A 112,584-nucleotide genomic window follows, 5' to 3' on the forward strand; every position below is an offset into this window, starting at 1 on the left:
CGCGGGCCCTCGAGGTCGACCTCCATGATCTCCAACGGCTTTCCAGCGGCGACAGCGACTGCGGCGCGCGTTTTCATTCTTTTTTCTCTCCCAAAACTCTATTTTGCCGGGCCATGGCGGCGCGGCTCTTTTGTGATCGGACTATGCGGCGATCTTGCCGGGGCCGGCGGGGAATACGCCCGACATCACCGTAAAGCCCTTGATGCGTTTAACGCGATCGCACCAGCGTCGGATCGCCGGATAGTCCTGGCGGGGAATGCCGCCCTCCTCCGACAGCATGACGTAGGGGAAACAGGCAATATCGGCGATGGTCGGATGCGCGGCGGAGCAAATCCACTGGCGTCCCTGCTGCTCGCCGAACCATAGATGCTCGTCTAGGATTCGGAACAGGCGGTGCGCGCCAGCGCGCGCGGCTTCGATGTCGAAATCGTAGAACAAGGCATCGTGCAGGCGGGCGGCCGATGCCGTGGCGGTGATGCCATCGGCGAAGGCCAGCCACTGGCTGATCTCGCCGAGCAGAGCCGGATTGTCCCTGGGGTACCATGTGCCGGACGGATCGTACTTCGATGCGAGGTAGACCAGGATCGCCTGGGCATCGCGCAGGATCAGACCGTCATCCTCGATGACCGGCAACTGGCCAAGCGGATTGAGCCTCAGGAACCATTCCGACTTGTGTTCGCGGCCGGGATAGAAGTCGACCGGTATTGTCTTGTACTCGATGCCGAGAAAGCTCATCAGCTGCCGCAGCTTGTAGCAATTGCCCGACAGTTCGTAGTCGTAAAGGGTGATCATCGGCAGCTCCTAGATGTCGAGCACAAGACGCGCCGATTTGGCGCGCGAGACGCAGGTCATGATCTTGGTTCCTGCCTTTCTCTCGGCTTCATTGAGGTAGACGTCCTGATGATCGGGCTCGCCCTCGATCACCGTCGCCACGCAGGTACCGCAGGCGCCCTGCTCGCAGGATGACGGAACGTCTATGCCGCTTTCGCGCATGACCTGCATGATGGTCTTGCCGGCCGGCACCTGAAGGGTGACGCAGGAGCGCGCCAGCGCGATCTCGAAACTCGAACTGTCGTCGATCTTGTTGACGTTCTTGAAATACTCGAAATGGACGGCTGTATCCGGCCAGCCCTGGTCGGCGGCGATCTTGCGCGCGGCTTCCAGCATCGGGCCGGGGCCGCAGATGTAGAGATGCATGCCATTCCGATAACCGGCGACGACTTGACGAAGCTCGGCGCCGGTCTGATCGGGCGAGAGCCCGAGATGCGGCTTCAGCGCGTCGCCGAGATGCTTCAGCCGTTCGGCGAAAGCGAGATGTTCTTCACCTTGCGCGAAATAGTGAAGCTCGTGCGTCAGGTCCTGATTCTTCAGCGCCTGCGCCATGGCGAGCAGTGGCGTGATGCCGATGCCGCCGGCAACGAAGATCGTCTTGATCGCATCGCGGCGCAGCGGGAAGTTGTTGCGCGGCTCGGAGATTGCCAGCACATCGCCCTCGCGCACGGTCTCGTGCATGCATTTCGATCCGCCCTTCGAATCCCGCTCCAGCTTGACGCCGATGGTGAAGCTGTCGGTTTCGCCGGGGCCGTTGGTGATCGAATACTGCCTGACCTCGCCATTGGGCATATGGACGTCGATATGCGCGCCGGGCTGGAACGTCGGCAGGATGCCCTTGATCGGGCGAAGCTCGAAGCCGGCGATGCCGTCCGCGGTCTGCCATTTCCTGGCCACGCTGACGCGCAGCGCCGCCTTGCGGCCATGCGTGGTCACTTCTGGCATCTCGGCAAGCTCGGCCGACACTCTTTCGTAGACAGGCTCAATAGGCAGAAGCGAAGGTGCGCTCGCCGCTTCGCGCTCGACCTCATCGCGCAGCCTGGAAAGCCGTTCATTGTGATGACGCAGGATGGCGAAGCGTGCAGGCCCCTCTGCCTCCTGATCGAGTACGCCACGGATGACCGAGCGGTTGGAATCGACCGGCTGAACGAAGAAGACGCCGTGCGTCTCGACACCGTCGTCGCGCGAGCGAAGCGCCACGGCAAAATCCTGCGCGGCCTCGATGATGGTTTCCGCGCCCTCGCCATCAATCGCCGCATTGGGCTGGAAGCGATAGGCTTTCAGCTTTTCGACGACCTTCTCGGCCGCCGCGTTGACTGGAATTCCACGCAAGGCAAGCAGCTTGCCTTCGGCCAGCGCGGCAACATCGGGCACTTCGCCGCGCGGCTCTTCCGAGGACCAGACCAGGCCGTAGCGCTCGACCGCCGGGAAGGTGCGGTTGGTGATGGTGCGGGCCGGCGCGTCGGCCGGATGCGCAGGGATATAGGTGCAGCCGGCGGTGCGGTTCGAATAGCGCCAGCCATGATATTGGCATTTCAGTTCGCGCCCGTCATTGATGCCGATCGACAGCCTGACGCCGCGATGCAGGCAGCGGTTCTCCCAGATGTTGACGTAGCCGTCATCGGCCCGCCAGACGGCGAATTCCCGGCCAAGCAACTGGCCATGGAAAACGTGGCGGTGAGGCAGATCGTGGGCAGCGGCGATCGGATGCCACTGGCTTCTGGCTTCTTCCAACATTCGTCGTCTCCCAAAAAATGTCTTGTCAGGCTGCGGCCGGGATGACCCCGTAGGTCACGCCCTTCTGGCTGAGCCAGCGCCGGTAGGCGATGGCCGACTTGTCGGCTCGGATCGGGGTTTCGGCGCGAGGGTCCAGCGGCAGGCGTTTCGGCACCTGGTTTTCCAGGATCGGCTTGTCCTGCCCGAAGATCGTCTGCTGGAAACGCTTGATCACCTTGTCTTCATTGTCTTCGTCAAGCACGCAAAGCAGCATGTGGGCGCGCACATGTTCCTGGTCGACCGGCTGCAGGAAGATGGCGATCACATCGCGCCTGGCCTCGTCGACCGGGCTCGATTTGTAGAGCACCGAGCAAAAGGGATGCGGCACACGATAGACGTAGTCGACGTCGGCGCCACCGTCGGAAGCTGTCGAGGCCATCGGCTGAAAGAAGCGGCAGCGCGTGGCCAGGATCTCGTCACGGTCGACCGAGATTTCGACATCGTATTCCTTGACTTCGGTGTGCGGCTCGACGCCGAGAATATCGGTGTGCACGTAAGGGAAATGGCCCATGTCGAGAAAGTTCTCAATGGCGCGCGGCGCCGAGACGTTGACCCCGAAAGTCGCGGCATTGAGCCGGCGGCGATCCGGCTCGTCATATTCGGGGATCGGGAACAGACCGGCCGGCGGTGACCCGAGCGAGGTCCAGACATAGCCGTAGGCACTTAGCGCCGGCAGCCTGTCCGCGGTTGAAACCTGCCCAGGCCCTTGCGCACCTAAACGCGAGCGCCAGACGACGGGCTCGCCATCCGCATTGATCGCAAAGCAGAGGCGCTCCTCGAGCAGGACGGTTTCCTGGACTCCGCTAGGCACGGCCTCGGCGATCGCTCCCACCGGATGCCAGAGATTGAGGATCACCGGATCCGTGCATTTTGTCATCGTTTTACCCCTTGAATGCCCATGAACGTCATCAAGCCTGGGCCGGTATCGCACCATAGGTGACGGCCCGATCACGCAACCAGCGCCGGTAGGAAACCGAGACGGCGTCGGCGCGGATCGGCGTCTCGGCGCGCGGATCGAGCGGCAGGCGTTTGGGCACCTGGTTCTCCAGGATCGGCTTGTCCTGCGCAAAGATCAATTGCATGAAGCTGCGCACCGTTGCCGCGTCCATGCCTTCCTTGAGATAGCAAAGATAGGGATGCGCGACGCAGTTCTCTTCGTCGACCGGCTGCACGAACAGCGTGATGACATCCAGCCGATGCTTCTGGATCGGATTGCTCTTGTAGAGCGCCACCGTATAGGGCCGGATCACCTTGTAGATGTAGTCGACGACAAAACCTTCCTTGGCCGTCGGCGATGCGACCGGCTGATAGAATTTGCATTCGGTCGCCAGCACTTCGTCCTGAGGTGTGATTTCCACCTTGTAGGGGGCCACCTCGGTATGCGGTTCCTCGCCAAGCCAGCCGGTATGGATGAACGGGAAATGGCCCATATCGAGAAAATTCTCGACGGCACGAAGGCCCGACACCTTGACCGCGATCGAGCCGCCATTGACCAGATGCCGGTCCGCCTCATTGGCCTCGGGGATGTAGATGATGTCGCGCCAGGGTTTGTCCAGGCATGTCCAGATGAAGCCGTAGCGCTCGGCGCTTTTCAACGTGGCGCCCGTATCGGCGCGAGCGACTTCGATCTTGTTTGAGCGTTTGTGAACGGCGAGATCGACCCCAAGCAAGCGTGTCGGAAACAGCGTAGCCTGGGAGAGCGATTCCTGATCGGCAACGATGTGCCAGTCGTTCAGAAGCTCGCGGTCAACGCAACGGGTTGCCATCGGCTTCCCTCCAACTCGGTTAGCCCTTCACCATGAACCTAACCCGACGTCTCGACATAACGAAACCACAAGATTGGATACCAATCAACATTTTTTTGTCATCCAAAATCCTTTTTTGTGTTGACAGATTATGATGATTGAATTCCGATATGGAAAAGCTGAACCTGGGATATGTCGTGCCCCCACAAAGCATGCCTCCCACACGAAAGCCTGCTGATCATGTCGTCGAAATGGCGGAGAGCCGCGCCTTGAGCAGCCGTTCCCAGACAATCGCGGACACGCTGACCCGCGCCATCATCGACCATCGACTCGTGCCCGGCTGCAAGCTCGGTGAACGCGAACTCTCTGAAATATTCAACGTCAGCCGCATCGTTGTGCGCCAGGCATTGATCCGGCTCGCCGATGACGGGCTGGCACAGATAGAGCGCAATCGCGGGGCCTTTGTCGCCAAGCCCAGCATGCAGGAGGCGATGGAAATCTATGACGCGCTGACGCTCGTCGAGCAAGGGGTGGCAGCGCAGCTCAGCGATCGGCTCGGTCCGGCCGGCTGGGCCGAACTGCGCCATCATGTCGAGCGCCAGCGCCAGGCTGTCGCCGGCGGCAACGATGCGCTGGCCGATGTGCTCGGCCAGGAATTCCACACCGTGTTCGTGCGCCTCAGCCGCAACAAGGTGATGCAGGAAATCCACGCGCAACTGGTGCGCCGCACGACGCTGTTGCGCTCGCTCATCACCGCCGATTTCGACTATTGCAATCTGCTGGACGACCACTCGCGGGTCGTCGACCTGCTGGAAAAGGGTCGCCTGAAACAGGCCATGGACCTGATCGACACCCACCATCGCGCAGTGGTGCGCGGCTATATCATGGATCGCGAAGTGTTTCCGGAGATGACGCCTGCCGAGGCGCTGGCGCCTTATCTCGACGGCGCGGCTGTGCCGGTTGCGCCAAGGAAGCCAGCCAAGACGTCAGGGAATGGCGATAGCGCCACGCATGTGCACGTCCATCTCCCCAAAATAGACCGGGCACCGACAAGCCGGGCATCAACGAAAAAAACCAACAGAGGGTTACCATCATGAACGACCTGACAAGACGCAATTTCCTCAAATACAGCGGCGCGCTGGGTGCTGCGCTCGGCACCGGAGGACTAAGCACCGTCGCCAGAGCCGATGACGTGCTCAAGATCGGCGTGGTCTATGTCTCGCCGATCGCCGAGATCGGCTGGACCAAGCAGCACAGCCTCGGCGTCGAGGCGATCAAGTCCGAATTCGGCGACAAGGCGAAGCTCACCGTCATCGACAACATCTTCATGCCCCAGGATGCCGAGCGCGTCTTTCGCGAGCTTGCCAGCGCCGGCAACCAGTTGATCTTCGGCACCAGCTTCTCGCACGGCACGCCGATGCAGAAGGTGGCGCCGCGGTTCCCCAAGATCGCTTTCGAGCATTGCTCGGGCATCGTCCATCTCGCCAATCTCGGCACCTTCGAAGCCAAGTACTATGAAGGCACCTTCGTTGCCGGCGCGGCCGGCGGCTACATGTCGAAAACGGGCAAGATCGGCTTCATCGGCGGCTTCCCGATCCCCGACATCGTCGGCCCGGCCAATGCGCTGCTGCTTGGCGCGCAGAGCGTCAACCCCAACGCCACCTGCAACGCCATCTTCCTTAATTCCTGGTTCGATCCGGGCAAGGAGAAGGAGGCCGCCAAGACGCTGCTGTCGCAAGGCTGCGACGTCATCTGCTCGATGACCGATACCGCGACCGGTGTGCAGGTTGCGGGCGAAGGCGGCGCCTGGTCGATCGGCTACGCCAGCGACATGTCGAAATTCGCCTCCGGCAAGCAGCTGACCTCCTTCGTGCTCGACTGGACCAGCGACTATGTCGGCGCCGCCAAGGCTGTCGCCGCCGGCAGCTGGAAGCCGGAAGTGCGTTGGGACGGACTGGCAGGCGGCGTGGTCAAGATGGCGCCCTACAATGAAGGCATACCGGCCGACACCAAGGCCAAGCTGAAGCAGCTGGAGGCCGATATCGGCAGCGGCAAGGTGCATCCCTATGCCGGCGAGCTGAAGGACCAGGACGGCAGCGTCAAGGTCGCGGCCGGATCGGTGCTCGACGATGACGGCATTCGCGGCATGAACTGGTTCGTCAAGGGAATGATCGGCAAATTGAGCTGATCGCCTCCATAGACCGGGGCAAGGCCGAAACCGACCTTCGGCTTTGCCCCGCCTGGTTCCCGTCCAACCTCGCTTCACGCCACGGCAGGACCCGCCATGCATCCGCGTCTAGAACTGCGCAACATCTGCAAGCGTTATCCCGGCGTCGTCGCCAATGACGACGTCTCGCTGTCGATCCAGCCCGGCGAAATCCATGCCGTGCTGGGCGAAAACGGCGCCGGCAAATCGACCCTGATGAAGATCATCTATGGCGCGGCGCAGGCCGATTCCGGCGAGATCTTCTGCGACGGCAATCCGATCGCGGCGCACAACCCGGCGACGTCGCGCGCACTCGGCATCGAGATGGTCTATCAGCACTTCGCGCTGTTCGAATCCGTTTCCGTGGTCGAGAACATCGCGCTCTCGGCGAGCAGCGCCTTCGACCTGCCCTCGCTCGCCGAGAAGATCCGCGAGCTTTCGCTTCGCTACGGCATGCCGATCGACCCGCATCGCCAGGTGCATGACCTGTCGGTCGGCGAGCGGCAGCGCGTCGAGATCGTGCGCTGCCTGCTGCAGGCGCCCAAGCTTCTGATCCTCGACGAGCCAACCTCGGTGTTGACGCCACAGGCCGTGGTCAAGCTGTTCGAGACGCTGCGGCAGCTTGCCGCCGAGGGCTGCAGCATCGTCTACATCAGCCATAAGCTCGACGAGGTGCAGGAACTCTGTGACACCGCCACCGTGCTACGTAACGGCAAGGTCACCGGCACCGCTCGGCCGAAGGAAACGACCTCGCTCGAGCTTGCCCGCATGATGGTCGGCTCCAAGCTGCCGGAAATGCATGTCAGCCCGGCGACCCTCAGTAAGAAACCGGTGCTCGAGGTCAACAATCTGTCGGCCAAGGCAAGGGATCATTTCGGCGTCGAGCTAAAGGACGTGTCGTTCGATGTGCATGGCGGAGAAATCGTCGGCCTAGCCGGCGTCTCCGGAAACGGCCAGGCCGAACTCATCGCCTTGCTCAGCGGCGAGCGCACACATGGGCGGAGCGACGCGGTCAGGATCTCAGGGACACCAGCAGCCGGCCTGCGTGCCGACGAGCGCCGCAAGCTGGGCCTCGCCTTCGTTCCCGAGGAACGACTTGGACGGGGCGCCGTGCCATCGCATACACTGTGGGAGAACGCGGTTCTCACCGCCCACCGCTTCGGCACGGTCCGAAAGGGCCTTGTCGACCGCCGCAAGGCAAGTGCCTTCGCCGCCGGCGTCATCGACAAGTTCAAGGTCAAGGCCAACGGCCCGGGCTCGACGGCGCAGAGCCTGTCGGGCGGCAATCTGCAAAAATTCATCGTCGGCCGCGAGATCGCGCTGGCGCCGAAGCTGCTGCTCGTTTCCCAACCGACCTGGGGCGTCGATGTCGGCGCCAGCGCCTTCATCCGCCAGACCATCGTCGATCTCAGCCGCGCCGGCACGGCGGTGTTCGTCGTCTCGGAAGAACTCGACGAGCTGTTCGAGATCTGCGACCGGCTGCTGGTGATCTGCCAGGGCCGCGTGTCGCCGCCGCTGGTGCGCAAGAGCACCGACCGCGAGGAGATCGGGCTGTTGATGACCGGCCGCACCATGGGCAAGGACAAGACAGGGAGTAGCAGCGTTGCGCTTCAGGATTGAACAAAGGCCGGAGCCTTCGGCCGTGATGCGCATCGCAGCGCCAGTGCTGGCGTCCGTACTGACGTTGATCGTCGGCTCCGTCTTCTTCGCCTCGCTCGGGCATGATCCGCTGCCGACGCTTTATGCCTTCTTCGTCGAGCCGCTCAACTCGATGAACGGGCTGTCGGAATGGCTGCTGAAAGCCTCGCCGCTGATCCTGATCGCCTGTGGGCTGGCGGTCGGCTTCCGCGCCAATGTCTGGAACATCGGCGCCGAGGGACAATTCACCATGGGCGCGATTGCCGCCAGCGGCGTCGGCCTGTTCTGGCCCGATCCGGAGAGCGCGCTGCTCCTGCCGCTGATGTTCCTGGGCGGCATGGCCGCCGGTATGGCCTGGGCGGCGATCCCGGCCTTCCTGCGCTCGCGCATGAACACCAACGAGATTCTGGTCACGCTGATGATGACCTATATCGCAACGCTGTTCCTGTCCTATCTCGTGCATGGACCGTGGCGCGACCCGGCGGGCTTCAACTATCCCCAGACGGCGCTGCTGCCGGCAGCGGCCATGTTTCAATCATTCGATCCTGCCTACCGGCTCAATTCCTCGATCTTCGTCACCGTCGTCGCCGTGCTTTTGATGTGGTTGTTCACCGACCGCAGCTTCCTCGGCTACAAGATGTCGGTCAGCGGCGCAGCACCTCTGGCCGCGCGCTATGCCGGTTTTCGCGAGTCGGCTGCCGTCTGGATCGGGCTGCTGGCAGGTGGTGCCGCGGCAGGCATTGCCGGCATGGCGGAAGCCGCCGGGCCGCTCGGCCAGCTGTCGCCGCAGATTTCGCCGGGCTATGGCTTCGCGGCCATCATCGTGGCCTTCATCGGAAGGCTGAACGCTTTCGGCATCGTGCTCGGCGGACTGTTGATGTCGCTGCTTTTCCTCGGCGGCGAAGGCGTGCAGATGACGCTTGGACTGCCCTCGGCGCTGACGCGCATCTTCCAGGGCATCCTGCTGTTCTTCCTGCTCGCCGCCGACTTTTTCATCTTCTACCGCGTTCGTCTGGTACGGCCGGCCCGAGACGCGCATGCGCTGGAGACAGCCTGATGGATCTGTTCATTGCCATCTTCACCGGCACCATCATAGCCGCCACGCCGTTGATCTTCGCCGCACTTGGCGAGCTGGTGGTGGAGAAATCGGGCGTGCTCAATCTCGGCATCGAAGGCATGATGCTGATGGGCGCAGCGCTTGCCTTCTGGGCGGTCACCGCCGGCTACCCGATGCCAGTCGCGATCCTTGCCGGAGCGCTGGCGGGCGCCGCAGCTTCGCTGCTGTTCGGCGTTCTGGCGCTTACCTTCCTCACCAACCAATATGCGGCCGGCCTTGCGCTGGCGATCTTCGGTTCCGGCGTCTCTGCCTTCATCGGTCGCGGCTTCGGCAGCGATCCCATCGAAGCGCTGCATAGCGTTAGTATCCCGATCCTGTCCGACCTGCCGGTGCTCGGCCCCCTGCTCTTCCGCTTCGACCCGCTCGTCTATCTGGCGCTCGCGATGTTCGTCGCCATCAGCTGGTTCCTCTACCGCACCAAGGCCGGCCTCATCCTGCGCACGATCGGCGAATCGCCACAGACCTCGCATGCCATCGGTTATCCGGTGATCCGGATCCGCTACATGGCGGTGCTGTTCGGCGGAGCGATGGCGGGGCTCGCGGGAGCCTATCTGTCGGTCGCCTATACGCCGCTCTGGGTCGAGAATATGACGGCAGGTAAGGGCTGGATCGCGCTGGCGCTGGTGGTGTTCGCCACCTGGCGGCCGCTGCGCGTCCTGCTCGGCGCCTGGCTATTCGGCGGCATGACGATCCTGCAACTTCAGGGACAAGCGCTCGGACTGGATGTGCCTTCCGAGTTGCTGTCGGCCCTGCCCTATCTGGCGACAATCATCGTGCTGGTCCTGATCTCGCGAAACCGCCAAATGCTGGCGCTGCATTTCCCGGCGTCATTGGCCAAACCCTTCCGCCCGGCCAGCTGAAACGGGACTATTCCCTGTTGTAAGGTGCCGAGGGAGATCGGCCGATGGGTGCGCGAGCGCAGGCCCGCAAGCAGCACAAGCGACGCCACATAGGGCAGGACGAGAAATAGCTGGTGGGGGACGGGAACCCTGCGTTGCCAAGCGCCCGTTGCAACCCTTTTGCCCTTCGGCCACGGGCGCTATTTGTTTGACCCGGCAAGTAGGCCTGCAATGAGGTAGCGATTAAGGAAGATCACCAGCAGGCAGGGCACCGCTATGGCTATAGACCCCCCCGCCATAATGAGCCCATAGTCGACAAAGTTTTTTCCGGCGAATTCCGGGATCAGAACCGTGAGCGGTTTTGTGTCCTTGGGCGAAAAAACGAGCGGCACAGCATATTGCCCCCAAGCGCCAAGGAAAGTGAGAATGGCGGCCGCCGTAAGTCCCGGTGCCGCGATCGGCGCAATGATGGAAAAGAGGATGCGCATATGGCTTGCCCCATCGATGCGCGCCGCCTCTTCCAGGGATTGCGGCAGCGTATCCATGACGCCTTTCAAGAGCCACAAGCAAAGCGGCAGGAAAGCCGAGACGTAGATGAGCGTCACGCCGAGATAGGCGTCGATCTGCCGAAGCGACACCATTAGCCGGAACAGCGGGATGAGCACCGCGTACCCCGGCACCGCCATGGTCGCCACTACTGCGTAGAAAAGCACCTCGCGCCCGGGAAAGTTGAGGCGCGCGAAGGCATAGGCCGCAAGCAGCGACATCAGCACGCAAAGCACGGTGGCAGCACTCGAAGTGAGTATGCTGTTGAAAAGCGCAAGCCGGAACTCGCCGGCCACGTCGACGCCGCCCATATGCCCGTCGAGCACGCCAAGAAGCCTCAGATAATGCTCGCCGCTGGGATGCTCGGGAAAAAGATGAAGCGGCCGAGCGTTGAACTCGACCGTCGGCGTCAGGCTCGAGGCGAGCGTCCAGTAGATCGGAAGAAGCGACCAGGCGAGTAGCAGAGCAACGCCGGCCCAGATTCCCAGACGGATGTGCCAAGGCTCCTTCATCAGTCGAGCCTCGTGCTGCGGTGGATGCGCAGCACATAACCAAGCGAGATTGCGAGCGAAATGAAGGTCACCATCAGCGACAATGCCATGCCGTATGAGAAATTCAGTTTCTTGAAGGCCTCAAGGTAGATCTGCAGCAGAATTGGCCGCGTCTCCAGACTGTTGCGGGCAAGCACGATCGCTTCGTCGAACAGGTTGAAAGCCGACACTGTGGCATTGGTCATCGCCACCGCGATCGCGCCGCGCGTCAGCGGCAAGGTGATATTGCGGAACATGACCAGGCGACTGGCGCCGTCCATGCGCGCGGCCTCATAGAGGTCCCCCGGAATGCTTTGCATCGCCGCCAGCACGATGACGATCGTAAGCGGTAACATGCGCCACACATGCACCACCGAGACAGCGAGCATGGCGCTGGTGCTGTTGTTGAACCAGAGATGACCCTCGTAGTCTAAACCGATCATCACCAGCAGCCCGTTGAGGAGGCCGGGGCCGGGCGAGTAGATCCATTGCCATATGACGCCGCTGACCACGCCGGGCAGCGCCCAGGGCAGCACAACGGCGGCCAGCACCCACTGACGCCCGCTCTTCAACTGATTGATGAGCGCAGCCGCCAAGACCCCCAGCACGGTCTCGGCCGAAACGGCGATGGCGACATACTTGAACGTGTTAAGCCATGCCTGTCTTACCTCTGCGTCGCTGAACACACGCGTATAATTGGAAATGCCGACGAACGGCGTTCCCGCCTGCATCGGGTTGACGCGGTGCAAGCTATCCCAGGCGGTGCTCAGCAGCGGGTAGAAAACGAGCCCGCCCATGGTGAGCGCAATCGGCAAAACCATCAAAAAGGCGGTCGTCGCGTCGGCAACTTTGCGGGCGCCACGACCTCGTCGCGGGAGGACAGATACCGTTTGCGACGTCACTGCTTTACGGCTTCAGCCGCGGCATTGGCGATGCGCTGAACGGCCTGGTCCACCGTGATCTCGCCTTTTGCCGCGCTGTTGATGGACGTGTTGACAGCCAACGAAAATTGCGGATACCAGGGTGGCGCGCCGGACGGGAACAGCGCCTCGACGGTTGGCGCCTGCTCCACGAGCGCCTCGCCGCTGACCAGCTTGCCCTGCTGCTGCAGCTCTGCAAGCGCGGACGTGCGCGTCGGCAATACGCCGTTTCCATAGTTGTGCATCTGATAATCCTTGGACGTCATCCACTTGATGAATTCCTTGGCGGCTTCCGGGTTCTGGGCGTTCTTGGGGATACCCAGGCCTTCCAGTAGTCCGAATGAGCGCGTCTTGCCACTGGCGGTGGCCACCGGGATCGCCTGAACTTGTCCGGCAACGACGGACTGTGCGGGATCATTGTAAGCGCCAAGACGGCCCGGTTCGCCGCTGATCATGATGCTGGTCAGGCCCTTGGCGAAAAGTGTCTCGTTGATCTCGCTGTCCTTAAGACCGGTCGAGGCCGGATCAACTAGGCCCTCCTTCAAGAGCATCATCTCGAAGGCCATCGCCTTGTAACCGGCGGAGTCTGGCGCAGTGAACAGAGGCTTCATGTCCTTGTCGAAGAGATCTCCGCCAAACGCCTTGGTCAGAAGGTACCAGCTCGTCGATGCGCCTTCGGTCGCCGAAAGCGGCAGGCCGATCGGATACTTGACTATGCCCGCGGCCTTCACGGCCTTGGCCGCCGCCACAAGCTCGTCAAGCGTCTTGGGCATGGCGGTCACCCCGGCCTCGCCGAACTGCTTCTTGTTGACCAGCATGACGCGAAAGTCGTTGGTGTAAGGAATGGCGAGGACCTCGCCGTTCACATTAAAGATGGTCGAACCCCTGATGTCGTCGAGTGTCGCGGCGTCGACGACATCGTTGAGCGGGGTATACCAGCCTGCCGCCGCGAACTGGCCTGTCCACGACCAGTCGAACTCGGTCACGTCAGCCGGCGCCGTGCCGGCCAGCAAAGCCGTCGAAATCTTAACCGACACGTCGTCCCATGACGCAGTCTGCAGATCGAGCTTGATGCCGGTGGCCTTCTCGAAATCCGCCGCCATGTTTGCATCCTGGGGCGAGGGAAGGAGCACCGAAATCGTCTGTCCGGAGAAGGGCTTGGCATCGTCAGCCAGCGCCGCCCCGGTGGTTGCGGCCACCAGCGCGACGCTGAAGGCGAGGATCACATCTGACTTCGGCAAACGCATGTCTTTCTCCCGTGTCTTCGCGGGCGGCAGCATTGTTCCCACTATGCTTTTGGCCACCGCTCGCACCGCTAGAAGGTAACGCTATCGCTGGAAATTCTGATATTCTTGCCGGTTTCGACCCAAATTTTCAGTTTTTTCAGCCCTGCGGCTTTTGGCACTGAAAAGTCTCGCGCGTTGGTGCGGCGTCGCCGCCCGGTCCGGGCTCAGCCCCGGAAGCGGCGGCGATAATCCTTCGGCGTACAGCCCACCTGACGCTGGAAGGCGTCGTAGAAGCGGCTGAGCGAGCCGTGGCCGCTTTCGAAAGCAACTTCGATGATCGCCATGTCGGTGTCAGCCAAAAGCTTTAATGCATGGTTGAGCCGTCGGCGGCGCAGATATTGCGCGATCGACTGTCCCAGCACCTTCTGAAACGTCGCCGTCGCATTTGTTGGGTGCAGGCCGCCGACAAGCGCTACGTCCGCGACGTTGATGGGGTTGGCGAACTCGTTGTTAATGAAGGTAGTCATCTGCTGCACCCGCGCGACGACCCGCCGGCCAGCGACATGCATTGCATGGCGACGATGTTCGGCCTCGACGCCTCCCGCTTCTGTATCGGCAAGCCGCCTGTCTGCCGCCAGCCTGCGAAGGCGCAGGCGAACCTCGTCGCGCAATAAGTCAGCGACCACTTCGTCGAAGGTGTCCCATTCTCGCGCCCAGCGCATCACCAGCAATCTGTCGGCAGCGTCGACGGACGACGCCGTGACGACGTGACCCGCCATGAGATCGTTCTTGAAATCGCTGGAGACCGCGAGCGACAGGAGATCGGCAAAGGGCACGTAGACGCAGACGAGCTTCGTTCCGTCTCCAGCAGATATGACCTGGTGGGGGACCGCGGCCCAGAAGCAATATATGGCGCCTTCGCGCAGGCTGACCTGCTTGCCATTGATGAGATAGGTCATGCTGCCGTGCGTGATGACGTTGAGTTCCACATGGTCATGCCAGTGAGCTTCCGGCATGGGCTCAACCATGTGCGCCTCGGCCAGGAACTCATCCGGCTGGAGGAAACGGTTGCCTGTCTGGCGCGGGTCAAGCTGACGCAAGGTGGTCCCCGTGTTTGCGCGCCCTTCTTCGCTGACGAAGCTGACGCTGCCCACTTAAAAACCGGAAATAACACTTACAATCAAGCAAGCATTTTCCGGTTTCTAATGGCAAGAGGAAAAGCTGCGCCGAAAGGCTCAGCAAAGAATGGATGCCGTGCAATGCCCAAGATCTGTCTGGTCGGTGCCGGAAGCACCGTGTTTGCCCGCAACATCTTGAGCGACGTTTTGAGCAATGAGGCTCTCGCGCGTTGCGAGATCGCGCTCCACGATGTCGATCCGGAGCGCCTTGCCACCTCCGAGATCATGACGCGCCGCATCTGTCGCGCGCTCGGGATTGAGGACCAGGTAAAACTCCTCGCAACGGTCGATCGCGCAATCGCGCTCAAGGACGCCGACTTCGTCATCCTGATGATGCAGGTGGGCGGCTACAAGCCGGCGACTGTCGTCGATTTCGAGGTGCCGAAGACGTTCGGTCTGAGGCAGACCATTGCCGACACACTGGGCATCGGCGGCATCTTTCGAGCCCTACGTACGATTCCGGTCGTCTTCGCCATCGCCGATGACATGCGCACGCACTGCCCGCAGGCGTTGATGATGAACTATGTGAATCCGATGGCCATGATCAGTTGGGCCATGGCCGAGCGCTATCCGGATATTCACTATGTTGGCCTGTGCCACTCGGTTCAGGAGACATCGCAGTTCCTGGCGCGCACGCTGGACGAGGATATCGCCGACATCGACTATCTCTGCGCCGGCCTCAACCATGTGGCATTCTTCCTCAAGTTCGAGAAGCGCCTGGCTGACGGCAGCCGCGTGGATCTATACCCGCGGCTGCAACAGATCGCCCATGACGGCACTTTTCCGGTCGAAGACTCGGTCCGCTTCGAAGTCATGAAGCATTTCGGCCATTTCGTGACCGAGAGCTCCATCCACTTTTCCGAGTACACGCCCTGGTTCATCAAACGCGGCCGAGAGGATTTGCTGAAGCAATTCCACCTGCCGCTCGACGAATACATCACGCGCTGCGAAAGACAGGTGGCGCAATGGCACAAACTGCGCCATGAGCTCGAGGACGAAAGTCGTCCGATCGAAGTCTCGCGCAGCAAGGAGTATGCCGCCGCCATCATCCATGCCTGCGTGACAGGGACTTCAAGCCTGATCTACGGCAATGTCGGTAATCGGGGCTTGATCGAAAATCTGCCGCCGAACGCCGCGGTCGAGGTTCCCTGCCATGTCGATCGCAATGGCATTCAGCCTATCCGGATCGGACGCATCCCGGTTCAGCTCGCCGCCATCATGCAGAGCAACATCAATGTGCAGGAGCTGACGGTGACAGCCGCCCTCACCGGGATCCGCGAGCACATCTACCACGCAGCCGCCATGGACCCGCACACGGCAGCCGAACTTTCGCTGGCCGAAATCGCTGCCCTGGTGGATGCGCTGATCGAAGCACATGGCGGCTTGCTACCCGTGTTTGCCCGGGCTGCTCAATGAGTGGCTTCGATCTGTCGGGCAAGGTTGCCATCGTCACCGGTGCACAACGCGGGATCGGACTCGGCGTTGCCACGGAGTTGGCACGGGCCGGCGCGCACGTCTTTCTGACGGGGATAAAGGACGACGACGGCGCACGCGCCGCTGCCAACATTCGCACCTCGGGTCTGGCCGCAACATATCGCCGTATGGATACGAGCGATGAGTTGGAGGTGGCGCGCGTGATCGATGATATCTTTGCCGAGATGGGACGACTTGACATCGCCGTTGCCAATGCCGCGATCTATCCAAACACCAATATCGCGTCGATCACCGCAAACGAATGGGACAGCGTTATGGCGGTGAACCTGCGAGGGCCTTTCCTGCTGGCAAAGGCCTGCCTGCCCTACTTTCAGCAGAGGCGTTACGGCCGGGTGGTGTTTTTGTCCTCAATAACGGGTGCGCGCGTATCTTCTCCCGGCTATTCGCACTATGCGGCCAGCAAAGCAGGAATCTTGGGCTTCATGCGGACGGCGGCTCTCGAATTTGCGCCTTGGAATGTGACGCTGAATGCCGTTGAGCCGGGCAACATTCTGACGGAAGGCGTTTTGGAGCACCAGTCCCAAAGCTTCGTGGACGCCCAGTGTGCCGCCGTGCCGCTTCGCCGTCTCGGCTCGCCACAGGATGTTGCCCATGCGGTGCGTTTTCTGGCTTCCGACGAAGCGGCCTACATCACCGGCCAAAGTCTCGTTGTGGACGGAGGGCAGACGTTGCCTGAAATGTCGACCGCGATCCTGCCCGAGGCGGCACGCTGAGTTGTCAGTCGGTTGACGGAACGCAGCCGTCCGTTCGTTGCCGGCATCAGACAGGTATCCTGACCCGATCGAATTCGATTCACCGAACTGCCCAGGCGCGCGGCGAGGCCCCAACCTTTGGACGGACGATCCTCATGCCGTTCGAAACGTACCAGCAGCGTTACCTGCGGGGCGTCACTATGAGGCGATCTATTACATGTGGTCACGCGGGATGCGGGAATTGCGCTCGCGCTCAAACACTTTGCGGCCGTCATCCAGTGCTTCGATTCGTTGCGAAATCACCCATTCGGTCGCCGTGCAGGAGAGATGCGTGGTGCAATGGCTCTGCGTTCGCCAGCCTTCCCGCTCTGCACGGCACGTCCAGCGGATCTCTGCCGTCAGCGACAGCGGGTTGTCGGGCGCTATCGACCATACCTCCTGCCGGATGTCGCGCGTGCACAAGCCGTTGCCCGGATGGCGGCTAAGACCTGTGTCCTCGTGCACCCGGTAGCGCGTCACGCCATTTTGCAGATCGCGTTCAACAGATCGGTCCGACGATCCGTCTGTCAGGACTTCGTAACGGGGCAGAGGATCGGGATTGGATGGCTGCGGGATTTCGACTCTTCGATGCTGGCCAAGCAGCGGCAGTTCCAATCGCAGCGTGGCAAGATCGATCGTCAGCGTTGCGTCGCAGGGCTGGGGCAGGATCGTCGGCCAATAGGCGCTCGACAAGGACAGACGCAGACGGTGACCGGGCGCAAAACGGTAGCCGCACGCGTCGAGCATCAACTCAATCTCAACCGTCTCGCCCGCCTTCAGAGGCTGCGGGGCGGCATTGCCGCCGCGATGTGCGAGATTGAGCACACCGTAGCTGACGCGCGTCGCCACACCGTCGGGATGGACGTCGACGAGCCTGACGGCAAGGTTGGCAAAGTTGGCATCACTGGAAAGCGACAGCTTTGCGAGCGGCCGGCCAAACACGACGCATTCCTCAGCAAGGACGGCGCTGTCGAAGGTGATCGATCCAGCATCGTCAACACGCTGGTCACCGGCCATTTCCGAATCTGGCCCGCGCGGAAAGAACTCTCCCGCAGCGGTGCCCGTATCTTGTGGGGAGTGCAGGAGGGCTTTCCCCTTAGCATGCGATGAAGTGCACCGAGCGAGCCTGCCCGACGCGTCCAGGCTAAGAACGAGTGTGTCGGGAGCGTCCCATCTGTCCATGGCAACCCAATAGCCCGGGTCGGTCTCGCGCCGGCGGCCGGGTCGCGGCCCGTCCAGGATATAGGCACGCAGCCTCGGGGTATGCTCCACCTTGTTGTCTTCTGCGCATAGCCAATGCCGCCACCATGAAATTGCCTCGGCATGAAAATCGGCGCGGGGCTTCGGATAGGCGAAATGCGGATACTTGTGAACCCATGGACCGATCAGGCCCCAGGCCATTTCCGGCATCCCGGCGACGGCCTTTAAGGGCGTGTTGCGGTAGCCGTCGGCCCATCCGGCAATCACCAGGGCGGGAATGGAAAAGCCGGCGAAATCTTCGCATATCGAACCCTGACGCCAGAAGTCGTCGCGGCGCTGATGGGAGAGCCACTCCTCCATGAAGAACGGCTCGCCTTCCAGTCGCTCAAGCCACATGTCGCGCCAGCGTTCTCCGACGACATCGGGATCGGGTGCCCGCGACTGGAAGGCATTCATCGTCGCCGCCCATGACAGTTGCGCCGACAGATGCGCGCCATTCTTGTAGTGGATGTCGTCATTGTAGCGGTCGACGGTGGACGACAGGGAAATCACGGCCTTGAGAGCTGGTGGTTTGAGAGCCGCGACCTGAAGCGCGTTGAACCCGCCCCAGGAAATTCCCATCATGCCGACATTGCCGTTCGACCAGTCCTGCGCAGCGATCCATTCGATAACCTCGACGGCGTCGGCAAGCTCGCGCGCCGTATATTCGCCGTCGATCACGCCGTCGGATTCTCCGCAACCGCGAATGTCGACACGCACGCCCGCGATGCCGGCCGCCGCGAAGACCGGATAGGTGGACTCGTCACGCGCGGCGGTGCCGTTGCGTTTTCGATAAGGCAGGAATTCGAGCACCGCCGGTACGCCGCCAGGAACCGTTTCTGGCATCCAGATGCGCGCCGCGAGCCGGGTGCCGTCTTTCAGGACGATCCACTCATTTTCTACGACACGGAAATTCCTGTTCGTCATGCGATCAACCACAAAAGCTCCAATCGGCGACAACCATCGTCCGCGGGAATTGCACGATCACTTCCCCGGTTCAAACCTCCAGCCAGACCCGACTGGCGATGCGGCCATTGGAAAAGTCATTGCCGATATCGGGAACAAAACCTTTGAGATGGCTCGTGCAGGCGTTGATGAAGTCGTTGAATACCGGCAGTATCAAGCCGCCCTCATCTCGCACCATGAGCGCCATGTCACGGTAGAGTAGGCGCCGCTTGGTCTCATCCAGTTCACCGCGCGCACGCACCACCATCTTGTCGAAGTCGGGGCGCTTGAATCGGGTGTCGTTCCACTCCGCATTGGAAACGTAGGAAGTGGAATAGCGCGCGTCCTGCGTCGGACGACCACCCCAAAAGGAGGTGCAGAACGGCTTGACGTTCCAGACTTCCGACCAGTAGCCGTCACTCGGCTCGCGCTGCACATTGATCTTGATGCCGGCCTTTTCCGCGCTCAATTGGAAAAGCTGGGCCGCATCGACCGCGCCGGGAAACGCCGCCTCGGAAGTGCGCAGCAGGATTGGATCCTGAACGCCAGACTTCTTGAAGTGGAATGCAGCCTTGTCGGGATCGTAATTGCGCTGCTCTATATCGGTGGGCGCGAGGGCATAGTTGGCGTTGATCGGGTAATCATTGCCAATGGTGCCGAACCCGCCCAGAACCCGCTTGAGGATAGCCTCGCGGTCCACCGCATATTTGAGCGCCAGGCGTAGGTCGTTGTTGTCGAAAGGCGCGGTGTCGCAATGCATCAGAAAGGAATAGAATCCCTTGCCGGAGGTGCGCAGGATCTCGACGCCCGGAACCTGCTTCAGCAACGGCACGATCTTGGGTTCGACGGTGCTGATGAAATCGACCTGACCGGAGCGCAAGGCGCTGGCCCGGGCGGTCAGATCGTTCAACACGGTAATAAGGACGCTGTCGACGTAGCCTCGGTCTTGACGCCAGTCGTCGGTGTTTTTTTCGAAAGCGGCGCGAACGCCCGGCTCGAACGCGACCAGCTTGTAGGGGCCGGTGCCGATCGCTGCCGCCGGTTTTTCCGCGCCGCCGCCTGGCTGGATCTGAAGATGATAATCGGTAAATATCAGCGGCAAGTCAGCATTGGCTTCCTTCAGCGTCACCACCATGTCGCCCGACCGTTCCTCGATGCGGTCTATCCCGGACAGCAGGCCGAGCGCGCCCGATTGCGATTTCTTCCCGGCGTGGCGGCGCAACGTCTCGACAGCATCGGAAACGGTAAACGCCTTGCCATCGTGGAAACGAACGTTCTTGCATATCTTGAAGGTCCACTCCTTGGCGTCGGCCGACGGTGACCAGGATTCGGCCAGCGAGGGAACCGCCGCGCCGGTCTTGGGATCGGATTCGACCAGCGTATCGCCCCAGCAATGCGCGATCACAAAATTGACGCTGGCGGACGCCAGGGCCGGGTCGAGCGTATCGGCGGAGGCGCCGCCATCGAGCCCCAGCCGCAACTGTCCGCCGCGCACTGGCGTTTGCGCCGCGGCCGGTGACGCCAGCGAGCCTGCGGCTGCGACAAGGCCTAGAGCCACCCCCGCTTGAAGAAGATCACGGCGTGAGAGACTCGATAACCTGCTGGAAGCGCTCATTGGGTTCCCCTTTGGACTGAAGCCTTGTGGCCGATACTAGGCAGAGCCCGTGGCAGCGCAATTTCGTCGCTTGAAGCGTTTTTAAGCGAGTTTATACTGTCTCCATGAGCAAGCCATGGGCCAATTTCAGCAGCAACCTGAAACTCGCCTGCAGCACGCACAGATCGGTATCTGATCTATGCCGCACCATCGGTATCAACCGGCAGCAGTTCAACCGCTACCTCAATGCAGGAACCCTTCCTTCCGCCCATAATCTCCTGACGATCGCGGCAGCCTTTGGCCTCGAACCAGCCGATTTCGACCTTCCTCCGGGCGTGTTCCGCAGCAAATTGGGCGAGCGGCGCCGACACGCCGACCTTACAGGCCCCCTGGCGGATGCCTTTCCGGGCGACCTGCATGCGCTCGAACCCTATCTCGGATTCTTCCAGACGTGGCACACGTCGCTGTCCTGGCCCGACCGGATCGTCTGCGCCTGCGCTCACCTGCGCGAGAATGACGGACAAGTTCTGGTTTCCTCGCTTGAGCGCATCGAAGATGCCGAAAACGGCATCGTGCAGCGTTCACGCTATACTGGGCTCGCGGCGTATCGGCACCAGCGCATATTTTTGACGGAACTGACGCGCGGCGAGGCCCCAACCTTTGGACAGACGATCCTCATGCCGTTCGAAACGTACCAGCGGCGTTACCTGCGGGGCATTACTATGGGCATATCGTGGCGAGCCAACAACCTGCCCTACGCCACCCGCACCGTCTGGCACTATCTGGGGAAACGCGTCAACAAGAGGAGTCTTATATCGCGTTGCGGCATCTATGCGCCCAATTCCGCAGCGCTACCCTCGGCCGTGCTGTCTTTCCTGACCGAGGCTGAGCCGGTTGCCGCCGCGCCTGTGCAGGCACCAAGACCGGATCGCCGAGCGCCTCCCTGAGCCGCGACAGGGTGCGGCTCATCGCCGAGGTGCTTCGCCGGAGCCTGGGCGGCGCGCGGGCTGCGGCCCAACTGGCGAATGGCAACCTCGCGGGCGCGAAGTTGTCCGCGGCTATTGGCTGACAGCAGATTGTCGGCTTTTTGGCAGGGTAGCTGGCAGCTGTTCCAGGGAACAGGGATGAGGCCGCTCATTGTGCCGTAGCCTCTACGTTCCTTGACATCGGGTATTTATCCGAAATTATGCAGGAAAGAAGGATAGCAAGCATGACGGGAATCGCGCTGTCGGGCGTATCAAAGCACTTTGGCGCTGTCGAAGTGATCCGCGACGTGAGCCTGGACATTGAACCAGGAGAGCTGGTCGTGTTTCTCGGTCCATCCGGTTCTGGCAAGACGACGCTGCTTCGGATGATCGCCGGCCTCGAAAGCATTGACGAGGGCACGCTGACGATCGACGGGGTGCGCTCGGAGAACCTTGCGCCGGGCAGGCGCAACGTTGCGATGGTCTTTCAGAACTATGCGCTTTACCCACATATGACAGTCGCTGAGAACATGGCCTTTGGGCTAAGGAACATTCGGGTCGCGCCGGATGTCATACGCCAACGGATCGTTGAGGCCGCGCGTATCTTGGAGATCGAAGCGCTGCTCGATCGTCGCCCGTCGCAGCTCTCCGGCGGGCAGCGCCAGCGCGTGGCCATCGGGCGTGCGATCGTCAAGGAGCCCAAGGCATTCCTGTTCGACGAGCCACTTTCCAATCTAGACGCGGCGCTTCGAGCCCGTACGCGCGTCGAGCTTGCCGAACTGCATCAGCGTTTGAAGTCGACAATGATCTACGTCACCCACGACCAGGTGGAAGCGATGACGCTCGCTGACCGTATTGTGGTCCTCAACGATTGCCGGATAGAGCAGGTGGGAAGACCCGTCGAGGTCTATGCACGTCCGGCGTCGCGATTTGTCGCGACCTTCGTCGGGTCTCCGGCGATGAACATTCTGCCTGTTACGGTTTCGGGCTCAGGCGACAAGCTCAATGCGCGCTTGACGGATGGATCGCTCGTCGAACTTCCCGGCGCGCCGGTCAACATGGATTGGCGCGAACTCGGAGTGCGGCCGGAATCGCTGACAGTCGTCTCCGTAGGCGGTGAAACATCCGCCACGGCCATCGTTATCGAGCGCCTTGGCGAGCGAACGCTTGTCTATGCGCGGCTCGCGGATGGGACGCAGGTGACGGCCCAAGATCGCGGGCTTTCGAGCGTCAAACCGGGCGACGCCGTTCGGCTGAAGTTCGACACCGCCGCCCTGCATCTCTTCGCCGCGGACGGATCGACCTGGCACACGAGCGCTGACGGGGTCTGAACCTGTCAGGTCTGAATCCGGTTCTACGCCGACGCGCTCTAGCCCTTGATACCTGCCGAGAGCGTTATCGCTTCGGTTACTCGGCGCTGGAAGAAAAGGTAGGCCAGTGCCACCGGAAGGCCGGCCAGTACGGCTGCCGACAACTGGCGCGCGTAGTAGACACCGAAGGCGTCATTGACCTGCGTGATGCCGACGGTGATCGTCATCATCTCGGTACGGGTCACCGAGAGGAACGGCCACAAAAACGCGTTCCACGTCCAGATGAAGCAGACGATCGACAGCGCCGTCGTTACCCCCCAGTTCATCGGCATGTAGATTTTGAAGAGGATCCCGAATTCAGACGCATTGTCCATGACCGCGGCCTCGCGGAAGTCCTTCGGGACCTGATCGAAGAACTGCTTGTACACGATGATGATGACGGGGTGGATAAGCTGCGGCAACATGATTCCGGCCCAGCTGTTGAGCAGGCCAAGGTTGGCGACCAGCACGAAATGATTGATGATCAGCGCCGAAATTGGCACCATGAAGGAGGCAAGGATCAGCCACCATAGCGCGATCCGCCCCGGAAACCGCAACTGCGAGATCGCGTAGCCGCACAGCATCGAGATGAAGATGGTGATGACCGTTACGCCGACCGCGACCGCCACCGAATTGACGTACCAGGCGCCGATCTCTGTGGTGGTGAGGGCGTTAATGTAGTTCTCCAGCGTCGGCGTCTCGGGCCAGAGTTCGATGTAAGGCCGGACGACCTCGCTGTCAGGTTTGAGCGATGAGATCACACCCCAATAGAGCGGGAACGCCCATAGGACGGCCCAGACGAGCGTCAGTGCCGTGATTATCCCGCCCCAAAAGTTCCAGCGTTGCGCAGCCATGCCGTTCACCTGCGCCGCCTTTCGGCGAACCGGAGCAGTTGGAATTGCAGGACCGAGACGACGACCACAAGTACGAAAAGGGTCACGGCGACAGCCGCCGCGCTGCCCCCTTGGTTCTGCTGGAAGGCCTTCTGGAAGACGTAGTAGACGAGCACCATGTTGTCGTTCGGCCGGCCGCCGATCGAGAACAGATAGACCTGGTCGAAGATCTTGAGCTGCAGGATCAGTTGGATGGTGAACACCAGCGAGGTGATCGGCCATAGCAGCGGCCAGGTGATACGCCGGAACGTGGTCCATCGCGTCGAGTTGTCGAGCGCCGCCGCTTCGTAGATCTCCGCTGGTATGGACCGCAGTCCGGCGAGGAAGAGGAGGATCGAGAAGCCCGCGGTCCACCAGATCGTCACCCCGGCCACAGCCGGCAAGAACCAGACGCGCGACTTGAAGACCGGCACGCGCGGTATTCCCAGCCAGTCCAGCGCATGCATCGCGATCCCGAACTGGAAATTCAGCGTCCAGTCCCAGATCAGATAGACTACGGACACCGGCAGGATGTACGGCAGGAAGAACAGCGCCAGAACGATCGCCTGGAACCGGCCCTTGAGGCGCGACACGCCAAGCGCGATCAACAGCGCGATGAGCGTCCCGGGGACGACCGTCATCAGCACGAAGTAAGCGGTGTTCCAAACCGCGCGCCGGAACATCGGGTCGTTGCCGAGCCGCAGGTAGTTGTCGAGACCAACCCACCGCCCCTCGCCGATCAGCGGGGCATCGGTGAAGGAAATGCGGAACATCTGGACCGTCGGATAGACGAACGTCAGCAAGTAGATCGCCAGGAAGGGAGCGACCAGCACCAGCGCGACAAGACGTTCAGTGCGGGAGTTGCGAAGCATGGCTCTTCCTCAAATATGGCTGGGACCGTTCTGGTAGGGCGGCCCCAGCCTTTGAGTCCTTACATGCTGTTCAGCTCTTCCTTGATGGATTTCACCGCCTCGCCCGGGTCCATCTCGCCGTTGAGGGTCGGCACGAAATAATTGGACATGATGTCGAAGATCGGCCCGGCGACACCAGCCTTGGGTGACTTTGGATCGAAGATCATGTTGGCCGTCAGCGTCGAGTAGGTCGCATTGGGCTCCATTGCCTTGTATTCGGCCGTCTCGGTGACTGGCTTGTATGCCGGGATGTGGCCTGCCGTGGCCCAGAACAGCGAGTGCTTGTCAATCCATGAGATCACCTCGAGAACGGCGGCACGCTTTTCCGGGCTGATCTCCTTGCCCTTGTTCTTCGGGATTGCGAATGAATGGCTGTCCGCATAGGTGCATGGCTTGTCGAAGATCACCGGAATCTCGACGGCGCCCCAGTCGAACAGCTTGCCTTGCTTGGCGAGGTCGGTCATCGTGGGGACTTCCCAGACGCCGTTGATCATCATTGCGGCCTTGCCCGAGGTGAACAGGGCGACGGTTGCGGGATAGTCCGTATAGGTCGACTGCAGCCCGGCCTTCGTCCACCCTTGCAGAACCGCTAAGGCGTTCGCCAGCTTCTTAGCGTTGTCGCCGGCGAGGAATTCGTTTCCCGTCAGAAGCTCGCCGCCTTGCTGGCACACCAGCGAATAGATGGTGCGGTACATGAAGTTGCCATCGGCGGTGACGCTGCCCAACGGGAACTCGATGCCGGCGTCCTTCAACTTCTGCAGTGTCGCGGTGAATTGCTCCTTGTTGCCCATGCCCACGGGACGGCCGTCGTCGCCGAGCACGCCTGCCTTCTTCAGAAGGTCGCGATTGTAGTACAGGACGATTGGATGAGTATCGAGCGGCACTGCGTATTGCTTGCCGTCGACCGTCACGGCGTCCATCGTCGTCTTGGCGAAGTCCGAGGCCGAGAGGCCCATCTTGCTCATGTCGTCGGCGGTGATTTCTTCGAGAATGTCCTGGCTCACCGCCAGGGGGATGCGGCTGGCGTGATAGGTCATGACGTCTGCCGCCTCACCGACCGCGGCCGAGGTCTGTACCTTTGTGTAGAAGGGCGTGCCCCACTCCAGCGTCGTGGCGTCGATCTTGATCTTGCCCACGTGGGCGGCGTTGAAGTCGGTGATCATCTGCTTCATACGCACACCGTCACCGCCGCCGAGGAAATCCCACCATATGACGGTTTCTTCGGCCTGGGCCGCGACGGCCCAGAATCCTGCGGCCGCAACCACCGCTATGGCCATCATCCTGCGAAAGTTCATCTCAGCTTCCTCCCGAGTACGGCGGTTAGATCCGCCTTGAACGTTTCAATGCTACACCAAACCAAACCGCCCGCAACGGATTTTACGGTATATATCGGATAGTCGGATATTGATTCAGAGTGTCACACGCACCATCGAGTAGGAGTGCGGCGGCAAGTTCAGCGTCATCCCCTTGCTGCTGAGCGCTGCCCCGTTGCCTTTGACCGGTGATACGTTGTCCGGCGCGTCCTTCGTGTTGCAGGCCTCGAGATCGTCATGACGGATGATCGTATGCTCGATCGACTTGGCGGCAAACCGCTCGAGAGCGACGTCGGCCTCTATCGTCTCGGATCCATGCCGGTTGATTGCGAAGAAGGTGAGCGTGCCGGCGTTCGAATTGTGCACGCCTGCGATGTCGAGCCACGGCACCTTGTCGGCCGCGGCCGCGTCATAGGTAGGCACCTCGACCGCGAGCTGCAGCGCGGTGCCGCGGCCGTGCCTGGAGGCCAGCATGAAAGGCCAGTAGATCGTCTGCCGCCAGGCGCTGCCGCCGGGATCGGTCATGATCGGCGCGATAACGTTCACCAGCTGCGCAATGCAAGCGATGCGAACAATATCCGACCGGCGGATGAAGGTGTTGATGATGCAGCCGACCTGCAGCACGTCCTCGAAATTGTAGATGTCTTCCAGAAGCCTGGGCGCTTCCGGCCAGTCCCAGCCGCGCATGCGCTCGGCGTCCCGCTTGCGCTGATGGTACCAGACGTTCCACTCGTCGAAGGAGATCTTCACGTCCCGCTTCGAGCGGGTCTTGGCCTTCACGTAGTCGATGATGCCCGCGACCGTGCCAATGTAGCGGTCAAGCTTGGCCGGAAGAGCGAGATATTCGGCCGTATTCTTCTCGTAATTCTCGAAATACATGTGGAGAGAGATGTAGTCGACCTGCTCGTAGGTCGCTTCCAACACGGTTGCTTCCCACTGCGGATAGGTCGGCATATTGGAATGCGACGAGCCACAGACGACCAGTTCCACCGTCGGGTCGAGGCCACGCAGCGCCTTGGCGGTCTCGTTGGCGAGATGGCCGTATTCGCTCGCCGACTTGTGGCCGACCTGCCAGGGACCGTCCATTTCATTGCCGAGGCACCAGAGGCGGCAGTTCCAGGGTTGCGTTCGTCCGTTCTTGGCCCTGAGGTCGGACCAGTAGCTGCCGCCCGGGTGATTGACGTATTCAACGAATGCCCTCGCCTCGTCGAGGCCGCGGGAACCGAGATTGACCGCAAGCATCATCTCGGTGCCGGCTTTTTCGGCCCAGTCGGCGAATTCGTGAATTCCAACCAGGTTCGGCTCCGTGGTGCGCCACGCAAGATCGAGCCGCCGCGGGCGGTTCTCCTTTGGGCCTATGCCGTCTTCCCAATTGTAGGCGGACACGAAGTTGCCACCCGGGTAACGGCAGATCGGCGTGTCGAGCGCACGCACCAACTCGATCACGTCCTTGCGCATTCCCTCTGCATCCGCTTGCGGATGTCCGGGCTCGTAGATGCCCGTATAAACCGCCCGGCCAAGATGCTCGAGAAACGAGCCGTAAAGACGTTTGTCGATATCCGCGATGGCATAGGCCGCGTTCGCTGTGACTCTGGCTTTCATGATCCCTCCCACTGCGGACTATCAATCCGACTTTCCGGTCTATATCCGGGTCGTGGGTCAGTTAAGGGCGGAGTTCATCCGCCCGTCAAGGGTTCAGTATGCCCTCAAGCCTTCAGCAGGCGCAGAACGATGTCGTTGCTATAATTGCCGAAGCCGCTGCCGAAGATGTTTATGCCGCCGGGGTGACGTGCATCTTCCTTCACGCCGATTCGTACCCGGATCGAGCGGTGCCGCTCGAGTTCCAGATCGGCCAGCGAGCATTTGGAAACCTTGTCATCGCCGCGATAGGTGCCGTTACTCGTGACGCGCCAGTGTACGAGGTCGCCATACTGCGATCCGGCTAGCTTCCACCAGCCGGGCGTATGTTTGCCGCGCTTGTCGCCATAGTCGGCCGGCGCCGTCCATGTATCGATCTCGTGCCCGTTGATCGCCACCGTGATGTCCGATGGCCAATCCTTCGATGTGCCCGGCACCTCGGACGAAAGCTCCATCGCCAGTTCCAACCCGCCGACTTTGGCATTGGCAAGCGTCGCATTGTTGGGAAACTGATATTCGACGAAGCCGCGGGTGAACCACAGCAGCCCGGCCCGCATACGGTCGGGATCGAGGAAGGTGTCGGGTACATCGAGAAGTCCGATGACGCCGTCTTTTGAACACAGTCCGCAGGGAGCGGAAACCTCGCATCTTGTATAGAGTCCAAGCGGCATCGCCACTTCTATGACACCGAGATCCTGCGCCGGGGTGCGGTCCTTAAAGACGACAACCAACTCGGAGAAGGTCGAATAGCAGACCTTCTGGCTTCCCTTGCGCGCCTTCTGTGATTTCGTCTCGATCAATCCGACATCGACAAGAACCTGGATGTTTGCGGAAATTGTCGATTGCGGAAGACCCAGTTCTTCGGCCACTTGATTGACGTTTTTAGGCCCCTTGCGGTGCAGCAGATCGAGAATCCGGACCCGGACCTCGCTCGCGAGGCTCTTCAACAAGTCAAGCCGCTCAAGCGGATCGACGACCATGATTTCATTCGACATATGGGCCTGCACTCGTCACACGGGGTTATGTATCAGCAGATCAGATACAAATAAAGACGGTGGCGTTATGAATTGAACAGCCCAGCTGGCATATCCTTCGTAGCGACTTCGTCATTCAGGAGTTGACCAGCACGGCCACCACGGCGGCGGAGTCGCCTGCCTTGACCGGTGCCGGGAAATGCCTGGCCGCCAGCATGCCTATCCACTTGGCAAAGCGTCGCGGACCTTCTCATCCGCCGTTTGAAAGGTGAAATGCGCGCCCCAGAACGGCTCGTCTTGCCGACAGGGATCATTGAGCGCGGATCCGTTGGCTCGCTGCGCCGCGCGCACTCGATATGTCATCCTTTGACGCCTTGCCCTTAGCAGCCCACCAAAATCAAAGTGATGCGCGGAGATTCGCCACCTCCACGTGGCTAACCGAAGGAAGAAATAGGGGCTAAGCTATTGATAAAAAACGACAATGGTGGGCCCGGAGGGTCAGCGTTTTATACACAAAATCAATACGTTAGCGGATGGTTCGCCAAGCCGTTTCCTTCGTATTCTCTCGTATGGTCTGGCGAACCTAAGGACGATGAACGCAACTGATTGCATGCTTTGAGATATCGCCGATCTAGCCGCAGGTCGCCAGAAACGCCCTGGTAGTGAGGCCGAGGGGTCGAGTAAGCTGACATTCCGCAGCCGACCCACTCATGCAATGCTCGCTTTATGCACGTGGCCGAAGACGATTCTGGTTCCAGGAAGGCGCCAAGATGACCTGAACGACCGACAATGGGGCGCATTGTCAAAGGGCTAGGAGTCAGAACCTACCATTTGCCAGTATCAGCTTCATGATCCATAGGCACAGGTCAGATGCGATGGCGCAGCGCCTCAATCCTCGAAGCGGGGAACGAGAGATTGGAAAAGTGGCTCGCCGGCCTCGGTCGGTGAGACGCTCCGCGTCGTACGGGTCAGCAGGCGGACGCCAAGACGTGCTTCAAGCTCCTTGATTGTCGAACTCAGGGTCGACTGCGAGGTGCCGAGCTTGGCCGCCGCCTTGGTGAAGCTGCGCTCCCGGGCGACCGCCACGAACCATAGCAGATCCTTCATGCCATGGCGCTGCATAGGGCTACCTCACGTCGGGCATTTATATCATGAGCAGATAAGTCCATGCGAATTACTTGGTCTAATTAAATGGGTTCCTCTGCAATATCTTCTGGCATGGCGACGGGAGTGATCCGCCCAGTCGCCTTGTAAGGATGTCAATTATGGAAACGACGTACGACACAAGGCTTGTCGAAGACCGCGCCGCATGGGGCGCGGTGTTGTCGATGGCGCTGTGTGTTTTCGTGCTCATCGCGTCGGAATTCATGCCGGTCAGCCTGCTGTCGCCGCTAGCGGCCGATCTCGGCATCACCGAAGGCCGCGCGGGACAGGCGATTTCGATTTCGGGCGCTTTCGCCGTCGTCACCAGGCTGCTGGTCGCCAGCGTCACGCGCCGGATCGACCGCCGATTGGTCGTGACCGGCTTCACCCTTCTCCTCATCGTGTCCGGGCTGGCTGTCACCTTCGCGCCAAACTACGGATTCCTCATGGGTGGCCGGGCGCTGCTCGGCATCGCGATCGGCGGGTTCTGGTCGATGTCGGCCCCGATCGTCATGCGCCTCGTGCAGCAAGACATGGTTCCGAAGGGTCTCGCCACGCTAAACGCTGGCAATGCCATTGCGGCCACCATCGCCGCCCCGCTGGGCAGTTTTCTTGGCGCCTATGTCGGCTGGCGCGGCGCTTTCTTCCTCGTCGTGCCGCTTGGCGTCCTGGCGCTGGTCTGGCAGTGGCTCAGCCTGCCGGCGCTGCCCCCGCGCCGCAGGAACCGTGCAGGCAATCCGATGGCGCTGCTCGGCCGTCTTCCTGTCGCCATCGGCATGGCGTCGACCATGATGCTGTTCATGGGCCAGTTTGCGCTCTCGAAGCAGATGGCAGGCACTCCGGCTGCGATTGCTAAGAGCGAACGGCCAGCGGCACCAGGCCCTCGTGCCGTTCGCCGAGATAGCAGACGACCCGGTCGCCGACGCGCTGGAAATTGAGATCGACCTTCGCCTCCCCAACGGCTAAATGCCGGATGACAATGTTGTCGATGCCGATCGGCAACCGCGGGCGTTCGACGTTGATCTCGCACTTCCAACCGTCGACGCGGATCCCAAGACAGGCCTGCAGCATCATGAAGGCCGAACCGGCCGACCAGGCCTGCGGCAGACAGGCTACAGGGTAGGCTATCGGCGCGTCGCCGGTAGCGCGCGTAAAGCCGCAGAACAGCTCCGGAAGCCGCATGTTGAACCGGACCGCCGCCTCAAACATGCTGCTCATAAGCTTCACCACGCTGGTGCGCTCCTGATAGCGGGCTAGCCCGGCGGCGCAGATTGCCGTGTCATGCGGCCAGATCGAACCGTTATGATAAGACATTGGATTGAACGGAAGTTCATCGTCGGCCAAGGTGCGAACGCCCCAACCGCTGTGGAGATGCGCCGACAGCAACTGTTCGGCAATTGACTGCGCCCGTTCCGCCGATGGCAGTCCAACGTAAAGCAGGTGACCCGCGTTGGAGGCGCGCACCGCGCATTGCTTGCCTTCCCCATCGATTGCTAACGCATAGAAGTTTCGCTCCGGCATCCAGAACCGGGTCTCCACGCCGCTGCGGATCTTTTCCGCCACGGCGCTCCAGTGCGCCGCCTTGGCGACGTCGCCGCGCTTGGCTGCCAACGCAGCCATGCCTCTATAGGCTGCGAAGACGTAGCCTTGCACCTCGACCAGCGCGATTGGCCCCTTCGGTATTGTGCCATCGGCATGGAAGATCGCATCGGCGCTGTCCTTCCAGCCCTGGTTGAAGAGCCCGGTGTCTGCCGCCCTGCTGTAAGTCACGAAACCCTCTCCGTTGCGGGCGCCGACCTCCTCCATCCACCCGATTGCAGCGCATAGCGAATCCCACATGCGATCGACGAATTCCTGATCGCCAGTGCGGTCGGCGTAGGAGCAAGCGAGATAGACATAGAGCGGCGTGGTGTCGACGCCGCCGTAGTAGCGGCCGAAAGGCAGCTCGCGCAGCACAGCCATTTCCCCCTTGCGCGTCTCATGCATGATCTTGCCTGGCTCGGCATCGTCGAATACCGAAGTTTCCGTCGATTGATAGCGGGCAAGGAACGCCAGCACTCCGCGGGCAAGCTCAGGGTTGAGCCACAGCATCTGCAAGGCGGAAATGACGCCATCGCGGCCAAAGGCGGTCGAAAACCAGGGAATGCCGGCGTACGGATATGGCCCGGTCTCCAGATCGGTGGTCAGCAGGGCAATATCGGCCCGTGTGCGCGTGAGCCAGTCGTTGAACACGCGGCCCGAGCTGAAGACAGTGGCGCCCTGTCGACGCTTCGAGCGCATTGCAAATCGCGCTCGCGCCGCAGCGGCGCGGAAGCGATCACTGGACGGGACTTCTTCGTTCTGACCTACTTCCAGATACAGCGCCTTTCTGTCGCGCCTTCCCACCAGAATGAGGAACTCGGCGTGATGAGGATGTATCTGGTCGGGCCTCATCGAAAAGGCGATAACCGATCGGCGCGCCACATTATCGAGGCCCTCGTAGCAAAACGTCACGCCTGACTCGCCGACTAGGGCGTCATGTGCGCGGCCGCGCCGGCTGCGCGTGGTGCCGCGCACCTCGAACATGTCACGGAAATCGGCATCGAAATCGAAGCGGACCGGCAGCAACACCTCACGGGCAGAGTAATTCGTGAAAGTGACTCGCTCGAACATTCGGTCTTGCCAGATGAACCTGGTCCGCTCGATGTGCACGACGCCCGGCAGCGCTTCACTACCGTCGGACCCAATGGTGGACAGATTTGTGAGATTGGCTGTGAATAGGATGTTGTCCTGCGACAGCGAGGCGCCGAGCAGCGAGGGCATGTGGTCGCCGACGAACAGCCGGAAGCGCGACAGCACACGCGTATCATCGCGGAAAAGCCCGTCGCCAGTGCCGCGTATATCGCCATAACTGTCCGCAACGACGAAGCAGTCCTCGTGCTTCAGCGCAAATTGCCTATGCGGCTCGCGCGGTGCCGATTCATCGAGTGCGGGAAGAGCAACGGCTGGATTAAGCTTGCGTTCTTCGACTTCGATGCTCATCTCAACCCTCCTATTCGGGCGGCCGATGCTGGCATATGGCTGCGCCCAGCCCCTATCAACGGTGTCTCGCATCAATGCCGTGATGCTCGGTTGCGGAGAGCGTCCTTCGAATCCTTGGCGGATTTTCGGCGAAGTTTCGCTGTTGGAGGCCGACCGAAGCCGGCGAGAACCTCGCGGCTCTAGACAGCCAACACTCCTGAAACAGGGCTGGTTACCACATCTGCTTTTGCCGCGAAGCCATTTCGCGAGCCGAGTGAGAATCGTTGGTCGCGCGCCAGCGAGCGGTAGATTGCCAAATATTCGCTGCACATGCGCCCGACTGTGAATCGCTTTTCAAAAGCTTTTCGCACTCGGGCGCGATCGAGACCGTCTATCCGCCGTAGAGCCTCTACGGCTTCATCAACGGTTTCCACGATCAGTCCGGACACACCATCATCGATGACCTCTGGAACGGCGCCGCGGTTGAAGGCTATCACCGGGGTGCCGCAAGCCATCGCCTCGATCGTTACGAGGCCGAATGGTTCCGGCCAGTCTATAGGAAAGAGCAGCGCCGCCGCATTGCCGAGAAACTCCGCCTTCTTCCGCTCATCTATCTCGCCAATGAACTCGACCTTCGAATTTCGAACCAACTGGGGTTCGACTTTCTCAGTCCAAAATGATTGGTCCACCGCGTCGATTTTGGCCGCGATCTTCAGTGGCATTCCGGCGCGCGCAGCGATTTCCATCGCGACTTCAGGCCCTTTTTCCGGCGAGATGCGGCCAAGGAACGCCAGATAACCCGAGGCCTTGGGCTGGAAGGGGAGAACGTCGGGCGGCAAGCCATGGTAGACGGTTCCGAGCCAATTGACCGGCGGCATCGGCCGCCGCTGATCATTGGAAATCGAGACCAGCGGAACGTCGTCGAATATCGCGTAAAGCTGCGCCAGGTCCGGAAGGTCGAGCCGACCATGAAGGGTGGTAACGGTTCGCTGCGCGAAATCACGGATTATCGGAAAGTGCAGGACATCGACGTGAAAATGTAGCACGTCGAATTTATCCGCCCGTCGGCGAACCTGTTCCAGCATCATGACATGGTACGGGATGTGATTATGGGCGTTCGGGTTCAGGCGCAGTGCAGTATCGCAACACGCCACAAGTTCGGCCGAAGTGCTTGAATCGCCGCTGGCGAACAACGTCACATCGTGGCCCTGTCGAACCAGCTCTTCGGTCAAATAGGAAACGATACGCTCGGTCCCGCCATAAAGCCTCGGCGGCACCGACTCCATCAGAGGTGCGATCTGGGCTATCTTCATCTGCACATATTCGCTCAAGAGTTTGAGACGGCCACGAAAAGCGATTGTCCCTGCCGTTCGATGCGGAACAGGATCGGCTTGTTCTGCTGCCGGGATTTCGCCCACTCCTGTCGGACATCCGAAGGGTGAGTAACATTCTGGTTGTTCGCCGAGACGATCACATCGCCGGGCTTGAGACCGCTTTCAGCCGCAAGACTGTTCGGCGCGACCTCCTGGACAAACACGCCGGTGGTACCCGGCTGGAGACCGAGCTGCTGGCGCGCTTCTTCCGGAATTGGGCTGAGCGACAGCCCGAGACCTTGATCCGCCGCTTCCGGATTCGGAACAGCACCGGTCTGCACCTCCTCGTCCTTGCGTTGACCGACGGTCAGTTCCATCTCCTGCTGGGAGCTGCCGCGGTTCCTTGTCAACGTCGCTATCGACCCAGGCTTTTCGTTCGCCGCAGCCAGCGTCAAGTCATGGACACCCTGGATGTCCTTGCCGTTGAACCGAGTGATTACGTCGCCCGATCGTAAGCCGGCCTTCTCCGCTGGACTGCCGGGCTCGACCGAGGCGACCAGCGCTCCCTTGGTGCCAGACATTCCAAGTGCCTCGGCAAGCGACGGAGTCACCTCCTGGAGACGCACACCGATGAAACCGCGCTCGATCCGGCCGGTGCGGATCAGTTGATCGGCGACGCTCCGTGCCGTTCGTGACGGCACGGCGAAGCCGATGCCTATGCTGCCGCCCGACGGCGAGACGATGGCGGTGTTGACGCCGATCACTTCGCCGCGTGCGTTAAATAGGGGACCGCCGGAATTGCCTCTGTTGATGGAGGCGTCTGTCTGGAGGAAATCGTCATAAGGGCCGGCCTGGATGTCGCGCGAGCGGGCCGAAAGAACACCGACGGTAACGGTTCCCCCGAGCCCGAAGGGACTGCCGATAGCGATCGTCCAGGCACCCGGCTGCATTGCGTCGGAATCACCCCAGACCGCGATGGTCATGTTGGGCCGTGGATCGACCTTCAGCACCGCGATGTCGGTTGCTGGATCGCGGCCCACCAGTCGCGCGGGCGAAGTTTCCTTGTCGGAGAAGACGACGTGTATTTCGGTGGAGTCGGCCACGACATGATTGTTGGTGACGATATAGCCCTCGGGACTGATGACGAAGCCGGAGCCAAGCGCTTCCCGCACCTGCGGCTGGACAGGCCCGCGGCCGTCGAAGGGGTTCAGAAAATCGTCGAGCGTCGTTTGGTCCTGGATGATCTGCCTGGTCGTGATGGCGACCACCGCCGGCAGTTTCTGACGCACGATGGCGCTGAAGTCGTTTGGGATTTCTTGTGCTGAAACCGGAGCAAAGCCGCCAGCCGAGAGCGTCAAAACTCCTGCGAGGAGGCCAATGCACAGCCGCTTCCTGGAAATGTAAGACATGATTGGCTCTCCTGCCCGACTACCCTGGCGCTGCTGCGCGCCTTGTTCAGACGCCAGAACTGACATTCACGCCGATTGTTTCACCGGTTCGAAAAAATGTTGATGTTAGGCTGAACCGAGAGGATGCGGCCTTGTTGGCGCCATTGAAATTTGGTCGAAACTCTCCAAAATTTCAGCCGGTGGAAATCACGAGAGCCACCAAGATGACGTCAACAGAGGAGACTATTGAAAGCGGAGAGACCACCAATGGAAAGAGCCATTTCGACGAGTTTTGGCCCAGTCGGGCCCGAAGCCCCTGATGTTTTTCTTGACCGCTTGCTGCATCCGGCACGGCATTTCAAGCGGCCTCAGGACGTGCTGGACGACATGACGCTCGAGGCTCTGGAGAAGCGTGCAATCCTCTCGTCATGGGCATCGGATGCCTGTGCAGTGGAATCGATGCCGGCACTGCGCATGCCGCCCGGGGTCACCGAACCGGTCAGCTTTGATGCCATCATGGACGCGTTGCGCCAATTGGATCAATGCGAGAAGCTTCCCGCCGCCGGTCGCAGTCACGAGATCGACATCGCGGCTGCCGGATTCACAGCACTGGTAGATCGACTTTAACCCAAGCGCCGCCTTCCGGAATCCGAGGGGGGGGCTTTCTGCTGGCGAATTTTCGCCAGCAGAACCAGCGCGTTCTTACCGCCGTGTTCCCCTATACGCCCGGATCTTGCCTGAAAATTTTCCTAAGCGCCTCTTGAACGCGCAACCCGCCATTCTAAATCGACAAGCGCCGGCCGCCTGATGGGGCCGGTGCTAAGTCAGGAGGCGTCAAGGCTTTCTTGGCGTCCTTTTGTATCCATGTTGCTCAAAGGAGGATGTGGCTATGAAGACAAACCTCGATTTTACCCCCTTGTTCCGGTCCAGCATCGGCTTCGATCGCATTTTCGATCTGCTCGAAAATGCGAGCCGTGTCACCGCGATAGACAATTGGCCGCCCTACAACATCGCCAAGATCGGTGAGGACGACTATCGCATCACAATGACGGTAGCCGGTTTCTCGCAGGATCAACTGACCATCACCCATCAACCGAACTTGCTGCTCGTGAGCGGCTCGCAATCGGGTGAGGACAACGGCCAGTATCTTTATCGCGGCGTTCCCGGGCGCGCCTTCGAGCGGCAGTTCGAACTGGCAGACCATGTGAAGGTCGTCGGCGCCAGCCTGGAAAACGGGTTGCTGAACATCAATCTCAAGCGCGAGCTTCCCGAAGAGATGAAACCGCGCCGGATCGCCATCGCCGGCAGCACGGCCCAGGCGAAGCCACGGCAGATCGAAGCTGAGAAGAACGCCGCCTGAAGTCAGAGTGAACCGGAAGCGACAGGCACCGGCGCTCGTCCGGTGCCGCGCTCTTGAACATGGAAGTGAATGAAGATGAACATGCGTGACCTTATCCCGTGGGGCCGCAACAACAATCAGGCCCCCAACATCTATGGCGGTGGTGATCCCTTTGTTTCGCTTCACGTGAGGTAAATAGGCTCTTTGACGATGTGTTGAGGAGCTTCCAGACGCGTTTGCCTTCTATGGGGCAGCTCTCGTCTTTCGACAATGGCTGGCCGAAGGTGGAGATTTCGGAGTCGGACAATGAGCTTCGCGTCATCGCCGAGGTTCCCGGTATGGAAGAGAAGGACATCGAAGTCCTGCTCGACGAGGACGTGCTTACCCTGCGCGGTGAAAAGCGTGAGATCGACAGCGTTTATGAGGCTATTTTCCACGCTGTAGAACACCGAGAGGGAGGACTTCCGGAATGAAGGGCTGGCCACGCAGAGCTCGGCCGGCCGAACAAGTGCGATGGTGATCCCAACCTCGGAACGCCACGCCCCTAGCGCCTATTTTTCGGGCTATCAATGCTTTTCACGCTTGGCGGCTCAAACTAACAGCCGCACGTTATCCAAGCTGACCATGCTTAGGCTTGTGTTAGAGCCGCACGAACGTATCCAGACCCAGGCGCATCCGTTGGCCTTCCGCAAAGGCTAGGGCGAACGCTTCAATCTCAAATGCAAGAGTGGTCTTTTTTTGCCCATCGACCACGCGGACAAACCATTCGCCGCATGCTTCAACGACTTCTACGCACGGTTGGACCTTGCCAAGCATCTGCACGTCATCCATCGCAACCTCCCTGCAAAGCAAGGCCGAACGCCAAATCTTGCCCCCCGAAGCCCACGCTTCAAGTTAACTTATTGTACGAATCCGTACGGTTGGGATGTCGCTGGCAAGTAGATTGTCGGTTTCGTACCTAGCCGGACAGCTTTGTGCCAGGTTTGTAGATTAACCCACCGTTCACTCAATCGTACCGGCGTGAACGGCTGGGAGAAAGAGCGCTCTCGCCGTGCCTGCGAGCGCCACATGAACCAACGACCTGCGAATTTGCTGCTTAAGCAACTGTCATCTGACGACTTTGAATCGCTTAAGCCTCACCTGGAAGAAGTTTTCCTAGAACTTCACTCCTCATTAGAGAAGGCTGGCCAGCCGATCAAATACGTCTACTTCCTGAACAGCGGTCTCGCCTCGGTGGTCGGGTACAAAGCGCCTGCTGTCGACGCGGAGGTCGGCATGATCGGCCTCGAAGGGATGACAGGATCGGCCCTCTTGATGGGTGACGACCGTGCCAGTCACGATTGCTTCATACAGATGACGAGCAACGCGTATAGGGTCGAAGCTGACATGTTCACCAACGCCTTGCGGCAAAGCGAAACTCTAAAGTCGTTCCTGCTGCGCTACGTCCACGCTTTGCATGTTCAAACCATGCACACCGCACTGGTCAACGCACGCTCCAAAACAAATGAACGCTTGGCACGGTGGCTGCTGATGTGTGACGACCGGGCGATAGGTGAGCGGCTGTTCATCACCCATGAATTTCTGGCAGTAATGCTAGGCGTAAGACGGCCAGGCGTGACGGTTGCACTCCAGGAGTTGGAGGGGCAAGGCCTGATCGGCTCCATGCGCGGGCAAGTGCTCATTCGTGACCGAGCGGGGTTGGTTAAGCTGGCAAACGGGGCGTACGGACCGCCCGAGGCCCAATATCGACGGCTGATTGGCGCCTTCGGAAAATAACCGTTCGCACTCGCCCGCGATGATGAAGCCCGCCGGCGCGCCGCCTTCGGTTCCTTGCCGCGTCGAGCAACTCGTTCTCGGCAGTCAAACCATTCGGACCAAGTTGGAGAGTTTGGTCATTACTTTTTCTATCCTGCCCGTTGATCAACCCCATCGGAGAGGAAAGATGCGGCGATCAAGTCGTCGCCAGGAATCTGACCGCGACCGTCATCCATGGTTGCCACCACCTTTTGAAAGATTTTAAGTTCGGCGTCGGTTATACGCGCTGCGCGCATTCTCGCCTGCAGATCTGCCAAGCGCGCTACCAGGGCTTTCGTGGTCTCGACCTCAGGGTTCTTCATCTTCATTTGTCCGGTTGAGTGGGGATATGATACCCGCCGCCCGGTTGGCGGCGGGGCGTGGGTCCTTCGAAGTCTCAGTCGTAGACTTTGACAATCTTGCGGGTGCTCGGGTCGACCAGAACTGTGTGTTTGTCGACCACCACATAACGGTATTTGACGTTCGGAACCTCGTGGAGCTCGACCGTGTCCGGCAGAGCGGTGCCGACTTTCAGTTCCACTCCCGGAATCTTGACCGAAGCCATTGGCTGCTTCTTCACGTATTCCCGCACTACGGTGTCCTGCTCAGGTGTGATGACAACATCCTCGGCCGCTGCTGCGCCGATGCCAGCAAGCAGGACGAGCGCCGCTGCGGCGCTGGTTAGGTGCATTCTCATACTTTTTCTCCTCTTGTAATCTGGCGACAGCAGGACTTTCTGCCGCCGAAGCCCCGAACTTGTTGCCAGCCGTACCGTTCCCGTGCACGGGCTTCGGTCGCACAGTGATCGGACCAAAGTCCCATCCCAAAATGGCGAGATTTCCCAAGCGCAAAATGTTCGCGTGACGCCGAGTCAAACTTTCGAGGGAACTTTCAGTCAGGAACAACGCTCATAGCCTATGGATACACGCGGGGTGGAATCTTCGCCAAATCGGTCGCACTGGACCATCTATGCGATGATCCAGTGGTGGTGGCCCGTATATCAAATAGGATTTTAAAGGCCGCTGAGAACGCTAAGACGACTGCGAAGTCAGAACGGGCAGAGGCGGTAGAAGATAATAAAGCTCAGACAACGATGAGTCGTCCCACAATGAAATTGCCAGCCCTCTAATCCGTATGATCATGACAGCCTATCAAAGCGACTTTTTCCCCGTCCTTTTACTCCTCGCGATCTATACGCTGCTCGCGTTTGGGGCGGCACTGTTCGTTCTTCTGGTGATCGCGCATATTGCCTAGAAAAACGCATCACCGGTCGCGACTAGAGCTTAGGCCAGATCTCGATCGCCCGGCTTGGCTCGTTCCCGCCTGTTCCCATTTTGGTCTTCTGCAACGATAGACCGGCTTTTCCGGCCGAACTCCCGCGGCGGGAAAGGATCGGCGGTGCGCGACATACACCGCCGACGGCGAGTTCCTTCCGCATGACCAATGCCCAATGGCGTCGGGCCGGAAGTTCAGAGCATTGGACAGGGTGGCTTTGGAACCGTCGTGCTGAAGCGGGTGGCGCCAGCGCCGGTTGGAGGGCAGGGAAATCTCGAGCACGGGCCGCATGGGGTTACTTGGAGCTTGGAAGCGCCGTTGGCAGCCGTGGAGGCATCTGTATCCAATGAGCCCTAGAAGCCAGTGGCCGATCTCTGCCATCTTCGCTTAGTCCCTCCGGAACTGAGCTTGCAGCAAAGCGATCCGCCAGCTTATGTCCCCGCCGATCGGGGCGAGGGCGGAGGGACTTGATAACCGGTTGCGAAATCCGCGATCCAGCACGGGCTCACCGTTCGATTTGACCGCAAGAAAAATGCCGCTTGATTTCCGACCATCCAAGATAGCGGAGCAGGAATGGCCGATCATGGGGACAGGCGGTAGCCTCTAGCGACGAACCCCGCATACCTTTCAGGCTACTAATCCTCGTCATCCATCAGTTCCACAACAGGCGCTGCTTGGAAGCGCAATCCATGGCGCATGCGGGCGTATTATTTGCTGTGCGACTGACTGGCCAAACATTCGACGTGAGATGGCCTCTTGCTGCTAGCGCAAATGATCGCTCAGCAGTTTGGTTGCGCGTGATGTAACCTGCATTAACGCCCGGGATTGAGTGGTTCAAAAGGTGAAGTCCAGCTCCGCGATGCCCCGCAGCCCGGGCAATCGTGCGGAACGTCTGCGGAAGAATCTGAGAGGCGGTGACGCCACCGACGAGGGTTGTGCCTTGAGGCGGCTTCGCGCTGCACCGGTTCAGCGCAACTCGTTCGAACCGTCAGCGACACCCACGCGATGCCGATAGACCATTTCCCATCCCTTCCAGCCTGTAAACAGCAGGATGAGAACCACTATCAACGAGAGGATCAGGCCGGTAGGAATCACAGCCGCCTCCCCATGTCCATATCGGGAGTACCAGTTGTAGAGCTCAATGAGAACGACAAGTACATTTCCACCCGCATGAAGCCATGCCGCTGTGAGATTGCGAATCTGAACATCGCCCAATACATCCGTGAGACCGGCAAGAGCGGCCAGAGCGGCCATTATCAGGCCCGCTCCAAGGAGCCAAAGCGTACCCGTGATCCACCCTGGGTTAGCAGTTCGCCAGAAGATCAGGTCGCAAACGAAGGTAGCAACAAAAAAAGCGATCGGGAACGGAATCAACATTGGGTGGATTGGATGGCCGGCGACGCTGGCGGTGCTGTGTGGGTTGCGGGTCATTAGGATGCCTCCAACGGACGTCACGCCAACGCTTCACGCGCCAATACATAGTTCCAACAGGACCGCCTACGCCGCCTAGCCATAACCCGATCCACAGCCACAACGCTGGTTTCTACGGAATGTTCCCTAACCCGGCTCGCTCAATTCCACGACGGTGCCAATCGCCTCAATCGGAAGAATGCGCTCTCCGGTTCAGACGGCGGTGGCGAGCTCTGGGCGACCGTCGCCTCGCTCGTAGAACTGCGGAACTCAAAGGCGTCGACCCGACGCGTGCCTCGCCGACGACAACACCTGCATCGTCGCAGGCCATCCGCACAGCCAGCTCGACGACCTGCCGCCCTGGGCCTATACCCCCGCGCCACTCAAGGCCGTGGCCTGAGAAGACCGGTTTCGCTTGGGTTGATCTTGCCTCGCTAGCCAGCTGAAGCCAACGAATGGCCGCCGTATTGGTAATCGGCAATACGCTGAGGCTCCGCATTTGCAGCGCCAATTTCTGGCAAGATGCTGGGCCGTGCATCAGCTTAGGCGGTGACCCTAGTCCTGATGAAGGCGCGCTGAGGCCGACCGGCCGTCGCCCAGTCGCATCGCCGGGCGGCGAGAGCTTACTTTTCAGAAGCTTGGCGTTTATTTGCAGGCATATGGCTCTAGTGGCCTCAATCATTGAGGCCGATTCATCTGCGATTAGTACATTCGAGAGTAGCCTTCGCAACTTCAGTTCACAACTTCCTCTTTGCTTTGCTCCAAGCACCAAACCCGAGGAGCTCTGTTTGGTCACGAAATCATCCGCGAGAGCCGCCGAAGCGCCGGAGTCGGCCAGTCTAGCCGCACTGGCAAAACTGGCGACTGCTTCCTACCAAAGTCTCGAGCATGAGTTTGGAGCTAAGATCGCCGAGCTCGAAGGCCAAGCGCTTCGATTAACCACGCTGATCGACAGCATCTCGCAAGGCATCTGCTTTTTTGACGCCGATGAACGGCTGATATTGTCCAACCGACGTTATGCGGAGATCTATCGCATTGCGCCCGAGCAAATGGGGCCGGGTCTGACGCTCGGTGAGATTGTGGAACGACGCGTGGCCGCCGGGACATCCGCGATGTCAACCGACGACTATCTCGCATTGGCTCGTACGGTCAATTCGGGCACCGCGTCGAGAACATGGACGGCCAGCCTAGCAGATGGCCGGACAATTCAGGTTTGTCACCAACCTATGTCCGACGGCGGTTGGGTCTCAACGCACGAGGACATCACCGAACTTGCCACCAAACGCCAGATCGTCGACGAGCGCATCTCGCTGCAAACGTTGATCGACTGGGTGCCCGACTACCTCTGGGTCAAGGATACGCAAAGCCGTTTCGTCGTGGTCAACAGCGCCCTTGCAGCCGACAGTGGCAGGGATAAGACCAGTGACATGATCGGCTTGACCGATTTTGATCTCCATGCTCCGGAACTGGCCCAAAAATTCCGCCTCATCGAGCAAGAGGTCCTCAACAGCGGACAACCGATGATCGACGAGGAGGAGTTTGTCGTCGATGCGTCGGGCGCCGGCAAATGGCTCTCGTCGACGAAAGTTCCGTTGCGCAATACCGCAAATGCCATCTTCGGTCTGGTTGGCATTGCTCACGACATCACCGCCCGCAAACAGGCCGACGTGCTTCGCAACGGACAGGCGGAAATCCTGGAAATGATCGCGATGAGCGCTCCGCTTGAAGATGTGCTCGATAGTCTCATGCGCCTCGTGGAATCCCAGTTGAGCGGGATATTCGGTTCCGTCTTGCTGCTCGACAAAGACGGCATCCACTTGCGGCACGGCGCCGCGCCGAGCCTGGCGAGAGACTATACGGTTCTCATCGACGGGATCGCCATCGGTCCCAAGGTAGGGTCCTGTGGAACCGCCGTTTATCGGCGGGAGCCGGTCATTGTCGCCGATATCCTGCAGGATCCCCTCTGGGAAGTTTACCGCGAGCTGGTGGCGCCCTACGACTATCGTTCGTGCTGGTCGACCCCGATCCTGTCGCATCAAGGTGCCGTGTTGGGTGTCTTTGCGATGTATTCGATGACGGTGCGTGAACCGGCCGAAGCAGAGACCCGATTGATTGACTTCACGACCCGCATCGCCGGAATCGCGATCGAGCGCAAATTGGCTGAAGATCAGATTCACTTCATGGCCAATCATGACGTGCTTACCAGACTTCCCAATCGCGCCTTGCTGGAGGACCGGCTTTCTCAAGCGATCTTGTACGCTCAGCGATACGATCGCTGGGTGACAGTGGTGTTCATCGATCTGGACAATTTCAAATTCGTCAATGACACGCTGGCCACAATGCCGGAGACGAACTGCTGAAAGCTGTCGCCGGCCGTATGGTTGAATGCGTAAGGGCGACCGATACCGTGGTGCGGCTTGGCGGCGATGAATTTGTCATCGTTCTGTTCGACCAGCCTACGAATGTCGATCTCATCTCGGAGACCTTGCAGACCATCCGGGCAGCGATTGCAGCGCCGGTTCATATCGGAGAGCACCACCTGAGGACGACGGCCAGCATCGGCATTGCAAACTATCCCAAGGATGGGACGAGCCCGGATACGCTCCTGGCCAATGCCGATGCGGCCATGTATCGAGCGAAAGAATTCGGCCGCGACAATTTCCAGTTCTACGCTCCCGAATTCAACACCAGGGCGCATGAAAAATTCGTGCTTCAGGAGGAATTGCGAAACGCCGTGGCCCGCTCAGAATTCGTCTTGCTTTATCAGCCGCAAGTCGATCTTCGTTCCGGGCGCGTCTTTGCGGTAGAAGCGTTAATACGCTGGAATCATCCGACACTAGGCGTGGTAGCACCGATGACGTTCATTCCGACGGCCGAAGAGACAGGTTTGATCGTGCCGATCGGCGACTGGGTTCTGCATGAAGCCTGTCGGCAGAACAAGGCCTGGCAGGATGCGGGTCTGCCGCCGATGACCGTTTGCGTCAACGTGTCGGCACGGCAATTCAGGGAGAAGAACCTGATCGACCGCGTCGTCAACGCATTACAGGAAAGCGGCCTGGAAGCGAGTTACCTTGAGCTGGAGTTGACCGAAAGCCTCATCATGCAGGACATCGACCTCGCCGTCGCGACGATGAACGAACTGCAACATCTCGGCGTTCAGATATCGATCGACGATTTCGGAACTGGCTACTCCAGTCTCAGCGCACTCAAGAGATTTCCGGTAGCCCGGCTGAAGATCGATAAATCGTTCATCAACGACGTTGCGGAAGACGAAAACGATCAGGCTGTTGCCAGCGCCGTAATTTCGTTGGGTCAAAAGTTGAAGATGAGGGTTATCGCCGAAGGCGTAGAAACCGACGATCAAATCGCCTTCCTGCTCAAAAATAATTGCGATGAAATGCAGGGCTATCATTTCAGCAAACCGGTCTCCGCACGGGACATCGAGAAATTGCTCAACGCGCCCGGTAACTCATAGTCAATTCTCGCCTTGTTCTCCTGCCTGAACCTGCGCCTGGAATGAAGCACCTGGACCGCCAGTCTCACCGGCGAAAATCCAACGTCGTGCTCCTCGACCGTCTCACCCATCATTGCGAGATCATCGAGACCGGAAACGAGTCCTGGCGCTTCAAGAACCGCGCCTGATCACCCCATCAAGCTGCCAAGCGCCATCCGCGTTCGCCCCGGCTGCGCAACCCTGACCAGCTCCGCCCGGGCGAACGCTGACCGCCGCGCATTGCATAAGGGGGATCAAAATTGGACGCCGATCTGGCCTTTGAACGAAGACTCGGCTGACGGCAAAAGCCGCCGACCATTGAGATCAAGGAGGCCGCAGTGAAGCAATATGTCGGACTGGATGTGTCGCAGAGGGAGACGAGCGTCTGCGTGGTCGATGATGCCGGAAAGACGGTGTTCCAGGGAAAGGCGAAGTCCGATCCGGGAGCCTTGACGGAGCTGCTGCGTAAACGTGCGCCTCACGCCGAGCGCATCGGTTTTGAGCGGGTGCCATGTCCAGCTGGCTCTGGCACGAGCTGAAAAGGGTCGGGTTGCCGGTCGTCTGCCTTGATGCTCGGCATGCAAGGCAGCGCTTTCAGTCCGAATGAACAAGAGCGATGAGAACGATGCCCGCGGCCTGGCTGAACTGGTTCGCGTCGGCTGGTATCGGGAAGTGAAGGTCAAGAGCACAGAGAGTCAGGCCACCCGGTCCATGCTCGTCGCACGGTCAAGACTTGTCGAGATCCGTCGCGATCTCGAAAATCAGACACGGTCCATGCTGAAGGAATATGGGCTGCAGTTCAGTCGATCGATTGGGTCACAGTTCCGGCGAAAGGTTTGGGAACTGGTTGCTGACGGCCATCCGCTTCGCCCTTTGATTCAGGCGCTTCTGTCTGTCCATGAGCAGGCCTGCTGTGAACAGGAGAAGCTCGATCGGCAGGTCCGGCATCTCGCTCGTGAAGACGAAACCACACGCCGGCTGATGACAGTCCCCGGCATCGGTGTGGTGACCGCGCTCACCTTCCGCCACACGATCGACGATCCCTCGCGCTTTCGCTCGGCCGCCAACGTGGGTGCCTATCTCGGCCTGACGCCGCGACGAAAGCAGTCCGGTGAAACGGATATCAATGGCCGCGTCTCATGCTGGGGCGATCGACTGCTGCGAAGCTACTTGTACGAGGCGGCCAGCGTGCTCCTGCATCGGACGAAGAAATGGTCTACGCTGAAGGCGTGGGGCGTTCGCCTGTCGAAGCGGATCGGCATGAAGAAAGCGAAAGTAGCGGTCGCACGGAAGATCGCCGTTCTTCTTCACTGCATTTGGGTTGACGGCACCAGCTTTGAGTGGGGCAACGAAAAGATGGCTCAGTCGACTCCACCCCAAACGAGTTCTCGGGCCGCTATCAACGCGGAACTCGTGATGTCCCCGCCGCGACGGTGGTTGCGGCGACCTCGGTCAAACGGCTGACAGCAGGTTACCTGCATCTCGTTGGAAACGTTGAGGCGCGCCCGACCCGAACATCATCATGAGGCATTCGACCTCGGAAAGGACCATGACCCCGGCGATGGCAATGCGAGATCTGAATTGACAACTACCCGCAATTAAAGGGCCGTTTGACATGCCGGCTTCGCCTGACTTCGCGCCAAGCTCGCCTTAGCGAGCAACCGTGGGGCAAATGATCAACAAAATCTCTTTTGCGGGAACTTACCGCGGCACTCGAGGTTGGAAAGGCACCCGAACGGGTGATTTCGACCAGAGGAGATTTCCAGATGGCAGCCACCAAGAAAGCCAATGCCAGCAGCAACGGCCTTGAGGACCTGTTCCTCGACGGCCTCAAGGATATTTACTACGCCGAGAAGAAAATTCTGAAAGCTTTGCCGAAGATGGCGAAGGGAGCAGAGGACGAGCAGGTCTCGGCCGCATTCGAAAAGCATCGTGCCGAGACCGAGGGCCACGTCGAGCGGCTGGAACAGGTATTCGAGATCCTGGGCGTCGCCGCGCGCGGCAAGACCTGCCCTGCCATCGACGGCATCATCGAGGAAGGGTCCGAGATCCTTGAGGAATACAAAGGCTCAAACTCGATCGATGCGGGCCTCGTCGCCGCTGCTCAAGCGGTGGAGCACTATGAGATAGCGCGCTATGGCACTCTGATCGCGTGGGCCACCTCGCTGGGCAAGAACGACATTGTCGAATTGCTGAATGCCACCCTTGAAGAGGAGAAGGCGACTGATGAGGCGCTGACTGCCCTCGGCGAGTCCGGCGTCAACGATAAGGCGGCCGAGCAGCAAAAAGCCGCTTGAGCCCGAAAGTGCCACATCAGAAGGGCCACGGCACCAATGTCGTGGCCTTTTCGTGTCAGGGAACAGAGACATCTATGGCTGATGACGAGACCTCGACGCAGTCTCGATTTTACCACCGAACCCGAGCAGATTTGAAGCGCGGCTGTCAAACGGCTTCCAAAACTGACCCTCGATCGGCGTCCAATTTTGACCCCCCTTATGTAATGCGCGGCGGTCAGCGTTCGCCCGGGCGGAGCTGGTCAGGGTTGCGCAGCCCGGGCGAGCGCGGATGGCGCTTGGCAGGTGATTAGGCGCGGTTCTTGAAGCGCCAGGATTCGTTTCCGGTCTCGATGATCTCGCAATGATGGGTGAGACGGTCGAGCAGCGCTGTCGTCATCTTGGCGTCGCCGAAGACGGCGGGCCATTCGCCGAACGCCAGGTTGGTGGTGACGATGATCGAGGTCCGTTCATAGAGCCTGCTGATCAGGTGGAAGAGCAATTGCCCGCCGGCTTGCGCGAACGGGAGATAGCCGAGTTCATCGAGCACGACGAAATCGAGCCGGGTGAGGTAGTCGGCGATACGGCCCTGCTTGCCGCTGCGGTGCTCGGTCTCGAGCCGGTTGACGAGATCGACGACGTTGAAGAAGCGGCCACGTGAGCCGTTGCGGGTCAGGGCGCGGGCAATGGCGATTGCCAGATGCGACTTGCCGGTTCCGGTGCCGCCGATGAGCACGGCGTTGCGCTGGTCGGCGACGAAGGTGCCGTTGGCAAGGTCCCGGACCAGCACCTCATTGACCGGCGTGCCGTCGAAGTCGAACTCATCGATGTCCTTGGCGATCGGCAGCTTGGCGACAGTGAGCTGGTATTTGATGGAGCGGGCCTGCTTCTCGGCGATCTCGGCCGATAGCAGATCGCCGACGATCCTCGGCGGCTCGTGCTGGCGCTTGATGCCTGTCGCCATGACCTCGTCATAGGCGCCCCGCATCCCGTAGAGCTTCAGCGTGCCCATCAGTTCCAGAACCTGCGTGCGTTCCATCAGCTTGCCCTCCTGAGGCTGTCGTAGCGGGCGCAGTCGGCTTGCGGTTCGTGCTGCAGGCGAAGAGCGTCCGGGGTGAGAATGGTGACTGCCGGCGCCGGATCGCGTCGCCGCGCCAGGATGTTGATGATGACGGCGGCGGAGCAGACGTTCTGGTCGAGCGCTTCCTGGCAGGCGGCCTCGACGGCATCGATGCCGTCGGTCAACACCGCGGCCAGGATCGACACCATCTGCCGATCGCCATCATGCGCCGCCTTCAATCTGCGTCGGATACGCTCCATCGCCGACGGCAGAACCCAGTCCCGGAACGGCGCGCCATTGCCCAGCGCACCGGGCTTGCGGGAAAGCACCGGAACGTAATGCCAGGGATCGTAGATCGTCTCGCCGCGCCCGAAGGAGCGGACGTGCTCGGCGACGACCACGCCGTCCTGGCGGATGACGATCTTGCCGGCATAGGCATGGATCTCGACCGGGCGGCCGACGGCCGTCGACAGCACCGAGTATTTGTTGTTGTCGAAGCGAACCGTGCAGGTCTTCGACACCGAGGCCGGCACCGCATGGAATCCGTCGAAGGGGCCGCGATATTCGACCAGCTTGCCGCGCTCTTGCTCGAACACGTTCCAGATCGTTCGTTCCGGCTGTTCGATGTGACGGTGCGCCTTGGCGTAGGCGACGCACTTGTCCTGCAGCCAGGCGTTCAGCTCCTCATAGGTCTTGAAGCGCAGCCTAGGCGTGAAGAAACGCTCGCGCACCAGCCCGACCTGGTTCTCGACCTGACCCTTCTCCCAGCCCGACGCTGGCGTGCAGGCGACCGGCTGCACCAGATAATGGCTACACATCTGCAGGAGGCGGCGATTGTATTGGCGGTCCTTGCCAACAAAGATCGTTTCCACCGCCGTCTTCATGTTGTCGTAGATGCCGCGCGTGCAGGCGCCGCCGAAGAAGGCAAAGGCCCTGTCATGGGCGTCGAACACCATCTCCTGCGTCTCGCGCGGATAGGCCCTGACGAACATCATGCGGCTGTGGCAGAGCCGGACATGGGCGACCTTCACGGTCACCGTCACGCCGTTGATCAGGACGATCTCGTGGCTCCAGTCGAACTGGTAGGCCTCGCCCGGTGCGAAGAACAGCGGCACATAGGCGTCCGCCGTCGCCGACCCCTGCGCCTTCGCCCAGCCCTTCGCGTAGCGGCGGACGGCGTCATAGCCACCCTCGTAGCCGAGACTGCAAAGCTCTTCGTAAATCCGGATCAGTGTCAGTTGCTCGCGCGCCGCCTTGCCACGGTTGCCATTCAGAAACCCGTCAAGCTGATCCTGCCACGGACCGATCTTCGGCTTGGGCTGCCGCTCGCGTTCGTAAGGAGAACGATGTCTCATTGGATCTGAGAATCTTGCGGACGGTGTTCCGCGACACATGCAGTTCGCGGCAAATCCGCTTGAGCGACCATCCTTGCACATGGAATGCGCGCCGAACTCGGGCAATCGTATCCACCGACTTCATCCCCACACCATCCGCTCGCCACGACGAGCTGATGGTCGCAAATCAAAGCATCAGGGGGGTCAAAATTGGACGCCGATCCCCCGGCTTATGGGGTCAATTTTGCACGCCGATTCACAGCGCGGCGATCTTTTATGCGTCGGCCACGCTTCCAACTTCAGGCCAGAGCCATGTCGTGGATCTATTTCGCGCAAACGCTTGAGGCCGCCACCTGGGGCGCCGAACTGGCTGCGGGCGATGGCCGTCAAAGGATTTATATCGCTGAACCCACCGGGCCATTTGTGGAAGATCCGAACCTGACCGATAAGAAGTTTCCCAGCAATCCGACGAAATCCTACCGCTCTCGCGCCCCGCTGCGTATCATCGGCGAGGTCACTGAGTGGCAGGCTCATGCGCCAGAACAATTAAGGCGATGCACGATGGGCTTGCTCGCCTCAGAGCAGAGGGGCGCGACATTATCGAGGATTAGGAAGATTGGTGGTCGACCGATAAAAATTTGCCCGCCTGTCACACGTCGCCCTCGCGGAGAGCATCGCGCGGCGCAGGAGGATACGATCGCAGGCAGCTGGTAGAGGCCGCAAGACTTGCGGACCTGCTTGCAGCGGAATGATCAGTTTTTGAGCATCGCCTGATTCGGATTGTCAGCAGCCAGATGCCAGCGCCCCCGATAGCGCTGCGCCGCCTACATGAGCCGACCACCGTTTACCGCTATGACGGCTCCGGTGATGTAGTTTGCGTCTGCCGAAGCAAGCAGAACATAGGTGGCCGCCAGCTCGGCTGGGTGGGCGGGGCCCCGATAGGCGTGTTGCGGCCGAACTCCGCGACTTTCTCTGGTGGCGTCGTTGAAGGGATCAGCGGCGTCCAGACCGGACCGGGGGCAACGGCGTTAACACGGACGCCGCGCTTGGCGACCATTTTGGACAGTCCCTTTGTCAGGTTCACGATGGCCCCCTTAGTGGCGGCGTAGGCCAGGAGCTGTGGGGACGGATCAGCTGCCTGGATCGAAGCCGTGTTGATGATGCTGGCGCCATTGCCCATATGCCGCAATCCCGCTTTTGACAGAAAGAACTGGCCGTAGATGTTCGTCCTGAACGTCTGATCCAGCTCTTCCGCGGAGAGGTCCGCAATATCGTCGAGGGTGGCCTGGTGTGCCGCGTTGTTGACCAGTATGTCGAGCTGGCCCAGCCGGATCCGCGTATGCGACCTGCCCTTGCCAGGCGGCTGCAGCGACGGATGCGGGCTTGTCCTGATCAGGCCGACTCGCTGATCACAATGTCGCTGCCGGAGAGCTTAGAAACAGTCGTGCGCTGACGTCGCGCCCGGTTCCTCTCGGCGTCCAACAATTCATCCTCCCCAGCTAAGCCGTTCATGAATAGCTTGAGCAGTTGTGCAGCCAAGCGCTCCCGCTCTGGCGACTTAGGCGCGACACCTCGCTCGCTACCGATCGTCTCAGCAACTCGGGCAAGCATTGCGATTTCGTTCGGCTCCAAAAAATGACCCGGGTACAACATGCCGCTCTCCTGAAAAAACCTCTGTCCATTTACGCACGGCGCCGGAGGCTCGCAATTAACTATGATAACAGCCCATCTCAGATTTCGTCGAATGCCGAGATTGCTGTTCAGCGATTGAAACTGTCACCTGAAAGCTTGCTCCGTTCGCAATTGGCGCAACAGAGCGGCAAAGCGCTGGGCTCTGGCAGGAGGTCCCCCAAAATGTTGAAAGCAAAGCAGAAGCGTCGTGAACCTCTCAGGCTGATTAGACCAGTGCCATCGGTAGGTAGCGAATGATGATTTCGTCCTGCCGGAAACGGCGCTCGAGCTCCGCTCGGCGCTTTTGCCAGTCGGGCAGATCGACTTCTTCCGTCATCACCTCGAAGATGATGATCTCATCGATATCGGACTCTTTTCCCGGCTTCCACACCCCTTCCGCGGGCGTCCGAAAATACGCGGTAACACCTTTGAACGTATTGGCGAGTTCGTCCTTCACACGATCGAAGTCTGCCTTGGCGAAGGGCTCTCCCGCGTTGTCGGAACGAGGAAGCAGTATCTGGACAAGGTGCATGCGCCGCCTCCAACATCATTCAACGGTACGACAGGGCACGATGTTCCGTCGGCTGGCGCGATGCGCGTGCCGCGGCGCAAACGTGTAGAGGACGTGCCAATGTCTAAGGATTGCGCCGCAGGAACCGCTTTCTGCTCGGCGCCGCTGTTGGCAGCGCCCGCAGCTCAGCGGATTCCGACTTGCCGCCACCAAGGTCAGTGACGCCGGATCTACACCGCACCCCCGCGGCGACCCCAACGGCGGCACTTGAAGGCACCGTCCGTTCAACGGCTTGCTGACGGTCTTGTTGAAATTGCCGTCCACCGCAAAGTCGGCGGAGTGTGGAACTATTGAAAAAGTCGACCGTTACCGGTGCTCTCTATCAGAGCGTGAGGGAACTTTGGAAAGAGACGATGCTTCACCTGTAGCGACCGGCGTTCCGGGCCTCGATTATATCCTGCGAGGCGGCTACGCAAAATTCCGGTCCCATTTGGTGGAGGGCCGCCCAGGGTCGGGCAAGACGACACTCGGCCTTCAGTTTCTGATCAATGGCGTCCAAAATGGCGAAAAATGCTTGTACATCACTCTTTCCGAGAGCAAGCGTGAGCTCCAGTCGGTAGCTTATCGACATGGCTTGTCGCTGGACGGCATCGAGATCCTGGAACTGGTTCCCCCTGAACTTAGTTTGGATCCCTCGCAACTCCAGACACTGGTGCATTCGTCCGACCTCGAGCTCGGCGAAACGGTCCAAACTGCGATCGCCGAAATCGACCGGCTCCAGCCTGATCGCGTGGTGTTCGACTCCTTGTCCGAGATCCGCTTGCTGTCCCAAGGCTCCTTGCGTTATCGACGACAGGTGCTGGCCTTGAAGAGCTTCTTTCTCCTCCACAACGTAACGGTGCTCCTCCTCGACGACCTGACGGCTGAACATGACGATCTTAACCTGCACTCCATCAGCCATGGAGTGATCAGGATGGAACAGCTGTCGCCGGTTTACGGAGGTGAACGCCGCCGCTTGCGTGTCATCAAGATGCGAGGCGTAGAGCTGCGAGGCGGGTTCCACGACTTTGTGATCCGTCCTGGCGGGGTAAAGGTTTTTCCCCGGCTGGTCGCAGCTGAACATGATGATGGTGAGCACGGGCCGCCGGCACTCAGTGGCACTTCTCTGGATGCTCTCCTGGGAGGCGGCTTGGCACGCGGCACGAGTACGCTCTTGATAGGCCCCTCCGGAATCGGCAAATCCACCATCGCATCGACCTTCTGCCACGCTGCGCTTCAATGTGGTGAAACTGCCCTGGTTCTATTGTTCGACGAGACGACGCGGATCTTCCTCGCGCGGGCCAAAGGACTGGGCCTGGAGCTGGAACCCTTCGTCGAGAGCGGGGTGCTCCTGCTCGAAAAAATAGAGCCCGCCGAGCTGTCACCAGGTGAATTGTCGTCACGCATCCAAGCTGCGATAGACGGCGCAAATGCTCGGCTTGTGGTGATCGACAGCCTGACCGGATACTTGAATGCAATGGCGGAGGAACAGCATCTCGTCCTCCAAATGCATGAGATCCTAACCTACCTCAACCAAAAAGGTATTGTCACAATCCTGCTGTTGGCGAACCATGGGCTGCTGGGCCAAATGGCGGCGCCCGTGGACATGACCTACCTCTGCGATTCCATAATGCTGCTGCGCTTTTTCGAGAATGGTGGACGTTTGAGGCGGGCGATATCCGTGGTCAAAAAGCGGGTCGGCTCACACGAGGACACTATTCGCGAATTCAAGATTAGCGAAGGCGGTGTGGCGGTAGGAGAGCCCCTGGAACAGTTCCGAGGTATCCTGACGGGAGTGCCTTCATTCGAAGGCAAGCAGAGCGACCTCCTTAAAGACCAGACATCGTGATGTCAGCCAGCAATGGAGTTCTGATCCTCGCCCCGCTCGGGCGCGATGCGAAGATTGCGGCGTCTATCCTCACGGCGAAAGGCATTGCAACGAGGATTTGTGGCGATTTGCAGGAGGCTGTCTCCCTTCTTGACACCGCGCAGTGCCTTGTGGTCGCCGAAGAAGCCTTGACCCATTCCGATCGAAAGCTGTTTGCCGCATGGATCGACGGCCAGCCAGCGTGGTCGGATTTACCCATCGTCCTCCTGACGATGCGTAAGACTGAACTTGATGATCGACTCAGATTTCTTGATCACTACGTTATCGTTCTGGAGCGGCCGCTACTGGCTTCAAGTCTCTTAAACACCGTCCGCTCCGCCCTGCGCGCCCGCGCGCGGCAGTTGGAGGTCAAGTCCTTGCTCGAGCAACAGGAGGAGGTGGCCCAGCGCCAGAGGCTTTTGATCCGGGAGCTTCATCACCGTGTGAAAAACACCCTGGCCAATGTCCGGGCGATGATGGGAGCAACCGCCAGGTCGAGTGAAAGCGTCGACCAGTTCGTAAGGGACTTTTCGGCCAGGCTGGTTTCGCTTGCCGAAACGCACTCGATGTTGACGGACGACTACTGGCAGACAGCTTTATTGCACAAGCTGCTGGAAACAGAGCTCCGGCCCTACGATACGCTCGAGCCCTCGCGCATTTCGATGGAGGGTCCTGATGTTTCGCTCATCGCAGATCTCGCCATACCTATCGGCATGGCCTTTCACGAACTGGCCTCCAATTCTTCGAAATATGGCGCCCTGTCCAAGCCTGAGGGAAGGCTTGAAATCCGGTGGTCGGTCGATTCGCCCGCAGATGCAAGAATGCTTGATTTTTTCTGGCGGGAGCGCGACGGCCCAAAGGTAGAATCTCCCAAACGGCGTGGATTTGGTACGACCTTGTTGGAGAAGGTTGTCGCCGTACAATGCGAGGCCGAGATTGATCTGAAGTATCACCCGGACGGTCTGCAATTCGCTATGAAACTGCCGCTCCGTAACACCAGGCTCGTTCCGCCTTATTAACTACGTGCCCAAAGGCATCGAAGGCTGACGTCGATGCGCAACCAGCGCGCCCTTTTCATGCTTCATCCCGAGCGCCTCAGCCAGCGACGGCGTGATGTCCTGCAGGCGGACCCCGATGAAGCCACGCTCGATCCGGCCGGTTCGGATCAACTGGTCGGCGATGCTCTGGGCGGTGCGCGATGGCACCGCAAACCCGATTCCGATGCTGCCGCCCGACGGCGAGACGATTGCCGTGTTGACCCCGATCACCTCGCCACGTGCGTTGAACAGCGGACCGCCCGAGTTGCCTCGATTGATCGACGCGTCCGTCTGGAGAAAATCGTCGTACGGCCCGGCTTGAATGTCTCGCGAGCGGGCCGACAGAACGCCGACAGTGACTGTCCCTCCGAGTCCGAAGGGACTGCCGGCGCCGGCTGATGGAGGTTCTTGGCGAGAGGCCGCAACGCCTTGGTGTTGGAAAGGGCCTCGCCGTCTTGGTATCGTATCGCCGCCGCTCGGTCGTGGCGGGCGTGGCAGCACGAAGAAGCAGCGATACGGCCCCGGGTGGAGCGTTCCATGTCCTGCCCGGTGGGCCCTTATAGCGAGCCGCGTTCGGGCAGCTCGGTCTCTTCCGCAACCTCTTTTTGCAGGTCTCGGCGCAAGCGTTCCGCTGCGTCGGAATTATTTTCGTCGCCCGTGCGCTCGAGTTCGCGATCGGTAGTTTCGCGAGACCCCTCCACCGGATCCTGTTGCGGAAATGTTTTCGGGCCGGTTTCGATCTTGCCTTCGCCGGGCACGGCGCGGTCGGGAGATTTCGACATCTTCAGCTTCCTTCGTCTGTCGTCGCACCTCGACATGGGAATGAGTTTTGATGGCATCCCCGCCCAACTGGATCGTGGATGATTTGTTCCGAGACAGGACCCCGCGGTTCGTTTGGCCCGCCCGCATCAGGTGCGATTCGCTCCCGGGCCCGGAACATTCGAGGCGATCGAAAGTTCGTCTCAAACACTTTTCCAGATCGGCCCTTTTGTCCCAATTTCGCCCTCGGAAGCCCTCAAGCTGCAGAGAATCTCGGAGCTGCGTGAGAGCGACCTCGCCGTCCTGAGAGGCATCGCGATCCAGGAGAAGGAATTCGAGGCCAATCACGCCCTGGTCCTCGTGGGGAACCGGCCTTCGCATTCCTTTGTTCTAGTCGACGGCCTGGTCGGGTCGACCAAATATACCGGCGAGGGCAAGCGGCAGATCACGTCCTCCTTCGTGACCGGCGACATTCCGGATCTGCACGGGCTGCATCTTGCCGTGATGGACTGCACCTTCTCGCCGCTGACCCATCGCGCGTCGGCTTCATACGCCACGACACGCTGCGCGCCATCTGCGAACAGCACCCTAGTATCGCGACAGCGTTCTGGCGCTCGACGCTCGACGCGGCGATCTACAGGGAATGGGTCACCAATGTCGGGCGGCGCGAGGCCTTCACGCGCATGGCTCACATCCTGTGTGATCTGATCTTCCGGCTCCGTGCGGTCGGCCGCATCGAGGATCACGTGGCGGAAATTCCGATCACGCAGGCGGCGCTTGGGACCCCCTGAGCCTGTCCACTGTAGGCCCCCAGCCTGCGGCCAATGGGCGACGCCTGGCGAACCGGCTGGGCGCCGCACCCTGCCCTGCCGCAGGCTGCCCTAATCGATGATGGTCAGCGTGCAACTGGCGAGAGCCCGTCGCTGCTGTCTCCGTCTTTTGGTGGACGAGCCATACAGGTGACCTTGTCGATCATTCGGAGCACCGCCTGCGAGTCGCTGTGATGAGCCATGTGCCCGGAATTCCGGATTATCTCACAGTGACCCTGAAATTTCGGCGTGCAAGCGTTCCGCTTCACGCCAGGCGTCGAACAGCCTGTCCCCTGCGCCAGCGACAATTCCGGTCGGCACGTCGATGTCCCGATAGCTAGGCTTCGTAAACAGCCCCGCGCCGAGCATCAGGGCTGTTTCCATACCGACTGAGCGCAACTGAGAGGGGCGGCTGGCGACCTCCTTTGTACTCGCCGAAAAAGCGTCCGAGATCGGCCCGGGCCGGAATATCTTTTGCATGGCCGATCGCCAGCCGAGCCTTACTGCGAATGGCAGCAAGGTGTGACGGAATGCCGAACCTATCAGCGGTACGGCCGGTAGTGCCGCAAGAACGAGACCCGGCCTCGGTGGGGGATAGTAATAACCCGAGACGAGCACTAGGCCCGCGACCGAGGGAGCATGCCTGCGGGCCATCTCCAGCGCAATCCAAGCGCCCCACGAATGTCCGAGCACGAGGTATTTGTGCACGCCGAGGTTGGCGGCGGCCTCGTGGAAGAGATCGGCCTGCTCGCACGCCGACCATCGCTTTCGAGCCGGTCGCGAGCTTCCGCCGAAGCCGGGCCGGTCGAACGCCAGGACCCTGTGTTTCGCACTCGCCAGGTCGAGCACGCCGCTAATCGCAAAATCCTCCGCAACCGAGCCATTGCCATGTAACAGGAGCAAAGGAGGGCCGCTGCCTTTCTCGATGATACTCAGGTCCACCCCATCCACCCTCAGAGTGCGTCCCATCGAACGGGCAGCCAAGGCCTTCCTGGCGCGCGCGTGATTGTATGCCGCCAGCGACAGGGCGGCAGCCGCAAACAGCATGGTGAGCTTTATCCGCTTTGAAAACATACTGAACTCCGGCGCTGGGCCTGCACAGTGGTCCACCATTGAGCGCGTCGCGGTGCGCGTCGGCGTAGGCTATTCCGCCGTATCTTTGCCATAGGGTGTCGAAGTCACGGAACGCCTGCCGGACGTCGCTTCGCGAGATCGAAGGCATCGCCGGAGCTCAGCACGTGAACCCTCAAATCATGAATGGAAAGGGCGGCATCAGGTTCACCTTCCGCGATGTTGGAATGCGTCACGCCGGCTGCATCGACCAGATAAACAGCGCCGCTGCCGATGACCTTGAACATCTCACCCTTCACCACGATTGCGGTGTCTTCATCGATGCCAATGCCCAGGACGCGTGGGTTCTGCGACACCGCCCCGATGAGCCGCCCGATACGGCCCCGTTCCGCAAAGTGCTGGTCAATGATGACATTCGGCAGCAGGCCCAGGCCGGGTGCCATACGAATGTGGCCGATCCGAAAGGACGCTGCGTTCGGTCCCTTCACCATCATCGTGTCGCTCATGACCGACGCGCCCGCGGAGGTGCCGGCAATGATGCCTCCGGCTTCATAGATTTCGTGCACCCGCTCGTCGATGGGCGTGTCGCCGATCTGGCTGGTGATCCGGAGCTGGTCGCCACCGGAGAAGAACACCGCACTCACGTCTGCAAGCGCGCTTATTTTTTTTTCATGAGCCGCCTCGAGGCGGTCGTTGACGTAGAGCTCGATGACATCCTTGATGCCCAGCTCACCGAAGGACCTCTGATATTTTTCGAGATACCCATCGGGCTCATGAGACGCGATCGTGGCAAGCACCAGGCGGCCGTTCGGGACCAGGCTCGCTACCTCCTTCAAGATGACACGATCGCCGTCATGGTCCTCGTGGCCGCCGATGATAACGAGCGTTCCGGTTTTCCCGTTCGGGGATCGCTTTTTCTTCTTGTCGGTCATTTGCCCACGTCTCTCTTGCGCAAGAAAACCTGCGGGTGGTTGTCCTCGCTGGTCATGAATGCGACTGCGAACTCCCTGCTGTTATGCGCCCATCCAGACATGCCGGTCGCGGTAAGCACGATGGCTCCCGCTTCGCCGCCGATCGCCTCGACTTCCCTGAGCGCGGGATTCAGTACCTGCTCCAGACCGCCCGCAGCCTGTCCCGACGACAGCGCCTGCCGCGCCGAGAGTGCCTGCATGACGCGGGCCGCGAGAGCCTTTCGCGCGATATGCTCACCGTCTCCGGAGAGGGCCACGGCTCCCAACTTGTTGTCGGCATAGTAGCCGCAACCGGGTTGCGGAGAATCCCCCACGCGACCCGGAGCACTGCCGTCCAGTCCGCCGGTCGAAGTGCCCACGGCGATGTCACCGTACTGATCAAGGGCAACGACACCGATCGTATCCTTCGCCTCCGACTTGCTGGAGGCCTCCCGCTGCTGCGGCGCGATCAAATCCGCCGGGTCGCAAAGCTCCAGCTGCTTGTCGGTGGCGAAACGCCGGGCCCCCTCCGATGCCAGCAGGATGGGCTCCTCATGCAGCATCGCCTTGGCGACACTGATTGGATGGCACACGCCCTTGATCACGGCGACGGCACCCACGTTGAAGTCCCTGCCCTCCATCAGGCCAGCACACATCTCGACCTCGCCGTCCGAATTGAGGGCACTTCCATATCCCGCATTAAACGTCGGGTCGGCCTCGAGGATACGACCGGCAGCTTCCACCGCATCGACCGCCGTTCCGCCGCCGGCCAGGACGGCCCGACCTGCCTCGAGTGCCTTGATGCATCCGTTGCGATGCGCCTCCTCCTCTTGCGGATCGATCTCCTTGGCGCCACCGTGCAGGATCAGCGACCACATCAGCCAGCCCTCAGATGGCGGACGGAGGTCTGATCAGGACCTCGCCTTGAAGGCGTCGCGCCTCCGAAGCCGGTCACCTGTCGCCACACGGCCTCGATGTCGTCGACGGTGAGCACGACGAGGTCGTTCTCCCGTGCAAGCTGGAGACACATGTCGACGGCCTCCTTCTCGGGACAGACGGCGTGTATGCGGCCTGGGGCGCAGCCGGCGTTAAAGGCGCCTTCCCGCAGCAAGCCGGCGATCGCCCCGGGGGCTCGGCCGCGCAGCTCCTGCTCATCTTCCTTGAAGACGATGACGTCGAATATCCGCGAAGCGATGGCGCCCATCTCGCGTATGTCGCAATCGCGGCGGTCGCCCGGTATGGCGACCAGGCCGATCGTGCGCTGATAGCCGCGCCTCATATGAGCAACGAGCTTTCCGAGCGCCTTCAGCCCCTCCGGATTGTGCGCATAGTCGACGATCGTGCGGAAACCATTGCCGTCGAAGACGTTGAGGCGACCGGGAGATTGCTCGAACGAGGTGCCAAATTCGGCCAGGGCCGCCCGGATCGTTGCCGCCGGAACGTCGTGGCAATGCGCCATCGCCACGGCTGCCAGGCTGTTGGCAACGTTGAATTCAGCCGAACCGTCGAAGGTCGCGGGAATTTCATCGACGCTCATCAGGAACATCGACTCCCCATCCTCATGGATGAAGATGTCCCAGCCGTCCCTGCTGTGCTCCCGCGTCACGGCGCGGCCGCCTTCGGCCAGGTGCGTGCACAAGAAATCGGGCCACTTGCTCCTGTTCGCCAGCGAGAAGTAGCAGATCCTGCCGCCAGCATCGCGCGACATTGCGGACGTATGGACATCATCGGCATTGAGAATGCTCCATCCGCCGCGGCGGACGGATTCGACCACGACCGACTTCACCTCCGCCAGGTCCTCGATCGTGTCGATGCCCCTCAGCCCGAGATGATCGCCGTGGACGTTCAGCACCGCGCCAACGTCGCACGCATCGAAGGCAAGCCCTTCGCGCAGGATCCCGCCGCGCGCACATTCCAGCACCGCGACATCGACGCCCGGCTCGCGCAGCACGATCCTGGCGCTTTGCGGACCCGAGCAATCGCCTGTCATGATCCGTTCGCCGTTCAGGTAGACGCCGGTGGTGGAGGTGAGCCCGACGGTTGCCCCATTCACCTGCAGTATGTGCGCCAGCATCCGGGCGGTGGTCGACTTGCCGTTGGTCCCGGTGATCGCGAAAATCGGAATCCGGCCGTCCTTGCCGCCCTTGAAGAGAAGATCGAGCACGGGGCGTGCGACGTTGCGCGCCCGCCCCGACGAGGGTTCGAGATGCATGCGAAAGCCAGGACCGGCATTCACCTCTATGATGCCGCCGCCGGTCTCTGTGACCGGCCGGGAAATGTCGGGGCAGACGAAGTCGATCCCGGCAATGTCGAGACCGACGATCTGTGCCGCCCGCCTGGCGATCAGCGCGTTTTCGGGATGGATTTCTTCCGTCCGGTCGATCGCGGTCCCACCCGTGGAGAGGTTTGCGGTGGGCCGCAAGAGCACCATTTGACGCGGCGCTGGAACGCTCGCCAGGGTCAGCTGCGATCTTGACAGGAAATGCTCGACGCATTCGTCGATTTCAATGCGGGTCAGTACCGAGGAATGGCCCTCTCCCCTCCGCGGGTCGCGGTTGATCTCCTCGACGAGCTCGGCGACAGAACTCCGGCCATCGCCGACCACATGGGCCGGAACCCTCTCGGCAAGCGCCGCCACCTTTCCGCCGATCACCAGGATCCTGTGGTCCGAGCCGACGAAGTGCTGCTCGACAATCACACTGCGGCTATGTTCCCGAGCCTGTTCGAAACCCCAGCGAACCTCGTCTTCACTGGCGAGGCCAATGTTGACACCGTTTCCATGATTGCCGTCGAGCGGTTTGGTGACGACGGGATAGCCGAGCCGTGCTGCCGCGGCGACGGCGTCCTGCGCCGACCGCACCAGTTGCCCGCGCGGCACCGGCAGCCCGGCCTGCTCCAGCAGGAACTTGGTGAGGTCCTTGTCGGAGGCGATCTCGGTCGCTATCTCGGAGGTGAGGTCGCTGCAACTCGCGCGGATGCGCTTCTGGTGCTTGCCGTGGCCAAGCAGCACGAGGCTGCTGTCGTCGATCCGCGCCGCGGGAATGCCCCTCCGCTCGGCCTCACGCACCAGGGAGGTAGTCGTCGGCCCCAAGGCACGCTCGGCGGCCAGACGCTTGAGCTGCTGCAACCTGGCTGCGAACTCGAATGACCCCTGCGTCTCCGCAATGTCGTCGAGCCCCTCGACACCATGCAGATTGGCCGGCATCAGGCTGTCCACCAGTTCGAGCGCGACGCGTCCCGCGAGCAGCCCGACAAGCTCATCCTTGTAGGCGAACATGACGTTGTAAGTGCCCGGACTGCCTTTGACCGACCGCGTCTTTCCTCGTGTCACCCGGTGACCGAGCATGCTCTGCAGTTCCAGGGCGACATGCTCGACGACGTGGCCGAGCCAAGTTCCTTCTTGCATGCGGCGGACAAAACCGCCGGCGGCTCCATAGCTGCAGCCGTGGGCCGCAAGGGCGGGCAACAGTCGGACTATTTTTTCGGAAAACCCGGGCAGTTTGTCTGTCGGGAACGCTTCAAGAGCTCCGAGGTCGATCCGGATCTGGACCATTGGCGTCATGCTGGAGAGGTGCGGCCCGCGAAACACGCGAGCATCCAAGACGCGGATAGGGTGAAAACGCGAGGCGTCCCGATGAATTTCGTTGTGCGACATAGTTCGTTTCTCCTGACTAACTCCGCAACATCTGGAGGATCGATCAGTTCCCGGCCTTCAGCCCCAAATATTTTTGCAGGAGAGAGAAACAAAAGTGGACATTAACATATGTTGGCCCAAGAACACGCTCAGGTCATCTCGGCCACGTGCGGTCGCCGTTCTTAAGGGCTACTTAATGTCTCGGACGAGCCGGACCAGGCATTCGCTCCTCTTCACAAGCATTCGCCGGGCACGCCGCGGCCGTCGAGCTAATGCCCGGCTTAGCTCATGGCGGCCCATTGTGCGGATCCGCGCGTGCTCATTGTCGTCGATCGGGTAGCGGGCGAGGTTCGTCGACATCTGCATGAGCGGTATCGATCAGGGTGATCGCGCTCGATGCCTTGTCCTGTGCAAGCCCTATGTCCATTTCCCACATGCCATGGATGCAGCCTCTGGTGTGGTCGATGTTCCGAATCCCACGGAGGGCATCACGGGTCTCGCATAAGGTCGCTCGGAGGATGTCTGACATCGGGATACCCGCCTTTTACCACCAACCTCGGGCGCGACTGTCGGTTCCGTACATTTCGAAGAATGCCCGTTGGCCCGCTTCTGTTCCTTCGTTAGCGCCCCAGCGGCTGTCTCGACAGTGAGACGAGCTCGGCCTCATCCTTTATCCGGCCATGTAGAGCAATGATCCGGTAGGCCAAGCGGCCCTGCGTATCGGGTGATTGGTCGTCGATGAGTTTGAGTTGGTCGAAAACCCGCCCCAGCAGGGCCAGTTCGGCGCGATCAAAAATCCCGGCGTCCACGGCTTTTCGTCTGATTGGCAAGGTTAATCCTCCACGATCCCCTTCACTGAAGCCGTCTCGACCAGGCGCGGCAATTGCGGCGGGATACATTTCAGCCGCCCAGGGCTGGGACTTCTACGCATGCACACCACTCCAGCAACGCGATTCAATCAGCATGTGCTAAAATAGTTCCGGGAACATTTTAGACGAATTGCATGTTTGAAGGTGATGAAGATCGAAGCCGACGAATGCCGGGCAGCCCTGATGCTGATCCGGCGCACGATCGAGGAACACTGTCCGCCCGGCGTGCTGCCGAGCGAGGAAGCGGTGAACGGCCTCTACGGGCCGGAGTTGATCAATGAGGCCGAAGCGCTGGCGGCCGCCATCATCGCAACTATCGACAAGATGCAGTTGCGCGTGATGATGAAACTGCCTGCCCCCAATATCAAATAATGGCCGACACAGGAAGAAGGAAGCCGGCCAGCGCGCGTTTCAGCCGGCCGGTCTCCTACGCCGCTGAAATCGTCAAGCGCGCCCTTGCGGGAGCCGGCTTGCGTTTGTGCTGGGGCGGGGCGATGCTATTCGCTGGGGAACAGTAGGGAAATAAAATGTCAACAAAACATAGCATCACTGCCGCTAAACTGAATTGCGACGGTATTCGTGGCGCATGGCTGTTTATAGGATCGCCGATAGTGCAAATGGCCGCCTGGCTTTGGTATAGTCACCAACCAATTTTTGGGCATTTATTGACCGGAATCACGTTTCTGTGCGACTTCGTTCTGCTACTGATCGGTCGCGACTATTATACTTTGGTCGACTAAACCCGCCTAATGAAGCCTGAGCAGCCCCACCAGCGCGCGTTTCCTTGGCATCGCGTCTAGGCTCGCCGAGATCACCCCAACGCAATCACAGCGAGCCAGCCGCCCAGTCGTGGAGGGCACAACAAGAGCGACAGATCCTTCTACGAGTCCACCATACAAAGTCGCCTGAAATCGTCAAGCGCGCCCTTGCGGGGGCGAAGCTGGGGCGCGGTGGAGCCGGTCGAAGAAAACGCTAGTTATCTGTAAGGTAGGGCGTCGAAATTGCGCAACACCTAGTCGCGCCCTCTCGCTTTGCGCGAAGGCTGCGGCCTCAGACTGCGCGCTGAATGCCGTGATGTGTACGACGCCGTTTTCTATCACACGAACGAACGGGCTGCCGCCTGCTGCGTCGAGTTCAACCGCCGTTTTCCAAGATTGATTGTCCATTTGCCCATACCCTATCCACCCTGCAATCTGGGCGAGCAAGGCGGGTCCGTCAACTACAGGGTGTAGCGCGTGTTTCCCGGTCTACATCGCCGCCATCACCGCTACCATGCTCGCTGGCGCCGTCTGGCGCTACCGGCAGCGCAGGCTTGGGCGCAGTTCGTAGCCGATCTCTTTGGCCATATCCAAAGCCGCCTGCTTGTCCTTGGTAGTCAGCACCGTGCGCCAATGCGGCTTCTCGAACACGCTCACGATATAGGTTGTGGTTGGCTGCTCGGTCATCGCTTCCCCGCGCGAGGGTATCGGCGCTGCGGCGCGCCAGCAGTTGCTCGTCGCCGTTGTCGTGCCCGCCGTTAGACTTTTGCATCGGAACCTCCTGAAATCGTCCCGAACTAGCTGAAGGACCTTTCGTTTCCCGGATAGATGAAAAAAGCCCGCCAGCCAGAGCCAGCGGGAAGTTGGGAGCATCATGAAAACATGCGACAGTGCGAAGATCGAATTTCGTGGAGTTAGAGATGTTCCACGAATGCAAGAAAAAAGGGTGCAGACGGAATAAGGCCCGCCACCGAGGGACAGTGGCGGGCCGGCCCACGCACCCCGCGAAGGCCCGGAACAGGTAAGGGGAAAAAAACCTGTCGCGGCCCTCTAACAAGGCTCCCCGGGCGAAGTTCCATTGGTTCAGAAAAAACCCACCACCTTTCGGCATCGGGCAAGTCCACGGGGAAGCACCGTACCAGGAGTGACAGTGCAATCGTCGACCTGTCTCGCAGCACCAATGTTCCACGAAAATGCCCGCGAGCCTTGGTCAGCGGCAGCCGCTACGCGTGGATGATCCAATCCGCCAAGCAATCTTCCACCCGCTCGCAACCGGTGAATTCGTGTACCAGAGTCTTGGCCAACTCCCGCCACTGGCATTCGGGCACGCCCGTTTCCCGGACTAGTGTTCGAAACACAGACCGCAGAATGTCGGCATCAAACGCCGATACCAAAGGGCGTGGGTCAGCATCACCGCTAATAAGGTGCGCCATGTCGTCGCGATAGCGCAGACGGAGGCGTTTCAGCAGTTCGCGTGACGCTTGGATAGCCTTCCGGGACTGATCCACGTCCCGGCGAAACGCGGCGGTCCCTGTGGCCGAATTTCGCTCAAGAAGAAAGGCGGATGCGATCACCGCCCGAGCGTAATCTGTATGTTCAGCCTTAACCATCGCGGCCTCCCTTCCAGCGAAGCTAGTTTTTTATACCATTCGGCAGGGTGTCTCAAAATGATTCAAGGTACGATTTTTACCAACTCTGAGGGCTGGGTTGGCCAATATGAAATCGCCTGTGCGCTATTGGCAGATGCGCTCTCGCCGGCAGCCTTATAAGAGGCCCGCCACCTTGCCAGCAGCGAGCCTCCTGGGAAGGCATAGGTGGGTTTGGAGCCTCGCCTTCCGCTTGGTTTTTTTGCCGCAATCGGAAGAGGACTGTCAACGCAAAAAGGCCCGCTGCGGCGACCCCTGGTCGACATGGTCTGGGGATCCGTAATGGAAGATGTCCCAGATAACCTGGACACCTGCCGATTGCGCAACTTCGATCATTGGCGCCCAGCTTGACCAGTCGTAAATTCCCGGAGCGGTTTCGATCAGATGCCAGCGAAGCCCGTCGCGAATTGTGCGAAGACCGAGTTCGGCGCAACCGCGATAGCCGCCCAGAGCATGTAGGTTATGCGAAGTCGCGCGGATAAGATCGACGCGAACGCCATCCTTGCGCCGGTGCGAAGAGCACTCGAAGCCAGCCATGAAAAAACCGGCGAAGCGCGAAGCTTCCGGATCCGAGGCTTCCACACGGTGCTCGTCCCTGCGTCCCACTTCGTTCATTCGAAGTCTCCTTCGGGCAGTCGGCTCAAACTCGGCCGCCTTGTTTGGACAGGGAACCGCGTTGGCGAAAGTTGCGCATCCAATGGCATGCGCGCGCTCTTCGTTGCCCAGTCCAGCCTCCCTCGTCCTTGCTTGACGGGTAATGCCGAACCGATTGATCAAGCCTTTGTTCCGGTGACGGACTGTCTGGAAACTGGGTGGCGAATGAGGAACAAGGAGGCCCGTGCCAAGTTCGGGGCGATGTACACGGCCGTCGATCAACCTCGAGCGGCTCTCAGCAACAACAGAGGCACGGGATCACATGACCGTTCAGATTCGACTTTCCGAGATCGACCACGCCAGGCGCGAGGATCGTGGCGATGGCGCTTGGAGCATCGCACCGGATGTGGGCTATCTACGGCTGGCAATCGTCAACATCGTGTTCTTCGGCGTACCGGGCGGCGGAGATCGGAACTGGGTGCTGATCGATACGGGGTTGCCGACGTCCCGCAGCAGCATTCTTGCGGTCGCGGAAAAGCGGTTTGGCACGAACGCACGGCCAGCCGCAATCATCTTGACCCACGGCCATTTCGACCATGTGGGAACGGTTCTGGACCTCGCCAACAGGTGGGACGTGCCTGTCTTCGCGCATCCCCTCGAGCGCCCCTATCTGGACGGGACCGCATCCTATCCGCCACCGGATCCCTGGGCCGGGGGTGGACTGATGGCGCTGCTTTCTCCGCTTTTTCCACGCGGGCCGATCGATCTTGGCAACCGTTTGGAGGTCTTGCCGGCCGACGGATCGATCCCGGGAATGCCGGGATGGCAATGGCTGCATACACCCGGGCACGCTCCCGGGCACATCTCGCTCTGGCGCGAGGAAGACCGCTCGCTGATCGTAGGGGACGCGTTCATCACCACGGGCCAGGAGTCCGTCTATGAGGTGGCGGTCCAGGATCTGGAGATGCACGGTCCGCCGCGCTACTTCACGCCGGACTGGGATGCGGCGGAAAGATCCGTGAAGCATCTGGCTGCGCTCAAGCCGCAGATGGTCATCAGTGGACACGGTGCGGCTGCTGCGGGAGTGGGCATGCGTCAAGCTCTTGATAGCCTGGCTGAGCGGTTCAGGGAATTCGCCGTGCCGCCGAAACTGAAATTCGTGCGCGAGCCAGCGGCGGTCCCAAACAGCTGGGGTCAACCCAGCCGCCGCAGTTCCGAACGTCCGGCCCGATTGGGTTAACTCTCCCGCCGAGCAGGCCGAACTTCGCTCCGGGCCGCCCCAATGACGGCGGCTGCGCTTTCTCGAATCCTGCATGGTCACCGATGACATCGACGGGCGGAACAAACTCGGGAGACCCAAGTTAGGGCGTTCGTTCGGCGGGGGAGCTGCATCCGGCCAGGTGCCTTGAAGTTGCCTCAGGGGAAGACTTCAGATGGAAAGCGCGAAGAACGTGGGCCCCAAAGACGCGTCCTCTTCAGGATCGGTGGCCGAGCCAGTGTTGTTGCCATCCAACTCCAAGCCGGGGCGGCACCTGCTCTGGATCCCGGCAGCCGCATGCCTGCCCGGTTGCGCGGGGGGTGTGCTCGACCCGCAGGGACCCATTGGCTCGGGCAACCGCACGATCCTCTTGAACTCGCTGGCGGTGATGCTGGTGATCGTCGTTCCGACGCTCGTTGCGCTCCTGGCCTTCGCATGGAAATTCCGCGCCTCGAACAGCAACGCCCGCTATGATCCGGAGTTCACCTATTCGGGGCGCATCGAGTTGATCGTCTGGTCGATCCCGACGCTGACCATCCTCTTCCTTGGCGGGCTGATCTATTACGGATCGCACCAGCTCGACCCGCGCAAACCGATCCCTTCCGGGCAGCAGCCGCTCGACATCCAGGTGGTGGCGCTCGACTGGAAATGGCTATTCCTTTACCCCGACCAGGGCGTGGGCGCGGTCAATCAACTGGTCATCCCCGCTGGCGTTCCAGTGCATTTCAGGCTGACCTCCGCCAGCGTGATGAACACGTTCTTCGTGCCTCAGCTCGGCAGCATGGTCTACGTCATGAACGGCATGCAGACCGAGTTGCATCTGCAGGCCGACCGCGAGGGCAGCTTTTTCGGTCAGTCGGCTCACTTCAGCGGCGACGGCTTCTCGGATATGAACTTCAGCGTGAGCGCGGTTTCAGCCGATGCCTTCGCCCGCTGGGCGTCGTCGCTGCGCGGCGGCGGCGGCGTGCTCAACGCCGATGCATATCGAGAGCTCGCCCGGCAAAGCACAAAGGTGCCGCCGACCACGTTCGGCCATGTGCAGCCTGGGCTGTTCGATGCAGTCGCTCAGCAGACGCTGCCGCCAGGCCCCGGGCCTGCTGAAAGCGCAGCCAGCGGCGAGCCACAGGTGAGCCCAAAGGCGTTACCCGCAGCGGCGGCCCCGATCGCGTATCATCCACAGGCAGAAAGGGCTGAATGATAATGCTGGGCAAGCTCGACTGGTCGGCCATTCCCTTCGATCAACCCATCCCGCTCGGCGCGGCCCTCGGCGTCTTTCTGGCAGCAGCCGCCGTGCTTGGCTGGATAACGGTGAAGGGCTACTGGCCCTATCTGTGGAACGAGTGGATAAGCTCCGTCGACCACAAGCGCATCGGCGTGATGTACATAGTGCTGGCGATGCTTATGCTTCTGCGTGGCTTCATCGATGCCATCATGATGCGCACGCAACAGGTGCTGGCGATCCACGGGCCGGGATACCTGCCGCCCGAGCACTATGACCAGATCTTCTCCGCGCACGGCACGATCATGATCTTCTTCGCGGCGATGCCTTTCATGATCGGCCTGATGAATTTCGCCGTGCCGCTGCAGCTTGGCATACGCGATGTGGCTTTTCCGACGCTCAATTCCGTCAGCTTCTGGCTGACAGCTTCCGGAGCCCTGCTGGTCAACATCTCGCTTGTCATCGGGGAGTTCGCGCGCACCGGCTGGCTGCCATACGCCCCCTTGTCGGAAACCACCTACTCGCCGGGCGTCGGTGTCGATTACTATCTCTGGTCGATCCAGATCTCCGGCGTGGGAACGCTGCTGACCGGCGTGAACCTGGTGACGACCATCCTCAAGATGCGTGCGCCGGGCATGGGCTACCTGCGGATGCCAATGTTCTGCTGGACCTCGCTCGCATCCAACCTGCTCATCGTCGCAGCCTTCCCGATCCTCACCGCCACGCTCGCGATGCTGACGCTGGACCGCTATCTCGGCTTCCATTTCTTCACCAACGGAGCCGGCGGAAACCAGATGATGTTCGTCAACCTGATCTGGGCCTGGGGCCATCCCGAGGTCTACATTCTGGTGCTTCCCGCCTTCGGCATCTTCTCCGAGATCTTCTCGACGTTTTCGTCAAAACCGTTGTTCGGGTACCGCTCGATGGTCGCGGCCACGATGTTCATCTGCATCGTCTCGTTCATGGTCTGGCTGCATCACTTCTTCACCATGGGCGCCGGAGCAGACGTCAACGCCGCCTTCGGCATCGCCACGTCGGTGATCGCTGTCGGCACCGGAGTGAAGATCTACAACTGGCTCTTCACCATGTATGGCGGGCGCGTGCGCTTCGACACGCCGATGCTTTGGGCACTGGCTTTCGTGACTACCTTCACAGTCGGCGGCATGACCGGCGTTCTGCTTGCCGTCCCACCGGCCGACTTCGTGCTGCACAATTCGCTTTTCCTCGTGGCGCATTTCCACAACGTCATCATTTCGGGCGTGCTGTTCGGCGCGTTCGCCGGCTTCACCTACTGGTTTCCCAAGGCGTTCGGCTTCCGCTTGCACGAAGGCTGGGGCAAGGCCGCATTCTGGGTCACCCTGGCCGGCTACATGCTGGTCTTCGTGCCACTCTATATCGTCGGTCTGCTCGGCATGACGCGGCGCCTGCAGCATATCGACGTGGATCTGTGGGCGCCGTGGCTGATGGTGGCCGCGTTCGGCGTGCTGGTGATGATCGCCGGCGCCGCACTGCAGATCATGCAACTGGCCGTTTCGATCCGACATCGCGACAAACTTCGCGATGAAACGGGCGACCCATGGGACGGGCGTTCACTGGAGTGGTCGACATCGTCCCCTCCTCCCGTCTTCAACTATGCGCGGCTGCCTAACGTCGAGGACGAAGAGCCCTACTGGAGCATCAAGCAACGGGCGAGGGAGAAGAGGCCCGATACGGATGAAGGATACGAGCCGATCGAGATGCCGCGGAACAGCCCGACAGGCTTCGTCACCGCCTTCTTCAGCACGCTGATCGGCTTCGCGCTGGTCTGGCACATATGGTGGCTGGCGATCGTCGGCTTCATCGGCGCCTACGCAACCTTCGTCGTCTTCGCTTGGCGCGATCATGGGGATTACGAGATTCCCGCCGAGGAGGTCGCGCGCATCGACGAGGGCCGCAAGGCCGCGCAATTTGCCTGGTTGCGCAGGTGGGAACGCCCGGCATGAGCGATCACACTTTACCTGGCGACTTCGGCGCAGGCACCCAGACACGAGACCCCTATCGGCTTGGTCACGGCAGTCGAAACGCCGTGCGCTCCGCGACCGGCCACGGAGAAGGCGGCCCAGCCTCGAAATTCGTTACCGTGGCGTATGGGTTCTGGATCTTTCTGCTGTCCGACATCATCATATTCTCAGCCTTCTTCGCGGCGTATGCAGTGCTTGCCAAGGCGACGGCCGGCGGATCGACCGGCAAGGATTTGTTCGAGCCCACCCGCGTTGCGGTGCAGACGGGCCTTCTGCTGACGTCGAGCTTCACCGGTGGCCTGGCAACGCTCGCGACCCAGCGCAAATCGATGGCTGCCACGCAGGCTTGGCTTCTCGTCACCGGATTGCTCGGGGCAGCCTTCCTGTTTCTGGAGGTGCAGGAGTTCGCGGCGATGATCGGCGAGCAGGCAGGGCCCTCGCGCAGCGCATTTCTGTCAGCCTTTTTTGCGCTCGTTGGCTGCCACGGCACCCATGTCGGACTCGGCCTGCTTTGGCTGGGCACGATGATGGCGCAGGTGTGGGTCAAGGGTTTTCGGCCGGATATTTTGCGGCGGCTCCACTGCTTCGGGCTTTTCTGGCACGCGCTCGACATCATCTGGGTTTCCATCTTCACCCTGGTCTATCTGTTGGGAGCATCGCCATGACCGAAATCGAGAGCAGGCCCGGCGAGACGCAGGACCGCCGCGATTCAGCGCCGGGCGAGGAACGTATAACCGAGCACGAAATGGCTGGAGGGCTTTTGGGCTATATGCTCGGCTTTGGCCTGGCCATCCTGCTCACGATTGCGTCCTTCCTGGCGGCTCAAACCAACCTGATCTACCAGCCGGCGGTGATCTCGGCCCTGGTGGTGCTCGCTGTCGCGCAGATGGGCGTGCATCTTGTTTTCTTTCTGCACCTGACCACCGGGCCGGACAACACTAACAACATCCTCGCCCTGGCCTTCGGCGTGCTGATCGTTGCGCTGGTGGTCCTGGGCTCGGTTTGGATCATGGCCCACCTGAACGAGAACATGGCCGCCATGACGGCCCATCAAGCCGGAACAATGCCTTGAGCGACTCGCGCCCTCCCACGGCACGGTCACCGAAAACCTCTTGCAGCTCACTTGGCCGGCACGAGGGCATCTTTCTTGCGCGCCGGCGGCCTCGGAGCGCCCGCCGCTTGGCAACGGTCTTCAGCGCAATCGCCGGATCCCTCGATAGCGCTCCCGTAACGGCGGTGACCGTGTCGAGCGCGACGATATCAGCGTTGATTTCATTGCCCAACTTACCGGCTGTCTCGCCGTGGTCGTCGCCGTTTCCTCCCCAGAACACGACGCCCACCCGTATCGCCGGATTCATACGTTTTATGCGGCGCACCATGAAACGCGCATGTGTGACGGAGTTGCGGTTCAACCCGATCACGACAGCGTTCAGCCCCTTCAGCTCCAGCCGGCGAATGCCCGCCGGATGCAGATCTGCGAAACTGGCCCTCGACGTCGCCGCGCCTTGGATCAGCAAGACCTGCGCAGCATCGCGGCGGCCGCGTCGTCGAATTCGCCGCGCCTGCCGGCACAAAGCACGGCCATGCCGGTGCCGTCCGGGAGCTCTATGTCCTGTCCGGCTTCCGCGTCGATTGCCTTCTCCTTCTCCGAGCCGGATGCATCGCCCGCGGAGAGATCGTCCTCCTCCGCTTCCTCGTGAGCGTTGTCGTCAAGATTGGCGACCAATGTCTAGGCGCTGGCAGCCAGCTGCCGCAGTTGGTGATCATCCATCACACCCCCTGACCCGGTCCTGTTCGCCGAGGAACCGCGACCTTGCCGTAGAACTCGACCAGATATTGTTCCTCAAGAATTTCCTCGGCGTGGTCCGTGGCTTCTCCTGGATCACCGGCCAGCAGGCGCTGATACAGCTGGGCATGCGGTTCGAGCACCGATTCGTTGCCGAACAGGACGTCGAGGAACTCGAACTGCGTCATATGCCTGCCCAGCACGACGAGACAGACCGTGAGCGGAGTCGACAAGACCGAGAGGTCCCCAGAGCCAGGTCCAGAAAATCGCTGCCACGATGACGGCCAAGTGAGAGAGCCCGGTGCGCGATCCGTAGAGCCAAGGTTCGATGACATTGCCGGTGACGAGTTCCATGATCACGAACAGCGCGGCTGTCCACAATACCAGCGACCATCCGGGCGCCACGACAGGGCAAGGAACAAGGGCAGCAGAGCACCGATGATAGGACCGATATAGGGAATGAAGCGCAGCGCTAACGCCAGCAACCCCCCACAACAGTGCATTGGGGATCCCAAGGACCCACAATCCGATTGAGATGGGGGCGGCATACAAGATGTTCACGACCAGTTGCATGAGCAGATAGCGACCGAGCCGTTTGCCGGCGTCCTGGAGCGCTTCGGTGGTTCTGTGAAGGTTTCCGTAGCCGACCAACCGTATGAAGCGATCGCGAAGGTCCTCGCGCTCGGGCAGCATGAAAATGACGACGACAATGATGAGCCCCGCCGACGCCAGGGGACTGATAAGCGGTGCGAGCAGGTTTTGCAGGATCTCGAGCGGCCTTTCGCGTGACACGATCTCAACGGGAACCGGTTCGCGTTGGGGCTGGCTGGCTGCTGGCTGCGAGGGCTAACGCTTGTTAATCTCCTGGCCGACGCGCTCGATCACTCCGGTCAACCTGGCGATGATGCCGCTGCCACGCCGGTTTTTTGCCGAGATGTTTCCGGCGGTGACCCAGAAAGAGCGGATGCCAACCGCTGAATTGCCTGGTGACGAGCCCAACTTCCCACACGATCTGGAGCCGGTAATCCGCCCGTATCCTCCACATGAGGCGTCGTCGCAAGGCGCCGTTGACTGCAGCCGAATTCCCAAGCATGCCGCACCGGGCGCACGGTGATGTCGCGCGTTCCCGCGACCATGAGATCGCCGATCGCCGCGGTTCGGTCAAGTCACGTCACTCGACTGGGCGGCGCGCACGGCGCCAAGTGCCAGGCGGACTGCATCGGCGTCCGAGGCCTGGAGTGATCGCCTGAAAATTAAGCGGCCGTTTCGATATTCCAACCCCAGCGCCTTCCTATCACGCCATTGGGCCGCCGCTGGCTTTTTGCGCAAGGTGATGGCGATGGCTTCGGGACCTACGTCGACTCTGCCGACACCCAGTTTCGACGCTGCTATTCGCAACCTGGCGAGCTCCAGCAAAACGGCTACTTCGCCAGGCATGTCGCCAAAGCGGTCCTCGAGTTCTTCGCCGAATGCATCGATGTCCGGCTCCGAACGCATACGAGAGAGCCGTGCAAAGAGGCCAACACGCACCGTAGGCTCGTTGACATAGCTCTCGGGAAAGGCCCCTTTTTCCGGGCCAGCGATGTCGGCAAGTTGCTTGTCGAGGTCGGCCCGTCCTACAGCCGCCGAAACCGCCCGCTCCAGCAAGTGCTCATAGAGGCCCGCTCCGATCAGCTTCATATGGCCGGCCTGATCCTCGCCGAAGAGATCTCCGGCCCCGCGCAGGTCGAGGTCCTTTTGACTGATTGCCAGGCCGGAGCCAAGCCGATCAAGCGCAAGCATCGTCGAAAGTCTGGCTCTGGTGCCGTCGGCCAGTTCGACGCCGGGCTCGGTTAGGAGGAACGCAATGGCCTGCACCGCTCCTCTGCCGACCCGACCCCGAAGCTGGTGCAACTGCGCCAGACCGAACCGATCCGCTCGCCACACAATGATCGTGTTGGCCCGGGGCACATCCAGCCCGCTCTCGATGATGTCGGTGCTCAACAAGATGTCGCCATCACCGTCGGCGAACCCGACCATGACTTCGTCCAGCTGCCGCCCCTTCATTTCACCATGCGCCGTCTTGACCCCGAGTTCCGGGACCAGCCTGTTCAGCTGGTCACGGACCGGAGCGATGTCCTCGATGCGCGGGACCACGAAGAAGCTCTGTCCACCCCTGTTGAACTCACGAAAAAGGGCAGCGCGCACAGATGCTGGATCGAACGCCGCCAGGATCGTGCGAACAGGGCGCCTTTTGGCGGGCGGAGAGTTTAGGACGCTGACGTCCTGGATGCCCGACAAGGCCGATTGCAGCGTCCGCGGTATCGGCGTGGCGCTCATGCTCAGCGTATGAAGGCACGGCGCCATGTTCCGCAGGGCCCGCTTCAACTTGACACCGAACCGGTGCTCCTCGTCGATCACCAGCAGTCCAAGATTGGCGAAGTTGACGCTCCTGGACGCCAAGGCCTGAGTACCCACGACGACCGCAACCTCGCCGCTCCGCAGGCCCTCTTTTGCCGCTCTTGCCTCCGCTGCCCCGACCATCCTTGAAAGGTGGCCGACCTGGAGGCCCGTTCCCGCGAAGCGGCGGCTGAACGTCTCATGGTGCTGGCGTGCCAGCACCGTTGTCGGCGCTATGACCGCAACCTGTTTCCCACAGAGAGCGGCGGCGGCGCAAGCACGCAGCGCCACCTCCGTCTTGCCGAAGCCGACGTCGCCGCAGACGAGCCGGTTCATTGTTCTCCCCGACGAAAGATCGTCGAGCACAGCGCGGATGGCGGCAGCCTGGTCCGGAGTCTCGGTATAGGGAAATTTCGCGGCAAACCGGGCCAAGTCCGTGCGGGACGGCTTGATGATCTCGGCATCCTGGCTGGACCTTGCCTCGGCAAGGGCCAACAGGCGCTTGGCCAGCCTGCCGATCTCGCGCAACGCAGCTTCGCGTCGCCTGGGCCAGCCCTCGCCATCGAGGCGATCAAGCGACACCGCGTCCGGTTCCGAACCGTAGCGCCATATTCGTCCAAACTCGTCGACCGGAACCAGCAAGGAAGCCCCGCCATTGTATTCCAGCCTGACGACATCCTGTTTTTGGCCCGCCACCTCGACCTGTTCGACCGCCACGAGCACGCCCACGCCATGATCTTCATGAACGACGACGTCGCCGATGCGCAACTCGGGTTCGAGCATGGCTGTGGCCGCGCTCCCGTTCCCCTTGAAGGCGGGACCAAACAGGTCGGTCGCGGCCACCACCGCGATACCGGTTCGGGCGTCGACAAACCCTCCATCGAGGATGAATTCAGCCTTGAGAAGAGAGCCCCTGGCGGCCGAAAGAATTTGCGGCAAATCGGCCGCGTCCTCTGCCCGCCGGTTCAGCATCCTGTCGAGCAGGCGATCTGCCCGCTGCAGTTCGGAGGCATTGCCGGTGAACACCACGCAGGCCCCGCCTCCCGTCTGCGCTGTCACGAATTCCGCGAATTCATGCCCGGGTCGGGCCTGGCGAAAGAATTTGGGAACTCGAACGGCGGAAACGGCAAGTCTCGTGCAGTTGCGGTTGCGCACGGCAGCATCCCACGCTTCACGCGACAGGTAAAACTGTTCTCGCAAAGGTTTTTCCCTTCCGGCAGCCTCCTGCCTGGCACGGCGTGCATCCTCAACCAGATCCAGAATTCTGCCGAGCGGGTGGCCGTCTAGTCTTTCAAGGAAGGAGATAGAGGCGCCGGATGCCGCATCGAAGGCAGATGGCATATCGCCATACAAGGCGACGAGGCGTTCTTCCATCGACGTTGCGCGCATGGCTGCAAACTCGGGGTGGTCCCCGGCTTCAAAAATCAGCTCGGATGCCGGCCGGACGGTAATCGAATCAAGCATCTGTTCACTGAGCTGGCTCGCCGGATCGTAAGTCTTGAGTTCGCGTATGCAGGTGTCCGGACCGATGGCGATACGAACGGGAGCCTCCGCGCCGGCGGGAAAAATATCCATGAGGTCGCCCCTAAAAGCTATTTCACCCGGTTCATCTACCCTCTCGTCGACGACATAGCCGATCGCTTCGGACCTGGTTCTGAAATCGTCTCGGTCGAACTTTTGTCCCACCTCCAGAGTTGTGAAACCGCCGGCAATGACCGGCACGGGGGGCACCCGCTGCAGACTGGCTTCGATCGACATGACCGCGATGCGCGGGCGATCGGGCTTGGTTGCGATCTCACGCACCGCACGAAGCCGCCGCCCCATATTGGCGCGTGTGGGCCACACCCTGTCGTAAGGCAGGCAATCCCAGGACGGCAGCAAGATGATGTCCGTTTGGGGCAGGAACTGACGCAAAGCCCCGGCGATCTCCTCGGCACTGCGTTCCGAGGCAGCTATATGGACGAGGTGCCTGTCCGGACTGGACTCCAGGCAGCCGGCCAGTGCCGCCGCAACTGCTGAAGATGGCGGGTCGCCGTGCTCTGTCGCGAAGCCGCTGTCATCCGTGTGACCGATCCGTTCGACATCCGACCGCGAAATATGCCTGTTCACTAAATCTCACCTCGCCCACCCGGGAGAACGTCAGCGGGGCTACCTCGTTCCTGGCGACGCGCATTAAAGTGTTCAGGTCTGGACACGAGGTGCGGCTTGAAACGGGGCGAGCGATGGGATCAAGGCCGTGCCGCGATCGGCGCGTTTCAGAGGCCGGCTCCCCAGCGGGACGATTTCGAGCCGAGCCCTTTTAGGCATGCACTGCTGCCTGGGACTGCCTGTGGCTGAAAACTGGTGGTTTCGATCACCCGGAATCTTCGATCACGCTCGACGTCGGCGGAAAGCCCCATGTGTGGAACCATGCCGCGAGACGGCGCCCTCTGCCACCGTGCATATGGCTGCATGCCGAGATGACGACCACCACGCGACGGCATCGGTTCGGAACCCGTTACCGGCTAACCGGAACTTTTGGCGCGAATAATAGTTCGATCAGCAACATCAGCTAGGTAATCAGTTTGTCTCCCACCTCATCCTCGGACGTGCTCATTCGCAAGCTTCAGACCATCTCGGAAATCCGGGAGGCTGACGTCGACGTTCTAAAAGGCATTCCGATCCAGGAGAAAGATTTTTCGGCCAATCACGATCTGGTGCGTGAGGGGGACCGTCCTGTCTACTCGTTTGTCGTTCTGGACGGCTTGGTTGGTTCCACCAAGCACACAGGCGACGGCAAGCGACAGATCACATCCTTTTTCGTGGCCGGCGACATTCCGGATCTGCACGGGCTGCATCTATCGGTCATGGATTGTAATATTTCGTCTCTTACGCCGGCCCGAATAGGTTTCATACGGCACGACGCCATACGCACCATTTGCAACCAGCATCCTCGCATTGCCACGGCGTTCTGGCGCTCGACGCTGATCGATGCCGCGATTTACAGGGAGTGGGTCACCAATGTGGGAAGACGCGAGGCCTATACCCGCATGGCCCATATTCTGTGCGAACTGATTTTTCGCTTGCGCTCGGTCGGGCGCATTCAGGATCACGTGGCGGATCTTCCCATCACACAGGCGGCCCTTGGCGATGCATTGGGTTTGTCCACGGTCCACGTCAACCGGATGCTCCAGGAACTACGCCATAAGGGCCTTATCGCCACGACAGGATCAAAAGTGCATGCACGCGACTGGGCCGGCCTCGTTCACGCAGGGGATTTCGACACAACCTACCTGCATCAACGGAACCCCGGGGATCAGCACTGACGGAAGCCGTCCGATGGCACGATTTTACTTTGACAGCGGCGATCGCGATCTGTTCTTCGAGGATGAGATAGGTGTCGAATGTGCCGGCCTCGACGAGGTGCGCCGCGCCGGATTCGAAGGCCTTATCGACCTGACGAGAGAGTCACTGAAGAGCATCGACGGGCAGCAATTGTTCATCGAGGTGCGAGATGAAAACGGTGACAAGATTTTGCGGCTGAGCCTCTCGCTTCAGGTCAAATTGATGAAATAGCTTTGGTGATGCAGGACAGGTGATCAGCTCGTCACCAAGCCGTGCACGATCTTTGCGATGCACTTCTCAAGCCAGAAGATCTACTGGAACCCTGGTGCCATAAGATGCTTTGGCTGCCTTTCGCGAACCGGGCGCTGCAAACAGCCGGTTCCTTTAATCTATGTAAGTGCGCCGGATCGGCGACCGCTTTAATGACTACGTCCGTGCCGAGGACAACACCTTCGATACGCACGCTGTCGATCAGCATTTGTCGGCTGACCAGTTCGAACACCAGCCTGGAGCAATCATGGCCCTTGTCGCGTCTTGGACCCGTCATCCCACCACATCGGACCGGCATGGGAGGGCCACCCCTCGGGAGAACCGGCGCAATGGCTGAACACCGCCGGCAGCCGGAACTCTTCGATCCAGACACTCAGAAGCAGATACAGCCCTCGACGCAATCTGCCCGCTCGTCTCCATCAGGTGATGCCGCACAAACGAATCTGGTCGACCTTGTTCCAGCATTGAGGGCGTTCGCACGCTCGCTCCGCGGCAGCCTTGAGGAAGCCGACGACCTTGTCCGCGAGACACTGATCAAAGGGATGGCGGGTCTCTATGACATTGAGGAATCCCATGTAAAGCCGTGGCTCTTTGCAACCATGCGCACGACCTATTTGGCCAAGCTCGGAGATGCGGCCTCTCAACACGACAGGACGTCGGGCTGCTTATCGCAATCCTTGGCTGGCAACGCGCAGGCAGGGACTCGGGACGGGCGAGAGATGGCTCGTGCCATGGACCGCCTGCCTGCCCCGGAACGTCACGCCGCGGTTCTGGTTTGCATGATCGGACTGTCGTACGAGGACGCTGCCGCCATTTGTGATTGCGACGCAACCACGATCAAGGGCCGGATACAGGATGCAAGGACAAGACTGGCCGCCATGCTCGATACAAGCACCACATCGAGCAAGCCGAATTGACCTCAGCCAGGCCGGGTGGTTATCCCTGCCCTCGGCAGGCGCTATTTCCATTGGCAGGCACGTCGGGCGGCCAGTAATCGTATAGCGTGCGGACTGTTATTCGACTCCCCGGTTTGTGCGCACGACCGGGGAACCATCGGAGACCGGCCGAGTTCGAGCCACGACAAGTTCGGGTGCTCGACATGGAAGAAATCGGCAAGGCACAACAGAAGGTCATAGCCCTTCGCATTCGTCAGTGGATTTCATCGGATGCCAGCCGTCGCCAGTTGCTGGATCTGCCAACCGGTGCGGACATGCCGAGCGAGCATCGGTCATTGCTGGACGAACTCGACCGAAAGCTTAGCCAATGAGAGCGCCTGCTTCAGGAGAGCTGCCAAGAGCATTGTTTGCGAGGCACCTTTTTCTTTGAAGCTCTTGGAACCGCAATTCCACGTGCCGGTACCTGTAATCTCCGACCATGGATCCCGAAATGAAGCGAAAAGCAGACAAAGCGAGCCGGGTGGCCAAGGGACAGGAACTTGAAGTCGAACATGTGGTCGAGGTCACCGACATTGATCCAAAGCAGGCGCGAACACTTCTGCGCCGACATGGCGCCGATTGGCCGAAGCTCAAGGACGAGGCCGAAGACCTGAAGAAAGAAGACTAGCGGTTACCTTCCCAGCGGTTGTCGAGCAAGCTGTTCGAGTTCGTCCTCGTCCGTTATCCCAGCCTGGTAGTAGGCCAGGATGCGCGATGCCCGCCGTTCTCTCTCGGTCTTGGTCTCGTTTTTGAGATCGCTGCGTGCGAGGACGCGGCTCAACACGGCAAGCTCTGATGGGGTGAAGGCGTCTCTATGCATCGCATCTCAAATCCCACGTGCCCGCCTCGGGAGGGGGGCCGAGGCGGGCTGAAGCTGTGGGGTTCCAGCCTCCGATGCCGGACAACAAGGGATTGTGCAACAAGGATGTCCAGCGCCGCCCAACGTTCGACGGCAAAGAATGTTCCATCGGGTTGACGTGGGGCCCGAATAAAAGCACCCGATTGGTCAAGAGCCCGCCGAGCTTCGGGATCCGTGCTCTATGGGATACGCAATGCAAAGACTTCACGTTGCTCGCATATGGCGAGGTGAACAGTCGAGCCGGGGCCCGACTCCTGGATGTGGGGTCCTGGGCCTTGCTGCCCGTTCAAAAGTTGAGAAACGGCAGTATGATCCGCTCACTAAGAAGGACTTGGTGATCATTATACTGTTGCGAACACCTTCCGCTCCCCAATATAGTGCGCTGTCACCACTGATGTAGACAACCAGGATGTTCGAGTTGGAACTCCGCAAGTGCCGAGCGACCTCCCATCCCGATTTTCCTGGCTCCAAACGAACATCCGTGGCCTTGAACTTGGTTGGATCGGGCGCGAAAGCGGACAGCGCCTCTGCGGCATTTCGGACGCCGACGACCTGAAAACCGCTTCCTCCAAAGCTGACTCAAGGTCGAGTATCGCCTCGTCTTCGACGATCAGAACAGCACCTTCGCTCATCCGGCATCTTCCCAAGTCGCCACCGCTACTACGCACCGGCGCCGGCCGGATTGAAATCCGAACTTCAGCCCGAGCGTATGACGCCAGGTTCTTCCGTTTCTTTGGACTGCTCCGAATTCTCCGACGCGGCGATCAGATCCTGGAAGCCAAGGGAGGCAACGAGATAACCCGCGTCATCGTAAACTTTCGCCACCCAACTGGTCGGGTCCGCGCCATCGGCAATTCCGTCAAGCATGGCCTCCTTGGCAGCGCGCTTCGCCTCCCTGACAGCCTCACCCCGATCGGCCATGTCGGCAAAGATTGCAGGCTTGGGCATGCCTTCGATGAACTCGAAGCGAAATTTCGGCATTGATCCTTCCTGTCGGCGGTTCCAGCGGATCGGCCATTGCTGACAAGTCGAGGCTCAACGCGTGCGTCTCGAAAAGGATGCAGCGGATCCTGCAAGCCTGAACCTCGACGTCAGGCAGCGCTGCTGCCCTCCATTTTCCAATCGCCTTGCCAACGTGCGCGCACGGCAATCATCAGCATGGCCGCTTCCGTCATCCCGGTCTGGAAAAGCCTGACCAGTTCTCTGGCGATGGAATGCGCCGCCGCGCTGTCCGGCAGAATAGAAAATTCATCGCACATCGCGTCAAAAACCGCGCGAAGGGTGTTCAGATCATTCGGGTAGAGAGCTTCCGTGTTGGTGCGAATGGGTCGATCGAGCATCAAGCGTCTCCAAACGAGCGAGGGGGCGATGGCCGCTCCCGAAGCAGCGGAGCTCGTCGCATGCCCGCTGACCCGCAGTTTATGCGGCACGTCGCACCACATGTCATTAAACTATGATGTACCGGAACAAGGGTTCAGCCACGCAAGATCCAATTTGCACAGCCGATACCGGCCGGTCTCGCAGTGATCTGAACTGCAGGACTTCGAGCTTTTGGCGGCGGTGGGCGGCCGGATTCGCGAGATTGCTGATCCTGCCGATCTGGCCGTCGCAGCCGCGGAACTGCTGGGCAACCGTTTTGGCGTCAGCCGAGCCGGATACGGCACCATTGATCTTGAAAACGAAACAATCATCATCGACAAGGATTGCGAGGCGCCAGGCATCAAAAGCGTTGTCTGGGACGCTGAGTTTCAAGAACTACGGCTCGTACTTCGGGGACTTGAAGCGAGGCGACACCTGCTTTCAAAAGCTGGCCCGCGAACCGGCCGCCATGCGGGGGCCCTAAGAGCCCATCAGCGCCCAAGTGTAGCCGGTGGTGTAGAGCACCTTTGGCGACGGGTGCATCCTCTTGAGCCGGTCCACCAGCTCTCGGCCCGACATCTCCGGCATGACCACGTCCGTGAACAGAACTTAAGGCACTTGCCCGCTTTCGGTGGCCGCCAGAGCGTCCGGCGGCCCTTGTTTTTCCACAAGCAAGATCGCGCTTCAGCTGACGGAGGCCGAGCGCTCGCAACAGAATCCAGCTCTTGTCCAGCGGACCACCCGCGGTCTCCAGCCTTTGCCCTTGAGGTCCGCCAGAGTTCGAATGGGCGAGCCTTGTGGCAGTTCCAGTGTGCCGACGGCACGAGAATAGGGGTAAAAGACCAGATCGGCGCCTTCGCGCGCTGGCGCATAGCCCACAGCCAATCCGAAACGATGACGTCGACGCTGCCCGCCAGCAATGCTGTCTTGCCCACTTCGGCGGCATTGGACACCGCATACGGAGTATCAATCGAGGCGCAGCGACCATGTTGCCGCGTGACAGCGACTTCCCAAGCAGCGGTGCCATATCCCAGCACGCCAAACCGCAAGCGCGGCTGTGGCTCTGCCGCGGCTTCCGCGGAAACAGCCAACAGCCAGCAACCAATACCTGCAAGAGTCGTCCGCCGCGAGATGCGGCCCTGTTCGTGCCGGGTCAGCCATTCGCCTGGGAGGTTCGCAGTTAGCACGGGGCGCACCGGTGTGGAGGAACTCAGCTAACGTCGTGGCGTCAGGAATGTTCCTCAACCTTGCATCGAGCGAACTCGGACCTTGGCGCTCTACTACGAGACGGCCTCGCCATGCCAGTGCCGCGGGATTGGTCAGGCGAACGGAAGGCGGATGTTGCGGCCTACGGTCCGCTCTTGGGATCATCAACCTCCAGCGCGTCCATCACAGGTGCCAGACCGCCCCCTTCGGAGCTCAGACTCTGCACCCCGGCCATCTTTATCGCTTGCTCGATTGCATCCTCGATGTTTCCGAGTTCGTCCTCTCTTACGTCGCGCCCATACCCAGCCACCTCGGCATCCTGTTCGAATTGTTGGGCAAGCACCGCGACACTAACTTCCTCTCGACCAGGAAGTGTGCCGACGTTCTCCTGTAACCAGTTTTCAAAGAACTCTCTCGTCACGCTCATCTCAGAACCCTTTCGCCACCAGATTAAGCGCGGCGGTGATTTGAAGTTCCATGATGGCTTCACTTTCCCGCCCGCGCTGTGTCCACAGCGATTGCAGCCACGACGTTGCGAGGGGGCTTGATGCGGCAGTGGCCTTTTTCGTTACGCCTCGGAGGCTCGATGCGTGTCCGTTTAGACGCCACTTGGAACAAGGTTGCTTCGCGCGGGTTGGGCGCCATGCCGAGTACTTCGAGCAAACAAGTTTTTGATGTTGCCATCGTCGGCGGCGGTCCTGCGGGGCTCGCTGCAGCCACGTATTTAGCCAGGTTCCTGCGTTCCGTGGTCTCATTCGACGCGGGGGATGCACGTGCCAAGCTAATTCCAAAATCCCATAACTGTCCCGGCTTCCCCCACGGCATCAACGGGGAAGAACTGCTCGGCCGCCAGAGAGCCCAGGCACGGCTGTATGGCGCGAGCGTGGTCGACGGTTGCGTACGCCACGCTGAAAAACGCGAGGGGCTTTTTGTTCTGACGACTACCTGCGGGATAGTCCTGGCAAGTCGCGTAATTTTGGCCACGGGCATTGTGGACAAGGCACCTCCGATTGAAGGACTGCAGCAGGCAATCGCAGCTGGCATTGTCAAACTATGTCCGGTTTGTGATGCGTATGAGGCCAGGGGTAGCCGCCTCGGCGTCGTTGGCCCGGAACATCTCGCCGTCAAGGAGGCTCTGTTCCTGAAGGAATATGGCAGTCATGTTGCCTTGCTCGCCAATTACCCGGATGATGTTTCGCAAGCTGCCCGCGACGTTGCCATGGCAGGCGGAGTTGAAATCTGGGACACCGTCGATGATGTGGTCCGCCGGCGAACCGGCTTCGATGTCGTCATGGCCGAGGGCGGTTCAGTGCGCAACATCGATATGCTGTACCCATCCATGGGCTGCGACGTACGCTCCGAACTTGCGGTTGCGCTCGGGGCTAACTGCGACGCAGAAGGCTATGTTCTGGTCAACAGACACCTTGAGACATCAACTCCAGGACTCTACGCCATCGGTGACGTGGCCGAGGGGCTCAATCAAATTGCTGTTGCGTTCGGGCACGCCGCCACGGCAGCAACTCACATTCACAACGACCTCCGCGATTGCGCCGAGCCGTCAACGAAAATTTGACGGGGGGACCCGCAGGTGCGGACGAACGGGGGAGGTAAGAATGAAAGTTCTGGTCACCGGCGCGTCAGGTCTGATCGGGAACGCGCTTTGCGCGCGACTGACAGGTGAGAGACATGACGTGGTTCGCGTGGTTCACCGCTCAGCTACTGGCGTCCGCGCGGAGATCGCAACCATTTCTCTGGATATGGCGCGGGCCTTGCAACCTGAGGAATGGACCCCTTATCTCGCCGGTGTGGACGCGGTCGTGAATTGTGCCGGCGTGCTGCAGGATAGTGTCCGGGACAACACCCGGCACGTCCATTCGACGGGAGCCTCGGCTCTCTTTAGCGCGTGTGAGCAGGCAGGTGTGCACAAGGTGGTCCACTTTTCTGCCATCGGGGTCGATCGCCAGCAGCCCTCCGCGTTTTCGGCCAGCAAGCTTGCCGGCGATGAAGCATTGATGGCGCGTAAACTCGAGTGGGTCATTCTTCGCCCTTCGGTGGTGCTGGGAAGGCCGGCTTTCGGCGCAAGCGCACTTTTTCGCGGCCTAGCGGCTTTGCCGGTGTTACCTTTGATGCCCGACACGGGCCGTCTCCAAGTCGTTCAGCTGGATGACGTGATCTCCACCGTCGTCTTTTTCCTCAAACCCGACAGCCCATCGCGCCTCACGCTGGAATTGGCCGGGCCCGACTCGCTTTCCATACGCGAGGTCGTGGGCTGCTATCGGCGCTGGTTCGGATGGAGCCGTGCCTGGGCGTTCACCTTACCCAAGTGGACCGCAGCTGCTTTGTACAGGATCGGCGATGCCGCGGCTCAGTTGGGCTGGCGTCCGCCGATGCGCAGCAATGCGGCAAAAGAGATCACCCGTGGCGCTGTCGGCGATCCCCAGCCGTGGATGACGGCGGCCGGCATTCAACCATCAGATCTTACATCCGCACTACGTCTAAATCCTGCGACGGTGCAGGAGCGATGGTTCGCCGGTCTTTATTTTGTCAAGCCGACGCTGTTTGTCGTTTTGCCGCTCTTCTGGATTCTGACCGGTATCATTTCCCTCACCGTCGGCTGGCGCAGCGGAGTTGACTTGCTGATTGGCACTGCTGCCGGCGCCGTGGCCGAACCGGCGGTCGTCGGCGGCGCGCTGGCTGATATCGCTGTGGGGGCGCTTGTCGCTTGGCGCCCAACCAGCCGGCTTGGTCTTTTCGGCGCAATCGCTGTATCGCTTTTCTATGCGATCGCCGGGAGCATTTTGCGGTCGGATCTTTGGTCTGAACCACTCGGGCCGCTGTTAAAAATCTTCCCGATCCTCGTCTTGCATTTTGCAGCGCTGGCCATTCTGGAGGAACGTTGATGATGTACTTTGTGCTCAAATACCTTCACGTAATCGGTGCGGCTGTGCTGCTCGGGACTGGCGCCGGCATTGCGTTTTTCATGCTTCTGGCACACCGGACCGGAAATGCCGCGACGATTGCCGCCGTCGCCCGCATTGTCGTCCTGGCCGATTTCCTGTTCACGGCTACGGCGGTCGTCGCACAACCTCTGACTGGACTGGGTCTCGCCTGGGTTGCGGGGTATTCCCTGTCCGAAGGATGGATCGTTCTCTCGATCCTGCTCTACATCGTGACTGGCCTGTTTTGGCTGCCTGTTGTATGGATGCAGATCGAGATGCGAAATTTAGCCACACAGGCCGCACTGTCCAACCAACCCCCTCCAGAGCGCTACAATCAGCTGTTCAGGCGTTGGTTTACCTTCGGCTTCCCGGCTTTCGCCGCCGTCCTAACCATTTTCTGGCTGATGATTGCGCGCCCGCCAATCGGGTGGTCAGCGTTGTAGTTGAGCCCGATCGGCAACCAACCTCATCGAACGACTTGCACTGGGAAGCTCAGGTCTAAGCAGCGCATTCTCGCGGCAATCGGTGAAACCAACGCTTAACTGCGCGACATGGCAGCGGCCGAGGCATCGGCCATCGGTCCTCTGGTTGGCTTCCCCCGAACTGCCCAGAGACGGCATGACGGAAGAACGTGGAATCACCCTCGAGAGTTCATCGGACGCGCGCAACTGGCTCATGCGGCGCAACATGCTGCGGTCGGAACCAGGGAAGTCATGGAGTGGAACCATCGTGGCCCCGAATGGGACCTTGCGGTGCGGCCTGCAGTCCTATTTGGCTGGCGACATGACGCCCGAGGATGTTCGTAACGCGTTCATTGCCGCTGCTGAGGAGGAAGGCAAGCTGGTCCATTAGTCGGATTGGACTAGCTTGGCTTTGGGGTATGTTGAGGACTTTTTCAGGCCGGTCCGGGCGACGACTTCACCAAACACCAAGAACCTATGGTCGGCCCAGTTGATCGTGCCGCCGATGCCGAGACCGCCCCGAAGCTGCTCGTTGCGGCTCGAAAGACGGCTGCCGGCAAGATCCACCGGCGAGCCGTTTCCAAAATCATAATAGAGGTTCGCGATAGTGTAATGGTTCGTGTGCCCGGCCCGGCCGCTGCGTTCCTGCCACTGCGACTGGTGGTCGAGCGACAGTCCGAGGCGGCCGAGCAGGCTGTCGTTGCTGCTGGCGTAACCCGTGCGCCAAAGGCGTCGGTGAGGCATCCATGTCGGCGGACGACCAGGCAAGCTGCGCCTGTGGCGTCACCGACCAGCTCGGGTCGAGCATGATGCGTTTGCCCGCTTCGGCGCTGAGCGCGTAGCCCACGCCGTTGTTGCCGTCGACGAGCCGCTGTCCGGCGGTCGTCGAGTCGAGATTGCCGTCGTACCAGATCACCTGCGCCTGGCCGTCGAGGTAGAAACCCTGGGCGCAAACCGCTCCTGCGAATGTCAGCAGCCCCCCACCATAAAGAAAATCAAAGGCATAAGAGTGGGTTCGCCAAATGGAATTGGCTAACCGGGGTGTATTGACGTCCTAAATCACTGACAAATAACGATATCGGTGGGTCCGTGGGACAGGATTCTCAATAAAAACTCAAGGACTTAGCAGCCGGTTCGCCAACCCATATCCATCTGTATGTTCCTCGTATGGTCTGGCGAACCCATAAACCAGGAGAAGGAATGAACCCCCTCCTCTCAGAGGCAATACGGCTGGCGCGCGTTGGACGGCAACCCCGCATTTTGAACGAACCCGGCGACGGCCCGTTAGGCTTGACGCGAGACCAGGCCGCGCTCGGCGAGAAACTCCCGTCTGCCGCGTCTCGCGCGAGCGCCGCAACGATCCGCTTCACCAGCTCATCCTTGTGAGGGGCGGCCAAATCGAGGATAGTTTCCAACTCGACCATTGGCCGTAAAGAATCGAACTGTGGGTTCGGGATTCAATTTTCTTTCGCGCCAAAGTGAGGCCACCGACTGCGGTTGAAATGAAGCAGCCTCGTACAAAGGCAATACGAACCGAAAAAGGCCGCAGCATATACCTGAGGCATTCGCATATGTCTGTCACGAGTCTCCGCCACCCTGACTGCTTCTTCAGGCCTTATCCGGAAATTTATTCAGACATATTGGGCAAGAAATTTCGGTACACGAGAGTTATTGCGACCGGCATTTGATTGCATGGCAAAGCGACCTTCAACGACTATTGTAGGTCGACGGCGCCCAGGCCGCGCCGCTCTCCTGCCAGACCGTGATCGGCGGCAAGCCTGGCGAAGAGATCAGAACCGCCGTCCGGCAGCGGGACGTGGGCCGCGACTACCGCTTTTGCTCTCGGCGATGAACGCTTGTTCACGACGTCACTCAGCGAAGCAACCGGGCCAGTTCGTTTAGCGGAGATACAGTCGTTCAGCGCCGTGGGGCGATCAGGAAACCGAAATGGATTGAACGCGATTGAGGCTTCGCTTCGTTGCCCCCGGTGACGCGCCACTCTGATGCTGCGGCGGCAGATTACCGCCGCAGTGAATTCAGCCGTCACTTTCCATAAGATGGTCTGCATTGCCGATCTTCGGCCCTGTCATCCACGGAGGCGCTACGGGCACGTCCTCGATGACACCGACCCTGCGTGCCCAAGTCGTAAAGGCCTTGTTCGCCGCCTCGACAGACTTCCGACCATCGTAGGCGGAGTAGCATGCATCAGACGCTGCTGCGTGGAGGAGGCCGCGCCTTTCAACCGGCCATTCTTCGAGAAACTCTATCGCATCCATGACACAGCCGATCTTTTGGACACCGTAGCCGTCGTCTCTTACGAAAACCGGCTGTTTGAACGTCGCACTTTCCATTAGTGACCTCCCTTCAAACCGTGGGTAACTGATCCTGCCTCACCGTGTGCAGCGACGATGTCAGTTCCCGGCAAACCCATGCCGGCGAGCTTCGCCAACCAGGACGGAACCGGCATCTTCAAAGAAAATCGTTTCCATGCGATCCTTCCGCTCCTGTTCGACATCCGGCAAGCGCACACGGCACGTGGGAAAAAGATTGGAAATACGTCTTTTCAGTTCAAGGGGAGCTGGCGATATTGATTGCCACTGAGAACTAACCCGGCATTGATGGATATTTCCACCGAGAATTGACCCATGTTTGAACCACCCCTGCACGTTAGCGGGGGTTTTGGAGTGATCGACATGGCGTTATTGAGCGTAATCCGACGCTGGCATTTTCGAGAGCATTTATCGATCCGGGAGATTTGCCGCAGGACCGGCCTGTCCCGGAATACCATTCGCAAATTATCTGCGCTCTGATGACTTCGAGCCGATGTCCAAGGTTCCGGAACGGCCGAGCAAACTTGATCCGTTTGCTGACCGATTGTCAGCCTGGCTGAGAACGGAAGCCAAAAAGTTCGAGGCTGGCGAGGCATTCCAGTTCGATTGGTCGGAGGACTGGGCAATCATCGGCAATGAGCGCACCAAACTGCAGGTGGCCCATACAAAGCTAAGCTACAGCCGCGCCTTCATCGTTCGGGCCAATCTGCTGCAGACGCATGAGATGCTGTTTGACGCGCACAATCATGCCTTCCGTGTATTTGGCGGCGTTCCGCGGCGCGGCATCTACGACAATATGCGGACCGCGATCGACAAGGTCGGACGCGGCAAGGAGCGCGACGTCAATGTCCCGTTTCATGGCCATGGCCTTCCGGTCCAAGAACAGCTCAGCCCACGAGCCCAAAGAGCAAAGGAGAAAGCCAGAACCTTGACCCTCAACACCGAACCGAAACATACATGAGAGGCGGGTCACTTCTCGGTGGAAATGCCGGGTCAGTTGTCAGTGAAAATCAACAGGTCGCCGCCGCTTGCCAGCTGACCCGTCGGCGTCATACGCGATCGCGTATATCTCTCTTGTATACGCGATCGCGTATACATCAATTTTATACGCAACCCCGTATATTGATGATTAATACGCGATCGCGTATATTACGGCGTGGAGACCCATCATGACAGACAAGATCGCTCGCAACGAAAAACAACTCGGAGCCATTCTGCGCCGCGCCCGCAAGAACGCCGGGCTCACGCAAGGCTCGCTCAGCAATCAGATCCACCTGCGCCAGGGTACGGTCTCCCGCCTCGAGGCCGGCGAGCCCGCGATGCAACTTCGCACCTTGATGGCCGCCCTCTCCGCTCTAGACCTTGAACTCGTCGTGCGCGCGCGCAGCAAAGGCAGCTCTGCTGATATTGAGGACCTGTTCTGATGGCACGGCGACGGGTCCACATCCCCCTGAATGTCTTCCTGAACGGGCGTCTGGTGGGTGTACTGCGCAGGGAATCGACAGGCGCCATCGACTTTCAATACGCCCTCGAATGGCTGGACTGGCGCGGCACCTTCCCGATCTCACTCTCGCTTCCTTTGCGGGAAGACCGCTATATCGGCACGCCGGTGACCAACGTCTTCGACAACCTGCTTCCGGACAATGACGCCCTACGCAGGCGTGTTGCCGAACGCGTCGGCGCCGACGGCACGGATGCCTACAGCATGCTGGCTGCGCTCGGCCATGACTGCGTCGGCGCGTTGCAATTCCTGCCCGATGGCATGGATCCAGGGCCTCCCGGCAGTGTCGGAGGCAAGCCGGTCAGCGACGAGGACATCGCCGGGATAGTCGAGAACCTTGCGGCCGCTCCGCTAGGCCTGGGCGAGGACGAGGACTTTCGCATCTCGATTGCCGGCGCGCAGGAAAAGACCGCGCTGCTGCGCAAGGACGGAGGCTGGTTCAAACCGATCGGCACGGCAGCGACCACCCACATCCTGAAGCCGCAGATCGGCCGGCTGCCGAACGGCATCGATCTGTCCAACAGCGTCGAGAACGAGTATCTGTGCCTGAAGCTGCTGCAAGGGTTTGGCGTTCCCGCCGCCCAGGCGGAGATCGCTGACTTCGGCAAGCGCCGCACGCTGATCGTAGAACGCTTCGACCGGCTGTGGGCCCGCGGTGGCCGCCTCTTGCGCCTGCCGCAGGAGGATATCTGTCAAGCGCTTTCGGTGCCGCCGACGCGCAAGTACCAGTCGGATGGCGGTCCCGGGATGCGGGAGATTGTCGAGCTCTTTAAGGGTAGCGATACGCCTGATGACGACATCGCCACCTTCTTGCGCACCTGCATCTTGTTCTGGCTGATTGGCGCGACCGACGGCCACGCCAAGAATTTCAGTATTTTTCTCAGCCCTGGCGGACGATTCCGCATGACGCCGCTTTACGACGTGCTGACCGCGCAGCCCAGCCTTGATACCGGCCAAATCCCGCGCAAAAAATTCAGATTGGCAATGTCGGTCGGCAAGAACAAGCACTATTCGGTACCTGACATCATGCCACGCCACTTCCTGCAGACCGCTGACATTGCCGGCGTGGGTACCCCTTTCTTGCGCAGAATTTTCGATGACATTGCTGAAAACGTGGAGAGGCAGGCCGACGAGGTGATCATCTCGCTGCCCCGCGGCTTTCCTGAACAGCTGGTCGACTCGGTGAAGTCAGCTATCGGCAAGCGGGCGGCTCTCCTCGCCGATAACAAGGCTGATGCGATCGATTGATCAAGGTGCGACGAACCGGCTGCCGGGACTTGCTCGCCCATCCTGTTGCCGCTGCTGATCATCATCGTCGCATCGGTGCTATGGACCTGTCCCGGGTCGCGGGTCTTGTTTCAGGCGGTGGCCGGTCACGGTACACCTCTCCCGCATGTTCCCTTGAGGCTATCGTCGCTGCCTTCGCTCCGACGATGTCCGCAGCCGTGTAGCGGTCAAAGGAAATCTCCTGCACTTAGTGAACCGTGCTCCCCTGTGGCATTGCTCGTTCGGCCTTGGCCCTCAACCTTTCCGCTCCTGCTTGGCTCTGGCAAAGCCCCGATCCGTCGCGATAAATCGTTCAAGCATCGGCACAATCAGGCGAAGAGGATCAGTGGAAGGCTGACCTGCGTCGCGGCCAAGGATCTCAGCATATCTGGACAGATCGCGGTGCAGCGGTGCCGGCAGTTCCACTGTGACCTTAACCGGCTTGTCGTCTGCAATCGGACCGAGTTTCAGCTTGGCCATTTTCAGCCTCCGTAGGGTTCGAGCACGAGATCGCGGGTAACGACGACACGCACATTGACGCCCGGCCGTATCGTCAGCGTCGGTGCGATGTTGAGTTGGCGCTGGACGATCTGCTGGCCCACCTGGCTGAGGCTGTCGGAAGCGCCGCCGCGCAAGGCGCGCACGATGTCACTTTCCTGGCCGGACGAGCCGGCCTCCGCGCCAACGCTGAGTATGGTGGTGAGTGCTGCCGCCTTGAACAGCTCGGCCCAATGGAAGTCGACGCCGTCCTCAAGGCCGGCATAGCCTTGGGCGTCAGTGCCAGGCTGGCGTTCAAGAACAATGGAGCGTCCGTTGGGAAAGACCAGCCTGCTCCAGACAAGCGGCACACGCCGCTGGCCGAAGCCGACGCCGTTGTCGTACTGGCCAATGACACGCGCCCCTTGCGGGATCAGCAGCGAGCGACCCGTGGGACTGTCATAGACATTTTCGGTCACCTGCGCGGTGATCTGACCGGGCAGATCGGAACGGATACCGGTGATGAGTGCCGCCGGGATGACGGCCCCTGCCTGGAGCACATAGGGCGACGCCGGCGGCGTGACGCGATCCGGCGTCACGGTGCGCCGATCAGCGGCCGCATTCAGAAAGCCAAGTTGACGGTCTTGCGTGGTCGACTGGCCGATCTGACCGGCAAGGTCGGGGCCGCCCAGGTTCGGCGGGGACGTTCCTCCAGGCGGGGTTTCGGCCATCGCCGCGGTTGACTGCCCCGTCTGGAAGAAAACACGCGAGGTTCGGGCCGCCTCCTCTTCGGCCCGCCGGCGCTGTTCCGCCTCATCGACGATGGGGGTCGCAATCGTTGGCGGCACGACGGGCTGTCCCTTGTTCTGGGCATCAAGCATCGGCCGGCCAAGATCGCCAGGCAGCGGCGGCCCAAGAACAGGCCCGGTATAGTCGCGCGGCAGGCTGGCCAGTCCGTCGGCGGGCTGCCTGTTCGACGTCGAGTAGAGCTCGTCGCCATGCCTGCCGGTTTCACTCGTCTGAAGCGCATAGATCAGCGCGCCGCCGACGCCAAGCGATGCACATAAGCCGATGCCGGCGAGCACCTTGCGGGACAGGCGCGTGACGCGCGGCGGATCGGCGCGAAGCTGCATGGGGGAAGCCGGGATTTCGTTCTCGTTCAAGATTGCTCCCCTCCCCTTTGACGAAATGCGTTCTTTCCATTCGGCGCCGCATTGGTGCCTGATATCCAAAGACCTCTCCGCGTCGCATCGGCGCGAACGATCTTGACGGTCTGTTGCCGCTTGCCGCTGCCAAGCCGCAATTCCGCCGCGCCAAAGAGACGGTCGACGATCAGGGTGTTCTGGTAGACGCGGCTGTTGGCGATCTCGGCCCCGCCGTCCGGGCCGATGACGAAGATGGGCGGCATCTCGCCTTGCACGATCCCGCGTGGAAACTCGACATAGACCCGCCTGCCATCGTCATAGACGCTGACGGGCCTCCAAGGGGGCGCGTCGCCGGTGAGACCGTAGCGGTAGTTGCGTGCGGTGATGGCGGGAATCACCGGTGTCGCGGGGATCGCACGCGCTTGTCCGGCCGGCGGCGCGGGATAGGCCCATGACACGGCGGGCATGTAGGGCTTCTCGCCCGATCGCAGTTCGATCATGTAGCTGCGCCGGTCGGTGGTGATGATGAGATTGGTGGTGATGTCGGCGCGCGACGGCTTGACCAGCACATGGACGCGCCTGGTGACGCCCGCTCCGCTTTCGGTGTCGCCGATGATCCAGCGCGCGGTATCGCCCGCCGCGATCGGACCTTCGCCGGTCAGGCTTTCGCCAGGCTCAAGCGCGACGTCCGTGATCTGCCCTGGAGCGGCATAGACCTGATATAGGGCTCCTTCACTCCAGGGATAAATCTGAATGGCGTTGTAATAGCCCTCACGACGCGGCTGGACGCGCGCCGCCTTGTTGGCGTTCTCAACGCGCGCCACCGGCGTGCTGCCGGCGACACCGCCGCGGGCCGGGACCCACCCTGGTGGAACGTGCAGCGGCTTTGGCCTTTCATCAAGCGCGGCTACCGGAGCGGCGGGCAAAGGCGGCACGTAGGCATCATAGGAGATCTGCGGTGGTTTCTGCGGTGTGGCACAACCGGCAAGTATGGAGCCCGATAGCAACACCACGGCAAACGCCGACCTTGTCAAAGCCGGAGTGGCGATGACACACAATGGCAGGTTCATTGGCTCATCTCCCGGGACCAGTCGATGGCGTTGACGTAGATGCCGAGCGGATTGGCGCGAAGACGTTCGGCGTCGTTTGGCATCTGTGTCACGATCGTCAGGATCGCGGTCCAGCGCTCGGTGGCGGACAGCTGGCCGTTTTCGTAATGGTGCTCGATCCAGGCGACACGAAAGGAGCCTGGTGAAGCCCTGATGACCGAAGAAATATCCACCGCGACCTGCTGCTTGCCGACCCTGGAGAAAGGGTCGTTGGCGCGGGCGTAATCGTTGAGCGCCGCGGCGCCCTGGTCGGTGGTCCAATCATAGGCGCGCAGCCAGTCCTGGCGCAGGATGATCGGATCGGCGGGGATCGAGCGCACCTGTTCGACAAAGCGGGCGAGATGCCACGCGATCTGGGGATCAGTCGGCTTATAATCCGCGATGGCGGGCGCGGTCGCTTGAACCTGGCCGATCGTATCGACCTGCACGACCCAGGGCACGACAGTACCGCGGCCCAATTGCCAGACCAGTGATGTGGAAAGGCCTGCCGACAAGATGAACGACCCGAACGCCATGGCGCGCCAGTTGCGTGCCTGCACGCGAGCAGAGCCGATGCGTTCATCCCAGATCTGCTCCGCCTTTTGATAGGGGGTTTCCGGTCGAGGGGTCTTGCCGTAGTGGACGTCGGGTCGCCTAAAGATATTCATCTTGTCATTTGCCTTCGGAAAGAGAAATCGAAGCTCCGCCGCCATGGCTGTCGCCGGCGCGCACCGCGTGGGCGGCGGTCTGGGCGCCATGAGAGAGGCGTTGAGAGCGCTGCAAGCGTCTGGCCCATTCCGGCTGTCCGTGAGTGCCGGATGGCTTGCCCACGCCGGACGCAGGAGCCGCGTCTGACAACGCGGCGCCTCCGATCGTTCCCATGGTGGTCGACGAACCGCCGGTCATTTCAGCGGCCGAACTGGCGCCGGAGGCGAAGCTGGACTTAAGCGACTGACCGGTGTTTGCGGCAGCGCGCTTGAGGGGGGAGGAGGCTGCCGAAGCGCCAGCACGTGCAATGCCGCCCAAGCCGGCGGCGATGCCTGCCGCGCCAGATTGGCCCGCCGCGCCACGCATATAAGCGCCCGAGGCGCCACCAGCGAGTGACGTCCCGCCACGCGCGGCTGACATCGCGCCCGAGAAAGCGGCTGTCCCACCTCGCGCCGCCAGGCCGGCCGCGCCATGGCCCGCAACCGCCATGCCGCCCGCGGCAAGGCCAGTGCCGACGGCCGCACCGGCGCCAAGCTGCGGTCCACCGGCGACGAGGCCGTTGGCGATGCCGGGACCGAAGATGCCGAGGCCAAGCAGCGACAGCGCCGCCAATACGATCGCCATGGCCTGGTCGATGGTGGGGTTCTCGCTGCCGAAGCCGTGGGTGAACTCGCCGAAGAGCGTCGACCCGATGCCGATGACGACGGCAAGCACAAGAACCTTGATGCCGGACGAAACGACGTTGCCGAGCACACGTTCGGCCATGAAGGCAGTCTTGCCGAAGAGGCCGAAGGGTATCAGCATGAAGCCGGCCAGCGTCGCCAGCTTGAACTCGATCAGCGTCACAAAGAGCTGCACGGCCAAGATGAAGAAGGCGAGCAGGACGAGCACCCAGGCAAAGAGCAGGCAAGCGATCTGGATAAAGTTTTCAAAGAAGGAGACGTAACCCATCAAACCGGAGATCGCCTCGAGCAATGGTCGTCCCGCATCGAGACCGGTTTGCGCCACCTTGCCGGGGTGCAGCAGGTCCTGTGCCGAGAAGCCGGTTCCACTCGCCTTCAGACCAAGACCGGAGAAACTCTCGAAGACGATTTGAGCGAGACCGTTCCAGTTGGAGATCAGATAGGCGAAGACACCGACGAAAAGCGTCTTCTTCACAAGCCGCGCAAGAATGTCGTCATCAGCGCCCCAGCTCCAGAAGAGCGCGGCGAGCGTGACGTCGATGACGATCAGCGTGGTGGCGACGAAGGCGACCTCGCCGCCGAGCAGGCCGAAACCGCTGTCGATGTAGCGGGTGAAAGTGGCCAGGAATTGGTCGATGACACCGGTATTGCCCATCTCTATCGGGCCTCGTGCAGCGCAGCATCCGGCGCCTCCGGCTCGACAATCGAACTCCCCGATGGCTCCTTCAGACCGAGGAAGCGATCGCGCTGTGCGGCCCATAGCCGAGCACATCCATCGTCACGCAGAGCAGCCTCGCCGAGGATTTGGCAGCGGCGCAGACCGTCGTGAAGCGGGTTCGGCATCACGCCTGCGGTTGTGTGCGCGCCCTCGCCCGCCGGCTTGTTCTCCTTCAGGCTCATACCGAGCGCGGCCGCCGTGACGGCGACCGCGACAAAGATGACAGCCACCATACGAGCGAGCGTTCTTGCGTCCATGGCCATCGATCTCAGCGGTTGAACATCTGCACCGAGGCGGCCTCGTAGCCTGAGCCTGGCGCCAGGAAGCGGCGGCGTTGCTCGCGGCCCTGATCGACCGCGGCGGCACGCTCGGCCTCGGTCAGAGCCTGGGCGCGGCCGTTGGCGGCGACCACGGCGGTCAGGTCGGCGAGCTGCTGGCCCTGGAGCGCAAGCAGCTGATTGCCAGCTTGCGTCGCCTGCAGCGCTCCCGTCGCCGATTGGCTGGCGCCGACCAGCGCCGACATCTGTGCGCGGCCGGTCTCGATGTTTCCGACGACGCCTGCCTGGACGCGCATGGCGTCCTGAAGGCCGCCCACCGTGTTTTGCCAGCGCGAGCGCGCGTCCGTGACGAGCTGCTGGTCGGATGCAGAGAGCGAGACGCTGCCGTATTGCTGCTGAAAGGCCTTGTCGACCTGCTGGACGTCGAAGGCGATGTTTTGTGCTTGCCCGAGAAGCTGTTGCGTGCGTTGCACCGACTGTTGCAGTTGCTGCAGCGAGGACAAAGGCAGGCTCGCCAGGTTGCGCGCCTGGTTGATCAGCATCTGGGCCTGGTTCTGAAGCGAGGTGATCTGGTTTGTGATCTGCTGCAGCGAACGCGCGGCCGTCAGAACATTCTGGGAATAGTTCGATGGATCAAACACGATGAGGGCATAGGCTGGGGCAGTCATCATCGGCGGGATGGCGACCGGCGCGGCGAGCATCGCCGCGACCATAAGATGGGCGCGTGGGCGGCTTTGACGAACAGTCATGATTGCGGATCCTTTTCAGGTTCGGGGAGGTTGAGGTTGGGAATGAGGTCGGCGGCCCAGCCGACGTCGCGGGCACGCAGCCAGGCCGCCAGGAAGCCGTGGCGGCCATGCTCGGCGAGGACGCTGCCGATCATCGCCTGATCGCTCTTCGAGGACGCGGCGCAAAGGGCCAGCCCTACCTCGGACAGGCCGAGCTCGAAGAGACGGTTGCCGCGACGGGACTGGCAATAGTAGTCGCGCTTGGGTGTCGCTCGCGCCAGGATTTCGATCTGGCGGTCGTTCAGGCCGAAGCGCCGGTAGATGGCGGTAATCTGCGGCTCAACCGCGCGCTCATTGGGCAACAGCAGCCGGGTTGGACAGCTTTCGATGATCGCCGGCGCAATGGTCGAACTGTCGATATCGGCAAGCGACTGGGTGGCGAAGACGACGCTGGCGTTCTTCTTGCGCAGCGTCTTCAGCCACTCGCGCAACTGCCCGGCAAACCCCTCGTCGTCGAGGGCAAGCCAGCCTTCGTCGATGATGAGCAGCGTCGGACGCCCGTCGAGCCGGTCGCCGATGCGATGAAACAGATAGGACAGGACGGCCGGCGCGGCTTGCGTACCCACCAGTCCTTCAATTTCGAACGCCTGCACCGACGCCTGACCGAGGTGTTCCGCCTCGGCGTCAAGCAATCGGCCGTGAGCGCCTCCGACACAGTACGGGCGCAATGCCTGTTTCAGGTCATTGGCTTGCAAAAGCACGCTGAGCCCGGTGATGGTGCGCTCCTCGACCGGGGCCGAGGCAAGCGACGTCAGCGCCGCCCAGATATGCTCCTTTGCGTCCGGGGTGATCTGGATGCCCTCGCGCATCAGGATCGCGACGATCCAGTCAGCCGCCCAGGCGCGCTCATATGTGTCATGAACCCGGGCGAGCGGCTGCAGCGAAACGGAGGCGTCCATGCCTTCGGTGAGGTGCCCCCCAAGATCGTGCCAGTCGCCACCCATGGCGAGAGCCGCCGCGCGGATAGAGCCGCCGAAATCGAAGGCGAAGATCTGAGCGTTGCGGTAGCGGCAGAACTGCAGCGCCATCAGCGCGAGCAGCACCGACTTGCCGGCGCCAGTGGGGCCGACGACCAGCGTATGCCCGACATCACCGACATGAAGGACCAACCGGAACGGGGTCGAGCCTTCGGTCTTGCCGTAAAGCAAGGGAGGACTGACCAGATGCTCGTCCCGTTCCGGCCCCGCCCACACGGCGGACAGCGGCATCATGTGGGCGAGATTGAGCGTTGAGATGGGAGGCTGACGGACATTGGCGTAGGCGTGCCCAGGCAAGGAGCCGAGCCAGGCGTCGACGGCGTTGACGGTCTCGGCAATCGCCGTGAAGTCGCGCCCCTGGATGACTTTCTCGACAAGCCGTAATTTCTCGTCGGCCACGCGCGGGTCGCAATCCCATATGGCGACGGTCGCGGTGACATAGGCCATGCCCGCCATGTCGGCGCCGAGCTCCTGCAACGCTGTGTCGGCGTCGGCCGCCTTGTTGGCGGCGTCGGTGTCGAGGAGCGCTGACGCTTCGTTGGTCATCACCTCCTTGAGGATCGAGGCGATGCTCTTGCGCTTCGCAAACCATTGCCGCCGTATCCTGGTCAACAGGCGGACAGCGTCGACCTTGTCGAGCAGGATCGCGCGGGTCGACCATCGGTAGGGGAAGGCCAGCCGGTTGAGGTCATCAAGCAGGCCGGGTGTCGTGGCGGTCGGGAAGCCAACAATCGAGAGCACGCGAAGATGCTTGTCGCCAAGCCGCGGTTCGAGCCCGCCGGCGAGCGGTTCATCGGCCAGCAGCGCATCGAGATAGATCGGCGTTTCGGGGACGCGCACCCGATGGCGTTTGGTCGAAATCGTCGAATGCAGGTAGGTGAGCGTTTCGCCGTCATCGAGCCAGCGGCATTCCGGCATGAACCCGTCGAGCAGGGACAGCACGCGCTCTGTCCGGTCGACAAAGGCACGCACGATCTCGCCCGGATCCGCGCCCGACTGGTCGCGACCCTCATAAAGCCACCCCTCGGCGCGCGTGGCGTCTTCGTGCGGTGGCAAAAACAGGAATGTGAGAAAGTAGCTCGATACGAAATGAACCCCTTCCTCGTCGAAATCGGCTTTGCGCTCGGCATCGAGCAGGCTGGAGGCCGCATTGGGAAACTGGCTCTCGGGATAGGAGGCGGCTTCGTGCCGCTGCGCTTCGACAAAGACGCTCCAGCCCGAGCCGAGGCGACGAAAGGCATTGTTGATGCGCGATGCCACCGCAACAAGCTCTGCCGCGACGGCGGAGTCGAGATCGGGGCCGCGAAACCTTGCGGTGCGCTGAAAACTGCCATCCTTGTTGAGCACGACGCCCGGCGCGACGAGAGCGGCCCACGGCAGATAGTCGGCAAGGCGAGCAGCGGTTCGGCGGTATTCGGCAAGGCTCATCATGGCGCCGCCCTCAAACCGAAAGATGTCCGGGGAGCCGCAGGTGCCGGCGCCCAACCTCGAAAAACAGCGGATCGCGCCTGGCGGCCCATACGGCCGTGAAATGTCCGATTGCCCAGATGAGGAGACCGACCAGCCACAGCCGCAGCCCAAGACCGACAGCGCCCGCCAGCGTGCCATTCAGGATCGCGATTGCGCGCGGCGCGCCGCCGAGCAGGATCTGCTCGGTCAGCGCCCGGTGGACGGGCACCGTCCACCCCGGCACGGCGTCGAGTTGCTCGAGAGCGGTTGTCATCAGATCAGCGCTCCGCCGCCGAACGAGAAGAATGACAGGAAGAAACTCGACGCCGCAAAGGCGATCGAAAGGCCAAAAACGATCTGGATGAGCCGCCTGAAGCCGCCCGAACTGTCGCCGAAGGCTAGCGTCAGGCCGGTGACGATGATGATGATGACGGCCATGATCTTGGAAACCGGTCCCTCGACCGACTGCAGGATCTTCTCGAGTGGCTGTTCCCACGGCATTGAGGAGCCTGACGCATGGGCGCTCGACGCAACCAGGAGACTGACGGCAAGGGTGGTGGCCCTCGCGGCCAGGTGGCGGTGGCGGCGTGCAAGGAGGCGGATCATGGGGTTTCTCCTGGGTTGATTGGCGTGGCTTCAGCAATGCGATAATCGCCGTCGGGGCCAAGACCCTCGACCCGGACGAGTTCGCTAAGCCGTCGCGCGGTGCCACGTCCCGACAGGACGGCGACGAGGCCGATCGTGTCGGCGATCAACGCACGCGGGACAGTGACGACGGCTTCCTGGATCAGTTGCTCAAAGCGGCGCAGGGCGCCGATGCCGGACCCCGCATGAAGGGTGCCGATGCCGCCGGGGTGCCCGGTTCCCCATGCCTTCAAGAGGTCGAGTGCTTCGGCGCCACGCACCTCGCCGACGGGAATGCGATCGGGCCGCAGGCGCAGCGAAGAGCGAACCAGGTCGGCGAGCGTGGCGACGCCATCCTTGGTGCGCATTGCGACAAGGTTGGGCGCGGCGCACTGCAGTTCGCGGGTGTCCTCGATGATGACGACCCGATCCATCCCTTTCGCCACTTCGGCGAGCAGCGCGTTGGTGAGGGTGGTCTTGCCAGTCGATGTGCCGCCGGCGACAAGGATGTTCAAGCGGCCGGCAACGGCGGCGCGCAATATCGCGGCCTGCCCGGCGGACATTATGCCTGCCGCGACATAGTCATCGAGCGTGAACACGGCGACGGCGGGCTTGCGGATGGCGAAGGCGGGTGCTGCGACGACGGGCGGCAACAGGCCCTCGAAACGCTCGCCGGTCTGCGGCAGCTCGGCCGAGACGCGTGGCGAACGGGAATGGACCTCGGCGCCGACATGATGGGCGACCAGGCGCACAATCCGCTCGCCAACGGCAGGCGCCAGCATTTCCCCTGTATCGGCCAGGCCTTCCGAAAGCCGATCCACCCAGATACGGCCATCCGGGTTCAGCATTATTTCAACGATCGCGGGATCGTCGAGAAACCGGGCGATGGCGGGTCCGAGCGCGGTGCGCAGCATGCGCGAGCTGCGCGCGCGTCCCTCGGCATCGTTGTGCAATATAGCCATCCTGTCCCCGTTTGAGCCGGGAGCGCATCGAACAGCGGCCGGTCGGAGACGATCAAAACAGCCCTGAAGCGGTCCGATTCAACGAGTTTCAGGCGTCATCGTAGCGTGGCGTGCAATTACCGGCCAACGGCGGCGCCGGCGGCAGCGGCACTTTAATATGTACTTCTGCAATATTTTATCTATGTTTATTGACACGCGACTCCCGCCCGGTTTATGAGAGAGCCACCGATGGCCTGCGCCTACAGGCATCGTTCTTTCCACGGCGCGGAGGGTGTCATGAGATCCGGTCCGGAGGGCGCAATTTCCCGGCGCAAAACCGCCCTCCTCCGGGAAGCCGAAACGACACTGACATCGTCGCCGCCGGCCTTGACGAAGAGTGGTGGCACCCCATGAACATGCTCCACATCTGGCTGGGCATTCTGCAAGGGCTGGGTATCACCGCAGAGGTCACGGCCTATGGCCTGGTCTTTGCGGTCCCCTTCGCGCTCGTCTTCGGCGTCGCGCAGTTTCTGACCACCGGCATGACGCGCTTTTTGGTTACCGCCGTGATCGAATTCTGGCGTAGCTCAGCGGTCGTCGTCCTGCTCTTCTTCTTTTATTACGTGCTGCCGGTGATGGGGGTCACGCTGTCGGCGCTGACCGTCAGTGCCTTGGTGCTCGGTCTCAACACCGGCGGCTATGCCAGCCAGGCGGTTCGCGCCGGGTTGCAGTCTCTGCCCGCCGGCCAACGCGAGGCGGGCATGGCGCTCGGCCTCTCGCGCCCGGCGATCCTGCTCCTGATCGAGCTGCCGCAGGCGCTGGTCGCGATGAGCCCGACCTTCGTCAACAACTTTATCCAGCTCGTCAAGGCGACTTCCCTCGTCTCGCTGGTTACCCTGACGGACATGACCTTCCGCGCCAAGGAAATCGCGCAGACCGACTACGACCCCGTCGCGATCTATTCGGCGCTGCTGCTGGCCTTCTTCGTCGTTTGTTATCCGATCGCACTTGCCGGCCGCTGGCTCGAGGCGCGGGTCAATCCTGAAAGAGGAACGCCGCGTGGGATTTAACTTCGATTTCGCATTATCGACGGTTCCGACGATCATCGGGGCGATCGGAACGACCCTGCTCGCAACGGTGTTGAGTTGCCTCGGCGCTTCGGCGCTTGGCTTCACTTTCGAAATGACGCGCCGCAGGGGTGGTGTGACTGGTCTCGCTGTCCGCTTCCTGATCGACTTCATCCGCTCGACGCCGGTTCTGGCCTGGCTCTATTTCCTGTATTTCGTCCTGCCCTTCTACGGGATCCGGCTTGGCGCCATGACGGTCGGCATACTGGGGCTGAGCCTGTACTACAGCGGCTATCTGGCGGAGGTGTTCAAAACGGGCATCGACGCGATCCCGAAGGGCCAGCAGGAAGCGGCCAGAGCCTTGTCGCTCACCCGCCGCGACACGGTCGTTTTCGTCATCGCGCCGCAGATGTTGCGCAACGTCGCCGCACCGTTGGGCAACTATCTTGTGTCGATCCTCAAGGCGACGCCGTATCTGGCAATCCTGGCCGTGCCCGAAATGCTCGGACGCGCCTTCGATATCGCGTCTGAAACCTATCGATACGCAGAGCCGCTGACCGTCGCCGGCATTCTGTTTCTCGCCTTGGCGCTGCTCATTGCTTATGGCGTGAAGCGCATCGAGCAGCGCCTGCTTGCAGTTGGACGCCGCTGATGCTTGCTCAGGCCCCACCTCCAGTCTCGGCCGTTCAATCCATCCCTCATGTCCGGATCGACGGCCTCAACAAATGGTTCGGCGCCCTGCACGTTTTGAAAAACGTCGATCTTTCCGTAGGAGCGGGCGCACGCATCGTCGTTTGCGGACCGTCCGGCTCCGGCAAGTCGACCTTGATCCGCTGCATCAACGGTCTCGAGCCGTTCCAGAAGGGAACGATCCAGCTTGACGGGATAGCACTGGGACGGAATGCCCGCGATACCACGAAGGCGCGCCGGAAGACAGGCATGGTGTTTCAGAGCTTCAACCTGTTTCCGCACCTCACCGTGCTCGCCAACTGCACGCTGGCGCTGCGCCGGGTTCTCCTGAAACCGGCTCGGGAGGCCGAAGAGATCGCCATGCAGCATCTGACAGCGGTGCGCATCCCTGAAAAGGCGCAGGCCTACCCGGCCCAGCTCTCGGGCGGCCAACAACAACGCGTGGCGATCGCGCGCGCGCTTTGCCTCAATCCTCGCATCATGCTGTTCGACGAACCCACCTCGGCGCTTGACCCGGAAATGATCAAGGAAGTCCTCGACGTCATGATCGCGCTGGCAGGAAGCGGCGTGACCATGGTCTGCGTGACCCATGAAATGGGTTTCGCTCGCGAAGTCGCGGGTGAGATCGTTTTCATGGACGAAGGCCGCGTTGTCGAGCATGCCTCGTCCAAAGACTTTTTCTCAGCAGGGGCGCACCCACGCGCCCGGCTGTTCCTGGATACCATCCTGAGCCATTGAGAGCAGATGCGTGTAGCACCTGCATGCCAGCAATCGGCGCAAGCGCGCCACATGCCGGAATCGCCGAGCAGGTCACCAGTCCGGCGCGAAAGCGTAGCCAGCGGAGCGGACCGTCCGGATCACGTCGGTTCCCACGGACGCCCGAAGCCTTTTGCGCAGCCTGGCGATATGGACGTCGACGCCGCGCACGTCGGTTGCGGCGGCATGTTCAGGCCACGCGCTCGCGACCAATTCCTCGCGGCTGAAGACCTTGCCAGGCTGCGCCAAAAGGCTGCGCAGAAGCTTGAACTCGATCGGTGGCATCACGATTTCTCTTTGCCTGAAGAATGTCCGGTGATTCTGCCGCTCCAGCCGGAAATCGCCCTGCACCAACTCACCCGAGTCCGTCTGGCGCGATAGCTTGGCAAGGCCCGCTTTGCCATGCAGCCAGGCCAAAAGCTGTTCGGGGGCGAACGGCCGCGAAAATATCTCGTCGACGCCAGCCTTGATCAAGTCCAGATGCAGCTTGCCCGAACGCGGGGCAACTAGGCCTGCGACCGGAGTTCCTTTGGTTGCGGCGGTGGACTTCAGCCACGCGCATTGTTTGGCCACTGCACGGTCGCCCGGATGACAGTCTATGATCACGGCAAGCGGGGATGCCGCCTCGATGGCGCGTGCGATCTCCCGGTCTCCCGTTATCAGCTGTGTTTCGAAGCCGGCTACCGAAAGTATGTGCCCGAAGACCAGGAAAAAGTCCGGGTCCTTCGAGGCGATCAGGACCAGCGGCTTCATGAGTCCATCAACCGATTTCGACGCATCATAGCGCTGACTACCGCGCAAATGGGCGCGATGACAATACACCCTACGATCGACGCCTCTCGGGCTTTCCGCAAGTGCCTGGTTACGAGCCTAGATGCTGTCCGCGAGTATGACGCCGCTGATGCCGTAGGCGCGGCGCGTCTGTTCAACAGCCTCGGGCGTGACATCAATCAGCAGCGCGATGATATCGCCGTCGGGATGTTCGAGAACGTCACCGAGCTCGGTCAGCGTCCAGCCGAGCGCGCGCAGCCGTTTTGGCCAGAATGTCTCGCACACCACACTGATCTGTCGAACCCCCAGACGCTGAGCGGTCTCGAGCAGACCGCAAAGAACGAAGCCAGCGATCGGCGACGGGGCGCCTTGCGTGCGAAGTGATGGAACGACGAAGAAACGCGTCCATTCGAAGATTTCCGCGGCTCTTGGAGGCCTGCCGCCGGCGAGAACCGGGAAGACTTCGCTCATGAGATGCGGCTGCAGCGTCGGCACGAGACGCGAGCCGCCCACGATCTTGCCGTTGGTGTCAAGCGCCAGAAGATAAAGCGTATGCTCGTTGTCGAAGGCGTCGATCTCGATGTTGATGGGCCGGGCGACGGCGCGCCAACGCCTTTGCTTGACGTAAATCTCGTACCTTATCCGAAAATAGCGCTCCAGAACTTTCCTGTAGTGCTTCCTGTTGTCCCAAGTGACCAGATGTATACGAACCATGACGCCTCCAGGCGGAGGGTCGTAGGAAAACGGACTTGCGGTACGTATGACGGTATTCAGGTATTGCTAAATCTGGATTTCCTGTCGTCGCAGCGCCTTGACGATGGCGTGCGCGACATTGATCGCGTCGAGCTTTGCGCGAATGTTGCGCTGATGGCTTTCGACCGTGTTCCTGGTAACACCGAGGATACAAGCGATGTCATCGGTGGATTTGCCTTGCGCGCTCCACTCCAGGAGTTCGCGCTCGCGCGCCGTCAAGGGCATGGGCTCATCGCCATCGCTCGTCGGTGTTCCCAGCCCTGAGAGGCTGCGAAAGGTATGTACGCAAAGCGTCTCGATAAGGGGCATGGCGCTTGCCGGAACTTCGATGCGGTCACTCGCCATCGTGACGACGCCTGGCCCGGCCAATGGGACATGAATAGGGATGCAGATGCCTTCCTTCATCCCGAACTCGGCCGCCTCGTCCATTACCAGCTTCGCCCGTGGAACCAGCCTTGCGGCCGGCAGCTCGCCCCATCGGAAAGGCTCTTGCGAGTGTCGACACTGGGCGACACAAGGATCGTGCAAGAAATATTCCTCGGTGACGTAGCGGCGATGCCACTCAGGAGACCAGCCATCGCCAAGAATCTCACGCTGCCAATCCGTGTCGTGCGGCACGGGCAGTCCGGTGATCAGAAAATTGCGCAATCCGTAACGCTCCACGGCTAAACGGAACTCTTGAAGGATTGCATCAGCCGACCGCGCAGCGTCGATCTTCGAGATCGCTGCAAAAAGGTCGACAACAGTTTTGTTCTCCATTGGCAGACCTCAACCACAGTCAAGCCCTACCCCGCGGAACAACCTATGGGTGTCCAGACACGATCTTCAATGGCACATACATCGAATGTACACTGAAGGAGTCAATCCCGCATCACAAAGACGAGATAAGTGAAAATCAGATCGGCACTTCATTGTGGAAGTCTGGCTTCAATCGGTCGACTTTGAAGTGGTCGGTTTCGTCGCCCGAATAGCTCGCTTATTTGCCGGGCTTGCCGAAACCAACTCTTGCGGCTCGACATCCAAGGCCTTGGCTAAAATTTCAACTGTATCCAGCGTGGCGTTGCGCCGTCCGGCCTCGACGCTGCTGATATAGGCGCGCGTGCGGCCCGAAACGAAAGACAACTGCTCCTGAGAGAGCTTTCTCTCTCTTCGAAGCCGCTGCACGTTCAGGCCAAAAACGCCGCGAAGTTTCATCAAACAACGGATGCTACGACGCGCACTATGGTGCGACACACTATAGTGCACATTCCGCATTGACAGCCGTGCTGTTGGCTGTTTGAAACAACCAGCGAATTCATCGTTTCCTTGGGTGAGGAATAGCCATGGCGAGCCAGCCGTTTCGCGACCTCGCGCACGACATGTCCGCGTATTCCTCAGGCGAGATTGGCCGTCCCGAGATGGACAAGAGCCGGGTCCTGGAACTCGTCTGCATCCGGTGCGGCGCTTCCTACCCCGCCGATGTCACAATCAACTCCAAAGGATGCGCGCGGTGCCAAGACACCGCGCCGGCAAATCTTCGCCCGGTCTATGCGGCGCCGCAGTCTCCCCTCTTGGCCGGCGCCACCAGCTCGCGCTCGCTATGGCGTTTTGCGCATATGCTGCCTTGCACAGAAGCGGAGGCGGTGAGCCTCGGCGAGGGGCTGACACCATTGCTTGCCGCGCCGCGTATCGGTGCGTTTCTCGGCGTGCCGGATCTTGCAATCAAGGACGAAGGCCGGAATCCGACCTGGTCGCACAAGGACCGCTTCTCGACCATCGCGATCAGCGTGGCGCGCGCGCGTGGCGCGAAAATCGTCGCGACCGCCTCATCGGGAAACGCCGGCGCTTCGCTGGCTGCCTATGCTGCCCGCGCGGGAATGAAATGCATCGTCACCACCTTTGCGGGATCGGCGGGCGCGATGCTGGCGCAGATCCGCAAATATGGCGCGACGGTCCTGCCCCTGGTCAGCAAAATGGACCGATGGTCGCTGCTTGAACAGGCGGCGGCCCGATACGACTGGTTCATCGCCTCGCCCTATCACGGTCCCGTCGTCGGCAGCCATCCACTCGGCATCGAGGGCTACAAGACGATCGCCTACGAGATCGTCGAGCAATCAGATGGCACGGCGCCAGACTGGTGCGTCCTGCCGGTCTGCTACGGCGATGCCCTGTCTGGCGTGTGGGCTGGCTTTTGCGAGCTGTTCGCGCAAGGGTCGATCACGCGCCTGCCTCGTCTCGTCGCGGCGGAAGTGCATGGGTCGCTGGCGGACGCTCTGGCCAGCGGCGCCGATGCGTTGAGTGAACACAAAATGCTTTTCGACAGCCTTGCCGTATCGATCGGCACGCCGCGCAGCGCCTTTCAGGCGCTGAAGGCGCTGCGCGAATCCGGCGGGCACGCCGTCCCTGTCAGCAATCACGGCCTGATCGCAATGCAGGAGCGCCTTGCGCGGGACGAAGGGATCTTTGCCGAACTGGCATCGGTCACACCGCTGATGGCGATATCGACATTGAAGGACCAAGGTGTCATCGCAGCCACGGACCGCGTCGTCGCCGTCGTGACAGCCAGCGGTCTCAAGGACCTCGATCGGTCCGCCAGATCGAACGAACACGATCAGGTCTTCCAGACGACGGCCGATGCCTGGCGCTGGCTCGACAAGAACGGGCTGGATCTCGCTTCATAGATTTTCCGGCGCACCAACAGCCGATGGCACCTCGCCTGCTGCCTGCGTTTTCAGCACATCGTCGAGGCTGCGACGCAGCCAAAGAAAGCGCGTCCATTGCGTCTCCGCGGCCGGTGCGACGGTGGTCAGCGTCCTTGGCCCGGGCAGTTCCTTGCAGGGCCAGCCAGGCAGAGCCGCAAGCCAGTTATCATTGTAGACAGTCTCGGCATGGCGATGGCCTTCGTCAGGCATGATGACCGCCACTTGCGCATCCGGAAGGGTCGTTGCAACCCATTGCGCCACCAACGCGGCAGCACCGCTGGTCGGCCCCATGAAGAGGCCGTGCTCGCGCAGCAGACGATGCGCGGTCATGTAAGCCGGATAGGCGCCAACCCAATGGATCTCGTCGACAAGCTCGTGCCTGACATTTTTAGGCAGTACGCTGTTGCCCAAGCCGCGCAGCATCCGTTTGCCGACGGGCTGTCCGAACAGGATGCTGCGATGGGTATCGACGGCAAACACCGTCAGATGCGGAAAGACCGTGCGCAAAAACGACGCGGTGCCGCATAGCGAGCCGCCAGTACCGACGCAGCCGACCAGGCAGTCAATCCTGCCCATTGCCCGGATCAAAAGTTCGGCCAGCCGCGCATAGGCAAGCCAGTTGCACGGACTGTCGTATTGGCGGGTCCAGAAGCCGTCCGGCTCGTTGGCCAGGATTTCCTGGAGGCGCTCCAGCCGCCCAGGCTGATTGCCATCGCCGCGCGGATCGTCAAGGGCGATGACCGTGGCGCCGATCCGCTCCAGGCGGGCTTTGTATTTGGCATCGACCAGCGTTGAAGCGGTGACGAGCGTGAGGCGATAGTCACGCGCCGCGGCCAGCAGCGCCACCGCCATTCCGAACGTGCCGGACGTCGTCTCGACAATATGGGATCCGGCCTTCAGCTCGCCATTCGACGCCGCCCGATCCAGAATGTAGCGGGCCGGCATCAGCTTCATCAGCGGAAACGCCGCGGCCACGAGATTTGGCGCCAGGCGTGCAAGGCGCGGGGTCTCAAGGTCCCTGAAATAGTCCACGTCGAGGGTCACCATGTCCAGCCCTCCGCATTGACCAGATGGACTTCGACATCCTTGAAGCCGGCACGTCTTATTTGTTGGGCGACCAGGGCCGCGCGTCGCTTCAGATTCGATGCGAAGAGATCGAAAATCAGGCCGAACAACGAACCGCTATGGGCGACTTGCACCCCGCACGCCCCGGCTCGCCGGGCGATTTCGGCGATCTCGCCGAAGCCCTGTTTCGGCAAGTGCCGTTGACTGATCACCGCACTGGCCGAGGCGGCGCGTCCGAGAAGATAGGGATCCTGAAGGCGAACCGCCCGCGCCACCAGCGCCCGCAGCACGCCGAATTCCTGGATCTCGACACTGTCGTAGCGTGCGGGCGGCAGCTGCAATGTATCGACCGGAACCCCGCCATTTGCCTTGAACCCGACCAGAAGCAGCGGCGGCAGGGAGCCTCCGAAATTCTCGATCACCGTGCCTTCGCGTTGGGCGAAAAGCACTGCGTGATCATCGAACGCGATCGCGTCGCTGGCGCGCTCGGCAGCCACGGCCAGACGCCCGATGCTTGAGGGCCGCAACTGGACCTCAACGGCCGCGGCGACAGCACGAATGGAAGCGACAACGTCCGCCGTCGATGAGCCGTAGCCGTGCCCCACGGGAATTGCGCTTTGAAGCGTCAGCTCGCCGCCGCCGGTGACGTTCAAGAGATCGAGCGTGAGGCGCGCGGCGGCCGACGCCTTGACCTTTTGATCGGGGTGGACAACGACCGCATCTGCGTCGCTCCTGGCAAAGCGCGCCTCCGATCTCAAGCCGGCAATTGGCAGCGTCACGAGCCCGCGATGAAGGCGCCCGCCATCATCCTTGAAGACGCCCTGGATGAGTTCGCCGTGGTGCCCAATCGCCGCCGCTGTCCCCACCGACGACTTCATCGTTTCACGGCTCATAAGATTGCCGGCCTCAGCCATTTTCATCTCCCCCACGCTTTCTCGCCACGCGGGAAGATGGCGCCGACGATTGGCAGCCGCCCTCAAGGAATTCAGGTATTGACGGCTTCCTGACGAACGGGCCGGCCGCGAGGCGATGCTGGCGGATCGTCAGGCGGCGGAGCCAAGGTGCCTCAGCGGCCGGCCGGCCGAAACCGATTGCACCGCGGCCATGATACCTTGCGCATCGATCCCGTAATGCCGATAGAGATCCGCGATCGTACCGGTCTGGCCGAAATGCTCGACGCCGAGCGCGCGCGTGCGGTGGCCGTGGACCGACCCCAGCCATGCGAGCGTTGCGGGATGTCCGTCCAGCACCGTCACGATGGCGCATGAGGCCGGGAGACCGCCCAACAGCCGCTCGACATGACTGCTGGCGCGCGGATGGCCATACTGGCGCGCCCGCGCCGCGGCCGACCAGCCAGCGTTCAGCCGATCGGCCGAGGTCACGGCAAGAAGCCCGATATCGCGCCGGTCACCGGCCATCAGCCCCAATGCCTGTATCGCCTCCGGCGCGACAGCTCCCGAATAGGCGATTACCACAGCGGCATTCGGCCCGGGCTTGCGCAACCAGTAGGCGCCATCGATGATGTCGCGCGCCAGTGGCTCCCCCGTCTGGCGTGCCGGCTGCTCGATCACCCGCGTCGAGAGCCTGAGGTAGACCGAACCTCCAGTCTGATCGCGCAGCCAGGTCTGGTCGTCGGGCTCGGCCTCGCCGGAGCGCTGCATGTAGTCGAATGCCCATCGCAGGATGACTGCCAGCTCGTCGACATAGGCCGGCTCGAATGTCGCCAGGCCGTCCTGCGCCATGCCGATCAGCGGCGTGGCGATCGACTGATGCGCTCCGCCCTCGGGTGCCAGCGTCACGCCGGATGGTGTCGCCGCCAGGATGAAGCGAGCGTCCTGATAGCAGGCATAGTTGAGCGCATCGAGGCCACGCTCGATGAAGGGGTCGTAGAGCGTTCCGACCGGAAGCAGGCGCTCGCCGTGAAGCGAGTGCGACAGACCCAGCGCCGACAGCATCGTGAAGAGGTTCATCTCCGAGATGCCCAGTTCGAAATGCTGTCCCGACGGCGAAAACGTCCAGTTGAAGGTAGAGGGAATGCGTTCTTCACGAAAAGTGTCCGCCTGGTCGCCGCGCGCGAACAGACCCCGCCTGTTCACCCAGGCCCCAAGATTGGTCGAGACCGTGACGTCCGGAGACGTGGTGACGACACGCTTTGCAAAATCGCTGTCTGACTTGGCGATCTCGTGCATCAAAAGGCCGAAGCCCTGCTGCGTCGACATGGACGCCTGGGCGCTGAAGGCAATCCGCGCCGGCACGGTTGCGGCTGGGGCTTGATGGCGGCGGGTAGCTGGCTGCGCGATAGGCGACGACGCCAGATAGGACCGGATCGCGGCCTCATCGTATGCAAGGCCCTCGAACCTCTCCCATTCACGCCCCTCGCGGACACCCATGCCTTGCCGCAACGCCTCGACTTGCGACGGCGTCATCAATCCGGCGTGATTGTCCTTGTGGCCGGCGAGCGGCAGGCCGAAGCCTTTGATCGTATAGGCGATGAAGCAGGTCGGACGATCATGCCCGCGCGCTTCCTCGAAGGCATCGATGATGCTCGCCAGATCATGGCCACCGAGATTTGCCATCAAGGCGGCAAGGTCTTCGTCGCTGCGCTTCTCGATCAGGCGGGTGACCGGTCCCTGATCACCGAGGTCGTCCAGAAGGCGCCGGCGCCATGCGGCGCCGCCCTGGAAGGTCAGCGCGGAATAGAGCTGATTGGGGCATGCGTCGATCCAGGACCGCAGCTTTTCGCCGCCCTCTTCCTCGAAGGCCGCCTGTTGCAATGTCCCATGTTTCAGGATCACCACATCCCAGCCGAAGTTGCGAAAGATGGACTCGAAGCGCTGCCACAGCCCTTCGCGCACCACCGCATCAAGGCTTTGCCTGTTGTAGTCGACGACCCACCAGGTGTTGCGCAGGCCGTGCTTCCACCCTTCGAGAAGAGCTTCGAAGATATTGCCTTCATCCATCTCAGCGTCGCCGAGAAGGGCTATCATCCGACCCTCCGGCTGGTCCGCGTTCCAGCCTTTTGCCCTGACATAATCCTGGACCAGGGAGGAGAACAGGGTCTGCGCCACGCCCAGCCCGACCGACCCGGTCGAGAAATCGACATCGTCGATATCCTTGGTTCGTGACGGGTAGGACTGCGCGCCGCGATAGCCGCGAAAATTCTGCAGCTGCTCAAGCGTCTGCCTGCCGAACAGATACTGGATGGCATGGAAAACCGGGCTGGCATGCGGCTTGACGGCAACGCGGTCTTCAGGCCTGAGGATGTGGAAATAGAGCGCCGTCATCAAGGTCGAGGCGGACGCCGACGACGCCTGGTGGCCGCCGACCTTGAGGCCGTCATCAGACCCGCGAACATGATTGGCATGATGGATCATCCAGACAGCCAGCCACAGAACCTTGCGTTGAAGCTCGGAAAGGATCGTCATCGTCGGCTCCCGTGAAATCGCGGCTCAACGATAGCGGCCACCGTCGCTCAAAAGTGGCTATTCTTACGCAACCATATCAACAATATTGGCTGATCCAGCCAATGATGACGTCCAGACGAGGGAAAACGTGCCAAATCCGACGCTCGATGCAATCGACCTTAAAATCATCGCCGCGCTGCAGAAGAACGCAAAGGCGACGACGAACGACCTCGCTGAAGCCGTCGGTCTTTCGCCTTCTCCGTGCGCCCGGCGCGTCAGGCTCCTGGAGAGCGCCGGCGTCGTCAAGGGTTACACCGTGGTCCTCGACCAGAAGAAGCTCGGCCTGCCGATCAGCGCTTTCGCGTCGATCAAACTTGAACGGCAACGCGAGGATGATCTCGACCGCTTCTCCCAGGCGGTGCTGCGCTGGCCGGAAGTGGTCGACTGCTATCTGATGACCGGCCAGCGGGATTACCTGATGCGCATCGTGGTGCGCGACCTCGAGGCCTATGAGCGGTTCATCAAGGACAAGCTGACGCGGCTGGACAACATCGCTTCGATCGAAAGCAGCTTCGCGCTTGGCCAGGTCAAGCGCTCGGAAGTGCTGCCTGTCTAACCGACCGGATATTCTGCGACGGCCAGTTGTCGGTGTGGCACGCACATTGTGCTCGACGAAAGCAAGCTCATATTCTTCGACAGAAAGTCCCTTAGGGCCATCGCGACCTCACTGTATGGGATGGATCGGCCTGTCGGGTCGATATGATATTGTTCCGAAAGCCAAATGTGAACCGATGCTGGCAAGCCCGATGTCGCGA

Annotated in this window: 101 protein-coding genes and 14 pseudogenes (1 of these 115 only partly in view); 45 read left to right on the top strand and 70 right to left on the bottom strand. The window is 61.0% G+C overall.

Going from position 1 to position 112,584, the window contains the following annotated elements; genetic code table 11:
* Positions 1-141 precede the first annotated feature (141 nt).
* The 4 genes from AB6802_RS04215 to AB6802_RS04230 are packed head-to-tail and all read right to left on the bottom strand — an operon-like array spanning position 142 to position 4,373.
* Complete coding sequence (locus AB6802_RS04215) at positions 142-792, bottom strand: glutathione S-transferase family protein (RefSeq protein WP_371008789.1); 651 nt, start codon at positions 790-792, stop codon at positions 142-144.
* A 9-nt stretch (positions 793-801) separates the two neighbouring features.
* Entirely contained in the window at positions 802-2,568 is a 1,767-nt protein-coding gene (locus tag AB6802_RS04220) for a Rieske 2Fe-2S domain-containing protein (RefSeq protein ID WP_371008790.1), read from the bottom strand.
* 25 nt (positions 2,569-2,593) lie between these two features.
* Positions 2,594-3,484 carry an aromatic ring-hydroxylating dioxygenase subunit alpha gene (locus tag AB6802_RS04225; protein WP_371008791.1) on the bottom strand — a complete coding sequence of 297 codons (891 nt, stop codon included), beginning with the start codon at positions 3,482-3,484 and terminating at the stop codon, positions 2,594-2,596.
* A 31-nt stretch (positions 3,485-3,515) separates the two neighbouring features.
* Positions 3,516-4,373, bottom strand: coding sequence for an aromatic ring-hydroxylating dioxygenase subunit alpha (locus AB6802_RS04230; protein ID WP_371008792.1), 858 nt, complete (start codon positions 4,371-4,373; stop codon positions 3,516-3,518).
* A gap of 248 nt (positions 4,374-4,621) precedes the next feature.
* On the opposite strand from AB6802_RS04230, the gene AB6802_RS04235 reads away from it, so the two are divergent.
* From AB6802_RS04235 to AB6802_RS04255, 5 genes are all read left to right on the top strand, one after another.
* Complete coding sequence (locus tag AB6802_RS04235) at positions 4,622-5,449, top strand: GntR family transcriptional regulator (protein WP_371009305.1); 828 nt, start codon at positions 4,622-4,624, stop codon at positions 5,447-5,449.
* Positions 5,446-6,540 (top strand): BMP family ABC transporter substrate-binding protein, encoded by a 1,095-nt coding sequence (locus AB6802_RS04240; protein WP_371008793.1) that lies wholly within the window; start codon positions 5,446-5,448, stop codon positions 6,538-6,540. Before AB6802_RS04235 ends, AB6802_RS04240 begins: the two co-directional genes overlap by 4 nt.
* Positions 6,541-6,636: 96 nt before the next feature.
* Entirely contained in the window at positions 6,637-8,178 is a 1,542-nt protein-coding gene (locus AB6802_RS04245; RefSeq protein ID WP_371008794.1) for an ABC transporter ATP-binding protein, read from the top strand.
* Positions 8,162-9,253 (top strand): ABC transporter permease, encoded by a 1,092-nt coding sequence (locus tag AB6802_RS04250; RefSeq protein ID WP_371008795.1) that lies wholly within the window; start codon positions 8,162-8,164, stop codon positions 9,251-9,253. Before AB6802_RS04245 ends, AB6802_RS04250 begins: the two co-directional genes overlap by 17 nt.
* The gene (locus tag AB6802_RS04255) at positions 9,253-10,173 is read left to right on the top strand and encodes an ABC transporter permease (RefSeq protein ID WP_371008796.1); all 921 of its coding nucleotides are present in this window, start codon (positions 9,253-9,255) and stop codon (positions 10,171-10,173) included. Before AB6802_RS04250 ends, AB6802_RS04255 begins: the two co-directional genes overlap by 1 nt.
* A 179-nt stretch (positions 10,174-10,352) precedes the next feature.
* Here AB6802_RS04255 and AB6802_RS04260 read toward each other — a convergent pair whose 3' ends face one another.
* The 4 genes from AB6802_RS04260 to AB6802_RS04275 all read right to left on the bottom strand — a co-directional run bounded on the left by AB6802_RS04260 (position 10,353) and on the right by AB6802_RS04275 (position 14,402).
* Positions 10,353-11,210, bottom strand: a complete 858-nt coding sequence (locus AB6802_RS04260; RefSeq protein WP_371008797.1) for a carbohydrate ABC transporter permease — start codon at positions 11,208-11,210, stop codon at positions 10,353-10,355.
* A complete protein-coding gene (locus tag AB6802_RS04265) occupies positions 11,210-12,130 on the bottom strand; it encodes a carbohydrate ABC transporter permease (protein WP_371008799.1) in 921 nt (306 codons plus the stop codon). The genes AB6802_RS04260 and AB6802_RS04265 overlap by 1 nt, the downstream gene beginning before the upstream one ends.
* Complete coding sequence (locus tag AB6802_RS04270) at positions 12,127-13,395, bottom strand: ABC transporter substrate-binding protein (protein ID WP_371008800.1); 1,269 nt, start codon at positions 13,393-13,395, stop codon at positions 12,127-12,129. The genes AB6802_RS04265 and AB6802_RS04270 overlap by 4 nt, the downstream gene beginning before the upstream one ends.
* Before the next feature lie 203 nt (positions 13,396-13,598).
* The gene (locus AB6802_RS04275; RefSeq protein ID WP_371008801.1) at positions 13,599-14,402 is read right to left on the bottom strand and encodes a helix-turn-helix domain-containing protein; all 804 of its coding nucleotides are present in this window, start codon (positions 14,400-14,402) and stop codon (positions 13,599-13,601) included.
* 231 nt (positions 14,403-14,633) lie between these two features.
* Between AB6802_RS04275 and AB6802_RS04280 the strand changes: the two genes are divergently transcribed.
* Positions 14,634-15,968: an alpha-glucosidase/alpha-galactosidase gene (locus AB6802_RS04280; protein WP_371009306.1), complete on the top strand. Its 1,335-nt coding sequence runs from the start codon at positions 14,634-14,636 to the stop codon at positions 15,966-15,968.
* Complete coding sequence (locus AB6802_RS04285; protein ID WP_371008802.1) at positions 15,965-16,759, top strand: SDR family NAD(P)-dependent oxidoreductase; 795 nt, start codon at positions 15,965-15,967, stop codon at positions 16,757-16,759. Before AB6802_RS04280 ends, AB6802_RS04285 begins: the two co-directional genes overlap by 4 nt.
* A 192-nt stretch (positions 16,760-16,951) precedes the next feature.
* On the opposite strand, the gene AB6802_RS04290 is transcribed toward AB6802_RS04285, so the two are convergent.
* Positions 16,952-18,943 carry a CocE/NonD family hydrolase gene (locus AB6802_RS04290; protein WP_371008803.1) on the bottom strand — a complete coding sequence of 664 codons (1,992 nt, stop codon included), beginning with the start codon at positions 18,941-18,943 and terminating at the stop codon, positions 16,952-16,954.
* A 70-nt stretch (positions 18,944-19,013) separates the two neighbouring features.
* Positions 19,014-20,576 (bottom strand): ABC transporter substrate-binding protein, encoded by a 1,563-nt coding sequence (locus tag AB6802_RS04295; protein WP_371008804.1) that lies wholly within the window; start codon positions 20,574-20,576, stop codon positions 19,014-19,016.
* A gap of 104 nt (positions 20,577-20,680) precedes the next feature.
* Here AB6802_RS04295 and AB6802_RS04300 point away from each other — a divergent pair, with 104 nt between their 5' ends.
* Both AB6802_RS04300 and AB6802_RS04305 read left to right on the top strand, forming a co-directional pair.
* Positions 20,681-21,502 (top strand): helix-turn-helix domain-containing protein, encoded by an 822-nt coding sequence (locus AB6802_RS04300; protein ID WP_371008805.1) that lies wholly within the window; start codon positions 20,681-20,683, stop codon positions 21,500-21,502.
* Positions 21,503-21,765: 263 nt separating this feature from the next.
* Complete coding sequence (locus AB6802_RS04305) at positions 21,766-22,851, top strand: ABC transporter ATP-binding protein (protein WP_371008806.1); 1,086 nt, start codon at positions 21,766-21,768, stop codon at positions 22,849-22,851.
* Positions 22,852-22,889: 38 nt separating this feature from the next.
* Here the strand turns inward: AB6802_RS04305 and AB6802_RS04310 are convergent, their stop codons facing one another.
* From AB6802_RS04310 to AB6802_RS04335, 6 genes and pseudogenes are all read right to left on the bottom strand, one after another.
* On the bottom strand, positions 22,890-23,723 hold the full coding sequence (locus AB6802_RS04310; RefSeq protein WP_371008807.1) for a carbohydrate ABC transporter permease: 834 nt from the start codon (positions 23,721-23,723) through the stop codon (positions 22,890-22,892).
* Between the two features lie 5 nt (positions 23,724-23,728).
* A complete protein-coding gene (locus AB6802_RS04315) occupies positions 23,729-24,613 on the bottom strand; it encodes a carbohydrate ABC transporter permease (RefSeq protein WP_371008808.1) in 885 nt (294 codons plus the stop codon).
* A 59-nt stretch (positions 24,614-24,672) separates the two neighbouring features.
* A complete protein-coding gene (locus AB6802_RS04320; protein ID WP_371008809.1) occupies positions 24,673-25,947 on the bottom strand; it encodes an extracellular solute-binding protein in 1,275 nt (424 codons plus the stop codon).
* A gap of 114 nt (positions 25,948-26,061) precedes the next feature.
* Positions 26,062-27,567, bottom strand: a complete 1,506-nt coding sequence (locus AB6802_RS04325) for an alpha-N-arabinofuranosidase (RefSeq protein ID WP_371008810.1) — start codon at positions 27,565-27,567, stop codon at positions 26,062-26,064.
* Between the two features lie 104 nt (positions 27,568-27,671).
* Positions 27,672-28,598, bottom strand: coding sequence for an ArsR/SmtB family transcription factor (locus AB6802_RS04330; RefSeq protein ID WP_371009307.1), 927 nt, complete (start codon positions 28,596-28,598; stop codon positions 27,672-27,674).
* Between the two features lie 873 nt (positions 28,599-29,471).
* A pseudogene (locus tag AB6802_RS04335) lies at positions 29,472-29,699 on the bottom strand (LysR family transcriptional regulator); the annotation flags it as partial.
* 143 nt (positions 29,700-29,842) lie between these two features.
* Between AB6802_RS04335 and AB6802_RS04340 the strand changes: the two are divergent.
* Positions 29,843-30,538 (top strand): annotated as a pseudogene (locus AB6802_RS04340) (MFS transporter); the annotation flags it as partial.
* Positions 30,539-30,572: 34 nt separating this feature from the next.
* Here AB6802_RS04340 and AB6802_RS04345 read toward each other — a convergent pair.
* The 3 genes from AB6802_RS04345 to AB6802_RS04355 form a co-directional block, all read right to left on the bottom strand.
* Entirely contained in the window at positions 30,573-32,741 is a 2,169-nt protein-coding gene (locus AB6802_RS04345; RefSeq protein WP_371008811.1) for a glycogen debranching N-terminal domain-containing protein, read from the bottom strand.
* Between the two features lie 179 nt (positions 32,742-32,920).
* Positions 32,921-34,033 (bottom strand): glycosyltransferase family 4 protein, encoded by a 1,113-nt coding sequence (locus tag AB6802_RS04350; RefSeq protein ID WP_371009308.1) that lies wholly within the window; start codon positions 34,031-34,033, stop codon positions 32,921-32,923.
* A 14-nt stretch (positions 34,034-34,047) separates the two neighbouring features.
* Positions 34,048-35,442 (bottom strand): Do family serine endopeptidase, encoded by a 1,395-nt coding sequence (locus AB6802_RS04355; protein WP_371008812.1) that lies wholly within the window; start codon positions 35,440-35,442, stop codon positions 34,048-34,050.
* Positions 35,443-35,688: 246 nt separating this feature from the next.
* Here AB6802_RS04355 and AB6802_RS04360 point away from each other — a divergent pair, with 246 nt between their 5' ends.
* The 3 genes and pseudogenes from AB6802_RS04360 to AB6802_RS04370 form a co-directional block, all read left to right on the top strand.
* Positions 35,689-36,048 carry a hypothetical protein gene (locus tag AB6802_RS04360; protein ID WP_371008813.1) on the top strand — a complete coding sequence of 120 codons (360 nt, stop codon included), beginning with the start codon at positions 35,689-35,691 and terminating at the stop codon, positions 36,046-36,048.
* Positions 36,049-36,310: 262 nt separating this feature from the next.
* On the top strand, positions 36,311-36,781 hold the full coding sequence (locus AB6802_RS04365; RefSeq protein WP_371008814.1) for an Hsp20 family protein: 471 nt from the start codon (positions 36,311-36,313) through the stop codon (positions 36,779-36,781).
* A gap of 75 nt (positions 36,782-36,856) precedes the next feature.
* Positions 36,857-37,164, top strand: a pseudogene (locus tag AB6802_RS04370) (Hsp20/alpha crystallin family protein); the annotation flags it as partial.
* 235 nt (positions 37,165-37,399) lie between these two features.
* Here the strand turns inward: AB6802_RS04370 and AB6802_RS04375 are convergent.
* On the bottom strand, positions 37,400-37,591 hold the full coding sequence (locus AB6802_RS04375) for a hypothetical protein (RefSeq protein ID WP_371008815.1): 192 nt from the start codon (positions 37,589-37,591) through the stop codon (positions 37,400-37,402).
* Between the two features lie 237 nt (positions 37,592-37,828).
* Between AB6802_RS04375 and AB6802_RS04380 the strand changes: the two genes are divergently transcribed.
* Positions 37,829-38,536, top strand: coding sequence for a Crp/Fnr family transcriptional regulator (locus tag AB6802_RS04380; protein ID WP_371008816.1), 708 nt, complete (start codon positions 37,829-37,831; stop codon positions 38,534-38,536).
* Between the two features lie 128 nt (positions 38,537-38,664).
* Here AB6802_RS04380 and AB6802_RS04385 read toward each other — a convergent pair whose 3' ends face one another.
* The 4 genes and pseudogenes from AB6802_RS04385 to AB6802_RS04400 form a co-directional block, all read right to left on the bottom strand.
* A complete protein-coding gene (locus tag AB6802_RS04385) occupies positions 38,665-38,877 on the bottom strand; it encodes a hypothetical protein (protein ID WP_371008817.1) in 213 nt (70 codons plus the stop codon).
* A gap of 74 nt (positions 38,878-38,951) precedes the next feature.
* Positions 38,952-39,251 carry a DUF1236 domain-containing protein gene (locus AB6802_RS04390; protein ID WP_371008818.1) on the bottom strand — a complete coding sequence of 100 codons (300 nt, stop codon included), beginning with the start codon at positions 39,249-39,251 and terminating at the stop codon, positions 38,952-38,954.
* A gap of 1,343 nt (positions 39,252-40,594) precedes the next feature.
* Positions 40,595-40,730, bottom strand: a pseudogene (locus tag AB6802_RS04395) (integrase); the annotation flags it as partial.
* Positions 40,731-40,795: 65 nt separating this feature from the next.
* The gene (locus AB6802_RS04400) at positions 40,796-41,260 is read right to left on the bottom strand and encodes a DUF2231 domain-containing protein (RefSeq protein ID WP_371008819.1); all 465 of its coding nucleotides are present in this window, start codon (positions 41,258-41,260) and stop codon (positions 40,796-40,798) included.
* A 165-nt stretch (positions 41,261-41,425) separates the two neighbouring features.
* Here AB6802_RS04400 and AB6802_RS04405 point away from each other — a divergent pair.
* From AB6802_RS04405 to AB6802_RS04425, 5 genes and pseudogenes are all read left to right on the top strand, one after another.
* Positions 41,426-41,639 (top strand): annotated as a pseudogene (locus tag AB6802_RS04405) (IS66 family transposase); the annotation flags it as partial.
* Between the two features lie 600 nt (positions 41,640-42,239).
* Positions 42,240-44,714 (top strand): annotated as a pseudogene (locus tag AB6802_RS04410) (putative bifunctional diguanylate cyclase/phosphodiesterase).
* 74 nt (positions 44,715-44,788) lie between these two features.
* Positions 44,789-44,881 (top strand): annotated as a pseudogene (locus AB6802_RS04415) (ATP-binding protein); the annotation flags it as partial.
* 189 nt (positions 44,882-45,070) lie between these two features.
* Positions 45,071-46,094, top strand: a pseudogene (locus AB6802_RS04420) (IS110 family transposase); the annotation flags it as partial.
* 404 nt (positions 46,095-46,498) lie between these two features.
* Positions 46,499-47,029 carry a ferritin-like domain-containing protein gene (locus AB6802_RS04425; protein WP_371008820.1) on the top strand — a complete coding sequence of 177 codons (531 nt, stop codon included), beginning with the start codon at positions 46,499-46,501 and terminating at the stop codon, positions 47,027-47,029.
* Between the two features lie 286 nt (positions 47,030-47,315).
* On the opposite strand, the gene istB is transcribed toward AB6802_RS04425, so the two are convergent.
* Both istB and istA read right to left on the bottom strand, forming a co-directional pair.
* Complete coding sequence (istB, locus tag AB6802_RS04430; protein WP_371008821.1) at positions 47,316-48,044, bottom strand: IS21-like element helper ATPase IstB; 729 nt, start codon at positions 48,042-48,044, stop codon at positions 47,316-47,318.
* Positions 47,977-49,544, bottom strand: a pseudogene (gene istA / locus AB6802_RS04435) (IS21 family transposase). Before istA ends, istB begins: the two are co-directional and overlap by 68 nt.
* 87 nt (positions 49,545-49,631) lie before the next feature.
* On the opposite strand from istA, the pseudogene arr reads away from it, so the two are divergent.
* Positions 49,632-50,010 (top strand): annotated as a pseudogene (arr, locus tag AB6802_RS04440) (NAD(+)--rifampin ADP-ribosyltransferase).
* Positions 50,011-50,223: 213 nt separating this feature from the next.
* On the opposite strand, the pseudogene AB6802_RS04445 reads toward arr, so the two are convergent.
* From AB6802_RS04445 to AB6802_RS04455, 3 genes and pseudogenes are all read right to left on the bottom strand, one after another.
* Positions 50,224-50,726 (bottom strand): annotated as a pseudogene (locus AB6802_RS04445) (SDR family oxidoreductase); the annotation flags it as partial.
* A 65-nt stretch (positions 50,727-50,791) separates the two neighbouring features.
* Positions 50,792-51,052, bottom strand: coding sequence for a hypothetical protein (locus tag AB6802_RS04450; RefSeq protein ID WP_371008822.1), 261 nt, complete (start codon positions 51,050-51,052; stop codon positions 50,792-50,794).
* Between the two features lie 244 nt (positions 51,053-51,296).
* Positions 51,297-51,602 (bottom strand): hypothetical protein, encoded by a 306-nt coding sequence (locus tag AB6802_RS04455; RefSeq protein WP_371008823.1) that lies wholly within the window; start codon positions 51,600-51,602, stop codon positions 51,297-51,299.
* Positions 51,603-51,981: 379 nt separating this feature from the next.
* Here AB6802_RS04455 and AB6802_RS04460 point away from each other — a divergent pair, with 379 nt between their 5' ends.
* The gene (locus AB6802_RS04460; RefSeq protein ID WP_371008824.1) at positions 51,982-53,469 is read left to right on the top strand and encodes an ATPase domain-containing protein; all 1,488 of its coding nucleotides are present in this window, start codon (positions 51,982-51,984) and stop codon (positions 53,467-53,469) included.
* Positions 53,469-54,506, top strand: coding sequence for a sensor histidine kinase (locus tag AB6802_RS04465; RefSeq protein ID WP_371008825.1), 1,038 nt, complete (start codon positions 53,469-53,471; stop codon positions 54,504-54,506). The genes AB6802_RS04460 and AB6802_RS04465 overlap by 1 nt, the downstream gene beginning before the upstream one ends.
* Before the next feature lie 36 nt (positions 54,507-54,542).
* Here AB6802_RS04465 and AB6802_RS04470 read toward each other — a convergent pair.
* The 7 genes and pseudogenes from AB6802_RS04470 to AB6802_RS04500 form a co-directional block, all read right to left on the bottom strand.
* A pseudogene (locus AB6802_RS04470) lies at positions 54,543-54,911 on the bottom strand (S1C family serine protease); the annotation flags it as partial.
* Between the two features lie 170 nt (positions 54,912-55,081).
* Entirely contained in the window at positions 55,082-55,306 is a 225-nt protein-coding gene (locus tag AB6802_RS04475; protein ID WP_371008826.1) for a hypothetical protein, read from the bottom strand.
* A 1,011-nt stretch (positions 55,307-56,317) separates the two neighbouring features.
* Complete coding sequence (locus AB6802_RS04480) at positions 56,318-57,166, bottom strand: alpha/beta fold hydrolase (RefSeq protein WP_371008827.1); 849 nt, start codon at positions 57,164-57,166, stop codon at positions 56,318-56,320.
* Positions 57,167-57,270: 104 nt separating this feature from the next.
* On the bottom strand, positions 57,271-58,095 hold the full coding sequence (locus AB6802_RS04485; RefSeq protein WP_371008828.1) for a cyanophycinase: 825 nt from the start codon (positions 58,093-58,095) through the stop codon (positions 57,271-57,273).
* On the bottom strand, positions 58,092-58,991 hold the full coding sequence (locus AB6802_RS04490) for an isoaspartyl peptidase/L-asparaginase family protein (RefSeq protein WP_371008829.1): 900 nt from the start codon (positions 58,989-58,991) through the stop codon (positions 58,092-58,094). The genes AB6802_RS04485 and AB6802_RS04490 overlap by 4 nt, the downstream gene beginning before the upstream one ends.
* A complete protein-coding gene (cphA, locus tag AB6802_RS04495) occupies positions 58,991-61,768 on the bottom strand; it encodes a cyanophycin synthetase (RefSeq protein WP_371008830.1) in 2,778 nt (925 codons plus the stop codon). The genes AB6802_RS04490 and cphA overlap by 1 nt, the downstream gene beginning before the upstream one ends.
* Positions 61,769-62,367: 599 nt before the next feature.
* Complete coding sequence (locus tag AB6802_RS04500; RefSeq protein ID WP_371008831.1) at positions 62,368-62,646, bottom strand: hypothetical protein; 279 nt, start codon at positions 62,644-62,646, stop codon at positions 62,368-62,370.
* A 117-nt stretch (positions 62,647-62,763) separates the two neighbouring features.
* On the opposite strand from AB6802_RS04500, the gene AB6802_RS04505 reads away from it, so the two are divergent.
* Complete coding sequence (locus AB6802_RS04505; RefSeq protein ID WP_371008832.1) at positions 62,764-62,988, top strand: hypothetical protein; 225 nt, start codon at positions 62,764-62,766, stop codon at positions 62,986-62,988.
* A 923-nt stretch (positions 62,989-63,911) separates the two neighbouring features.
* Here AB6802_RS04505 and AB6802_RS04510 read toward each other — a convergent pair.
* The 3 genes from AB6802_RS04510 to AB6802_RS04520 form a co-directional block, all read right to left on the bottom strand.
* A complete protein-coding gene (locus AB6802_RS04510; protein ID WP_371008833.1) occupies positions 63,912-64,061 on the bottom strand; it encodes a hypothetical protein in 150 nt (49 codons plus the stop codon).
* Positions 64,062-64,597: 536 nt separating this feature from the next.
* Positions 64,598-64,984, bottom strand: coding sequence for a hypothetical protein (locus AB6802_RS04515; protein WP_371008834.1), 387 nt, complete (start codon positions 64,982-64,984; stop codon positions 64,598-64,600).
* Positions 64,985-65,245: 261 nt separating this feature from the next.
* Positions 65,246-65,635 carry a hypothetical protein gene (locus AB6802_RS04520; protein WP_371008835.1) on the bottom strand — a complete coding sequence of 130 codons (390 nt, stop codon included), beginning with the start codon at positions 65,633-65,635 and terminating at the stop codon, positions 65,246-65,248.
* 301 nt (positions 65,636-65,936) lie between these two features.
* Here AB6802_RS04520 and AB6802_RS04525 point away from each other — a divergent pair, with 301 nt between their 5' ends.
* The 5 genes from AB6802_RS04525 to cyoD all read left to right on the top strand — a co-directional run bounded on the left by AB6802_RS04525 (position 65,937) and on the right by cyoD (position 71,163).
* Positions 65,937-66,854 carry an MBL fold metallo-hydrolase gene (locus tag AB6802_RS04525; RefSeq protein ID WP_371008836.1) on the top strand — a complete coding sequence of 306 codons (918 nt, stop codon included), beginning with the start codon at positions 65,937-65,939 and terminating at the stop codon, positions 66,852-66,854.
* 193 nt (positions 66,855-67,047) lie between these two features.
* Complete coding sequence (gene cyoA, locus AB6802_RS04530) at positions 67,048-68,070, top strand: ubiquinol oxidase subunit II (protein ID WP_371008837.1); 1,023 nt, start codon at positions 67,048-67,050, stop codon at positions 68,068-68,070.
* A 2-nt stretch (positions 68,071-68,072) separates the two neighbouring features.
* Entirely contained in the window at positions 68,073-70,073 is a 2,001-nt protein-coding gene (gene cyoB / locus AB6802_RS04535; protein ID WP_371009309.1) for a cytochrome o ubiquinol oxidase subunit I, read from the top strand.
* The gene (locus tag AB6802_RS04540; protein ID WP_371008838.1) at positions 70,070-70,756 is read left to right on the top strand and encodes a cytochrome (ubi)quinol oxidase subunit III; all 687 of its coding nucleotides are present in this window, start codon (positions 70,070-70,072) and stop codon (positions 70,754-70,756) included. The genes cyoB and AB6802_RS04540 overlap by 4 nt, the downstream gene beginning before the upstream one ends.
* A complete protein-coding gene (cyoD, locus tag AB6802_RS04545; RefSeq protein ID WP_371008839.1) occupies positions 70,753-71,163 on the top strand; it encodes a cytochrome o ubiquinol oxidase subunit IV in 411 nt (136 codons plus the stop codon). The genes AB6802_RS04540 and cyoD overlap by 4 nt, the downstream gene beginning before the upstream one ends.
* A 438-nt stretch (positions 71,164-71,601) precedes the next feature.
* Here cyoD and AB6802_RS04550 read toward each other — a convergent pair whose 3' ends face one another.
* The 4 genes from AB6802_RS04550 to AB6802_RS04565 all read right to left on the bottom strand — a co-directional run bounded on the left by AB6802_RS04550 (position 71,602) and on the right by AB6802_RS04565 (position 76,365).
* Positions 71,602-71,817 carry a hypothetical protein gene (locus AB6802_RS04550; RefSeq protein ID WP_371008840.1) on the bottom strand — a complete coding sequence of 72 codons (216 nt, stop codon included), beginning with the start codon at positions 71,815-71,817 and terminating at the stop codon, positions 71,602-71,604.
* Positions 71,818-71,861: 44 nt separating this feature from the next.
* Positions 71,862-72,065 carry a hypothetical protein gene (locus AB6802_RS04555; RefSeq protein WP_371009336.1) on the bottom strand — a complete coding sequence of 68 codons (204 nt, stop codon included), beginning with the start codon at positions 72,063-72,065 and terminating at the stop codon, positions 71,862-71,864.
* Positions 71,974-72,669, bottom strand: a complete 696-nt coding sequence (locus AB6802_RS04560) for an AI-2E family transporter (protein ID WP_371008841.1) — start codon at positions 72,667-72,669, stop codon at positions 71,974-71,976. The genes AB6802_RS04555 and AB6802_RS04560 overlap by 92 nt, the downstream gene beginning before the upstream one ends.
* A 369-nt stretch (positions 72,670-73,038) precedes the next feature.
* Positions 73,039-76,365, bottom strand: coding sequence for a DEAD/DEAH box helicase (locus AB6802_RS04565; RefSeq protein ID WP_371008842.1), 3,327 nt, complete (start codon positions 76,363-76,365; stop codon positions 73,039-73,041).
* A 455-nt stretch (positions 76,366-76,820) separates the two neighbouring features.
* On the opposite strand from AB6802_RS04565, the gene AB6802_RS04570 reads away from it, so the two are divergent.
* From AB6802_RS04570 to AB6802_RS04590, 5 genes are all read left to right on the top strand, one after another.
* On the top strand, positions 76,821-77,561 hold the full coding sequence (locus tag AB6802_RS04570) for a Crp/Fnr family transcriptional regulator (protein ID WP_371008843.1): 741 nt from the start codon (positions 76,821-76,823) through the stop codon (positions 77,559-77,561).
* A 13-nt stretch (positions 77,562-77,574) separates the two neighbouring features.
* Positions 77,575-77,811 carry a hypothetical protein gene (locus tag AB6802_RS04575; protein ID WP_371008844.1) on the top strand — a complete coding sequence of 79 codons (237 nt, stop codon included), beginning with the start codon at positions 77,575-77,577 and terminating at the stop codon, positions 77,809-77,811.
* 368 nt (positions 77,812-78,179) lie between these two features.
* Positions 78,180-78,767, top strand: coding sequence for a sigma factor-like helix-turn-helix DNA-binding protein (locus AB6802_RS04580; protein ID WP_371008845.1), 588 nt, complete (start codon positions 78,180-78,182; stop codon positions 78,765-78,767).
* Positions 78,768-78,949: 182 nt separating this feature from the next.
* Positions 78,950-79,117 carry a hypothetical protein gene (locus tag AB6802_RS04585; protein ID WP_371008846.1) on the top strand — a complete coding sequence of 56 codons (168 nt, stop codon included), beginning with the start codon at positions 78,950-78,952 and terminating at the stop codon, positions 79,115-79,117.
* A 119-nt stretch (positions 79,118-79,236) separates the two neighbouring features.
* Positions 79,237-79,413 (top strand): hypothetical protein, encoded by a 177-nt coding sequence (locus AB6802_RS04590; RefSeq protein ID WP_371008847.1) that lies wholly within the window; start codon positions 79,237-79,239, stop codon positions 79,411-79,413.
* A 927-nt stretch (positions 79,414-80,340) separates the two neighbouring features.
* Here AB6802_RS04590 and AB6802_RS04595 read toward each other — a convergent pair.
* From AB6802_RS04595 to AB6802_RS04610, 4 genes are all read right to left on the bottom strand, one after another.
* Positions 80,341-80,625, bottom strand: a complete 285-nt coding sequence (locus tag AB6802_RS04595) for a hypothetical protein (RefSeq protein ID WP_371008848.1) — start codon at positions 80,623-80,625, stop codon at positions 80,341-80,343.
* Between the two features lie 110 nt (positions 80,626-80,735).
* On the bottom strand, positions 80,736-80,984 hold the full coding sequence (locus tag AB6802_RS04600) for a hypothetical protein (RefSeq protein WP_371008849.1): 249 nt from the start codon (positions 80,982-80,984) through the stop codon (positions 80,736-80,738).
* Between the two features lie 106 nt (positions 80,985-81,090).
* Positions 81,091-81,396, bottom strand: a complete 306-nt coding sequence (locus tag AB6802_RS04605) for a hypothetical protein (RefSeq protein WP_371008850.1) — start codon at positions 81,394-81,396, stop codon at positions 81,091-81,093.
* Positions 81,397-82,351: 955 nt separating this feature from the next.
* The gene (locus AB6802_RS04610) at positions 82,352-82,636 is read right to left on the bottom strand and encodes a hypothetical protein (protein WP_371008851.1); all 285 of its coding nucleotides are present in this window, start codon (positions 82,634-82,636) and stop codon (positions 82,352-82,354) included.
* 159 nt (positions 82,637-82,795) lie between these two features.
* Here AB6802_RS04610 and AB6802_RS04615 point away from each other — a divergent pair, with 159 nt between their 5' ends.
* The 4 genes from AB6802_RS04615 (at position 82,796) to AB6802_RS04630 (ending at position 86,000) form a co-directional block, all read left to right on the top strand.
* Entirely contained in the window at positions 82,796-83,782 is a 987-nt protein-coding gene (locus tag AB6802_RS04615; RefSeq protein WP_371008852.1) for an NAD(P)/FAD-dependent oxidoreductase, read from the top strand.
* 40 nt (positions 83,783-83,822) lie between these two features.
* Complete coding sequence (locus AB6802_RS04620) at positions 83,823-85,109, top strand: SDR family oxidoreductase (RefSeq protein WP_371008853.1); 1,287 nt, start codon at positions 83,823-83,825, stop codon at positions 85,107-85,109.
* Entirely contained in the window at positions 85,109-85,591 is a 483-nt protein-coding gene (locus AB6802_RS04625; protein WP_371008854.1) for a DUF2269 family protein, read from the top strand. Before AB6802_RS04620 ends, AB6802_RS04625 begins: the two co-directional genes overlap by 1 nt.
* A gap of 175 nt (positions 85,592-85,766) precedes the next feature.
* Complete coding sequence (locus tag AB6802_RS04630) at positions 85,767-86,000, top strand: hypothetical protein (RefSeq protein WP_371008855.1); 234 nt, start codon at positions 85,767-85,769, stop codon at positions 85,998-86,000.
* Here AB6802_RS04630 and AB6802_RS04635 read toward each other — a convergent pair.
* From AB6802_RS04635 to AB6802_RS04650, 4 genes and pseudogenes are all read right to left on the bottom strand, one after another.
* Positions 85,997-86,353 (bottom strand): autotransporter outer membrane beta-barrel domain-containing protein, encoded by a 357-nt coding sequence (locus AB6802_RS04635; protein ID WP_371008856.1) that lies wholly within the window; start codon positions 86,351-86,353, stop codon positions 85,997-85,999. The two genes, AB6802_RS04630 and AB6802_RS04635, sit on opposite strands and share 4 nt — an antisense overlap.
* Before the next feature lie 55 nt (positions 86,354-86,408).
* Positions 86,409-86,525, bottom strand: a pseudogene (locus AB6802_RS04640) (outermembrane transporter); the annotation flags it as partial.
* Positions 86,526-87,323: 798 nt separating this feature from the next.
* Positions 87,324-87,677: a hypothetical protein gene (locus AB6802_RS04645; RefSeq protein WP_371008857.1), complete on the bottom strand. Its 354-nt coding sequence runs from the start codon at positions 87,675-87,677 to the stop codon at positions 87,324-87,326.
* On the bottom strand, positions 87,646-87,960 hold the full coding sequence (locus AB6802_RS04650; RefSeq protein ID WP_096448920.1) for a DUF982 domain-containing protein: 315 nt from the start codon (positions 87,958-87,960) through the stop codon (positions 87,646-87,648). Before AB6802_RS04650 ends, AB6802_RS04645 begins: the two co-directional genes overlap by 32 nt.
* A gap of 342 nt (positions 87,961-88,302) precedes the next feature.
* On the opposite strand from AB6802_RS04650, the pseudogene AB6802_RS04655 reads away from it, so the two are divergent.
* From AB6802_RS04655 to AB6802_RS04665, 3 genes and pseudogenes are all read left to right on the top strand, one after another.
* Positions 88,303-88,795: pseudogene (locus AB6802_RS04655) on the top strand (IS21 family transposase); the annotation flags it as partial.
* 313 nt (positions 88,796-89,108) lie between these two features.
* A complete protein-coding gene (locus tag AB6802_RS04660; RefSeq protein ID WP_371008858.1) occupies positions 89,109-89,363 on the top strand; it encodes a helix-turn-helix domain-containing protein in 255 nt (84 codons plus the stop codon).
* Positions 89,363-90,688: a type II toxin-antitoxin system HipA family toxin gene (locus tag AB6802_RS04665; protein ID WP_371008859.1), complete on the top strand. Its 1,326-nt coding sequence runs from the start codon at positions 89,363-89,365 to the stop codon at positions 90,686-90,688. The genes AB6802_RS04660 and AB6802_RS04665 overlap by 1 nt, the downstream gene beginning before the upstream one ends.
* 273 nt (positions 90,689-90,961) lie before the next feature.
* Here AB6802_RS04665 and AB6802_RS04670 read toward each other — a convergent pair whose 3' ends face one another.
* The 11 genes from AB6802_RS04670 to trbB are packed head-to-tail and all read right to left on the bottom strand — an operon-like array spanning position 90,962 to position 100,603.
* A complete protein-coding gene (locus AB6802_RS04670) occupies positions 90,962-91,186 on the bottom strand; it encodes a DUF2274 domain-containing protein (RefSeq protein ID WP_027047861.1) in 225 nt (74 codons plus the stop codon).
* Positions 91,187-91,188: 2 nt separating this feature from the next.
* Positions 91,189-92,346 (bottom strand): TrbI/VirB10 family protein, encoded by a 1,158-nt coding sequence (locus AB6802_RS04675; RefSeq protein ID WP_371008860.1) that lies wholly within the window; start codon positions 92,344-92,346, stop codon positions 91,189-91,191.
* Positions 92,343-93,398: a P-type conjugative transfer protein TrbG gene (trbG, locus tag AB6802_RS04680; RefSeq protein WP_371008861.1), complete on the bottom strand. Its 1,056-nt coding sequence runs from the start codon at positions 93,396-93,398 to the stop codon at positions 92,343-92,345. Before trbG ends, AB6802_RS04675 begins: the two co-directional genes overlap by 4 nt.
* A complete protein-coding gene (gene trbF / locus AB6802_RS04685; RefSeq protein ID WP_371009310.1) occupies positions 93,395-94,084 on the bottom strand; it encodes a conjugal transfer protein TrbF in 690 nt (229 codons plus the stop codon). Before trbF ends, trbG begins: the two co-directional genes overlap by 4 nt.
* 4 nt (positions 94,085-94,088) lie before the next feature.
* Positions 94,089-95,462, bottom strand: a complete 1,374-nt coding sequence (trbL, locus tag AB6802_RS04690; RefSeq protein WP_371008862.1) for a P-type conjugative transfer protein TrbL — start codon at positions 95,460-95,462, stop codon at positions 94,089-94,091.
* A gap of 2 nt (positions 95,463-95,464) precedes the next feature.
* A complete protein-coding gene (gene trbK-alt, locus AB6802_RS04695; protein WP_371008863.1) occupies positions 95,465-95,782 on the bottom strand; it encodes a putative entry exclusion protein TrbK-alt in 318 nt (105 codons plus the stop codon).
* An 11-nt stretch (positions 95,783-95,793) separates the two neighbouring features.
* Positions 95,794-96,552 carry a P-type conjugative transfer protein TrbJ gene (gene trbJ, locus AB6802_RS04700; protein WP_371008864.1) on the bottom strand — a complete coding sequence of 253 codons (759 nt, stop codon included), beginning with the start codon at positions 96,550-96,552 and terminating at the stop codon, positions 95,794-95,796.
* Positions 96,549-98,999: a conjugal transfer protein TrbE gene (gene trbE, locus AB6802_RS04705; RefSeq protein WP_371008865.1), complete on the bottom strand. Its 2,451-nt coding sequence runs from the start codon at positions 98,997-98,999 to the stop codon at positions 96,549-96,551. The genes trbJ and trbE overlap by 4 nt, the downstream gene beginning before the upstream one ends.
* Positions 99,000-99,009: 10 nt before the next feature.
* Positions 99,010-99,291, bottom strand: coding sequence for a VirB3 family type IV secretion system protein (locus tag AB6802_RS04710; protein ID WP_371008866.1), 282 nt, complete (start codon positions 99,289-99,291; stop codon positions 99,010-99,012).
* The gene (locus tag AB6802_RS04715) at positions 99,291-99,623 is read right to left on the bottom strand and encodes a TrbC/VirB2 family protein (protein ID WP_371008867.1); all 333 of its coding nucleotides are present in this window, start codon (positions 99,621-99,623) and stop codon (positions 99,291-99,293) included. The genes AB6802_RS04710 and AB6802_RS04715 overlap by 1 nt, the downstream gene beginning before the upstream one ends.
* Entirely contained in the window at positions 99,620-100,603 is a 984-nt protein-coding gene (gene trbB, locus AB6802_RS04720) for a P-type conjugative transfer ATPase TrbB (RefSeq protein WP_371008868.1), read from the bottom strand. Before trbB ends, AB6802_RS04715 begins: the two co-directional genes overlap by 4 nt.
* 389 nt (positions 100,604-100,992) lie before the next feature.
* On the opposite strand from trbB, the gene AB6802_RS04725 reads away from it, so the two are divergent.
* From AB6802_RS04725 to AB6802_RS04735, 3 genes are read left to right on the top strand one after another with little or no spacing between them, the layout of a single operon-like run.
* Entirely contained in the window at positions 100,993-101,652 is a 660-nt protein-coding gene (locus AB6802_RS04725) for an amino acid ABC transporter permease (protein WP_371008869.1), read from the top strand.
* Complete coding sequence (locus tag AB6802_RS04730; RefSeq protein WP_371009311.1) at positions 101,642-102,301, top strand: amino acid ABC transporter permease; 660 nt, start codon at positions 101,642-101,644, stop codon at positions 102,299-102,301. The genes AB6802_RS04725 and AB6802_RS04730 overlap by 11 nt, the downstream gene beginning before the upstream one ends.
* Complete coding sequence (locus AB6802_RS04735) at positions 102,301-103,077, top strand: amino acid ABC transporter ATP-binding protein (protein WP_371008870.1); 777 nt, start codon at positions 102,301-102,303, stop codon at positions 103,075-103,077. The genes AB6802_RS04730 and AB6802_RS04735 overlap by 1 nt, the downstream gene beginning before the upstream one ends.
* A 72-nt stretch (positions 103,078-103,149) precedes the next feature.
* Here the strand turns inward: AB6802_RS04735 and AB6802_RS04740 are convergent, their stop codons facing one another.
* The 4 genes from AB6802_RS04740 to AB6802_RS04755 form a co-directional block, all read right to left on the bottom strand.
* A complete protein-coding gene (locus AB6802_RS04740) occupies positions 103,150-103,848 on the bottom strand; it encodes a winged-helix domain-containing protein (protein ID WP_371008871.1) in 699 nt (232 codons plus the stop codon).
* 117 nt (positions 103,849-103,965) lie between these two features.
* Positions 103,966-104,580, bottom strand: coding sequence for an acyl-homoserine-lactone synthase (locus tag AB6802_RS04745; protein WP_371008872.1), 615 nt, complete (start codon positions 104,578-104,580; stop codon positions 103,966-103,968).
* 66 nt (positions 104,581-104,646) lie between these two features.
* The gene (locus tag AB6802_RS04750; protein WP_371008873.1) at positions 104,647-105,378 is read right to left on the bottom strand and encodes a LuxR family transcriptional regulator; all 732 of its coding nucleotides are present in this window, start codon (positions 105,376-105,378) and stop codon (positions 104,647-104,649) included.
* Positions 105,379-105,546: 168 nt separating this feature from the next.
* Positions 105,547-105,813 carry a helix-turn-helix domain-containing protein gene (locus AB6802_RS04755; protein WP_371008874.1) on the bottom strand — a complete coding sequence of 89 codons (267 nt, stop codon included), beginning with the start codon at positions 105,811-105,813 and terminating at the stop codon, positions 105,547-105,549.
* Between the two features lie 203 nt (positions 105,814-106,016).
* On the opposite strand from AB6802_RS04755, the gene AB6802_RS04760 reads away from it, so the two are divergent.
* Positions 106,017-107,279, top strand: coding sequence for a threonine synthase (locus AB6802_RS04760; RefSeq protein WP_371009312.1), 1,263 nt, complete (start codon positions 106,017-106,019; stop codon positions 107,277-107,279).
* Here the strand turns inward: AB6802_RS04760 and AB6802_RS04765 are convergent.
* The 3 genes from AB6802_RS04765 to AB6802_RS04775 all read right to left on the bottom strand — a co-directional run bounded on the left by AB6802_RS04765 (position 107,274) and on the right by AB6802_RS04775 (position 111,790).
* On the bottom strand, positions 107,274-108,347 hold the full coding sequence (locus AB6802_RS04765) for a PLP-dependent cysteine synthase family protein (protein WP_371008875.1): 1,074 nt from the start codon (positions 108,345-108,347) through the stop codon (positions 107,274-107,276). The genes AB6802_RS04760 and AB6802_RS04765 overlap by 6 nt on opposite strands.
* Positions 108,341-109,279: a kinase gene (locus AB6802_RS04770; protein WP_371008876.1), complete on the bottom strand. Its 939-nt coding sequence runs from the start codon at positions 109,277-109,279 to the stop codon at positions 108,341-108,343. The genes AB6802_RS04765 and AB6802_RS04770 overlap by 7 nt, the downstream gene beginning before the upstream one ends.
* Positions 109,280-109,408: 129 nt before the next feature.
* Entirely contained in the window at positions 109,409-111,790 is a 2,382-nt protein-coding gene (locus AB6802_RS04775) for a transketolase (RefSeq protein ID WP_371008877.1), read from the bottom strand.
* Between the two features lie 127 nt (positions 111,791-111,917).
* Between AB6802_RS04775 and AB6802_RS04780 the strand changes: the two genes are divergently transcribed.
* Positions 111,918-112,385, top strand: coding sequence for an Lrp/AsnC family transcriptional regulator (locus tag AB6802_RS04780; protein WP_371008878.1), 468 nt, complete (start codon positions 111,918-111,920; stop codon positions 112,383-112,385).
* A gap of 108 nt (positions 112,386-112,493) precedes the next feature.
* Here AB6802_RS04780 and AB6802_RS04785 read toward each other — a convergent pair whose 3' ends face one another.
* A protein-coding gene (locus tag AB6802_RS04785) for a hypothetical protein (RefSeq protein ID WP_371008879.1) crosses the window boundary here: on the bottom strand, positions 112,494-112,584 show its 3' portion. It continues 149 nt past the right edge of the window; only the last 91 of its 240 coding nucleotides appear in the window; its start codon lies beyond the right edge, outside the window; its stop codon occupies positions 112,494-112,496.

Source organism: Mesorhizobium sp. RCC_202, assembly GCF_041355295.1.
Classification (GTDB): domain Bacteria; phylum Pseudomonadota; class Alphaproteobacteria; order Rhizobiales; family Rhizobiaceae; genus Mesorhizobium.

Bases quoted from the DNA above. Each gene is read 5' to 3' on its own strand.
- AB6802_RS04215 (WP_371008789.1), bottom strand. From the start codon at position 792: ATGATCACCCTTTACGACTACGAACTGTCGGGCAATTGCTACAAGCTG.
- AB6802_RS04220 (WP_371008790.1), bottom strand. From the start codon at position 2,568: ATGTTGGAAGAAGCCAGAAGCCAGTGGCATCCGATCGCCGCTGCCCAC.
- AB6802_RS04225 (WP_371008791.1), bottom strand. From the start codon at position 3,484: ATGACAAAATGCACGGATCCGGTGATCCTCAATCTCTGGCATCCGGTG.
- AB6802_RS04230 (WP_371008792.1), bottom strand. From the start codon at position 4,373: ATGGCAACCCGTTGCGTTGACCGCGAGCTTCTGAACGACTGGCACATC.
- AB6802_RS04240 (WP_371008793.1), top strand. From the start codon at position 5,446: ATGAACGACCTGACAAGACGCAATTTCCTCAAATACAGCGGCGCGCTG.
- AB6802_RS04245 (WP_371008794.1), top strand. From the start codon at position 6,637: ATGCATCCGCGTCTAGAACTGCGCAACATCTGCAAGCGTTATCCCGGC.
- AB6802_RS04255 (WP_371008796.1), top strand. From the start codon at position 9,253: ATGGATCTGTTCATTGCCATCTTCACCGGCACCATCATAGCCGCCACG.
- AB6802_RS04260 (WP_371008797.1), bottom strand. From the start codon at position 11,210: ATGAAGGAGCCTTGGCACATCCGTCTGGGAATCTGGGCCGGCGTTGCT.
- AB6802_RS04270 (WP_371008800.1), bottom strand. From the start codon at position 13,395: ATGCGTTTGCCGAAGTCAGATGTGATCCTCGCCTTCAGCGTCGCGCTG.
- AB6802_RS04275 (WP_371008801.1), bottom strand. From the start codon at position 14,402: ATGGTTGAGCCCATGCCGGAAGCTCACTGGCATGACCATGTGGAACTC.
- AB6802_RS04280 (WP_371009306.1), top strand. From the start codon at position 14,634: ATGCCCAAGATCTGTCTGGTCGGTGCCGGAAGCACCGTGTTTGCCCGC.
- AB6802_RS04285 (WP_371008802.1), top strand. From the start codon at position 15,965: ATGAGTGGCTTCGATCTGTCGGGCAAGGTTGCCATCGTCACCGGTGCA.
- AB6802_RS04290 (WP_371008803.1), bottom strand. From the start codon at position 18,943: ATGACGAACAGGAATTTCCGTGTCGTAGAAAATGAGTGGATCGTCCTG.
- AB6802_RS04295 (WP_371008804.1), bottom strand. From the start codon at position 20,576: ATGAGCGCTTCCAGCAGGTTATCGAGTCTCTCACGCCGTGATCTTCTT.
- AB6802_RS04300 (WP_371008805.1), top strand. From the start codon at position 20,681: ATGAGCAAGCCATGGGCCAATTTCAGCAGCAACCTGAAACTCGCCTGC.
- AB6802_RS04305 (WP_371008806.1), top strand. From the start codon at position 21,766: ATGACGGGAATCGCGCTGTCGGGCGTATCAAAGCACTTTGGCGCTGTC.
- AB6802_RS04310 (WP_371008807.1), bottom strand. From the start codon at position 23,723: ATGGCTGCGCAACGCTGGAACTTTTGGGGCGGGATAATCACGGCACTG.
- AB6802_RS04315 (WP_371008808.1), bottom strand. From the start codon at position 24,613: ATGCTTCGCAACTCCCGCACTGAACGTCTTGTCGCGCTGGTGCTGGTC.
- AB6802_RS04320 (WP_371008809.1), bottom strand. From the start codon at position 25,947: ATGAACTTTCGCAGGATGATGGCCATAGCGGTGGTTGCGGCCGCAGGA.
- AB6802_RS04325 (WP_371008810.1), bottom strand. From the start codon at position 27,567: ATGAAAGCCAGAGTCACAGCGAACGCGGCCTATGCCATCGCGGATATC.
- AB6802_RS04330 (WP_371009307.1), bottom strand. From the start codon at position 28,598: ATGTCGAATGAAATCATGGTCGTCGATCCGCTTGAGCGGCTTGACTTG.
- AB6802_RS04345 (WP_371008811.1), bottom strand. From the start codon at position 32,741: ATGAGCATCGAAGTCGAAGAACGCAAGCTTAATCCAGCCGTTGCTCTT.
- AB6802_RS04350 (WP_371009308.1), bottom strand. From the start codon at position 34,033: ATGAAGATAGCCCAGATCGCACCTCTGATGGAGTCGGTGCCGCCGAGG.
- AB6802_RS04355 (WP_371008812.1), bottom strand. From the start codon at position 35,442: ATGTCTTACATTTCCAGGAAGCGGCTGTGCATTGGCCTCCTCGCAGGA.
- AB6802_RS04360 (WP_371008813.1), top strand. From the start codon at position 35,689: ATGGAAAGAGCCATTTCGACGAGTTTTGGCCCAGTCGGGCCCGAAGCC.
- AB6802_RS04365 (WP_371008814.1), top strand. From the start codon at position 36,311: ATGAAGACAAACCTCGATTTTACCCCCTTGTTCCGGTCCAGCATCGGC.
- AB6802_RS04375 (WP_371008815.1), bottom strand. From the start codon at position 37,591: ATGGATGACGTGCAGATGCTTGGCAAGGTCCAACCGTGCGTAGAAGTC.
- AB6802_RS04380 (WP_371008816.1), top strand. From the start codon at position 37,829: ATGAACCAACGACCTGCGAATTTGCTGCTTAAGCAACTGTCATCTGAC.
- AB6802_RS04385 (WP_371008817.1), bottom strand. From the start codon at position 38,877: ATGAAGAACCCTGAGGTCGAGACCACGAAAGCCCTGGTAGCGCGCTTG.
- AB6802_RS04390 (WP_371008818.1), bottom strand. From the start codon at position 39,251: ATGAGAATGCACCTAACCAGCGCCGCAGCGGCGCTCGTCCTGCTTGCT.
- AB6802_RS04400 (WP_371008819.1), bottom strand. From the start codon at position 41,260: ATGACCCGCAACCCACACAGCACCGCCAGCGTCGCCGGCCATCCAATC.
- AB6802_RS04425 (WP_371008820.1), top strand. From the start codon at position 46,499: ATGGCAGCCACCAAGAAAGCCAATGCCAGCAGCAACGGCCTTGAGGAC.
- istB (WP_371008821.1), bottom strand. From the start codon at position 48,044: ATGGAACGCACGCAGGTTCTGGAACTGATGGGCACGCTGAAGCTCTAC.
- AB6802_RS04450 (WP_371008822.1), bottom strand. From the start codon at position 51,052: ATGTTGTACCCGGGTCATTTTTTGGAGCCGAACGAAATCGCAATGCTT.
- AB6802_RS04455 (WP_371008823.1), bottom strand. From the start codon at position 51,602: ATGCACCTTGTCCAGATACTGCTTCCTCGTTCCGACAACGCGGGAGAG.
- AB6802_RS04465 (WP_371008825.1), top strand. From the start codon at position 53,469: ATGTCAGCCAGCAATGGAGTTCTGATCCTCGCCCCGCTCGGGCGCGAT.
- AB6802_RS04475 (WP_371008826.1), bottom strand. From the start codon at position 55,306: ATGTCGAAATCTCCCGACCGCGCCGTGCCCGGCGAAGGCAAGATCGAA.
- AB6802_RS04480 (WP_371008827.1), bottom strand. From the start codon at position 57,166: ATGTTTTCAAAGCGGATAAAGCTCACCATGCTGTTTGCGGCTGCCGCC.
- AB6802_RS04485 (WP_371008828.1), bottom strand. From the start codon at position 58,095: ATGACCGACAAGAAGAAAAAGCGATCCCCGAACGGGAAAACCGGAACG.
- AB6802_RS04490 (WP_371008829.1), bottom strand. From the start codon at position 58,991: ATGTGGTCGCTGATCCTGCACGGTGGCGCCAAGGAGATCGATCCGCAA.
- cphA (WP_371008830.1), bottom strand. From the start codon at position 61,768: ATGTCGCACAACGAAATTCATCGGGACGCCTCGCGTTTTCACCCTATC.
- AB6802_RS04500 (WP_371008831.1), bottom strand. From the start codon at position 62,646: ATGTATCCCGCCGCAATTGCCGCGCCTGGTCGAGACGGCTTCAGTGAA.
- AB6802_RS04505 (WP_371008832.1), top strand. From the start codon at position 62,764: ATGAAGATCGAAGCCGACGAATGCCGGGCAGCCCTGATGCTGATCCGG.
- AB6802_RS04510 (WP_371008833.1), bottom strand. From the start codon at position 64,061: ATGACCGAGCAGCCAACCACAACCTATATCGTGAGCGTGTTCGAGAAG.
- AB6802_RS04515 (WP_371008834.1), bottom strand. From the start codon at position 64,984: ATGGTTAAGGCTGAACATACAGATTACGCTCGGGCGGTGATCGCATCC.
- AB6802_RS04520 (WP_371008835.1), bottom strand. From the start codon at position 65,635: ATGAACGAAGTGGGACGCAGGGACGAGCACCGTGTGGAAGCCTCGGAT.
- AB6802_RS04525 (WP_371008836.1), top strand. From the start codon at position 65,937: ATGACCGTTCAGATTCGACTTTCCGAGATCGACCACGCCAGGCGCGAG.
- cyoA (WP_371008837.1), top strand. From the start codon at position 67,048: ATGGAAAGCGCGAAGAACGTGGGCCCCAAAGACGCGTCCTCTTCAGGA.
- cyoB (WP_371009309.1), top strand. From the start codon at position 68,073: ATGCTGGGCAAGCTCGACTGGTCGGCCATTCCCTTCGATCAACCCATC.
- AB6802_RS04540 (WP_371008838.1), top strand. From the start codon at position 70,070: ATGAGCGATCACACTTTACCTGGCGACTTCGGCGCAGGCACCCAGACA.
- cyoD (WP_371008839.1), top strand. From the start codon at position 70,753: ATGACCGAAATCGAGAGCAGGCCCGGCGAGACGCAGGACCGCCGCGAT.
- AB6802_RS04555 (WP_371009336.1), bottom strand. From the start codon at position 72,065: ATGACGCAGTTCGAGTTCCTCGACGTCCTGTTCGGCAACGAATCGGTG.
- AB6802_RS04575 (WP_371008844.1), top strand. From the start codon at position 77,575: ATGGCACGATTTTACTTTGACAGCGGCGATCGCGATCTGTTCTTCGAG.
- AB6802_RS04580 (WP_371008845.1), top strand. From the start codon at position 78,180: ATGGCTGAACACCGCCGGCAGCCGGAACTCTTCGATCCAGACACTCAG.
- AB6802_RS04585 (WP_371008846.1), top strand. From the start codon at position 78,950: ATGGAAGAAATCGGCAAGGCACAACAGAAGGTCATAGCCCTTCGCATT.
- AB6802_RS04590 (WP_371008847.1), top strand. From the start codon at position 79,237: ATGAAGCGAAAAGCAGACAAAGCGAGCCGGGTGGCCAAGGGACAGGAA.
- AB6802_RS04595 (WP_371008848.1), bottom strand. From the start codon at position 80,625: ATGCCGAAATTTCGCTTCGAGTTCATCGAAGGCATGCCCAAGCCTGCA.
- AB6802_RS04600 (WP_371008849.1), bottom strand. From the start codon at position 80,984: ATGCTCGATCGACCCATTCGCACCAACACGGAAGCTCTCTACCCGAAT.
- AB6802_RS04610 (WP_371008851.1), bottom strand. From the start codon at position 82,636: ATGAGCGTGACGAGAGAGTTCTTTGAAAACTGGTTACAGGAGAACGTC.
- AB6802_RS04615 (WP_371008852.1), top strand. From the start codon at position 82,796: ATGCGTGTCCGTTTAGACGCCACTTGGAACAAGGTTGCTTCGCGCGGG.
- AB6802_RS04620 (WP_371008853.1), top strand. From the start codon at position 83,823: ATGAAAGTTCTGGTCACCGGCGCGTCAGGTCTGATCGGGAACGCGCTT.
- AB6802_RS04625 (WP_371008854.1), top strand. From the start codon at position 85,109: ATGATGTACTTTGTGCTCAAATACCTTCACGTAATCGGTGCGGCTGTG.
- AB6802_RS04630 (WP_371008855.1), top strand. From the start codon at position 85,767: ATGACGGAAGAACGTGGAATCACCCTCGAGAGTTCATCGGACGCGCGC.
- AB6802_RS04635 (WP_371008856.1), bottom strand. From the start codon at position 86,353: ATGCCTCACCGACGCCTTTGGCGCACGGGTTACGCCAGCAGCAACGAC.
- AB6802_RS04645 (WP_371008857.1), bottom strand. From the start codon at position 87,677: ATGCAGACCATCTTATGGAAAGTGACGGCTGAATTCACTGCGGCGGTA.
- AB6802_RS04650 (WP_096448920.1), bottom strand. From the start codon at position 87,960: ATGGAAAGTGCGACGTTCAAACAGCCGGTTTTCGTAAGAGACGACGGC.
- AB6802_RS04660 (WP_371008858.1), top strand. From the start codon at position 89,109: ATGACAGACAAGATCGCTCGCAACGAAAAACAACTCGGAGCCATTCTG.
- AB6802_RS04665 (WP_371008859.1), top strand. From the start codon at position 89,363: ATGGCACGGCGACGGGTCCACATCCCCCTGAATGTCTTCCTGAACGGG.
- AB6802_RS04670 (WP_027047861.1), bottom strand. From the start codon at position 91,186: ATGGCCAAGCTGAAACTCGGTCCGATTGCAGACGACAAGCCGGTTAAG.
- trbG (WP_371008861.1), bottom strand. From the start codon at position 93,398: ATGAACCTGCCATTGTGTGTCATCGCCACTCCGGCTTTGACAAGGTCG.
- trbF (WP_371009310.1), bottom strand. From the start codon at position 94,084: ATGAATATCTTTAGGCGACCCGACGTCCACTACGGCAAGACCCCTCGA.
- trbL (WP_371008862.1), bottom strand. From the start codon at position 95,462: ATGGGCAATACCGGTGTCATCGACCAATTCCTGGCCACTTTCACCCGC.
- trbK-alt (WP_371008863.1), bottom strand. From the start codon at position 95,782: ATGGACGCAAGAACGCTCGCTCGTATGGTGGCTGTCATCTTTGTCGCG.
- trbJ (WP_371008864.1), bottom strand. From the start codon at position 96,552: ATGACTGTTCGTCAAAGCCGCCCACGCGCCCATCTTATGGTCGCGGCG.
- trbE (WP_371008865.1), bottom strand. From the start codon at position 98,999: ATGATGAGCCTTGCCGAATACCGCCGAACCGCTGCTCGCCTTGCCGAC.
- AB6802_RS04710 (WP_371008866.1), bottom strand. From the start codon at position 99,291: ATGACAACCGCTCTCGAGCAACTCGACGCCGTGCCGGGGTGGACGGTG.
- AB6802_RS04715 (WP_371008867.1), bottom strand. From the start codon at position 99,623: ATGATCCGCCTCCTTGCACGCCGCCACCGCCACCTGGCCGCGAGGGCC.
- trbB (WP_371008868.1), bottom strand. From the start codon at position 100,603: ATGGCTATATTGCACAACGATGCCGAGGGACGCGCGCGCAGCTCGCGC.
- AB6802_RS04725 (WP_371008869.1), top strand. From the start codon at position 100,993: ATGAACATGCTCCACATCTGGCTGGGCATTCTGCAAGGGCTGGGTATC.
- AB6802_RS04735 (WP_371008870.1), top strand. From the start codon at position 102,301: ATGCTTGCTCAGGCCCCACCTCCAGTCTCGGCCGTTCAATCCATCCCT.
- AB6802_RS04740 (WP_371008871.1), bottom strand. From the start codon at position 103,848: ATGAAGCCGCTGGTCCTGATCGCCTCGAAGGACCCGGACTTTTTCCTG.
- AB6802_RS04745 (WP_371008872.1), bottom strand. From the start codon at position 104,580: ATGGTTCGTATACATCTGGTCACTTGGGACAACAGGAAGCACTACAGG.
- AB6802_RS04750 (WP_371008873.1), bottom strand. From the start codon at position 105,378: ATGGAGAACAAAACTGTTGTCGACCTTTTTGCAGCGATCTCGAAGATC.
- AB6802_RS04755 (WP_371008874.1), bottom strand. From the start codon at position 105,813: ATGAAACTTCGCGGCGTTTTTGGCCTGAACGTGCAGCGGCTTCGAAGA.
- AB6802_RS04760 (WP_371009312.1), top strand. From the start codon at position 106,017: ATGGACAAGAGCCGGGTCCTGGAACTCGTCTGCATCCGGTGCGGCGCT.
- AB6802_RS04765 (WP_371008875.1), bottom strand. From the start codon at position 108,347: ATGGTGACCCTCGACGTGGACTATTTCAGGGACCTTGAGACCCCGCGC.
- AB6802_RS04770 (WP_371008876.1), bottom strand. From the start codon at position 109,279: ATGGCTGAGGCCGGCAATCTTATGAGCCGTGAAACGATGAAGTCGTCG.
- AB6802_RS04775 (WP_371008877.1), bottom strand. From the start codon at position 111,790: ATGACGATCCTTTCCGAGCTTCAACGCAAGGTTCTGTGGCTGGCTGTC.